The sequence below is a fragment of the Legionella sp. PATHC032 genome (assembly GCF_026191185.1).
Lineage (GTDB): Bacteria > Pseudomonadota > Gammaproteobacteria > Legionellales > Legionellaceae > Legionella.
Window position 1 is genome coordinate 1,826,104 of sequence record NZ_JAPHOV010000001.1, and the last position, 115,343, is coordinate 1,941,446.

A 115,343-nucleotide genomic window follows, 5' to 3' on the forward strand; every position below is an offset into this window, starting at 1 on the left:
ACTCATTATTCATAAAAAAACTCTTGAAAAAATGTAAATAATACCCATTTTATGGCATGTAAACTAGAATTAATACCCTAAAATAACTAGAAAGGTGTTCCTATGCGAATGGACAAACTAACATCAAAGTTTCAAATGGCTCTTGCAGATGCTCAATCTCTGGCTCTAGGCAGAGATAATGGATTTATAGAACCAGAACATTTAATGAAAGCCTTACTCGATCAACAAGGCGGGAGCTGTAGACCTCTTCTCAGTAAAGCGGGTGTTAATATACCGCTATTAAGAACTTTAATTGACCAAGCTCTGGATAAACTCCCTAAAGTATCAGGTACCGGAGGAGATATTCATATATCTAACGCCTTGAATAGACTACTTAACCTGACTGACAAATTATCGCAACAAAGAAAGGACAACTTTATTTCAAGCGAGCTTTTTATATTAGCAGCGATAAGTGAGGATAGTAACCTTGCTAAAATACTCAAACAAGCTGGAGGTGACAACAAAGCAATTGAAAAAGCCATTGATGAGTTAAGAGGTGGAGAAACTGTTAATGATCCAAATGCAGAGGAACAGCGACAAGCCCTTGAAAAATATACTCTGGATTTGACTGAACGTGCCGAGCAAGGAAAACTGGATCCAGTTATTGGGCGGGATGATGAAATTCGACGCACCATCCAGGTATTACAAAGAAGAACCAAAAATAACCCTGTACTAATAGGTGAACCAGGTGTTGGTAAAACAGCTATAGTAGAAGGCTTGGCGCAGCGAATTATCAATGGTGAGGTGCCTGAGGGATTAAAGAATAAACGTTTACTGGCACTGGATATGGGTGCCTTGATTGCAGGCGCAAAATATCGCGGGGAGTTTGAAGAGCGTTTAAAAGGAGTGCTTAATGATTTGGCAAAACAAGAAGGTCAAATCATATTATTTATTGATGAATTGCATACTATGGTCGGTGCTGGCAAGGCTGAAGGTGCTATGGATGCCGGGAATATGCTCAAACCAGCATTAGCTCGCGGCGAATTGCATTGCATTGGGGCTACCACATTAGACGAATACCGACAATATATTGAAAAAGATGCTGCCCTTGAAAGACGCTTTCAAAAAGTACTGGTCGATGAACCCAGTGTGGAAGACACCATTGCTATATTAAGGGGACTTAAGGAACGATATGAAGTTCATCATGGAGTTGAAATTACAGATCCTGCTTTGGTTGCTGCAGCAACCCTATCCCATCGTTACATCAGCGACCGCCAACTACCCGACAAAGCCATTGACTTAATTGATGAAGCAGCCAGCTTAATCCGGATGGAAATCGATTCAAAACCTGAAAGTATGGATAAACTGGAACGACGCTTGATTCAGCTAAAAATCGAGCGTGAAGCATTGAAAAAGGAAAATGATGAAGCGTCTAAAAAAAGACTTGTTGATTTACAAAAAAGTATCGATGAATTAGAGCAAAATTATTCAGACTTAGAGGAGATTTGGAAAGCTGAAAAAGCGACCATGCAAGGGTCCACCCAAATCAAGGAGGCACTTGAGCAAGCCAAGCTGGAAATGGAAACTGCCAGGAGAGCAGGTGATTTAAGTCGTATGTCTGAATTACAATATGGACGTATACCTGAGCTGGAAAAGAGATTAAGCCAGGTCTCTTCAGTCGATGCTATGGAAACAAAGTTAGTACGTAATAAAGTCACCGAAGATGAGATCGCAGAAGTTGTTTCAAAATGGACAGGGATCCCCGTATCTAAAATGATGGAGGGAGAAAAAGAAAAATTACTGAAAATGGAAGAAGCTTTGCATAACAGACTTATTGGCCAGAATGAAGCAGTGGATGCTGTTTCTAATGCCATAAGACGCTCACGTGCAGGGTTATCCGATCCCAATCGCCCTATTGGTTCATTTCTTTTTTTGGGTCCAACCGGTGTAGGAAAAACTGAACTATGTAAAGCGCTCGCTTCTTTTCTTTTTGATACGGAAGAAGCTATGGTGCGTATTGATATGTCTGAATTTATGGAAAAACACTCTGTTGCGCGCTTAATCGGGGCACCTCCTGGCTATGTAGGATATGAAGAAGGTGGCTATTTAACCGAAGCAGTCAGACGCAGACCCTATTCTGTCATCTTGCTCGATGAAGTAGAAAAAGCGCATACCGATGTATTTAATATTCTACTTCAAGTTATGGATGATGGCCGTTTAACAGATGGTCAGGGACGTACGGTTGATTTTAGGAATACCGTTATTGTTATGACCTCGAATTTGGGATCTCAATTGATTCAGGAAATGAGCAGCAAATTTAATTACGATCAGATTAAGGCTGCAGTAATGGATTTAGTCAGCCAACATTTTAGACCTGAATTTATCAACAGAATTGATGAGTCGGTGGTATTCCATTCCTTGACAAAAGAACAAATTGCAAAAATTGCAGCAATCCAAATCAACTATTTACATCATCGTCTGAAACAACAAAATATTACCCTTGAAGTCACAAATGATGCTTTATCCCATTTGGCTGAAGCAGGTTTTGATCCGGTCTATGGTGCCCGCCCCCTAAAACGTACTATTCAACAAAAATTAGAGAATCCACTCGCACAATCATTGTTGACTGGAAAATTCAAATCAGGTGAAACTATTATTGTGTCTTATAAAGATGGAGTAATGGCATTCTCCAAGCAATGATTAAGCTTATCATTAGATAAGCGTACTGGAGTCCTTATCCAGGACTCCAATATGATGAGGCAATGTTTCAAGAACAAGCTGGCTAAACACATCAAACAAATAAGGAAGTAGTGCGAGTCTCTGCATTATCTTCCTGAGCTTTTTTTACTGCTTGAACTTTTTTAGCTAAAGCCAACTCCGTTTGAAGAATGAATGTATTCATTGGCCCTTTTCCACCAAAAAAATCAAAATTAAGCTCAACTTTAGGAGTAGCTTCAAAATAGGTTTTAAGAAGCCTAATTGCATCAAGCATATCCTTATCTGTCAGCTCATTGGGATTTATTTCTACCCCCAGAGCCTGGTGAATACAAAACCGCAATTGCTCCTTTACGCCCTCGTTTTGTAATAACAAACAAAAACCACCCAAAACCCGATATCTTGCAAGACTGTTATTACAATTTTTCATTGCTTCAATAAACGAACCACAATCCATCGTGCTAAAATTTTCCTGAATATGTCCAGTATACAATAAGTCTATAATTTTCTCTTGTAGAACATTCGATTCAATTTGAGCCTTTATTTGCTCTTCCATCAATTCTGAAGATAGAGTTTTAAAATCGGAACAAGTTTTTGGCAGGATTTTGCCTAAATGAATCAAAGCCTCTTCGATTTGGCGTTGCTCTTCTTCAATTTGTTTTACCAAAGATTGAATGAAACTTATGGCTTTGAATTGGTTTAAAACAACAGGGTTACGTCTTTTATGTTCATCAATAATTTCTTGTAAATAGGTTTCAAAGTTCTTGTCTGCTGCAAAATGAGGATAGCTTTTATAGCGTGGCATTTTCACCTCATCCTTCTCTACAATCAATTGCATATTATCACGAAATGTTTCTAATGCAGTTACAATCGTTGTTACATCAAGAATTTTCAAATCATTTATTTTATAATTTTTCTCCATCACCTCAGGTAAACCTAAAGCGAGTCTTATTGATTGAAACAATCGACAATCTTTTACATCAGATGGCGCTTTGTATTTAAAAAAAAATGACGGGACAGGAATGTATGAATTAAAAGTATCATACTCCTTAATCAATCTAAAATAGCGATGAAGCAAAGCACCTAACAAAAACAGAATGGCTTGCTTATTTTTTTCCTCATTATTTTCTTTTAAAACTTCACGCAATTCATTACTTAATTGTTTAAAAACATCTCTGGCTGTTTCTCTATCTGTTTTGCAAATCACAACCTTATGGGTTCGAGCTAATAATGTTTCCAGAGTATTTCTAATTATTTCACTACTCGATACCACTTCAGATACAGGAGGATCAGTAATAATTTTATACCTGCCTAATAAGGTAGAGAATACTGCCTCTAAGTTACGAGTATTTACACTTAATATTTTGAACTCGGGCGGAGTAAAAGTCATAGTGTCTCCTGTCTAAAACACGCTATTAAGTCCTAAATTACGCATAATTCCTTTATAAATATCATAGAATGAAGTTTCCTGTTTCTCCCTGGAAAGACGTAAGGTATGAATATCTGCTTGCACCGTTTTACCTAAACGGCGAATTAAGTTGTCATAAATTCGTTCATTACGATTTTGATAGGCAAATGAACAATATTGACTTAAAGCCTCCAAACTGGCATCAAATAAAGTATCACTCATTTTTTGCGGGGAACTCACTTGCAAATCTCTTTGAAATAGCTCAACCAAAGTGCTATTCATTAAATTCGAAACAGTAGAACTATAATGTGACCACATCATTAAATAAATTCCAGCCAGCACCTTTTTTTTGAATTCGTTAATATTTTTTGGGGTTACAGCAGAATATCTTGAGACACCCTTAAGATAAGCGAGTAAGTCATCATCATTCTCGCTGTCCAGGCTATAAGCAACCAATTTAATCGTATGAGTATCTTCAATGGCAGCTGAATTGGGTAATATCACTGAAAAAAAACAAAAACATCCTAAGGATGGTATGCTGCGCCTCTTTAACTGATCTGTTAATTTCAATGCATTTTGCTGAAATTCGGCAAACTCTAGCATGGTTTCCCTCCCACAAGGGCCCACCCGCAAGAACCGCAGCGAGTAACACACCTCTGATGATCAAGACTCTTTTAATTTTTATATCAACCTACACATAATATTGCAACTATTAATTTAACTATTTGCTAACAAATATTTCAAATCGCCAATTTTATTTGGGCGTAGAAAATAAATATATTTTTCCGTAGGTTATTCTAAACTCAAGACATATATATTACTGTGCTGATCTTTTTATGTTGGGGCTCTGCGAACAATGGAACACTATTCTCATTCCACTTGTTCCTTAATACCATGATATGGTCTCAAAACGACTCTGGACAAGAATGAAAATTAATTGTTACATAAAAAGTTTATCTATAGAATCGATTAATTGTTGATGAATTCCATTAAATCCTCTATTACTCATCACTAATACAGCGTCACCTTCTCTTACTGTATTAATAATCTCATTAACGATCTCTTCATTATTTTTGCAAATTTTATACGGACAAGTCCAGGAGCTAACAGAGTCCTTTAAATTAAAATCCTGAGGGTCCAAAACATAGGCACCATCTACAGGGGCTAAAGCATAAGCCATTTCTCTGGCATGTACGCCTGTTCTCATGGTATAGGAAGCAAACTCCATAACAGCAAAAATACGCTGATGGCGCCCACTTCTTTTTAAAGCATCAATGGTTTTAGTAATTGCGGTTGGATGGTGGGCAAAATCATCATAAACTGTTATTCCATGTCGATTGGAACGAACTTCAAGCCTTCGTTTCACTGGAGAAAATTGTTCCAAAGCCCTGGCTGCAACCTCAGAGCTTACCCCAGCATTCCAGGCAGCAGCAATTGCCGCCAGGCCATTTTCCACATTAAATTGACCAATTAAAGGCCAAGATACCTCAGCAACCCTTACCCCATTATGCAATATTTTAAATTTTGAACCACTATCGTCAATCAGCTCGGCAACCCATTCAGCCTCCCCTGATAATGCCAGTGTTTCAATACGCGAAAATTGACCTCGCGATAGAACTTCATTCAAAGCCTTATCATCTCGAGGTTTTATAGCCACACCACTTTTTGGTATTGTTCTTAATAAATAATGAAATTGTTGTTGAATAGCTGCCAAATCGGGGTAAATATCGGCATGATCAAATTCCAAATTGTTTAGTATCGCAATATGTGGTCGATAATGCATAAATTTAGGACGTTTATCAAAAAAAGCACTATCGTACTCGTCTGCCTCAATGACAAACCACTTCCCTTTGCCAAGGCAGGCACTGCTATTGAAATCACTGGACACACCACCGATAAGAAATCCTGGATTCATTCCTGCTTGATCCAAAATCCAGGCAATCATTGAAGTGGTGGTCGTTTTGCCATGAGTTCCAGCTACAGCAATCACCCTATATTTCGATAAAATATTTTCGGCAAGCCATTGAGGGCCTGACATGTATGGTTTCCCAGACTCCATAACTGCTTCAAGAACCGGCATTCCCCTCTTAATAGCATTACCGACAATAACCATGTCAGCTTGTAATGCTAAAGTGGAATCATCGTAGCCCTCAGTCCATGAAATACCCTTGGCAGCAAGCAAATCACTTATAGGTGGGTAGCAATTGGCGTCACTTCCTGTCACTCTATACCCTGCATCACGGGCAAGTAAAGCCAGGGCACTCATAAAGGTTCCACTTACTCCTAGTATATGTAAATGTGTCATCATGTCATCGCCAAAAAGAAATAGTTAAAATGTTAACCGCTACTAAACCAAAAGCAGCCAAAACTGATTTTACTGGTGTAGTGCCTAAAGCAAATTTATAAATATGGGCTGTAATTACAAATTGCCAAATAGAAAGCCCCAAAGTAACGAACAAATATATCATACCTATAAATAAAAAAATGGGATTTTTAAGATTCTCCGCAGACAAATAAGTATCAATTAAGAACAATGGTGTCGCCAAAACATGTATAATAACATAGGCGCTCAATAGACATGTTGATGTTTGCACAAGCCTGGACGCAAGATTTTGAAACTTTAAAATAGCATAGGTATAGAATATAAAAGACAAAATCAGGCTGGTGGCCATCATTAAACTTAATAACCAATCACGGGAAAAATCAAGTTCAGCGATGTCCCATTGAATCAGCATTATAATAGAAAATAGAAGACACATTACTACAAGAAGGAAAACGGAATAAGGAGAATTCTCTGGGGTTTCCTTCAATAAGCTCAGACGCCAGTAATAAGAAAATAGTAACTTTAAAGTATTCATAATTATTTTTTTGATTATTTTCTTTCGGCTAAAACACTCGTTCAATAAGACAGAATATTTTACATGCCTCCCTGAACCTTAAATGACTCCATAGCAGTTTGCAAAATAATCTTATCGTCCTTTAGTTAAGGCAATTTCTTCACTATATTAAGCTGTTGCACAATAGGCTGATCCCAAGGGCCAGAAATTTTATAACTATATCCCGCAATTTTCTGCATGCTTTGATTAATAATTTTATTTGCAATCCAAGCAGCAAGACCAGCAATCGGACCCCCAGCTATCGTAGCTACAACAGGTAAGCTGGCAGTGATATGCGGTGAAATGTTTAAATCCAAATCATATAATCGTCTTACCAAATCCAGATCCCCTTTCATACTAGCATAAGCTACTGGACCATCAATGTAACTATTATTGGTACTCATAATGCCATTATTGACATTAAAGTTGCCTTTAAATATATCAAAACTGTAGCCATCATTTGAGAGATCACTAAAATCAAGCTTTAACCGTCTTGGAATAGTTTGCAAACTTAATATGCTTAGTAACTTCCCTAAACCAAGTTTTTCTTCAGTCTCCGGGCTCAAATGAGTAATTCGGCCATTTTTCAACTGTAAATACATTGAACCATTCAACTTAGCCAGAGAAAAATCATATAAAGTACCTTTCCACCCCCCATGAAACTCTATATATCCTTTCCCGGCATCGACCGCGGGATTAATTGCCCAACGATCAAGACTCTTGGCCAAATCTTTCAAATACATTTTAGACTGTAGTTTTGTTTGATTAACCGTACCTTTCTGAAGCCACTCCCCCTCAAAATTAGCTTGATAATAAGGTGAATCTACCCTTAAATAATCAATATGCCATCGTTCAGATGTAGAATGACTTTTAAGGGTAATATTGCCAATTTGAATTTTTCCAATTGAAAAATTATCGACTCTTAAATTCAAATTGGGAATTTGTGCTGGAGTAGCATGTGAAGGAGTATCTTTATTGTTTAGTGAAGACCCCATTTCAGATAAATGTAAGTATTTGATAAAACCACTCAGAGAATTGGTTGCTGAATGATAGGTTAAATCCGCATCGATTTTTTTCTGTTTTAAATTCACAGCCCAATCATTATCAGGACGTTTTTTCGCATACACAGACATGTTATCAAACTGCTGGTTCAGAAATTTTAGTTTACCCATTTTTACATCAATAATATTAACCAAACTCAAGAGTGAGGGGTTAACATTCTCTTTAGAGAATTTACCTAAAACTTCTTTCCATGCTTGTAAATCAAAGCCCTCTAATGTACCAGCTATACCAAGGCCAGGATGATCCTGATTGACGGCTTGGGCACTACCTAAACGTATTTGACCTGATTTTAACTTAAATACGCCTTTTTGCTTTTGCATCAAAAGATCCGTACTTAATCTTCCATTGTAATTAACTCTTAAACGAACTGTCTTTTGTGGATTAAAGTCCAGGTTAACCAGTAAGGGGATTTTTTCTTTATAAGTTTTTCCCAAAGGTGGTGGAAGATCAACTGTCAAGCCTATCAAGTCAGAATTCAACTTCATATTATCCAGGTCATTAGGGTCATCCGTAATTTTTAATAATGCCTTAGCTAAAATATTTCCTTTAAGTACAGAAAAAACAGGTAAACGCCATTTTTTCTTTAAAGATTCTACAGTGCATTCACCTTCGATTGATATTGCAGTTAATGATTGAGGCGATTTTTCCGATTGAATTTTAATATTCAGGGGATAACCAAATGCCGAAGCAGTTAAGGCACTATCCTGGATGCCTTTTTCATTAAACAGTAAATTTCCAGTAACATCCCCTACAGAAAAATCTCCCATCTGATGCTTGATGTTGATTATATTATTTTCAAAGGTTAATTCACCTCGGGCAAGATTATCATCATTCTCTGGATACAGAGGGATTTCCAAACGTAAATTAAGTGATAGCATCCTCTTTATTAATAATATTTTTAAAGCCGATAATTTTTTCTTTAATGGAGAGTTCATAACAAAATTAAGCATTTGTTGTGCTTTTCCATGGACAATTCCATGAATTAATAAAGTTTCTCTATCTTTGCCAATATCATCGATACGCAAATTCATTTGTTTAAGTGGAATCCCCTGGGCATCACCATCAATGATATCAATATCAAGATTTCTATTTTTTAGTTTGATATAACCTTCCAAATCTTTAATCAATTGCCATTCTCGAGTAATTAAAATATCACCACCGACAACATGGCTTACTATAGAAAACTCCCCATTGCCATTATCAAATGGAAAATCTTTCGCCATTCCATTAAGACTTATCTTGCCTGTTGCTTGCCCCAAACGCTTGATATCATTATTTAACCAAGCAAATAACTTGGCTTTCATGTGTTTTGCAGGCAAATAAGGCATCCATTTCTGTAAATTTTTCCCAGAAAAATTACCCACTAAACGAATATTGCCTACAGAATTTTGAGTCAGCTGATCAAAAGCTCCTTCCAGACTAATCGTCAATTCGGGTTGACTTGCAACCAAGCGTTCAATACTCAACCGCAACCCATCATTTAATTCTTTCCAATCAAAAGCACCATTAAAAATCGCCAGTTTTTGAGTAGGGTAGCCTTTGATCTGCAAAGTTGAATTCTCTGAATCTAACTCCAGGCGCCCTTCTGTAGGCTGCCAATTTAAAACGCCGGCTAAATTACTCACCCCAGGAATATTGTCCTTCGCTCTCCATCCTAATTGATCAAATCGAGTTAAAATATAATTAATTTGATTTTCTTTGATTAATACCTGAACATCACTCAAGATCCCATGCGGCTTTAACTGCAGTATATTTTGAATAGCCGGCGGCCAATTAATCGCCCCAGATAATAGTGATTCTACAATAAGGGATTTTGTAAAGACTTGATAGGTATTCTGATTTTTATTAAAACGAATCGACAATTGATTCTCTGGCCAAGTAACTCCTGCTACTCTTAGTTTCATATGGTCTGCCTGGAACTGCCAACCTTGTTTATCCAATCTCCATCCCATGTTGGCATAAAATGACTGGATCAACTTACTATTTTTTTTATTTAATAATTTCCATGCCAAACGTTTGAGTTTCAATTGTGCTTGAATTGATGCAATATTCCCTTTCTCCAAATCAACCCATAATGAGATGTCTCCTTTCCCTCCCTCCAGTTGTATGGAGGATTTTGGCAATAAATTTTGCCATTGCGCAGGTAAAACATTAATAGCTGAAAAATAGAGGCGTCCACTGGTATTTTCAATTTGAGAAGGATCGAATTGTACATTACCTAGCAGTTGGAAAACGGTTGCATTTGTTTGCTCGAGTTTTGCTTCTCCCTTTATCTTATAACTTCTCCCTTTATTAACTATCGACAAGTTTAATCCGTTCACAGGAATTAATGACCCGTCATTAAAATGTAAGTGAGCGGAAACATGCCGTACAATTAATTTTTCCTGCTGAGCAAGCCAATCTAATATTTCCCGAGTTTTTTCGGGTGTAATATCAGCATCTTTCATTGCATTACTTGAAATTCCCTCAATACGCCAATGCCCATCTTTTTCACGAAAAATCAAATGCATGTCATCGATATAAAGTACGCCAGGTTGAATGCGCCAATTCCAGAGGGATTTAAATAAATTAACACCGACAATTAGCTTATCCAAATAAATTGACTTATTATGGCCATCGTGAATTCTTATATGTTTTAATTTAACTACTGGTTCAAACCAATACCACCCTGTTTCCATAGTTTGAACAGTAACTGGTTGACCCAAAAGTGAAGTCAAATGCTGCTCTACCTCCCCTTTATATTGTTTAGCCCAGGGAGTAAGAGCACGAAATATACTGGAAAAAACAGCTGCGAAAATTATCAGGACAGCTAATACCATCCAAATTTTTTTTAAAAATTTATTTGCCAAAAGGTTATTATCGGTCATGTTTTAAACTACTATACCATTGCTTTTGTGCATATTCATCCGTTTCCTTTTGCTCAATACGCTGTAATTGCTTCAGTTCAGCTTTTTTTACTCGTTCAATTAACTTATTTATCCCTTCTTCTGAGGTTTTGGCTTGCTTATAATTTAAGTCGGCCTTCATTCTGCTTTTTGCAAGTTGACTCAAATAGGAATTTAATTGTACCAAAGCAGTATCCAAATGATTAATAAAATTAATTCGGTTACGTAAAGGCCCTACGCAACTACCTTGCTGTCCTAATACTTCCAATTGCTGTAAATAATCTCGTCTGTAACCAACTAATTGTTCGTGCCTTGCTTTATTCTGATTAAATTGCTCTTTTGCTTTCATCAGCTCTATATAAGCCTGTTGGGTCGCTTCCTGTTTAACTTTTAATAACTGAATCAAACGATCTAATCTCTCACTCATTGGTCATTCCCTACCAAAGTTGAAACCAGTTTGGCTAACGATATTAAACTCTCATCATAGCTCACTTGTTCATTCATTCCTTGCACCAGGTAATCCTTGAGTTTATTCACTGCTAAGATTGCCTTATCCACCAAGGGATCACTTCCTTTTGCATACGCTCCTAATAAAATTAAATCCTTGTTTTTTTCATAAACAGACAAATATTTTTTAAACAGCAACATATCTTTCATATGTTGTTCAGAGACAATACCCTGCATAACTCGGCTAATAGAAGCCTCAAGATCTATTGCAGGATATTGCCCTTGTTCAGCAAGCGCTCTGCTTAATACAACATGACCATCCAAAATAGCTCGTGCCGCATCTGCTATGGGATCTTGCAAATCATCTCCCTCGGTCAAGACAGTATAAAATGCTGTAATTGAACCACTCCCCGAAGTCCCATTTCCAGCTCTTTCAACCAATTTAGGCAACTTGGCAAATACCGATGGCGGATATCCTTTTGTAGCAGGGGCCTCACCAATCGATAAAGCAATTTCCCTTTGTGCCTGGGCAAAACGGGTTAAAGAATCGATCAGCAAGAGAACATGTTTACCTTGATCTCGAAAATACTCAGCAATACTTGTTGCAACCTTTGCTCCATGCAAACGCATCAAAGGGCTTTCATCCGCTGGAGCGGCAACTACAACCGCCCGCTTCAAACCTTCTATACCCAAGTTGCACTCAATAAATTCTTTTACCTCGCGCCCACGTTCTCCAATTAATCCAACCACAACAACATCAGCTTCAGTAAAACGGGTCATCATCCCAAGCAAAACTGATTTGCCTACTCCACTTCCAGCGAACAAACCTATCCGTTGTCCACGACCAACTGTTAATAAGCCATTAATGGCACGAATCCCAACATCCAATGGGACTTCAATAGGGGCTCTTTTTAAAGGATTGATCACTTGTCCTATCAATGGATAAGCCTCAACCATTTCGTTAGGAGGTCCATCATCTATAAACATTCCGGAACCATTTAATATTCTTCCTAATAGTTGATGACCGACACTCACTTGAGCAATTCGTCCGGTAGGAATAATTTTCATTCCTGGAGCTATTCCTTGTATATCTCCTATAGACATTAAATAAACACTTTCATTGTTAAAACCAACAACTTCTGCCTGAACAGAATGTTCATCATTGATTTTAACCAGGCAGCGCGCTCCTATGGGTTGATTAAATCCTTTTGCTTCTATAGTTAAACCTATCGCTCTGCTGATTCTACCACAATGTAACAATCCGGAATGATGTTTCTTCCTTGTCCCTGACAAAATTTTATGGAGTTGTGTTTGATAAATAGCCATCACTATTCCTGAGAAACGCCCATTTGGATTATATTCTCTTTATTAATGTATTCATTGAATAAGGTAGTAAAACGGGTTTGAATTCGACCATCCAACTCGCTGTGTTCACCTTGTAAATAAAAATCTCCGCGATTTAATGCTGGATCAGCCACTAACAATTCATGAAGACCAGGGATATTGCTTTCAGAAAATACTTCTTTAATCCATCGCACATCATCAGGGTGCATGCTTATAGACTTCTTGCCACTTAAAGAAGGTAACTCACCTTTTATTTTATTCAATAAATCATTTAGCTTATCTGGATTAACAGAAAGCTCAACAGCAACACAATGTTGGCTTAACCAGATGATGGTTTGAATGATTTCCTGCGTCAATTGCTCATCTAAAATTTGAACTGGTTTTTGGATTAACTCCAACCACTTGGACAGCTCTGCTTTAATTGTATTAATTTCTTGTTGTGCCTGTTGAAACCCATCTGCATAACCTTTTTGAAAAGCTTCCTGCTTCACTGCTTCCAATTCATTAATCAATTCTTCTTCATCAGACTGTGAAGGTTCAGTATCTTTGGAAGTCTGATACTTCCAAGTAGTAAATTCAATTTTTTTTACCTCTTTGCTATATGGCTCAAATTCATTTGACATAGTTATCTAACCTTATCTCGGGCTCAAATCATACCAAAAATCACCATTTGGGACAAATAAAATACAATTTTGGTGCGAACTATTGCTTAATGATTTTTACTATATCCATAAAATGTCTTAAACACATCCTAAGACGAGTAACTAGATTAATTCGTCCCCCCCCTTTGCTCCGAGGCTAATCTTGCCATCTTCAGCCAAATTCCTTGCTATGGCTAAAATATCTCGCTGAGCCCGCTCCACATCACTAACTCTTACAGGTCCTTGCACCTCAATATCATCTCTGAGGAGATCAGCAGCTCGCTTCGACATATTCGAATAGATTTTTTCTTTCGTTGTTTCAGTAGTACCCTTCAACGCTAGTTTTAATTGATCAGATGTAACCTCTCGCAATAAAGTTTGTACACTTCTATCATCCATGTCTTTGATATTTTCAAAAACAAACATCTTATCTCTTATTTTTTCGCTTAACTCCTCATCCCAATCCTTAATTCTCTCCAGTACTTCTTCTTCCATGGCGCCATCCAAAAAATTAATCACATCCGCTACGGTTTTAATTCCACCGACAGAAGATGATTTACCTGTGGTTTGACCGCTTAGCTGCTTTTCAATTACATGACCGAGCTCAGAAATTGCTTCAGGTTTAACTGTATCAATATTACACATTCGTAATAACACTTCCGCTCTTTTTTCTGCACTAAAGTAACTAACTACTTCAGCGGATTGCTCACTATCCAGATGAATTAATATAGTGGCTATGATTTGGGGATGTTCATTACGAATCACTTCGGCTATCAAACGTCCATCCAACCATTTCAATTTATTCAAACCACTGTCTTTGTTTGATACCAATATTCTATCAATAAACGGATTTGCTTTTTCTTCACCCAAAGCTTCTATGAGAACGGTTCTGAGATAATGCTCTGTATCTACAGTTAAGCTGGTTTGATCTTCAATTGCACTGATAAAGTCAATGAGAACATTCTGCATTTTCGCCTTGCTCACGCTATTCATCGTTGACATAGCCATACCAACTTTTTGTACTTGCCTGGGTTCTAAATGCTTTAATACTTCTGAAGCGTTTTTTTCACCCATACTTAACAATAAAATAGCTGCTCGCTCTATTCCGTCCATAATTACCCCCGATCAACCCATGATTTCACTACTTGTGCGACGCGTTTGGGTTCTTTATCAACCACTTGACGAAGTAAACTTAGCTGGGTTTCATAATCCTGAACATCCTTAAATGATATCTTCCCATCCAATGTAAAGTCGCCTGAATCCTGATTATTAGAAGCTTGGTCCATGTCTTTATTGCTTGCCAAAGTTTTTAACATAGGCCTTAATACACCAAATAGGATTGCCAAGATAAAAAGAGCCCCGCCAATCTGCTTAATCACAGACCAAAAACTGTCTTTTTGCCAAAAATGTTCTTCTGGAATTGCTTCTATAGGATCTGGCTTTACAAAACTACTGTTGATCACATTCAAGCTATCTCCTCTCTTGACATTTAATCCTATAGCATCAGAGACCAATAACTTTATCTGTTCAATTTCTTCTTTAGTTAGCGGTTTCTTCTCCAGTTTCTTGGTTTTATCATTCATTACAGGTCTATTATCTACCAATACCGCAACAGACAAGCGTTTTATTGTTCCCGGTTGATTTTTAGTATGACTTATTGTTTTATCCAATTCGAAATTTTTAGTGGTTTGCATGCGAACATCCTTTGCCTGCATTTGATCTGACGAGGTTTGCTGTGGCGAGTTATTTGGTGTAGATTTTTGTTGAGGATTATTTTTTTGCCCAAGAGAACCATTTGGTTGAGGAGTATTTGATAATGTCCCAGGAACCCCGCTTGCTTCATTTGACGCATTACGACTCTCTTGCATAGTTTGTTCACTGCGTAAAGCAGAGAGCTCTGGGTTGAACAACTCTTGAGTTTGCTCATAACTGGTAAAATCAATATCTGCAGATACTTTGGCCCTGACGCGGCCATATCCCAATATTGGCGTTAAGATATCCTGAATTTTTTGAGCGTATTGATGTTCCAGGTTTTGTCTGTAATCAAGAAAACGCTCAGTCTCCGAAAAGAGATTATATCCGCTACCTTCATTTAGCAATTGCCCGTCTTGATCAACTACTGTTACTCTTCCTGCGCTTAAATTCGGAATACTTGATGCTACTAAATTGACAATCGCTGCTATAGTATGTTTTTTTATTTCAAATCCTGAATAAACATCAATGAATACAGAAGCACTAGGCTCTTGTGAGTCTCTTACAAAAGCTGACTCTCTCGGAATTGCCAAGTGCACTCTAGCCGATTTAATATTATTAAATTTACTAATCGTACGCGCTAATTCGGCCTCAAGAGCTTGCTTATATCGGGCGTTTTCCATAAACTGGCTGGTATTAAAAACTCCACCGCCGCTACCCAAAAGATCATGACCAATAGCAGTATCGCGAGGCAACCCTTGTGCAGCTAATTTCAAACGCGCGCTTTGCAACTCATCAGCAGGCACCATCAACAATCCATTATTCTTGTCAATTTTAAAATCAATACCATTGCGCTCTAAAATAGTCAGAATCTCTGATGAGTCTTGCGCATTGATCTGACTATATAAAGGAACATAGCTTGGATCACGAGACCATAGAACCACTGCCACTCCTATTGCAATACTGGCTGCCAATCCAAACAACACTCCAATTTGGCGTGGTATAGATAAGCTTGCAAATTTTGTAGCTGCCACTGAAGCATTATCAGCCAATGCCATGATTTACTCCTGTAATTTTTATCCTTTTTTCAGAATACTTCACTCTGAGCTTTAAAACTCTATTGAGAACATTTGCAAACTCATTATGACATTAAAGAACCCCATAAACACCTGTTACTGAGTTTGATAATGTTTACCTGTTGAAAAAGTTCTACTACCCTAAACATTGCGCTAAACTGGCATATTCATAATATCCTGGTAAGCTTGTACCAATTTGTTTCTAACTCTTAATGTCGCCTCAAACCCTAAATTGGATTTTTGGCTTGCTATCATTACTTCTCCCAAGGACACATTAGGATCGCCCATTTCAAAGCGGGTCTTTAAACTATCTGCTGTTTGTGATAATTCACTGACTTGATTCAATGCCTGTTGAAAAACCGAACTGAAAGAAACGTGATTTAAACCAGAATCCAATTTTATGCCCTCAGCCTGGGCAGCCAGAGTCTTCATTTGATTCATTAAATTTACTGTATTAATATCGCTCATTTTCTTAGCCCCTGTTAAACCACGTATCCTTCCTCACGCATTTTTGCGAGTTTATAGCGCAAAGTTCTTTCGCTAACTCCCAATAACGCAGCAACTTTTTGTCTGTTTCCTTCATTTTCTAATAATGTTTTTTCTATTAACTCATATTCATGCATCTGTAAATTTTTACTCTTACTCTTTGTCTTCGCTTCCGAAGCGATGGCAGGTGAATTTGTTATCTGTAAATGCTCTTCTTCAATGATACCTTGAGTCTGTAACACCAGAGCCCTTTGTATAACATTGTCCAGCTCTCGTGCATTCCCTGGCCATGAATAGGACAACATTGCTTTTTGCGCATCTGGGCTGATGACTGGGACTATTGGTTGCTTATGCTGACAATGCTTACGGATTAAATAATTCGCTAATGGAATAATATCACTTGTTCTCTCTCTTAATGGGTGCCATTGCAGAGGAAAAACATTCAATCGATAGTAAAGATCTTCTCTAAAACGCCCTGCCTTAACTTCTTCCTTTAATTGCCTATTTGTCGTCGCAATAATGCGTACATCAAGATTTATTATTTTGTTTGAACCAATCCTTTCTACTTCTTTTTCCTGTAAAACTCTAAGTAATTTTGCCTGTAAACCTAAGGACATTTCACTCACTTCATCTAAAAGTAAAGTCCCGCCCTGGGCTTGCTCAAATTTTCCAGGGGTAGATTTGTATGCCCCCGTAAAAGCACCTTTTTCATAACCAAACAGGGTGGCTTCTAGCATTTGCTCAGGAATTGCAGCACAATTAATCGCAATAAAAGGTTGCTTGCTTCGATAAGAATGATCATGTATAAAATGTGCGAGCACTTCTTTTCCAGTACCACTTTCTCCACTAATCATAACACCCACATCAGATTGGGCAACTCTCAAAGCCATCGTCATTAAGGCCTGGCTTTTAGGATCCCGTGCAATCGGATCATTATCATCTTCACCTAAATCAGTTTTTATATACTGCTTTATTTTTTCAATTAAGACTTGTGCACTGAAGGGCTTTTGCAAATAATCAACAGCGCCATTGCGAATCGCGGTAACAGCATCTTCTACAGAGCCATAAGCTGTCATTAGAATAACCGGCAATCCTGGCCTCTTTTTTTGTATTTCATTTAATAACTGATTTCCATCTAATTTATCCATTCTTATGTCGGTGAGTACGACACTTGGATTATGTAATTCAAGAAGTGCTAACGCCTCTTTACCGTCTTTAGCAGTGATATAGGTATGGCCTGAGATAGTCATAGTCTCAGCCAACGCTTCTCTTAATACTGAATCATCTTCAACTATTAAAACATGGCTCATAGAAAATCCTTTGTTTGATAAAGTTATCCTACGTTTCTGTTCAGGCAAGGTAAATAAATAGTTACCTGTGTTCCTATCCCTTCAGCCGACTCAAGAGTCACTCGACCACCATGCGCTTTTACTACAGCAAAAACTACTGCTAATCCAAGACCGGTACCTTGTGCCTTTGTTGTATAGAATGGCGAAAATGCTTGTGTCCTGACTTCTTCAGACATTCCGTTTCCATTATCCTCTACTGATATTTGTATACCTGAATCATCCATAGATGCAAGTGTTAAATCAATTTGGGATGCTTCAGACTGTAGCGCGTTGATTATCAGATTCAAAATTGCTCCAATTAAAGACTCTCCATGTATTGAGGATTCACGAGCAATAAGATGGTTATTTACGTGTAATACAGCTGCATAAGACTCGATATATGGCTGAGCTCTTTGCATTAATTGAGAGCACCAAAACTCCATATCCACATATTTTGGTTCTATAGAAGTTCCCCTGGCAAATAATAATAAATCCTGAATTTGTTGTTCTATACTGGCATGGCACTCTTGCAATCTGTGAATCCAGTTTTTAATGCGATGATCCAAATTCGGGAGATTATTTAAATGCTCAGTATACAATATAGCAGAAGATAAAGGGGTTCTAATCTGATGAGCTAATTGTGCAGTCATTGTCCCAATAGAAACCAATCGTTTTTCATTTTCTTTGGCTTCTTCATAATCTCTGCTTGCAGTAATATCAGACAAAGTAATCAATATACCGGGTAAACTCTCTAAAGAAGAAATGGCTACGTGCACACGCCTTCCATCAGCTAGAGACACCTCATGCCCATCATCAGCTCTTGGAACAAATGCTTTTTGAATCACATCTAACCATAATGAACCAATTAATCCATAACCAAGCATCGCTTCAGCTGAAGGATTTAACCACACCACTTTGCCTTGAGCATTCAAAATTACCAAGGCGGTAGGCAAACTGGATAGAATATCCCATTCAGATAATTCTATCTGAGGTTTGACTGCACAAGTTTGATAATTTGAATAATGCATGTCATTCATTTTAATTATTATTATAAAATGTCTCTAGCAAAGTTCAGGCCAAGATTAAAATATATTTAAAATCAATCAATTAACTAATTGATAACCAGATTTTTTTGAACATATTTAAAACTATAAACAATTTGTAATTTTTAAATCATTGTAAATGGGGTCAGGGAGATTTTAAAGAATCATCCATGCTTCCTACAGTCAGAATTTTGACATATTCTTTATACTTCACTGGATATCAATGTCAATTAAACTTGTTCTTCGGGATAAATTGGGTAGCAAACCTAAACTGATTTAAATAGTGAATAAATCAAACTTTCTTTTTCACATCTTTGTCTAATTGGCGCAGAAAAGCGAGTTTTTCTGCAATTTTAGTTTCCAAACCTCTTTGTACTGGATTATACCAATTAATCTCTGGCATTCCTTCAGGTAAATAACATTCACCAGCAGCATAGCCATGTGGTTCATCATGCGCATATCGATATTCATGACCATAACCCAGTTTTTTCATCAATTGAGTAGGAGCATTTCTCAAGTAAATTGGTACTTCTCTGGACTTGTCTCTTTTTACAAATTCCATAGCTTGATTAAATGCCACATATCCTGCATTACTCTTGGCCGCAACAGACAAATAAATTACAGCTTGTGCTAAAGCAAGTTCCCCCTCGGGTGAGCCAAGCCTCTCATAAGTTGCAGCAGCATCATTAGCAATTTGAATTGCTTTTGGATCTGCTAAGCCAATGTCTTCCCATGACATTCTAATAATACGTCGGGCTAAATAATATGGATCCACCCCACCATCCAGCATTCGACATAACCAATATAATGCCGCATCAGGATTAGAACCTCGTACCGACTTATGTAAAGCAGAAATCTGATCGTAAAATGCTTCTCCACCTTTATCAAAACGTCGACCACTTTGTACTATCACATTATGCAAAAGCTCTACATCAACAGCTACTGTTTTAATTGTTAGGCAGGCTGCTTTTGTTTGCTCAAGTAAATTGAGTAATCGCCTGGCATCTCCATCAGCACAAGAAATTAAAAAATCAATGGCTTCCTCTGTAAATTGCAGAGAAGATAAAGCTCTTTGGTGAGCTCTAAGGAATAAGAGTTTTAACTCCTGTTCTGATAAAGGTTTTAAAACATAAACTTGTGCCCGTGATAATAACGCTGAATTAACTTCAAAAGACGGGTTTTCTGTAGTTGCCCCAATGAAAGTAATTAAGCCTGATTCTGTATAAGGTAATAGGGCATCTTGCTGGGCTTTATTGAATCTATGAATTTCATCAATAAACAAGATAGTCCGTTTATCATGAATTAAATATTCCTGCGCTTTCTCAATCGAAGCTCGAATATCCTTAACTCCCGAAAATACAGCTGATAATGCTATCCATTCACAATCAAAAGCCTGTGCAGTTAATCTTGCTATAGTAGTCTTGCCGACTCCAGGTGGTCCCCATAAGATCATAGAATGCAATTTGGAGCCCATAAAACAAAGTCTTAAGGGTTTACCCTCTCCAAGCAAATGACTTTGACCGATGACCTCATCGATATGCTGAGGCCTTAAACTTTCGGCCAATGGTGGATCAGGTTCTTTATTAAATAGGCTCATAAATCAACATTGAAATTATTGTTTTACCACATCTACACCTTTAGGAGGCTTGAATTGGAACAATTTGCCAGACAATTTGGGATTTGACTTAATTTGCACTAATTTAACATTAGTAATTTGACCTAACTGATCATATAACTCCAGACCAATCAAAGTGCTTTGACTGAAAATTAACTTAATCCTTTGAAAATTTTCTTTTGCGGATTTGGATTTCAAATCAAAAATAGTCAATTTTCCTTTTTGCTTTTCACTCACATCGAAATCATGAGTCAGGGTTTCATCATAACCACTCAAAAACAACGCAGCAGTACCTCCTAACCCTTTTTCCTGATTTTTCACTGTAACTTGCTCAAGGTCCACATCATAAATCCACATTTTTTGACCATCTGCGACAATTAACTGTTCCAGTGGATCTTTTGTTTCCCAGCGAAATCGCCCTGGACGTTGTAGTGCCATGGAGCCTGAAGAACGTGATACCTCACGATTCTTTGCTTTTACAATTTGACTAAAATTTGCGGTCATAGTTTGTATAGCATTTAATTTACTCTGCAGTACTTCAGCAGAGGTTTGGCTAAACACACCATTCGAAAAAGCGAGCAATAAAATGAGAAACAATTTATTCATATTCAGTCCTCAGTCACTGATGTTACTAATACGTCACGATAACCACCATCCAATGGACCTACTATTCCTGTCCTCTCCATTTCCTCTATCATTCTGGCAGCACGATTATAACCGATTTTTAATCTTCTCTGCACAGCAGAAATACTAGCCTTACGTGTCTGAATTACAAATTCTACCGCCTGATCATAAAGAGGATCATCGTCTTCTACGGATTGCCCTCCACTGTCCTCATCGAAAGCGCCGTCCACACTTTCATTTCCCATTTTAAGAATATCATCAATATAATCAGGCTCTCCCCTTGACCGCCAGTCATCAGCGATACGATGAACCTCCTTATCATCGACAAAAGCACCATGCACACGTAAAGGAGCCCCACTCCCAGGCGCCAGATATAACATATCACCATGACCGAGCAATTGTTCAGCTCCCTGCTGGTCAAGTATAGTGCGTGAATCAATTTTTGAAGATACCTGGAATGATATTCTTGTTGGAATATTTGATTTAATTAATCCAGTCAATACATCCACCGAAGGTCTTTGTGTCGCAAGAACCATATGGATTCCTGCCGCTCTTGCCTTTTGTGCAATACGAGCAATCAATTGCTCCACTTTCTTGCCAACAACCATCATCATGTCAGCAAGCTCATCAATTACAACGACTACATAAGGTAATGCCTGCAACTCTGGTGCTGTTTCATCCATAGAATCAACAGGTTTCCATAATGGATTTAACAATGGTTGGCCGCTAGCCGCCGCTTCCGTAATTTTAGTGTTATACCCTGCCAAATTCCTAACACCCAACGCGGCCATTAACCTGTAACGCCTTTCCATTTCTTCAACACACCAACGAAGCGCACTCGCTGCCTCCTTCATGTCAGTAACAACAGGAGTAAGTAAATGTGGAATCCCATCATAAACTGACAATTCCAGCATTTTTGGATCGACCATAATTAAACGGACTTGTTCTGGACTTGCTTTAAAAAGAATACTTAAAATCATGGCATTAATGCCAACTGATTTACCAGAACCAGTTGTTCCTGCAACTAGTAGATGAGGCATTTTTGCCAAATCAACCACCATAGGATGCCCCCCAATATCAACTCCCAAGGCTAAAGATAAGGGAGAGTGGGCTTGTTGATATACGTCAGCAGATAAAACATCAGATAACCTGACCACTTGACGTGAATGATTGGGTAATTCAAGGCCCACTACTGTTTTACCGGGAATAACCTCTACAACTCGAACAGAAATAACTGATAATGAACGAGCCAAATCCTTTGCCAAAGCAGTCAGTTTGCTCACTTTGACCCCTGCTGCTAATTGCAATTCAAATCGGGTTACCACTGGCCCTGGATGAACGGCTACAACATCCGCTTGAATACCGAAATCAAGTAAGTGTTGTTCTACATCCCTTGAAAGACTTTCCAATTCCTCATGTGTATAACCTCCCATCGGCTTCCCTGGTTGACCTTTATCTAATAACGTTAGACTGGGAAGAGTTCCAGGGGTTATTGTTTTAGGAGGACGAATTTCCTTGAATTCATTGATAGATTTGATAATTTCAGGTTTTTCTTCACTTGCAATTAAAATGGGTGTTGACTTTTGATGCTCTTTATCTTTCTTGTCCTGGAATAATTTAGGAACAGTCTTCTTTTTTTCATTTTCAGGTTTGGGGAGTTGTTCAGTTTTGAGCAATGGTTTTTCTAACTGCTCTTTGTTAAGATTTTCAGTAGCAAACTGCGTTCCTTTTCTGATGAATTTATCCAAAAATGTGAAAAGATTTATTGTATAATATCCAATTAACTCAATTGCCTTTATCCAGGATAATCCGGTCAGCCAGGTTGTTCCCACAAGAAACATTGCTAATAAAAGTAAAGTAGCTCCTTCTAAGTTAAGCATTTGGTACCAACCATTTCCAACTGTTTGTCCGATAATACCTCCTGAGCTGTGAATGGCATCTACTGATTCAAAGCGGTGATTTATACTCAATAAACCACAGCCGCCAGAAACCATGAGGATAAAACCAACAGTTCTTAGTAACAGAACCATTTTGTCCAGTGCTTTAAAAGAGCGAAAATCTTTCAAGATGGCCCAAGCAATGTAAACAAACGCTATTGGTAATAAAAAAGCAAAATATCCAAATGCAAAATAAAGCGCATCCGCAATATACGCACCGACTTGTCCTCCAGAGTTTGAAACAGACATGCCAGAACGGGAGGCATGAGACCAACCTGGATCATTGGTTGAATAAGTAAATAAAGACAAGAGAACAAAAAGAGCTCCTGTCAAAATCAATATAAAACTCCCTTCACACAAGCGTTTTATTATAAAGCTTGGCATGGATTTTTTAGGGATTCCAGCCTGTTTTCCCAAATGTTGTTTTGCCATAGGTATTTTAATGTTTTTATTTTTGTCATAATATTTGCCATCTTAACACAAAAAATAAGGAAGGCGGAGACAATGAGCATAAGCAATCACCATCGCTTAATCATACTCGGTTCAGGCCCTGCAGGTTACACTGCTGCAGTCTATGCCGCAAGAGCCAATCTGAATCCCGTTTTAATCACCGGAATGCAGCCTGGTGGACAATTAACAACCACGACTGATGTAGACAACTGGCCCGGAGATATTGAAGGATTACAAGGCCCCGCTCTAATGGAGCGTATGCAAAAGCACGCGGAACGCTTTGATACTCAGGTCATATTCGATCATATTGTCAAAGCTAATTTAGCGCAAGCTCCCTTTACACTTCAGGGGGATAGTACTACTTACACCTGCGATGCGTTGATTATTGCGACAGGCGCCTCTGCTCGTTATTTAGGGTTACCCTCAGAAACTGCCTACCAGGGACGAGGTGTCTCAGCATGTGCTACCTGCGATGGATTTTTTTATCGCAATAAAACTGTTTGCGTTATTGGAGGGGGTAATACCGCCGTTGAAGAGGCACTTTATTTATCAAATTTGGCATCTTCAGTTACTCTGATTCACAGAAGAGACAGTTTACGGGCAGAAAAAATTCTGCAGGATAAACTCTTTGAGAAAGCACACTCAGGTAACATCAAGATAATATGGAACTCAACCCTTGATGAAGTGGTTGGTGATGGAAAAAAAGTCACCGGAGCCATAATTCGTAACCTTAAAACGGATGAAAGAACTCAACTGGCAATGGATGGTATTTTTATAGCCATCGGACACACACCAAATACTGCAATATTTCAAGATCAACTGGCTATGAAAGACGGTTACATCTTGATTAAATCAGGACTTGATGGAATGGCAACAAGCACTTCTGTTCCTGGAGTATTTGCTTGTGGTGACGTTGCTGATCATGTTTATAGACAAGCCATTACATCGGCAGGGTTTGGGTGCATGGCAGCCCTGGATGCTGAAAAATACCTGGATTCAATATAAAATTGGCTTACGATAGCAACTACACTTTCCCTGATCCGGAAACTAGTGATAAACAGGGTTTATTAGCAATTGGGGGGGGCTTGACCGCTCAGCGAGTTTTGCAAGCCTACTCTCAAGGAATTTTCCCTTGGTATGAACCCGGTAACCCTGTTCTTTGGTGGTCACCTAATCCACGCCTGATCTTAATACCTGACGAATTTAAAATTTCCAGAAGTTTAAAAAAAACTCTAAAAAAACCTTTTAAAATGACTATTGATACTGCTTTTCAACGAGTCATTTCATACTGTGCAACTTGTTCAGACAGAACTGATAAAACCTGGATCACTAATGAAATGATTGAGACATATACCCAATTGCATGAAATGGGATATGCGCATTCCTTCGAAATATGGGATGGCTCCAAGCTTGTTGGCGGGCTCTATGGAATCAGCCTTGGGCATGCTTTTTTTGGTGAATCCATGTTCCATACGATTACAGATGCCTCTAAAATTGCCTTACACTTTTTATGTAGTATTATGCAATCATGGAATTTTGATTTTATTGATTGCCAGTTACCAACCTTACATTTAATGAGCCTTGGCGCAAAAATAATAAGTCGAAAAGAATTTCTTCATATGTTACAGGAAACTTTAAAATACCCTGACAAAAAAGGAAATTGGTCTATTAATTAAATTTTTTTATCGATACCCCTTTATCATTTGAAAACAAAACAGAGTGAGAATAAGCATGAAGCAACATTCGCAAGGTTTTTTAAAACTGGTAGCAGAAGCTAAAACACGTATAAATGAAATAAGTCCTCAAATTTTAAAGAGTAAAATCGATAACAATGAAAAGTTAACTATAATAGATGTTCGTGAAGCAGAAGAGTGGGAAACGGGTAAAATCCCGAATGCAATTCATTTAAGTAAAGGGATTATTGAGCGTGACATTGAAAAAATTATCACAGACAGTCAAAGCAGTATTGTAGTTTATTGCAGCGGGGGGTATCGCTGTGCTTTGGTAGCCGATAATTTACAAAAAATGGGATATACTAATGTATCTTCTCTGGAGACTGGATTACAAGGATGGCTAGAGGCAGGATACAGCCTGGTAAAATAATTGAATATCTCTCAATAATGAGCCTTAGGCTATATCTTTAAAAATGTAATTGCAAGACTGGATTGCCATTTTCCGCAATTTAGTGCACTATTTCACTTTTAAAAATTTGATACATCATTTGAGAGACATATGGCAAAAGAAGATCACATTGAAATGGCTGGTACTGTCATAGATACACTACCCAACACCATGTTTCGCGTTGAGTTGGAAAATGGACATATCGTTACGGCTCATATTTCAGGTCGGATGAGAAAAAATTACATTAGAATTCTGACTGGAGATAAGGTTAAGGTGGAACTAACTCCTTACGATCTTTCTAAAGGTCGTATCATTTTTCGCGATAAAGGCTAAATACGTTTCGTTCAATTTCTATAGCTGTTCTCTGTTTTCATTAAAGAAAATCTGCTGGAATTTAGAAAAAGCTGGCTGCAAGCAGCCAGGGTAAGTTTTTAGTTATATCGCTAAAAATCTGCCTGGAACCTATCACCAAGATTACAGAACAAGCGATTAACCTCTATGGTTTAGCATTTTATTTCCCGGCAACCATCATATTTTCTATTAAAATAGAGCCGCAGCGCATGGAAATATTGGGATTAATATCACCACCTACTGCCAATATCATCCGGTACATTTCTTTAAGATTTCCTGCAATAGTAATTTGATCAACCGGATATTGTATGACCCCATCTTCAACCCAGTATCCGCTTGCTCCACGTGAATAATCTCCTGTAATACCATTCACCCCCTGCCCCATTAATTCTGTAACCAGCAAACCTTTCTGCATCATTTTCAAAAGGTCGGCAAGATCCCCGCAAGTAGGATCAATGGTTAAATTATGAACGCCATCACTGTTTGCTGTTGTCTTTAAACCCATTTTTCGCGCCGAATAACTGCCAAGAACATATTGAAGCAAACGTCCCTTTTCAACTAATACATTGGGCCTCGTAGGCACCCCTTCTCCATCAAAAGGGGCGCTCCCCAAAGCACTTTTTAAATGTGGCTGCTCGTAAATATGAACAAACTCAGGAAACAATTGTTGTCCAATGGAATCAATTAAAAAGGAATTCTTTCTATATAAATTCGAACCACTGATAGCGCTCACAAAGCTACCCAATAATCCACTGGAAACTCTTGAAGAAAAAATAACTGGAGTCATTTGTGTTTTAATTTGTTTTGATCCCAGACGACTTAATGCCCTTTCAACAGCTTTAGCTGCTATCAAATCGGTTGAGACTAAATTCTCTGCATTTCTGGCAGTCGTATAGTCATAGTCTCTTTGCATTTCATCACCTTCTTTGGCAATTACCGAGCAGCTTATACTATGTCGAGTACTATGAATAAACCCTTCTCCACCATGTGTATTGGCATAACCGTGATGTGATTCATAGGAAGAAACATTAACACCATCTGAATTGGTAATCCGTTTATCTAAAGATAAGGCATGTGATTCGCATTTTAATGCCAAATCTATAGCTTGTTGCGGGGTAATATCCCAAGAATGATACAAATCAAGATCTGGATAATTCTTTGTCATTAATTCTTTATCAGCTAGTCCAAAGCAAGGATCTTCAGCACTAACCTTCGCTATCTCACAAGCAGCCTTAACCAAAGATTGTAATGCTTCAGGAGATGTATCTGTACTACTTGCTCCTCCTTTGCGTTGACCTATGTATACGGTTAAGCCAACCCCTTTATCTTCGCTAAAAGCGACTGTCTCCACTTCCCCCATTCGTACATCGACTGAAAAACCTCGATCATAATTTACAGCTACTGCTGCATCGGTAGCGCCTTCTTTTTTGGCAAGTTCTAAAACATCTTTTATCACTCGACTTAAATCTGTTGTTGACTTATATACTTCACTATTGTTATTTTGCGGTTTAATTTGCATATGAGATTCCGTGGTGTTGAATGATGTACATAAGGATACAATAACATGTCTTCGCAAACCAATGTTTATCCTGCAAACAGATTGAATTTATGGTACTTGCTTATTTTAGCAATTGCCATTGTAATTCCTTTTACTTCCTGTTCTGCCAGTCATTGGCAAGAACTTACTCCAGGTATTGAATATCAAGATCTCGAAGGTGGCTTGTTAAATCCGTGGTCTCACATTCATGTATTTCGTATCGATCTTAATAAAAATCAGATAGCACTAGTGACAGCCAAAAACCTTGCTCAAAAAAATGCATCCGTTGATCAATTTGCCGAACACAGCAAAGCTTTACTCAGTATAAATGGCGGTTTTTTTGATCATGAATTCAATCCTCTAGGGCTTAGGATTAACAACAAAAAACAGGAAAATCCCTTAAAACGCATTAGCTGGTGGGGCATTTTTTATGTTAAGGATAATAAGCCTCGTATTACTAACATACGCAATTTTCATTATGACAGTAACATTGATTTTGCTATTCAAAGCGGACCCAGATTATTAATCAGGGGAAACATTCCTTCTCTTAAAGCCGGGGTTGCTGACAGAACAGCTTTAGGGATCACCGACGAAGGCAAAGTGATTATATTAGTTACAACAAATGCCGCCATGTCAACCAGACAATTAGCTCAAATTATGAGAGCTCCTCCATTATCCTGTAGTGACGCAATCAATTTGGATGGCGGAAGCTCAAGTCAATTATATGCCAAGATTGATAGCTTCCAACTCAATGTACATGGTTTCTCTAATGTCAGTGATGCGATCATAGTTAAGAAAATTTAGTATCATCTAAGGCAAGCCACTTATAATTGATTGGATTCAAACTCCTTATAGAATTTAATTCATGCAACCCAAGCAACCTGAAGAAGCCCCTTTTCAAATTCAGCCTTCATTTTTGCCAGATCCATAATCCCGAATTCTCTATATCATTCGTAGACATAAATCACAATCAAGTCATGATTTTTTAATGATATAATATAAATTATTGGAATAAAAAATATTTATAAATTACTCTATTCAACAGGTAATTTGATGAAATTAAAAAAAATCAGAACAATCATCTACAATTATGGTGAGGAGGAAATCCTTAAGCATATCTTGTATGAATCTAAAGAACCCATCTTAATTAAAATACCTGATTTTACCAACCAATTTTCACTGGATTATTTTGAACAGCTCACCCAGGCCAAAACCACTTATTGTACCTTTGAAAACAAGCGATGTGTTGATTTTCAGGCCGGTAATTTTGCTGAAGTCATCAAGCAAATAAAAAACAACAAACCAATTCGTATTTTTGGACAAATTTTGTCTAGGGAACGCTCTAGGGAGATAGAAAAGCATGTGCCACTTTGGCAAAAAATTCCTTTTAGACCAAGGTATTTTAGAGAAACAAAAAAAGTGGCTTATTTTTTTGGAGGCCAAGGGGCTATTTCAGAAATGCATTTTGACCGAGAACATTGTTGCAATCTTCATTTATGTTTGAGCGGGAAGAAACAAGTCTTGCTGTTTACCAGAAAACAAAGTGATAACCTTTACAAACTCCCCTTTATCGGGGATTCTTTGATTGACTTCACTCTGCCCCTGGATGTTTTAATTCAACAATACCCCAGACTGAAGCAGGCTGAAGGATATCAAGTTCTACTTGAGAAAGGCGATATGTTGTTCATGCCTAGAAATTGTTGGCATTACACAGAATATCTTGATGCGTCATCCGCCGCTACGTATGTTTTTTATCCTAAAAAATTTTTCCAATATTACGGATATTTTACTGGCAATTTTTTTTTGGGATATAAAGAAGAATCCGGTTTTAAAATTTATAAGTGGCCTTTTTTTGAGAAATTTAGCCGTCGTTATGCATTATCAACAGGAATCTATAAAATTGCGTTTAAAATAGTAGAAAAAATTTTATTTCTATTCATGCTGCCTATAATTGGCTTATTAAATATTATTTCTCATAAATTTAACCCTCGCAGAGTGTTTTAACCCACAACTTATCCACAGAATAATCCCAGATTATCCTATTGACCAAAGCAAAAAAACACATTATCTTGTTATAAAAACCCCTAAAACACCCTATATATTGGGTTTTTTGCTATAATTATGGTAACAGTAAATAAAAGCTTCTCTTGACTGTCGTAAAAACAGGAGCAAATCATAGTTTCAACGAAACCAGGATCGCCTTAAACAAGTTCGTAAAACATGTTGGATTTACTGAAACAATGAATTGCCAAAATATATTTCGTGGAGGAAAAATGTCCGAAATTCTTGAGCCGGTAAAGGATATACCGCTAACAAATCAACTGGAATTGACTGCTAATGTCCCAGGCACGCTTAAAACGATAAAACGAAATGGCAAGGTAGTCGTTTATGATGATACTAAAATCAAAATTGCTATTACCAAAGCCTTTATTGCCGACGAAGGTGGTACAGCTCCAACTTCTGATCGAATTCACCAGCAAATCGAAGAGCTAACCAGACAAATCACCCAGGTATTTAAACGTCGTTTGCCTAGTGGTGGGGCTATTCATATTGAAGAGATTCAGGATCAAGTTGAACTTGCTCTTATGCGCAGCGGACATTATAAAGTAGCTCGCTCTTATGTTTTATATAGAGAAGAACGCCGCAAAGCACGCGAATCAGAATCGAAACAAAAACCAAAAGACAGTAAGCATTTATTAATAACTATGCCTAATGGAGAAGTACAGCCATTAGATATGGATAGAGTCAATACTATCGTCAAAGAATCATGTCGTGACCTCAGCAACGTCAAAGCAGAACCTGTTATTAAAGATGCCTTACGTAATCTTTATAACCAAGCCAAATATGAGGACGTTCATAAAGCCTTGATTATGTCAGCGCGTGCATTGGTTGAAAAAGAACCTAATTACACTTATGTCAGCGCGCGTTTGTTACTAGACAGTTTACGTTCTGAAGCACTGACCAAACTCAACATCAAATCAGAAGCTACATTTGATGAAATGGCTCAAATTTATCCAGTTTATTTCAAATCCTACATAGAGCAAGGGATTGCCCAAGGTATGCTTGACCCCAAGATGACTGACTTCGACTTGGATAAGCTTAGTCAAGCCCTTCTTCCCGAACGAGATATGAAGTTCACCTATTTGAGTTTACAAACTTTATATGATCGTTATTTTATTCATGAGCGCGGAGTAAGATATGAACTTCCCCAGGCTTTTTTCATGCGAGTAGCCATGGGACTTGCTCTTCGCGAACAACATAAAGAAGAGAAAGCCATAGAGTTTTATCAGTTACTCTCTTCGTTTGATTATATGTCTTCCACTCCAACCTTATTTAACTCAGGAACAGTAAGGCCGCAGTTATCCAGTTGCTATTTAACAACAGTACCCGATCATTTGGATGGTATTTATAGTGCTATAAAAGACAATGCCCTTCTCTCCAAATATGCTGGAGGACTAGGTAATGACTGGACTCCAGTACGAGCTATGGGCGCTCATATCAAGGGAACCAACGGTAAATCTCAAGGCGTAGTTCCTTTCCTGAATGTTGCTGATGCCACTGCTGTAGCGGTGAATCAGGGTGGTAAACGCAAGGGAGCTGTCTGCGCTTACCTGGAGTGCTGGCACAGAGATGTAGAGGAATTTCTGGAGTTAAGAAAAAATACCGGGGATGATCGCCGCCGTACTCACGACATGAATACCGCCCTCTGGGTACCTGATTTGTTTATGAAGCGTGTGCGTGAAGATGGCAATTGGACTTTATTTTCACCTGATGAAGTACCCGATTTACATGATCAATATGGTAAAGCGTTTGAAGCTCTCTATGTTGAATATGAAGAAAAAGCCCGACAAGGTATTATTAGAAATACAAAAACCATTTCAGCTGTCAAACTATGGCGTAGAATGCTTTCCATGCTTTTTGAAACTGGTCATCCATGGCTAACATTCAAAGACCCCTGCAATTTACGATCACCACAACAACATGTTGGGGTAATACACAGCTCTAATTTATGCACTGAGATTACTCTAAATACTTCTGAAGAAGAAATTGCTGTATGCAATTTAGGCAGTATCAATCTTCCAGCACATATTAAAAATGGTAAACTGGATGAACAAAAACTCAAGCGTACAATCTCAACAGCTGTCCGTATGTTGGACAATGTTATTGATATTAATTATTACTCTGTACCCCAAGCTCGTCATTCCAACTTGCAACATCGACCGATCGGTCTAGGTATCATGGGCTTTCAGGATGCGCTATACGAATTAAAAATGGATTACGCATCCAAAGAAGCCATTGAGTTTGCTGACTCTTCCATGGAACTCATCAGCTACTATGCAATCGATGCCTCTTGCGACCTTGCTAAAGAACGAGGTAGCTACTCAACCTATGAGGGTTCTCTATGGAGCAAAGGCATATTACCTGTCGATTCAATTAACCTCTTGCAACAATCCCGTAATAAATATCTGGAGCAAGACCGATCACAAAAACTGGATTGGGAACCATTACGAGTTAAAGTTCGCACACAAGGTATGCGTAACTCAAATGTTATGGCTATTGCACCTACAGCCACAATATCTAACATCTGTGGTGTATCACAATCTATTGAACCAACTTATCAGAACCTTTACGTCAAATCCAATTTGTCGGGTGAATTTACCGTAGTGAATCCTTATTTGGTCTCGGATTTAAAAGCGCTGAACCTTTGGGATGAAGTCATGGTTAATGATCTAAAATATTTTAATGGCAGTGTACAGCCTATCAGTCGAATTCCAGATGAACTGAAAAGACGTTATGCCACTTCCTTTGAAATTGACCCTATGTGGTTGGTTGAAGCCGCGTCGCGCCGTCAAAAATGGATAGATCAAGCCCAATCCTTGAATATCTATATGGCCCAACCTTCTGGTAAAAAACTGGATCAGCTTTATATGCATGCTTGGATTCGTGGATTAAAAACCACTTACTACTTACGTAGTCTAGGCGCAAGTAATGCTGAAAAATCCACTGTTACCGACGGAGCACTTAACGCAGTCAAATTAATAGATACCGAACCAAAGGCCTGTTCTATTACTGATCCAGACTGCGAGGCTTGCCAATAATCAGGAGAAATTTATGAACTACAATGATACTCAAGAAATTGTCGTAACTCCTATTATGGGCGCGACAGGGCTCGAAACTTTAGAAATGGGGGCGGCACGTATTCATGTCGATGATAAGCAAATCATTAATTGTCGTGCTGACTTAAATCAATTGGTGCCCTTCAAATACAAATGGGCTTGGGATAAATACTTGACAGCTTGTGCCAATCATTGGATGCCCAATGAAATCAGCATGAGTGCCGATGTTGCCTTATGGAAGGACCCTTATGGTCTTACCGAAGATGAGCGCTTAATCATTAAACGTAATTTGGGATTTTTCTCAACCGCTGATTCACTCGTTGCGAATAATCTGGTTCTTGCTGTTTACAGACATATTACTAATCCTGAGTGTCGACAATATCTTCTAAGGCAAGCTTTTGAAGAAGCGTTACACACTCATGCTTATCAATACATTATAGAGAGTTTGGGGCTCGATGAGGCTGAAGTATTTAATATGTATAGAGAAATACCGTCTGTATCCAGAAAAGCAGTTTGGGCACTACCATTTACTCAAAGTTTAGGTGATGAAACCTTCCATACAGGGACTCCAGAAAATGATCAACGCCTGCTACGCGATCTCATTGCTTTTTATGTCGTGTTTGAAGGTATTTTCTTTTATGTCGGATTTACTCAAATCCTGTCCATGGGACGCCGTAACAAAATGGTAGGAACATCAGAACAGTTCCAATATATACTACGCGATGAATCCATGCATATGAATTTCGGTATTGATGTGATTAATCAAATCAAAATCGAAAATCCCCATTTATGGACACCTGAATTTAAGAATGAAATGATTCAACTGATCAGGGAAGGTGTTGAGCTCGAATACCAATATGCCAGAGACACTATGCCTCATGGAATTCTCGGAATGAATGCCGAGATGTTTGAAGAATATTTGCACTTTATTGCAAATCGTCGCTTAAACCAAATAGGTCTTCCAGATCAATATCCAGGTGCTGAAAACCCATTCCCCTGGATGAGTGAAATGCTGGATCTCAAAAAAGAGAAAAACTTTTTTGAAACGCGTGTTATTGAATATCAGGCCGGTGGCACTTTAAGCTGGGATGATGAATAGAGTTTAATTATGTTATCTCGAACAAAGTAAGGGAGTTCTGTAATAGATTTCCTGACTATTTTTCTTTAGGACAAGGCGCAAACGTTTTGAGAAACGGGGTTTACATGCAGTGAATTAAGCACCGCAGAAACGTTTGCACCGTAGCAATACAATGAAAGACATAGGTTATGTAATAAGGTCTCATGCAATTTAGAGAAATCTCTCACTTTGTAATAAATGGCCTAACTCGGTCATTAACTTAACCAAATTGGATAATTTTATATATGTTTCCATCATTTTTGAATTAATTTAGAACAAATCAACTTCCAAATCCAAATTTATGGTGACATTTCGGTATGATCAGGTAAAATCCCAAACGCATAGAAATAATGCTATGCCAACAAAATAATAACAACATCGCTAAAACATACAACACATCCAGAAAAAATGCATTCTATTAACTGAAAATCAAGATGAGGTAAGTTATGCAGTCTAAAATACACAAAAAAGAAGACAATACAAATTACAGCTTTCTATTAAAATGCATGGCAGCGGCTACAGCAGCACTTGCTACAGCAGCAATAGTAACTGCTTTAGTAGTCAAAGCAACTGCTACAACTGCGGTGGGTTTTGGTGTTGCAGCAACAGGTGCCGCTCTATCACCATTATTATTTGTAGGAGGAGCATTACTGGCTGCAGCAGGCATCTGTTTCCTTCCATTATTACTGTGCTGTGGCAGTAGCCGTAGTGTATACACCGTATCAAGCACACCAGCTTACAGACCTTGGAGTAGTGTCTGGTCTACAGGTTATAACCCAACTTTCCATACGCATCCTGTTTACAACACTGGCGGTACCTATCATACTCATCACTCAGGAACTGTACATACTCATTCTAATCCAGTACATACCCATGGTAATAATGTTCACGTCCATAGTACTACTGGTAATTTCCATAGACATGGGTAATTATATCTAAGCTGAGTGTATTTTATACTTTGCTTGACATAGCAATGGTTCTAAAAAACCATTGCTGTCTAAGAATCACTAAAATTTACTGTCTCAAATGTGGAAATAAAATAACATCTCTGATTGATTGCGAATTAGTAAATAACATCACCAAGCGATCGATTCCAATGCCCTCACCAGCGGTGGGCGGCAAGCCATATTCCAATGCTTCAATATAATCACTATCAAAATGCATTGCCTCCAAATCACCTGCATCCTTTTCTTCAACTTGCTTTCGAAAACGCTCCGCCTGATCCTCAGCATCGTTTAACTCAGAAAATCCATTTGCAATCTCACGGCCAGCAATAAAAAATTCAAAACGATCAGTGACTTCCGGATTTGTATCAGAACGTCTGGCTAAAGGTGATATTTCTGTAGGGTATTCAGTAATAAAGGTGGGCTGAAATAATTGGTGCTCCACTGTCTCCTCAAAAACAATAATTTGTAGTTTACCTAATCCATCAGTTTCTTTATAAGGCAAACCCAAATCATTAAGAAGTGTTCTACATCCCTCAACAGTTTCCAGCTGCTGCGTCTTGATATCAGGATGATATTTTAATATCGCTTCTTTTACGCTCAACCTTTCAAAAGATTTATTAAAATCAATGATCTGACCTTGATATTCTATTTGTCGAGTACCCAAGACTTTATCACACAGATAATGAAAGAGTTGTTCAGTGAAATTCATCAAATCATTGTAATCGGCATAAGCCTGATAAAACTCCAGCATCGTGAATTCTGGATTATGGCGAGTAGAAATCCCTTCGTTACGAAAATTTCTATTAATTTCATATACTCGCTCAAAACCACCAACAACCAAGCGTTTTAAGTACAATTCGGGGGCTATTCTCAAATACATGGTCATATCCAGTGTATTATGATGGGTTACGAAAGGTCGAGCCAAAGCACCTCCAGGAATTGGATGCATCATGGGTGTTTCTACTTCGAGAAAATGATTATCATCCATGAACTCTCTAAAGGCTTTAATCAAATGTGAACGTATTAAAAAAGTTGTTCGACTGTCTTCATTTGCAATCAAGTCAACATAACGTTTACGATATTTTAATTCCTGATCAGCCAAACCATGAAATTTATCGGGAAGAGGTCTTAAAGATTTTGTTAGCAACTCAACATGTTCTGCATTAATAGTCAGTTCACCCGTGTTTGTTTTAAACAACTCACCCTGCACACCAACAATATCGCCTAAATCCCAATGTTTAAACTGTTCATACACTTCAGGAAGATCATTTGAACGAAGATAAACCTGCACCCGACCTGATACATCCTGAATATGAAAAAAACTGGCTTTACCCATAATTCTTCTCAGAACGATGCGGCCTGCAACAGAAACTTTCACATGCTTTTGTTCTAATGTTTCTTTCTCAGTTTCGGAATATTGCTTTAGCAAAGCATTAGCTAAATGTTCGCGACGAAACTTGTTCGGGAAATTAAACCCGCCTGTACGCAATTCTGCTAATTTTTGCTTGCGAATATGATAAACTTCACTTTCATCTAAATGTAAATGTTCTTCACTCATGCTTGCCCTACTCCCGCCTTTAAACTGGCTTCAATAAATTGATCTAATGAACCATCCAATACTGCCTGAGTATTACTGGTTTCAACACCGGTGCGCAAATCTTTTATTCGAGATTGGTCTAATACGTAAGAACGAATTTGTGATCCCCAACCAATATCAGACTTGCTGGCCTCCAATGCTTGCTGTTCTGCATTTTTCTTTTGCATTTCCAATTCATAAAGCTTCGCTCTCAATTGCTTGAACGCCTGGTCTTTATTTTTATGCTGACTTCGATCATTCTGACACTGAACTACTATCCCACTAGGGATATGCGTAATCCTTACTGCAGAATCAGTACGGTTAACATGCTGACCGCCAGCCCCGGAAGCTCTGTATGTGTCTATCCGCAAATCAGCTGGATTGATTTCAATTTCGATGTCATCGTCAATTTCAGGAGAAACAAAAACAGCTGCAAATGAAGTGTGCCTTCTGTTACCAGAATCAAATGGCGACTTTCTCACTAAACGATGCACACCTGTTTCGGTTCTTAACCAACCAAACGCGTATTCACCTGCAAAATGAATGGTTGCACTTTTAATTCCTGCCACTTCGCCAGGAGAGCATTCTATCAATTCGGTGGTAAATCCGTGATGTTCTCCCCAACGTAAATACATTCGTAATAACATTTCAGCCCAATCTTGCGCCTCAGTACCACCGGAACCAGCTTGAATATCAAGATACGCATTGGCGTGATCCATTTTGCCAGAAAACATTCTTCTAAATTCCAAACTGGCAACTTGTTGTTCAATGGACTTTAATTCCTCACCAATGTCATTAATGGTTTGCTCATCATTTTCTTCTCGAGCCAATTCAAACAGTTCCCTCTGATCACTGATCGATTGACTTAATTGGCTTAAAGAGTGGACTATAGTTTCCAGCTGAGTTCTTTCACGTCCCAATGCCTGGGCTTGTTCCGGATTGTCCCACACATTAGATGATTCTAATTCACGAATTACTTCTTCCAAACGCTCACTTTTACCTTCGAAGTCAAAGATACCCCCTAAGCGATTCTATGCGCTCATTAAGATCGTTTAAACTTGAATTAATTTGATTCACTTCCAGCATCAGTGTCTCTTTTAAAAATAAATAGGAGATTTTACAGCGAAAGTAAGATTCTATCTACATTAATTCTGATGTTTTAATGCAGTTCTATAAGCCTGAAGATTTATTAATAATTCTGCTTCAGCATTTGATAAATGACAACTACTGACAATTTCCTCACGAGTACCGCCCATTTCCAGGATTCTCAAGGCGTGTTGATAACTGCCATCGTTATGTCTTATGTTTTCCAATTCTTGTAATTGAGTCTCAATACTAATTAATTGCTGATTAATTTCATTAAGTTGTTTCGCAAATAATAAATCTGCATTGATCAACATGGGATGATCTTTTACTACTTGGGTAGCCAATTTTTCCAAAGAATCTATTTTATCCTGTAATTTACTAATATTTTTTCGTTGATTGAATAAATAGTTACCCAAGAGTAAAAAAATTATCGCATTTAAATACAGAAAGATATGTGTCATTTTTTATCCTTAATTTCAATATCTTTTTTATTAAATTCTACTGGGTTTGTATTACTTATAACAGTAAAATGTACCCTGCTTAAATCAGGATTGAGAATTCTGTCCACTTTTCTATTTTTAGTAATCAGAATATTAACTCTTCGATTCTGGCTTCTTCCAACTTCTGTGTCATTATCAGTTATTGGATATTGATCACCATATCCAGTAACCAGAATACGATGGTTGGCAATTCCAAAACCATTTAGAATTCGACCAACAGTAGCCGCTCTTGCGGCTGATAATTCCCAATTGGAAGGGTATTGGGGCGTTTCAATAGGCACGTTATCAGTATATCCCTCAACAACCACTGGAAAATGAAGATCCTTAATTTTCTCCGCCAACTTCATTAGTTTGATTAACGCTTCCGGTTTAAGATCAGCGCTTCCAGAATCAAATAATGAACCTGCCTTTATATCTATCTCAACCCATCCCTCTTGTCGGTTTAATTTGAAATCACCATCTTCCAGTTCAGAAAGAGATTTATTCAGATCATCCAAACCATCTTTAAACGATCCCTTTGTCTTCTTTTCTTCAGGGCCATCTTTTAGAGTATCTGTTGATTGAGTCGCCTTATTTTGATCTTTTTGATTAAAAGCAGACTTCATCCCCTCTGAAAGAGATTTATATTTTGAAACATTAACTGAAGAAATAGCATACATGACAACAAAAAAAGCAAACAATAACGTAATAAAATCAGCGTAAGATACAACCCATCGATGATTATCCTGATGCTCTTCAACTTTCTTTTGTTTTGATTTCATCTTGCTTGTGTTGCCCATAGTTGTTTAATTTTAACTGCAGCATATTGGGACTCTCGCCACTCGCCATAGCGACCAGGCCTTCAACAACCATTTCATCAAAGTGTACTCTATGAGAAATACAACTTTTTAATTTATTAGCAACAGGTAAAAAAAACAGATTCGCCAAGCCAACACCATAAATGGTTGCAACAAAAGCAACCGCAATCCCTAAACCTAATTGACTGGGATCAGCAAGATTCCTCATGACTTGAATCAAACCCAACACAGCGCCTAGAATTCCTATAGTGGGGCTATACCCGCCCATACTTTCAAAAACATGCGCGGCACGTAAATCCTGATGTTCCGTTCGATCTATTTCCGATTCTAAAACTTGTCGTAAAGTAAGCTTGTCTACTCCAGTGACCAGCAGTTCCAAACCCTTATGAATTAAAGGATTGGTTTCAACATCCAAACGATCTTCTAAAGAAAGAAGACCAAGTTGACGAGCTTTTCTAGATAATTCTATGAGAGTGGCTCTGCATTCTTCAAAATTATGGTTAGGAGGCTTCACGACCCAGGGTAATATTCTAAATGCTCTTTTAAAAGTGGCTAAAGGAGTTTGCACCATAACAGCTCCTAATGTTCCACCCATAACAATCAGTAAAGCCGGAAAATTAAGTAAGGAATTTAAATCTCCCCCCTCAAACATTTGGCCTAAGATAATAGCGAGAAAACCTGTCAACAATCCTATTAATGTCAAAGTATCCATACTTATTTTTTATTCCGGTAATCTTGATCTAATGCGATGCGTTGCTTGACTTAGAATCTGTGAAATTCGTGACTCACTAACCTCCAGTATTTCCCCGATTTCTTTCAAATTCAAATCCTGTTCATAATACAAAGAAAGCACCAACCTCTCTTTACGAGGGAGGCTATCAATCACTTGAGTTAATCGATTCATCATATCACTACGCATAACATTCCTATGCGGTTCAGTTGAGCCATTCGCTTCATCGTCACATAAGATATCATCAGTTACTCCCAAATCGTCAAAACCATATAAATGACTGCTAATAGAATCTTGTAACATGTCATGATAATCATTTAGTGACACACCCAACTCTTCAGCAATTTCATTATCCTTAGCCTCACGCCCAAACTTATGCTCCAATATGCGCACAGCATCAGAAATCATTCTGGAATTGCGATAAACAGAACGCGGCACCCAATCGTTACGTCTTACTTCGTCAAGCATATGTCCCCTGATACGTATTCCTGCATAAGTTTCAAAGGACGCCCCCTTGGATGAATCATAATGCCTTGCTGCTTCAAGCAAGCCAAGCATTCCTGATTGTATCAAGTCATCCAGTTGTACACTCTGCGGTAATCGCCCGAGCAGATGATGTGCAATGCGTTTTACCAATGTGGCATGTGTTTTTACCAGCGCTTCCTGGGTTTGTTGATTTACTTTGCTGTATGCAGCCAAAGCATCCACGATACTCTCCTTACCATAACAGCAGATTATAATTATTAGTAATTTGGTAAATCTAAAACAAACAGAGTACAGCTAATTTTAAGTATAGCGAATAATTTAAAATTGTCCCGCAACCAAACGCTCCAAAAAGAAACTGGTGTTTCCACCTAAAGACGGTTTAAATGACCAATTACTCACCGTTTCAGCTAATTCTCGCAAGGCTTGAGCAGCGGGTGAGTCAGGATAAGCGATTAAAATAGGATTTTGTTTTTTTACTGATTTATGAATGTTTTCATCAAAAGGAATCGCCCCCAAATAATCTAACTGCACATCCAGAAACTGCCCTGAGACACGAAACAGCTTATTAAATAAGTCACGACCATCCTTCATATTTCTAACCATATTAGCCAGAACGTGGAAATGCGTCCACTCATAACGTTTACTCATCACTTTAATTAGTGCATAAGCATCTGTCAAAGAAGTAGGTTCATCACAGACAACAACAATCAACTCTTGCGATGAACGAGTGAAACTCAACACAGTCTCGGAAATTCCCGCAGCAGTGTCGATAATCATATAGTCCAAATCATCAGTTAGTTCATTAAATGAATCAATAATTCCTGCATGCTCCGCTGGGCTCAATTGCGTCATAAACTCTGTTCCGGAAGCAGCAGGAATAACTCTGACACCAGCAGGGCCATGTAAAATAATATCACTTAAATGACATATGCCCTGAAGAACATGAGATAAATTGTATTTGGTATGCAATCCCAACATAATATCTACATTCGCCAGTCCTAAATCAGCATCCAGAAGCATAACGCTATAATTTAGTTGAGATAACGCTATGGCTAAATTGACCGAGATATTACTTTTACCCACACCTCCTTTACCTGCTGAAACAGCGATGACTTTAACAGGTTTCTTTCGGGACAAATTTCTAAGACCAGAAGCCTGATCTTTAATACCTTTGCTAAGTTTCGACATAATTCGTTCTCCTAACATTCGGATTTAATTTGCTGATGTCCCTTTCCTCCTGAAATAACTGAAGTTCTTGTTGCGCAAATAACTCAACAAGCTGGTGACGTGTAGCAATTTTGATATCCTCTGGAACTCGTTGTCCATCGGTTAAATAGCCCAGGGCTAAATTTGATTCAATAACAGCACTTATGGCTCCACCTACCGCAAGAGACTCATCCAATTTCGTAATAATGCACTGATCCACATGATTTGCCTGGTAACGCTTAATCGCATCGATTAATACCTGGTAATGGCTGGTAGCTGGTAATACCAAAACTTTTTCAATGGATCGCAGATAATTACTTAAAACACTCATTTGTTTGGATACACGTTCATCAGCAGGATTCATACCGGCTGTATCAATCAAAATTAATTTTTTGTCATTTAATTGACGCAATACTCTTGCCAAAGAGACTTCATCCTGAGCGATACTGACCTTAACTCCCAAAATTTTCCCATAGAGGACTAGTTGTTCCTGTGCCGCTATTCGGTAGGTATCCATAGTAACCAAACCCAACTTATCAGCACCAAAGCGTAAAGCAAAGCGTGCTGCAATTTTGGCTAAGGTTGTCGTTTTACCAACTCCAGTTGGGCCAACAAACGCGTAGATACCACCTTCTTCTATTCTATTTGAATCACGAATTGGCAATTGTTCTGTCACTTGTGACAAAATGAATTGCCAGGCTCTTTGTTGATTCAAATCGGGCTTTACTGAGCGGGCCCAAATTGTCGCCGTATTGGGACTAACACCTAAATATAAGAGTTTTTGCAGCATGACCGTATGTAAAGGCTCATGAATACCAACATTTCCACGCAGCTGTGCTTCGAGCATACCTCTCAGCGTCAAAATTTCTTGCCGCATATCGTCTAATGGCGTTTGTACAGGATATTGTTCTGTTCGGCTTGGGGGTTCTGCTATGGCTACAGCAGCTTGAGTTGATATTACTGTTTCATCAAAATCAATAGCAGCCACTATTTCAACACCATCTTTTATGTTATGACTTGACAAAATAACGGCATCAGGGCCAAAAGTAGCCTTTATTTGCTGCATGGCACTGCGAGTATCTGCAGCGACAAAGCGTTTTAATTTCATAATGCCTCCTGCCTTCAAAACACCTATGCAACTTTTAAAACTAACCTATAGTTCCAATTATTCTTATTTGTTTGTTATCAGGTATTTCCTGATAAGACAAAACATGAAATTCACTGGATATAGTACGCACAAATCGTGCCAAAACCGTTCGTATGCTTGGTTGCACTACCAAAACTGAACTTTCCTGTTTTGCCTGCTGTTGCGCAGCGAACTGGATCAGTGCATGTTGGATTTTATCTGCCATTCCTGGCTCAAAGCTAATTCCTCCATGGCCGCCGCTTTGTACAGTATTGTGCAACAATTGTTCCAACTCTGGTTTTAATGTAATAATCGGCAATTCTTCGTTTAATCCACTGATTTTTTGAGTTATCAAGCGTGATAAGGCAATTCTAACTTGACTAATCAAATATTCCGTATCTTTTGATTTTGACGCATATTCCGCCAAAGTTTCGACTATAGTGCGTATGTCTGTTAATGGAATATGCTCTGATAATAATCCCTGCAACACTTTGCTAACCATACCTAAAGAAAGCCCATCAGGCACAAGCTCTTTAACCAGTTTGGGGGAACTTATGGCTAATTTATCCAATAGTTGCTGGGTCTCTTCATAACCAAGTAATTGCTGACTGTTTTGTTCCAGGATTAGACTCAAATGAGTAGCAACTACGGTTGATGCATCAACTACTGTATAACCTAAAGTGTGTGCTTTCTCCTTTTGATTTTCATTAATCCATACAGCATCCATTCCAAAAGCAGGATCTCTTGTTGGAACTCCCTCTAAATCACCAAATACCTGTCCGGGATTTATTGCTAACCATTTATCAGGATGAATCATTGATTCACCCATAATCACCCCTGCCAAACTTAATCTGTAGTGATTAGGCTTTAAATCCAGGTTGTCACGAACATGAACGGAAGGAATTAAGAACCCTAATTCTTGCGATATTTTTTTTCGGACGCCTTTAATTCGTGAAAGTAATATTCCTCCCTGAGCATTATCGACCATAGGGATTAATCGGTAACCTACTTCCAAACCAATTACATCTACTGGATTAACATCATCCCATGATAATTCACTCACTTTAGAATCACTGACTTGCGAGAACTCATTTTGCTCTTTATCCTGCTCCTCGCGCTTAACCTTTTCCTGCTTGATAAATAAATAAGCCATTCCGGTTAACCCTGCTGACAGTAAAATAAATGCAACATGGGGCATACCAGGAATTATGCCTATCAGACCAATAATAGCTGCTGCAATGACGAGTGATCTTGGTTTTGCAAATACTTGTGAAATAACTGCCTGCCCCATATTTTGGGCACTAGAAACTCTGGTTACAATGATTGCTGCTGCAGTTGACAATAAGAGTGAGGGAACTTGAGCGACCAAACCATCCCCGACTGTCAATAAAATATAATTATGAACTGCGTCGTTTAAGTTCATATTGTATTGAAAAACACCTATTATTAATCCACCTACGATATTAATGATCAAAACCAAAATTCCAGCTATGGCATCCCCTCGAACGAATTTACTGGCACCATCCATTGAACCGTAAAAATCAGCTTCCTGAGCTACTTCTGTTCGACGCTTGATTGCCTGTTCCTGATTGATTAGACCTGCATTGAGATCGGCATCTATAGCCATTTGCTTTCCAGGTAAAGCATCCAAAGTAAATCGCGCACTTACTTCAGATACTCGTCCTGCGCCTTTAGTGACTACAACAAAGTTAATAACGACGAGGATAATAAATACCACTATACCTACTGTGTAATTACCTCCAATCACTACTTCACCAAAAGATTTTATGACCTGACCAGCAGCATCTGTACCATTATGACCATTGAGTAAGACTACTCGTGTAGAAGCTACATTGAGAGCTAATCTTAACAAAGTTGCCACAAGTATCACTGTGGGAAACACTGCAAAATCCAAGGGTCTTTCACTATAAATAACTGCTAACAAAACAACCAAAGAAAGAGCGATATTAAAAGTAAAAAATATATCCAGCAGGAAAGGAGGTAGAGGTAACATCATCATGCTGATCATGACAATCAGTATTAATGGAGTACCAAACCCTTGGCGCATCCAATATTCTACGTAATTCATCGGATTGTTCATTCTATCTCCTCCTCTGCTTCACGAGCCAGTTCAGGTGGAATGGGTACATTTTGTAAAATTTCAGGTTTATAATCATAGCGTTGCTTGTCACGTAGTTGAAAAATATAAGCCAACACCTGAGCCACTGCAACATACAATCCTCTAGGAATTTCTGCATTCAGTTTGGTTGAAAAATAAATAGCTCGAGCTAATGCAGGAACTGAAATAATCGGGATCTTATGCTCTTTAGCAACCTTGGATATCTGAAAAGCAACCAGGTTTTTGCCTTTGGCAATCACCACTGGAGCCTTTTTTCCTTTCTTTTGGTAACTAAGAGCGACTGCATAGTGCGTAGGATTAGTCAATATGACATCAGCTTTAGGTATTTCACTCATCATCCGTCGTCTTGCAACCTCCTGCTGTGCACGACGTATAGCGCTTTTTACTTCAGGTTTACCTTCCGTCTCTTTGTATTCATCTTTTAATTCCTGCTTGGTCATCTTAATCGATTTACTATGTTCATATAATTGGAATGGAACATCTATTGCCGCAATTAAGATCAGACTTGCAGAGATCAGCACAAAAGACTTTAAAAGGATCATTACTCCACTAGTGATTGCAGTTTCTAATGGCGCGTTCCCCAATTCAAGCAATAATGGAACTTGAGATCTAAGCACTAAAATGGATGCGCTTGCCACTAGGACGAATTTTAAAAAAGCCTTAAGCATCTCAACAAATCCTTTGAGAGAAATCATACGCTTAAACCCTTTAAGTACGTTTAATCGTGAAAATTTTGGCTGTATGGACTGCCCGCTAAAAACCCATCCCCCTATAAGTAATGGCGCTAGCAAAGATAAAATAAGAATAACAGCCAACAGAGGAACAACCGACCAAATCCCGGCTTTTGCTAACTGAAACAAACTGTTCAACGAATTATTCCCGGTAGCAAGAATTTCTCGATCGAAATCAAACGCCCGTTGCATTATAGTGGCAATTTGCAGTGATAATTGCTTCCCAAAAATAAAGAAACCAAGTCCTGTAAATAATAAAATTACCGTCGCATTAAAATCCTTTGAACGTGCAACCTGCCCTTTTTTTCGTGATTCTTTTAATCGCTTGGAAGAGGGTTGTTCCGTTTTTTCTTGTGATTGTTCTTCATCAGCCATCAGCGCAATATTCCTGTAATAAACTGGATTCCATGTTTAATGCTCTCTACCATTTCTGTCCCAACAGCCGGCAAACCTACTTTTATGATGACAAAGCCCATCAATAATGTAATTGGAAAACCTAAAGAGAAAAGATTTAATTGCGGAGCAACCCGAGCCATAATTCCAAAAGACAAGCTTACAATAAGCAAAGATAAAATCGCAGGAATTGAAATCAATACCGCTTCTTTAAACATCCATCCTGAAAACGTAATCACACTCCAGACGATTGATGGATCCAGAGAAGATTTACTAATTGGCATTATTCTGAAACTCTCTATTAGAGTTTCGAGAACAGCTAAATGGCCATTCATTGCTAAAAATATTAGTGTAGTCAGCATTAAATACAATTGACTGACTAAAGGAACACTGGCATTGCTGGTTGGATCAACCATCACAGCAAATCCCAAACCTGCCTGCATGGATATAATTTGTCCACCAAGAATGAATACTTGAAATACTATTTGCAATACAAATCCCATTAACAAACCTAACAATAATTCCTCTACAAGATAAACAAGATAAAGACCATTAAAATTATCGAAAGACAAGTTGTGAGGCACATAGGAAAAACAAACACAGCTTAAAGCAAGAACAAAGAGAATTTTAATTCGTGCCGGTAATAGTGCTGAAGATAAAACTGGCACTGTAAGCATCAAACCACTAATGCGCACCATAGGCCAAATGAATTGGCTCATTAAGCGAATAATAGCGTGATAATCGAGATTCATTTTTTTATCCAATCAAATAAGGAATATTGCTTATCAAAGTATCTGTATAATTGATCAATGTTTTTAATAACCAAGGCCCTGCTAAAACTAGAACTATAAAGGTAACAAATAACTTGGGTATAAAACTTAAACTTGTCTCATTAATTTGAGTCGCAGCCTGAAACATCGATATGATTAGTCCAACAATTAATCCCGGTAATATCAACACCGCCAGTAATAACAAAATGATATAAACACTATCACTAAACAACGAAACGACTGATTCAGGGGTCATATAGCCTCCTAGGCAAGGGCAAAACTTGACGCAAGTGAACCCAAAACCAAGGTCCATCCATCGACCATCACAAACAACATGATTTTAAAAGGCAATGAAATAATCAATGGTGAAAGCATCATCATACCCATAGCCATCAAAACGCTGGATACAACAAGATCAATAATTAAAAAGGGTAAAAATAGAATAAAGCCTATCTGAAATGCTGTTTTTAACTCGCTAGTAATGAAAGCCGGGATGAGAATACTCATAGGAATCTCATCTAAAGTCTTTGGTACATTATGAGCAAATTTTTCAAATAAAGATAAATCATTTTTTCTCGTTTGATTCAGCATAAACTGACGAAGCGGCTTTTGCGCATTGGATAATGCCAGAGAAAAATCAATCCTTTCACTCATATAGGGTTGTATTGCCGTTTCATTAATTTTGTTGAATACAGGTGACATAACAAAATAAGTCATAAATAGAGCAATACCTATTAATATTTGATTGGTAGGCGTCTGGGCCATCCCTATTGCCTGACGTAAAATTGACAGAACAATAATTATCCTTGTAAATGACGTCATCGCCATCAGCAATCCTGGCAAAACAGTCAATAAAGTCATAAAAATTAGAATTTGCAGATTGATACTATAAGACTGCGAGCCATTAACTCCGGGTTGCATTGTGACAATAGGAAAGGATAAAGGGTCTGTGTGGCCTGTAACAGGTAATAAGAAAAATAATATAAGAATCAGTAACCAACTTTTAATTTTCATTTATGATTTTCCTATCGCTGACTTCAGAACATCGGCAAAAGAAGATTTATGATCAGCATCAAGCCCCTCGGGAAGTTGATTACCAAAATCACATATGAGATTAATAGAAGAGGAAGCCACGCCTACTAATAAATACCTGTCTCCAATTTTCAGCAATACAACTCTTTCTTTGGGGCCTAAAATCATACTTGCTACAGTTTGAAATCCTTTAGATGAAGTAATACTTACTTTATGCATACGCTTCACTATCCAAGATAAACAAATAATAATGAATAAAACAAATAAGAGCCCTGAAATAATTCGTATCAGTTCACCTCGGCTGATCGCGTTTGAACTTAAAGAAGATGACCAAACGACTGTACTGATTAGTGTAAGGCTCAAAAATGTCAAATGGAGTACTTTATTTTTCATTTGAGGCGTTTTATTCGTTCAGCCTTGCTAACAATATCAGTGAGTCTGACACCAAATTTATCGTTAACCACTACAACTTCACCATGCGCAACTAAAGTACCATTGACTAGCACATCAAGTGGATCTCCAGCTAGCCGATCAAGCGCTACGATGCCTCCCTGATTTAGTTGAAGTAAATTACGAATAGTCATTTTGGTGCGACCAATCTCGACTGTCACTGAGACAGGGATATCTAAAATTAACTCCAATTTCTCATTGCCAGGATCTGGATTCAGTGGATTTCCTTGATTTAATTGTTCCGTACTGGTTTCGTTCACTTGACTCATCCTTGTCCCCTAATAACGTATTATTTTAATTATTTTCAAAGCTCGTTTTTCATTTGCACTGCCTAATGTTGCAGTAAAGCTGGGTGTCCCTTCTATGTCCAAGGTTACTTCTTCATTTATTTCCAAAGGCACAAAATCTCCAACTTTCCAAGCCATTACTTGACCCAGAGTACTGACTGTTTCCGCCATTGATGCACTTACTGTCAATTCAACGTCCATGAGTTCTTCTTTCAGAGAATTAATCCAGTTAGGATCAATTTCATCATCAGGTCTTGATGCCCCCAACTCCAATTGCTGTTTGATAGGTTCAAGCATGGAGTAAGGTAATATAAAATAAAAAGCCCCTGTTTCCTTACCAAAATTTAAGACGAACCGCGCCACAAGCAACATTTCTTCTGGCTCAGCGATATTCACTAATTGGGGATTTGTTTCGTCATTGAATTTTGTTACATCAAGTTGAATGATTGGTTCCCAGGCATGTATTAAATTAGCTACCAATTTTTTAGTTACGACTTCCATAACACGAAGTTCAGTAGCAGTAAAATCTGTTTTATCTTTTTGAGCACCAAACTGGCTATTTCCGCCAAAATAATAATCGACCAGGTCATACACAAAGGTACTATCAAACAAAATAATTCCTTTGCCACGAAGAGGTTTGAATTTATAGATGCTTATCAAGCTAGGATTAGGTAAACTCCTCATAAATTCCTTATGCTTTGTAATAAGAAGCGGATCTTGTTTAATTTCAAAATCTCTAGCCGTTAAATGATAAATATCTGCTGCAAACAGACGAACTGCCCTGTCATAAATTTTGTCTAATACCGGAAGCTGTCCTTTAACAATACGTTCTTGTCCGGTAAAGTTAAGTGTTTTGACTCCCTCTTCTGTCACTTTTTTGTCAGAATCAAAAGTGGAATTTAATCCCTGACTGGTAGTATCTTCTGATTTTTTACGCGCTGGCCGATCCTCTGAGTTCAATTCCTCATCATTCGTTTCATCATCAATTGACTCATCCACTGAATCCAGTAATGCATCGATCTCTTCTTGTGATAACACATCTTTCTCAGTCATAAGTAATCCATTCGCATCTTAACCAGATTTTCAAAATCATTCTAAAATTGAAGTGTTGATTAATTTAAAATTAGCTCAATCAATTCAGTAACGACCATAGAATGGTTATGTCCATGCAAAGCCCATGCCACTCAAGAAATATATCAATAAATCAAATAGATAAATCAATAATCAAACCTTAATTAACTCATTCAATTCGACTCTGACAATGTTTTGACATACAAAATCTCAAGGTTTATATTGCAGGACTTATATCCCTCAAGGTCGAGGCAAAAAATGTTTTTGATGAGCGAGTTTAGATAAACTAAGCGACTAATTAAAAATATTTTTTAACAAAGAGATTGGGAGAGGAGTAAGCCCTGATTGATAAATAAATACTTGTTTTGTCTTTATACAATCTTTTTAGTATGCCTTGAGGGAGTGTAGCCGCTTCAAAAAAATAACTGTTTAGAAAATCTTCCATTTAGTCTACTGCTTGTTGCTCACATTTATCTTCAGCTAAACTTTGGCAATTGGAATTACAATCTATTTCATCAGAGGTTAAACAAATATCGTCCAGGCATTGCTGATAATTTTCCCCAACACATTCTTCCATATTTAATTTATCAGTATCTTGATCCAGGCTGGGAATATCCTCAGCAAATCCTATCAGGGAAAAGAATAAAAAGCAGGCTATGATGACAAGATTGAATATTTTGTTCATTAGAATACCTTCCATTAACATTTGATTTAATTATAGACAGCCTATTGCCTTTGTTCCTGTTTCCATAATAAAAAAATCATGCGACACTCACTCAACTATCTATTTAAAAAAATTCTGATATGCGCAGCAAAAAAATCTTATTAACTAATTTTACCCGCGCGATTTATAGTGAATCCTGTTGTATACGGCCAGACACAGAGAAAGAACTTATTCACTATGTTGCACAAAATCAGCCTAAAAACATGCTAACTAGAGGTGCGGGATTGAGTTACAGTGATGGCTGTCTAAATCAAGATGGTCTGGTCATTGATACTAGTCGCTTTAATCATTTCATCGATTTTGATGCCGAAACTGGCATTGTGGTATGTCAGGGTGGAACACCATTTAAGGATCTGTTTTTACTTCATGATGAATTTATTCCCCCTGTCCTGCCAGGCACGGCATTTGCCACTGTAGCAGGTGGAATAGCCCATGATGTTCATGGTAAAAATAACCATTCTGCGGGAAGTTTTGGCCATCATATTTCTTGGTTTGATTTATTGATAGGCGATAAAATCATGCATTGTAGCCACGAAAAAAATAGTGATTTATTTTTCGCAACTATAGCAGGTTTAGGTTTAACAGGCATTATTACGCGAGTTGCCATTCGTCTTAAAAAAGCACCACGCCACCTGGCAATAAAAAATAAACCATTTGCATCTATCCAAGAATTAATTGCAGAAATGACGGCTTATGGTCTGCAACAAGATTATCAAGTAGCCTGGTTAGATTTATTATACTCAGAACCCCGAGCCATTTTATCAACAGCAAATTATTGTGAATCTCTAACCTTTCCCGATAAAAAATTTAAAATCTATAGTCTGCCTAAATTACCATTTGGACTTATCAAAAAATGGAATATAAAATTATTTAATCAATATTTTTACTTAAGACAAAAAGAAAATGCAATGATGAGTCTCACCCAATACAACAACCCTCTGGATAAAATATCACATTGGAACCGACTTTATGGACCCGGAGGACTCATCCAGTTTCAAGCCGTATTTGATAAAGATAAGGCAATACAAATTATTAACCACATAGTAGAAATTATTAGGGCTCATAATGCTACTCCAACCCTCAGTGTCCTCAAATTATTCACACAACCTGGATTAGGTTTGCTTTCCTTTTGTCGACCTGGATTTACTCTGGCTATTGATTTTATTAATAATCCCCATGCTAAAAAAGCGATAAGCGCGATGAATCAATTCATGGTAGAAAATAATGGGTGTATTTATTTGGCTAAGGATTTATTACTAAATCCAGAACAATACTTTTCAATGTACGAAAATCAATCGAAATTTGCTCAAATACTTACAAAATATCGATGCCCCATGCGTTCAGATCTTGCAATACGTTTAGGAATCATAAAATGATGCAGAGAAAATGGATTGTTTTAGGAGCTACTTCAGTTATCGCCGAACAATTCGCACATCTTGCTGCGCAAGCCGGTAACCATTTATGTTTGGTTGCACGTAATCCCGAACAACTAGCCTTGATCTCAAAAGACATTCAATTGCGATATAAAATCCCTTGTGACGAGATAACTATGAATTTATCCGAGCCTAATGAGCAATTGCTTGCCATTTTAGAAACTGGAGAAAGAGAATTAGATTTATTTATTGCCCATTGTGATTTTACCGACAATGACCATTTGAATCTCCAATCGATTAAACATTTAATTGATACCAATATCTCATCTACGGCGATCTTGATTAATGCCTATTTACAATCCAAACAAGAAAAACATCATATCGTTTATTTAAGTTCTGTTGCTGCCTGCCGAGGCCGCGCCAAAAATAGTCTTTATGGTGCCAGTAAAGCAGCAATTGAACTATTTCTCGAAGGCGTGCAACAAAAAGCAACTTCAGGCCAAAATATCTTAATCGCTCGCCTTGGATACATTGATACAAGACAAACTTATGGACTATCAGGAATTTTTTACGCGGCACAACCTCATGACTGTGCAAAGGTATGCTGGGAAAAAATAAATCATAAAAAAAGATTTTTTTACTATCCTGCTTTCTGGAAAGTAATCATGGGTATTATTACAAAGCTCCCTTTTTTCATTTATAAAAGAATGGGAAAAATATAAGTAATATTATTGCAATGATTCGTTTTTATCAGTTATAACCTCAATTATAGGCTTTTGTAGAATGATAAAAACTATCCTAGTATTAATTTAAGTCATATCAGGATTGGTATCAAAATAATGAATATTGCCGATTTGCAATCTTTTCTTGCAGTCGTGGAGCTCCACTCTATCTCTTTAGCTGCCAAAAAATTACATATTACTCAGCCTGCTTTAAGTAAAAGAATTAAAAAACTTGAATCGGAATGGAATACTCAACTTTTTATTTCTTCAGGATTAAGAACTGAGCTCACTGAAAAAGGAAAACAATTATTGCCTTATGTTCGACAAATGGTTTATCTGAGCGATGAGTTAATTAACAATACCGGTAAAGATAAAAAAAAGCCTCAATTACTGCTTAATATTGGTACCACAGTATACATTGCACAGACCATTATTCCTCCTCTGATTATCCATATGAGTTCCTTGGATTTGAACTATTTTATTAACACGAAACTGATTGCTGACAAAGATGTAGCTCTTGGTTTAAGTGAAGGGGCTTATGATCTGATTATATCCCCGTTCATAAATAATTCTGCTGAAATTAAATCTGTACCTTTATGGAGAGAAAAACTTATCCCTGTTGTCGGAATATCACATCCTCTGGCACAAATTAAAGAAAAGCTATCCTTTACTGAATTAGTTGAATTTGATGCGGTATTTATGGAAAAAAACTTTACAATACGCCAAATTATTGACAAAGAAGCCGAAAAACAAAAGTTGACACTCAAAATAAGAGCTGAAGCCAATATAATTTATAATAACATTGCTCTTGTCGAACAGGGTATGGCCTGGAGTATAATTAATGAACGCTTATTGAATCCTAATTTAAATCCACTCCAACTATCTGATTATGCTCCCAGCATTGATTTTTATTGTCATTTTCTTAAGAAACGTACAGATGAACGATTGATCCGTATTTTTATTGATAATTTGGTCAATTGGGTTAATACCTCGAGTGAATTAAGTTCTTTTTCTATTGCTAATTAGAGAACCTCTTTATAGCCTTGTCACAACATCTGCAGAACCCCAACCCCTGTTTCAAGAAATCTCTCAGGCTAGACTTAGCCCAAGAGATACCCGTTAAAAATTACCGATTTAAGTCAGCTTTGCACTATCCAAGCTACTGTAATCATTTTCAACACCTTCACCTTCTTCCTTCTCCGGTATCAAATAAGCAGATGAAGAACGATTGTTACCAAAAATTCCTAACTGAACTCTAACTGAGCTATTGCTCCTTGATGATGCATCGGACTTTTGGGTAGCATGAGTACTTACAGCATCCTCAGAGCGCGATATTACTCTAATTTCTTCTTTTATCTTCGCATGACCATGATTCATTTTTTTAATTTTGCTTGTTAATTCAGAAATTTCTATATTCAGTTTTTCTAATTCTTCGGTTAATCCCTCAAGCTGTCTATTTAATTCCTTTTTATTCTTCTTTTTAAGAGAGGAGTCCTTCAATTGAGTTTCCACAGCATCAATCTGAGCTCTCAACATAGATGCTTGTAGCATCAAACTCTTCATAGGAGCCACAACTATTCTTCTGGATTCACTTCCCATGTGTGTTAATTTTTCAATGATAGTATGTCGAGTATTAGCCAAGTGCTCTAACTTGTCAGCATGCCTTTCTTTAAAAGGAATTCCGTTATCAGGATACGCAATAAAACACTCCAGGATGGGTTTCAACTGATTAGTAAATTGTATTAATCCCAACAAATCTTCTGCAGTGTATAAACCAAACTCGTTGGTGAAATGCGGAGCCATAATAATAGCAAGATTTTCCCATGTCATTAGATTGGTTTCATGAAAGCATCCTGCTGTATGCATTAAGTAACAATAATGATAAAGAATTTCTCCAACCCGTTGATGGTCAAGTATTTTTGAAAGCAATAAAGAATCAATAAAGTTATCCAGCAACTGTACTATTACGTCAGTATTTTCAACATCACTCTTTTCAGAACCCAATAGATTTTTTAATTCTGTTGTAAAATGCTTGAGCAATGGATCTCCGGTTTTCAACAATACACTTTCTTTAAGAACTAAAGGCAACATTCCCAACACATTATTCAGATGTAAATTATTTATCTGGTCATCTTCTACGATATAATCCGCCAAATTCTCCACATTAAAATTCTCATCAATGATTTGATCAAGCAATTTTTCTGATTCTTCTCTTGATCCAGCCAGTCGAAATACTCCTGGTCTGTCTAATAGCTCTGGGTTTTGTGATACTAATTGGGCAACACAGCGAAATACATTGACAATCACATGAGTACTATATGGTGGTGGCATGACAAATTCTCCGGTTGAATTTTGAACAAAATATCATGGGATCAAAATTAAATCAATTATTCTTAATGAAATACAAATCTGAATTTTTCGAGCCACATTAAGGTCTTTTCGATTAAGTTCATCTCAAATTTTTACTTGAGATGAACTTTATGTTCTAGGATACAATCTTGATTGTCTAATACAAAACGGCCTATTAAAATAGGCCGTTCCTGATTAATTTGAGGGAGCAAAAATCACTTTAAAATTTTAATCATTGGTAATATTGTTTTTATTACTCCAAAAAATTGCAAAATATAAATGATTAAAATGATTAACACTAAAATATTTAACAGACTTTTAATAGCCCCAGGCATAGGTATAAAAACATTAATTAGCCATAGGCCTACACCAAAAACCACTATCACTGCGATTAAATTAAGCAAGTCATTCATAATAGTGCTCATTAGTGAACCAGTGTCTATATTATAGCAAATCCATAAACAATTTGTTTTTCAGTAGTCGATAAGAATAATCTGGAAATATTAAAAATTTTCAATCATGTCCTTTATTTCCCTGATCTTACTGTTCAAATCTTCAGGAACAACTCCTCCACCTTGAGCCATATCATCTCGACCGCCTCCTTTACCGCAAAGATGCCTTACTAATTGAGCAGCACTTGGTGCTTTACCAATAATATTCTTACTCACCCCGGCAATGACATTCATTTTATTCTGTTCAGCAGTAAATAATATTATCACCGCTGAATCAATTCTTGATTTCAATTGATCCATAGTATGGCGCATGGTTTGACTATCCATCCCCTCTAACTGCTTAATCAATAAATTAATACCCCTAATCTGCTCCACCTCACCCAGAATATCTGCTCCAGATTTTTGTGCTTTTTCACTTAAAAGTTTTGCAATCATTTTTTCTTGATTTTTATTATCAAGCAATAATTGAGAAACTTTTTCCTGTAGATTATTAGGTGTTGTTTTAAGGGTAGCTGCCAGATTATTCATAAATCCTAATTGTTCATTAACCCAAGCCAATGCATAACGACCCGTAACCATCTCAATTCGCCTGATACCGCTGGCAATGCCATATTCTGCTACGATTTTGAAAAGACCTATATCACCAGTCCGTCGTGCATGAGTTCCTCCGCAAAGCTCCTTGGAAAAGTCGCCCATGGATAATACCCGTACCGAATCGGAGTATTTTTCCCCAAACAAAGCAACAGCACCACTTTGCTTGGCTGACTCAATGTCCATTACTTGAGTTATTACTTCATTATTTGCTCGAATCTGTGCATTAACTACCTCTTCAATTTGCTGGATTTGTTGAGGAGTCAATGGCTCAAAATGAGAAAAGTCAAAACGTGCCCGTTCAGCATCCACCAAAGATCCTCGCTGTTGAACATGTTGTCCTACAATTTGTTTTAAAGCAGCATGTAACAAATGAGTTGCAGTATGATTCAAACGAATTGCATCACGTCTGATATTATCTACTTGCGCATGAATTGATAAATCTAAAGTGAGCTCGCCTTTGATTACTTCTCCATAATGTACGACGGCTTGCCCTACTTTTTGTGTATCATCCACTTGAAAAGAAAATTCCTTTCCTATGAGCAATCCTTTATCTCCTACCTGGCCGCCACTTTCAGCATAAAATGGGGTATGATCAAGAATTACAGCCCCTTTTGCTCCCTTATTAAGAGATTTCACTTCATTACCTTCTTGAAGCAATCCAATAATCTTCGCTTCCATAGATTCTTTTTCATACCCATGAAACTCAGACTGATGATCCAATTGAGACACGGCGTGATAATCGGTAGTAAACTGGCTGGCAGCCTGAGACTGCTCTCTTTGTTGCTGCATCAATTGATTAAAGGCTTCCATATCAATATACAAACCTTGTTCACGAATGATATCTGCTGTCAAATCGATAGGGAAACCATAAGTATCATACAACTTGAATGCTACTTCCCCTGATAGCTCCTGGCCTTGCAAATTTTTAATATGATCTTGCAATAAACGCAATCCTTGCTCCAAAGTACGGATAAACTGATTTTCTTCTTGTTGCAAGATCTTTTCTATATGCGCTTTTGAATTGATTAATTCGGGGTAAGCATCCCCCATAACATCAATTAAAGACTGGACAAGTTTGGAAAAAAATGGGCTGGACAAACCTAATTTATTTCCATGTCTGACTGCTCTGCGGATAATTCTTCTTAATACATATCCTCTGCCTTCATTACTAGGCAAAACCCCATCAACTATCAAAAAAGAGCAGGAACGAATATGATCTGCAATCACTTTTAAGGAAGTATGATTTAAATCAATGCCGTAGCCCAATTGTGCTATTGCTTTGATCAAATACTGAAAACTATCAATTTCATAATTACTATGAACACCTTGAATAACCGCAGCTAATCTTTCCAATCCCATGCCAGTATCAACAGAGGGCTTTGGCAAAGGGTGCAAGCATCCCTCTCGATCCCTGTTAAATTGCATGAATACCAGATTCCATATTTCTATATAACGATCTCCGTCTTCATCTGGACTGCCTGGAGGTCCGCCTGCCACTTCAGGACCATGATCATAAAAAATTTCCGTACATGGACCACATGGCCCTGTATCCCCCATTGACCAGAAATTATCTTTTTCTCCACATCGAGAAAACCGCTCAGGAGATACCTTCATTTCCTTTAACCAAATATCTTCTGCTTCCAAATCTTCTTTATAAACCGTAACCCAAAGTCGTTCTGTCGGTATGTGTAAAACTTCTGTCAGAAATTCCCAAGCATATTGAATCGCTTCGCGTTTAAAATAATCACCAAAACTAAAATTACCCAACATTTCAAAAAATGTATGGTGTCTGGCCGTATAACCAACATTTTCCAAATCATTATGTTTACCACCCGCGCGCACACAGCGCTGCGCTGAAACAGCACGCTGGTAAGGACGGGTTTCAAGACCTAAAAAAAGATCTTTGAATTGCACCATACCTGCATTGGTAAATAACAAAGTTGGGTCATTTGAAGGGATCAATGAACTAGAAGCTACTAATTGATGACCGCGTTGAACAAAATAATTAAGGAATGCTTGTCTAATTTCAGAACTTTTCATTTTTTAATATTTACCAGTTAAATTAAGTAAGAAGATTTAACCTCTTTAAATACCTTTGAAATAACATCCCTATCAAACCCTCGATACAGCAAAAAGCGCTGCTGTTTTTGCATTTCACTATAAGAGAAATCATCCTGTCTCTTAAATTTTTTCTCCCATGCCCGCAAAGCATAATCAACCCAATTATCTCTTTCTTCCTGTAGAACACTTTGAATGAGTTCAGGGTCTACACCCTTGTTTTTTAGTTCCTGTATGATCTTTAAAGGGCCATAGCCTTGATGAATTCGAGCTCTGATATAACTTTCTACATAACGTTCATCGCTCTGATACCCAAGACGTTGACATTCATTCAAAGCATTTTGAACATCATTGAGATTAAATCCTTTTTGTTTCAGTTTATCACATAACTCCATAGCGCTATATTCGCGCCTGCTTAACAGGCGCAAAGCGCTATCGAATGCTTTAGTCATCTATAGTCTCAAAAAGATCTTCTGATGAACTAGCCAACACAGACAATTTTTTTTCCAACAGTTCAGTACGGATTTGTTGTTCAAGCTCTGCAGCGACTTGGGGATTTTCTTTCAAATATAATCTGACATTTTCTTTACCCTGCCCGATTTTTTCCTGTTTGTAGCTGTACCAGGCGCCTGATTTCTCAATTAAATTCAATTGAACACCCAGATTAATAATTTCACTCTCACGGGATATACCTTCGTTATATAAAATATCAAACTCTGTCATTTTAAACGGTGGAGCTACCTTATTTTTAACTACTTTAACCCGGGTTTCACTGCCTAATATTTCTTCACCCTTTTTAATTGAGCCAATACGACGAATATCCAAACGAACCGAAGCATAAAACTTCAAAGCATTACCCCCTGTAGTAGTTTCAGGGCTACCAAACATCACACCAATTTTCATGCGTATTTGGTTAATAAAAATAACCAGTGTGTTTGAACGTTTAATATTAGCAGTCAATTTACGTAGAGCTTGCGACATCAGCCTTGCCTGTAAACCAACATGGGAATCTCCCATTTCTCCCTCAATTTCTGCTTTGGGAGTCAAGGCAGCAACTGAGTCAATTATGACTACATCAACTGCTGCTGAACGCACTAGCATATCAGTAATTTCCAGAGCTTGCTCGCCTGTATCCGGCTGAGAAACCAACAGCTCATCCACCTTCACACCAAGTTTCTGAGCATAGCTTGGATCCAGAGCGTGTTCCGCATCGATAAATGCTGCTGTACCACCCATTTTTTGACATTCAGCGATCACTTGAAGAGTGAGTGTGGTTTTACCTGAAGACTCAGGGCCATAAATTTCAACAATACGGCCTTTTGGCAAACCGCCTATCCCTAAGGCAATATCAAGACCTAATGAACCAGTAGAGATTGCTTCGATATCCCGAGATACCGTGCTATCTCCCATGCGCATTACGGATCCTTTGCCAAATTGACGTTCAATTTGCGAAAGCGCTGCTGATAGTGCTTTTTGTTTATTCTCTTCCATAATTTATTCCAGATTATAATGTGTGCAAGAACAAAATTATCACACAGATATGGGCGAGCAGCAAACAGTAATCGTTGTGTATTACTAAATAAAAGCAGCATACAACAATCAATTCTAGCCCTTTTATTTATAAGCTGTAGGACATGATCACTTATCCAAAAATCAAAGTATTGTCAGTTTGAGCTTCAAACCTTGATTTTTAGCTTGGTAACGGGGCAATATAAAAAATATACAGACAATCCGACACAAAAACCAAGGTTTTACAATCAAAATAACAAAAATATCAGTTACTCATAATGCTGTGTCATAATTTATTGACCTTGAGATGAGTAAGTAATCTGGGAACAAAAATAACAGCGGCTAAAACAACACCACCGAAAAATAATAAATTGCTTGTTGAAAAGAAGGAGTTCTTTTTATCAGACACTTCAGTTGAAGGTTTTTTTTCTGTCGTAATATTTTCCTCATCCACCTTGTTGTCCAAAGAAAGAGACTGAGGAGGAGCAGAAGTAGTTTCTTTATTTTCTTTATAACGACCAAGCAAGGTATTTAACTTAATATCATGGTCTTTTGCCTTTGAGAGTGCCGACTCATAGGTTAATTCAGCGTCGAAAACCCCAAAGCCTGACTGTTGCAAAAACTCTTCACTATGCTGATGCAATTTGTCTATTTCATTTCCGAATTCAACATATCTTGTCGTTGCATTTTTTCTTAATACATTGAGCTTGTTATGAGGGATGCTATCATCAAACACCATATCCGGATTTTTTCTTACCTCTCTTGCCAAATTTAAAATGGAATACACTATCTGAACACTATCATGTTGACATTGCTGTTGAATTTCAGTGCTTGGCTGTGAAAAACCTTTATCACTAAAACTCTTAATTTCTGAAAGCCTGAGTAATTGCTCTTTTGTTCTATTATAGACTGTGTCTTTAGAGTTATTTTCAATAAGCAACCATTCTGCATAGGATCTCAGATATTCTTGCTCCACATAAAATTTTACTTGCTCAAAAACATGATCAAAAATGGTCATATCCATTGAGTCAGATTTTGAATTGGTTTCTATTTCCTTTAATAACTTCTCCGCGAATCCTAATAATTCATTCACCTCTTCGTATATGAGAGCGGCGTTTATTATCGCATCTTCACCTACTTTAAGTTTTGCGAGCTCAACATATTTTTCAATCTGGATATCAATCAGACCACATAAAAACTCAAACAACCTTGTATATTGACTCATATTTTTTCCTATTTTTTAAATCAAATAAATTATTATACTTCTTGTGCAACTTTAGTTATTCAGTTTAAAACAAGAAACGCATTTTCGAGGGTTCGTAGATTTTCATTGTATAAATCCACTCTACGAAATATTTGCGTTACAGCTATAAAACAAAAGACACTGTTTATGCAAGAGATTTATTGTAATTTTTATTGGCTGAATGGTAAAAACAAGAATTTGGGACTAAATAATAGAGTTGAAATAATACAAACTATTGATATTTTATTAATCTATGTTTTTAAAAAGCTATTCGGTTAGCCACAGAGTTTTTTAAGAGTTGAAAGAACTCCATTTAAAGCATATTGACAGGAAGACAAACGTATTTCTTGCCGACTTCCACTGAATTGCTGTCTTGATGTTTGTTGAAATTGATGACGGACTGCCCAGGCAAAGCATACAGTACCTACTGGTTTTTCAATACTGCCTCCTTCTGGACCTGCAATACCGGTAACTGATACAGCGATATTACCTATGCTATGTTGTAATGCACCAACAGCCATAGCCAAAGCCACTTCTTCACTGACTGCCCCATAGATTTGTATTAGCTCGTGAGCAACAGAAAGCATTTCTTCTTTAGCTAAATTGCTATAAGTAACAAAACCACGATCAAACCAATTTGAGCTTCCAGGTATTTCAGTAAGGCAAGTAGCAATTAAACCTCCCGTACAAGATTCCGCAGTAACTAATTGCCATTTGGCTTTTTTTAAATAGATAGCTATTTCTTCAACCAGTATCGAGAAATGACTCATACCTTTCACCTATAAAAAACCCCATAAAACATCTATGGGGTTTTCTTGATAATTTAAATAAATAATACTGAAATTAATCTTATTGGCCTTGCCCTTCAGTAGAAGGTTGGGCTTGGTTATTTCCAGTATTTTCACCACCTTGTTGTTGCTGATCAGTTGGTTGTTGTTGCTGCTGCTGATCAGTCTTTGTATCTGCAGGCTTCGAGCCCTCACCGCATCCAGTTAAAAATAATGCCAGGCAACTAGCAGCAGCAATCATAGCTAAACGATTCATAATCACTCTCCCTATTTATTTTTTGTAATATCACGTTAATTCTAGCAAATATTCTTATTAAGTGAAGAACTTATCTTCTGAACTTAAAAAATAAAATTTATATTTTGCTGCAGTATGTTAAATTAAATGGCATAAACCATGTCTTAGTAATCATTTTGGCAAACTCATAGTAATTTGCGAATTTTAAAAATCATACTTATTTTTTAGACACATCAGGGTTATATTTAATACTCTTTTTGATCATATTGATTTTATTATATCCATAAAACCAATACCAACGACATGCCTTACTGACTTCATACAACACTTTTGTTAAAATTGGGGCAATTTCAATCGGCTCAATCACTATGGCTAGCTCTCACACACCAATGATGCAGCAATATTTGCGCATTAAATCAGACTATCCGGACATGCTCTTATTTTATCGCATGGGTGATTTTTATGAATTGTTTTTTGATGATGCCAAACGGGCGTCGCAACTTTTGGATTTAACTCTGACTCATAGAGGACAATCTGCTGACAAACCTATTCCCATGGCCGGCGTTCCCTATCATGCAGTGGAAAACTATTTGGCACGATTGTTAAAGAAAGGAGAATCCGTAGCCATCTGTGAACAAATTGGAGACCCAGCTACCAGCAAAGGACCTGTAGAAAGACAAGTCACACGAATTATTACCCCGGGTACAGTAACTGACGAAGCATTATTAGATGCCAGAAAAGATAATGTTTTGTTGGCCATACACAACCAAAAACAAAAAATTGGTATTGCGTGGGTTGATTTAGGTGGCGGTCGTTTTCATTTGCAGGAATTAACAGAAGAACATCAATTAAATGCAGAATTAGTGCGCCTGCAACCAGCAGAGATCCTCTTCAAGGAATCCGCACCACTTCCTTCATTTTGTTCTAACTTTGCTGTTAAATTAAGACCAGGATGGGAATTTGATGCAAATAACGCACATAATTTATTATGTGAACAATTCTCAGTGACAGATCTCTCGGCCTTTGGTGAACAAAATTACCCCACTGCCTTGATTGCTGCAGGCGCTTTATTAGCTTATTTAAAAACCACTCAAAAACAGTCATTACCACATCTTACAACACTTACTCTTGAACAATCCGAGGATTACCTGCAACTGGACGCATCGACTCAAAGGCATTTGGAGCTTTTTGAAAATATACAAGGTGGTAGTGAACACTGTTTGCTTTCCATACTAGATAAAACAGCTTGTGCCATGGGAAGCCGTTTACTCAAGCGTTGGCTGGGAAAACCATTAAAACAACATGCAATCATTCAAACAAGACAACAAGCCATTAAAGAAATTATTTTTCTTCAACAAGACGTTTCACTTCATCAGCTTATTAAACAATGCGCTGATGTGGAGCGAATTGTATCACGTATTGCTTTAAAATCAGCGCGCCCACGTGATTTGGTTTCCTTATTGCAAACTCTGACACTGCTTCCAGCAATCCATGAAGAATTACAAGAAAACAATACCTTGTTAATCAATGAAATCAAGAGAGAAATAAGCCCTCTCCCACTGCTGCAGCAACTGCTTGAAACAGCCATTATAGATAACCCGCCAATGCTAATAAGGGATGGAGGAGTCATTGCTCCAGGATTTGATGAAGAACTGGATGAATTGCGTAATTTAAGCAACAATGCTCATGAAACACTAGTAAAACTTGAACAGGAAGAAAAAGATCGCACGGGATTATCTACTCTAAAACTAGGTTACAATAGCGTTCATGGATTTTATATTGAACTATCAAAAGCACAAGCTGAAAATGCTCCGCCTCATTTTCACAGAAAGCAAACTTTAAAAAATGTCGAACGTTATATTACTCCCGAGCTAAAGTTATTCGAAGATAAGGTGCTTTCAGCTCAATCCAAAGCATTGACTCGCGAAAAATGGCTATATGACAATTTACTTGAAGAAATTCAGCAATACATACCTGAATTATCGGATCTTGCAAAATCTCTGGCTCAATTGGACGTATTAGTCACTTTTGCTGAAAGAGCACAAAGTTTGAATTGGAATTGCCCGAATCTCGTTCCTGAATTGGGCATTATGATAAAAGCAGGACGACATCCTGTCATTGAGCCATTACTACAAGAACGATTTATTGCTAACGATTTAGAACTTAAACCCAATCAGAATATGTTACTAATCACTGGTCCCAACATGGGCGGCAAATCAACCTTCATGAGGCAAACAGCCTTAATCGTGCTGCTGGCACATGCTGGAAGTTTTGTACCTGCTGATGAAGCTATATTAGGCCCATTAGACCGAATCTTTACTCGCATTGGAGCCAGTGATGATTTATCCTCAGGACGTTCAACTTTTATGGTGGAAATGACTGAGACAGCTCAAATATTAAGGCAAGCGACTAACCAAAGTCTCGTATTAATCGATGAAATTGGCCGAGGCACTAGTACCTATGATGGAATGGCATTAGCTTATGCAAGCTGTGCTTTCCTTGCATCTAAAATTAAAGCCTATACTTTGTTTTCTACCCATTACCTGGAATTGACCGAATTACCCAAACAATTCTCTTGTATTCGCAACGTGCATTTGCAGGCTTCCATAAATACAGGACAAATTGTTTTCTTGTATCGTGTTGAAGAAGGTTGTGCGAATCGAAGTTACGGATTAGAAGTCGCAGAATTGGCTGGTATACCTAAAGAAGTGCTAAAGCTGGCGCATGAACATCTGAATCAGATACAAGATACTCAATCTATCCTGGTCCAAACTCAAATAACAAAGCCTCCAGCCTCTCCAATTTTAACTGAATTAAAAAAAATTGATCCAGACAAATTAACTGCCAAAGAAGCATTGGATTTAATTTATAAGTTAAAACACTTGGAGTGTGTCGAGGGCATAAACTGATATAGTTGTTACATGAATAGGTTTACATATTTTATCATACTAAGCATTTTGTGTTTTCCATTGTTTGCTCAGGACAAAAAAGCAGCCCGCTTTGAGATTTATGGGATAAAAGGAAAAGTTCTTGCTAATGTAGAAACTCGTTTGGATGAATTGGGACAAATTAAACCTTTGAGCCAGTTTACCCCAACGGAACTTCAAGACCAAATTAATAAAGCAATTCAACCTTTTGGATATTTCAAAGCGGAAATCAGCATTAATAACTTCAACAATAAAATTATAATAAAAATTCAACCTGGGTCTCAAATTCGTATTGCCTCCATTAAAGCCGAGCTGACAGGTGAGGGTGCACAAAATCCATTATTACGAAAAACTCTAAAAGAGTTACCGCTTCATATTGGCGATCCACTGTTTTCAGAGCAATACGAAAAAGCAAAACAAAATATTATCAATAGCGCAGAAAATATGGGATATTTACACGGTGTATTTAAAAAAGCTGAAATATTGATAGATGAACGCAAAAAATCGGCTCAAATCACCCTAATTTTTGATACAGGGCCCCAATATTATTTTGGTCAGGTACAATTTGACCCAACCTATATCTCTCCCCAACTATTACACCGTTTCGTACCATTTCATCCTGGACAACCTTATGCCACAGATCAAGTGTTGAAATTGAATGATTATTTATCGAACAGTGGCTATTTTAGTTCTGTGTTGGTAAAGCCCCAAATTACCGACGCACAAACAGTACCCGTCATTGTTCATTTGCAACCCGTACCTAAATATTCCTATTCCTTTGGTCTTGGCTATGGAACAGATACAGGAGTACGTGGAAAAGCAGCTCTTCATGTGATTCCAGTCAATCACCAAGGACATAAGTTTAATGCTGTAGCTCAAGGCTCTTTCAGGCAAAATGCCTTACAAGCCCAATACGTAATCCCTGGAAAAAACCCTGTTACCGATCAATATGCCTTGACCGGTAATTTTTCAAATTTAAACTATAATGCAGGCTACAGTAATGCTACTCTCTTATCCTTGAGCCAATTGCATAATGTGAAGCAATTTCAAAGAGCCCTTTCACTTAATGCTCTGTATGAAAGTTTTCATTATTCACAACAATCTAATACGGATCAATTTTTGCTCTATCCCAAAGCCAATATCACTTTAAGTCAAACTAAAAATCTCTTGTTTTCGCCATCTGGGTATAATATTACTTTTAATGCGCTTGGGACGAATAAGGCTGTCCTCTCCCATCTGAATTTTGGACAACTTTCACTGGATGCCAAGGCTGCACTTACATTGGATTCACTGCATTTGCGTCTGTATGGACATACCATTCAAGGGATCACAGCAATCAATGATATTAATGAATTACCACTTTCTCTGGCATTACTCTTGGGAGGAACTGACAATCTTAAAGCCTATAGTTTTAACTCTATTGGACCAGGCAAAATTATTACTTATGGTGGCTTTGAAATTCAAAAAGAATTCAAAAAAAACTGGTATCTTGTTGGGTTTTACGATGCTGGGGATGTTTACAATCCATCCATAAAAAACACTCAATACGATATTGGAGGCGGACTAATGTGGGTTTCCCCCATTGGACCAATTAAAGTAGGATTAGCTCAGGCAGTCAATCATCAGATGGAGAGAATAGGACACAATCCAAGATTGGTTATCAGCATGGGACCAGATTTATGATGATATTAAAATTTATAAGAAAAATATTTTACTACTGTTTAATAACAACAATTTGCCTGATTAGCGTCATTATCTTTTTGATTTCAACTACACCGGGGTTATATGCAGTAATTAAACTAACTAATTTTTATCTTCCTGGCACTCTTAAAATCCATCATCTTAAAGGACGATTACTTGACCAGTTTTCTATTGGTGAAATGGAATATCAAGATCAAAACACTAAGATAAAAATTTTTAACCTGGCAGTTAACTGGCATTTCAAGTCATTGCTTCATAAAAAATTGCCTGTTGATAGCATGAGTGCTGAAATGATTGCAATAAATCAGAAAGCCCCCGTACTGACACTAAAAAAAGTCAAATTAAGTGGTTATTTAAACCAACAATTACTTAAATTAGATACACTCCAATTTAATTATTCGAATCAATCAATTACTGGCCAATTAGAAATTAGTAGCTCATTTCCTCATGCATTTTCAGGAAAAATTCGTTTAAACCCTCATTCTACAGATAGCAATAGCTTATCAGGGAGTTTAAACATCGGCGGCAACCTGCATCAAATGCAATGGGGAGGAGAATTTGAGGGACCTGGAAAAATAACAATCCATGGTAATCTTCAAGAATTGAAACAAGTAAAACAAGTCATAAAATGGCAAGACTTGCATTGGCGAGATAACAAAGATCACGACTTAAGAAGCCCACAAGGAAGGATTGAAGTATTGGGAACAATTCCAAATTTCACTATCGACTTAAAATCCAGACTTAGCATAGATCAATTAAAAAATTGGCAAATGAACGCTTCCATTAAGGGCAAGCTGCCTTGGCAATGGAAGATCAATGCTACATTCTTTCAACCATTAGATTTCTCATCAAAGCTTGATGGTTTATATACAAAATTTTCTTTGAAAATGGAAACTCAAAATGACAATCATGCTGACTTTCTGATCACGATTGCTCCGGGTCATTATCAAATGACAGAAAACAATTTGATGCCGTCAATACAATTTACAGGTGGCAGTATTAAAGGCTATCTTTCCAAAAAACAATTCCGTGGGCAAGGAGTTCTTTCTTTGGACTCAGATAAGAAATTGAATTTTAATTTTAAATTCCCGGAGTTTAATGTCTATAAAAATATAGCACAGCAACCAATCGATACTGAACTATCCGTTCTTTTTAACTCTCTGGATTTTTTGCAAAATGCCAGTCCTTATTTAAAGAATCCCAAAGGACAACTTCTCGCCTCCATTCATGCAAAGGGCACTTTAAATAAACCAAGAATTGAAAGTAAATTCACTTTAAACAAAGGCTCAGTCAACATCCCTAATTTAGGTCTCAATATCACTGATATGGGATTAAGTGTTTTTAGCAAAAAAGAGGGATGGGAAGCAACAGGCTCCATTCATTCATCTGAAAAAAAACTAATATTAAAAGGACAAGGTAGTTTCAATAAAGAGCTTGGTGGCACTGTTTCAATAGAAGGTTCTAATTTTCCGATTGCTAACACTAAGGAATTTCAGGTTAATATATCTCCACAGTTAAATGTGCGCTTTACTCCATCACTATGTCAAATCACTGGAACCATCCAAATTCCTAATGCTCATATAAAACCACAAACATTTACCAATAGTCTTGTGGCTACTGATGATATTGTATTTACAAATAAGAATACCCAACCTCTAGCCCCCTTATTTAATACTAATATGTCAATACGAGTTGAAATGGGAGAAGAAGTTGAGCTGACCTTTAAGGGATTACATGCTTATTTGGCGGGTATGGTTACAATCAATCAATTTTCACAAGGACCCATAACGGCAAATGGTGAATTAACGGTCAAAAAGGGAGAATATAAGGCCTATGGCCAGGATTTATCTATTGAGCAAGGGCAATTAATTTTTACAGGCGGTAGAATTGATAATCCAGGAATTAATTTAAAAGCATCGAAGAATATATCCAATTCATTTGGAAATGTATCAGGATCTTCTGAACTGTTTAATTTTGATAATTACAATAACCTCAATGTTGGTAACAATTTTAATGTTGGAGTTGAAGTGACTGGACGATTACAATCACCTAAAATTCAATTATTCTCTAACTCTCCAACACTTTCTCAAGCAGATATTCTGTCCTTTATTGTAACAGGTCGTCCAGCCAACCAAGCAGATAAAGCAAAGGGCCAATTACTTTTAACAGCTATTTCCTCGATGAATTTAGGTACGGGAACTAATGGAACCCAACTGCTGGAGCAATTAAAACAAAAATTAGGATTCGATTTTAACGTACAAACGACAGCCAATTTTAATCAGCAAACCAATAAAGTTAGTGAGTCAACCGGCGTTGTGGTTGGAAAATCTCTTTCAGATCGAATTTATTTAAGTTATAACGTCGGTTTATCTCAAACCGATCCCAACGTATTAACCTTAAAATACATATTAAATAAATTTTTAAGTATCCAGGTTAGTAGTAGTGATTCGGGTAACGGCGTTGATATTCTATATACTAAAAGCACGTCATCGCCAAAAAAAACAAAACCTGACAAATAAAACCTTAATCCATATTGTCTAAGGATGTAATAAATGAATGAATATAATTTGCCTTTGAGATTATCTCGTTTAAGAAAAAACACCATGTCAAGAGCTTTGATAAGAGAGACGAGGTTACATAGCCAACAACTGATTGCTCCATTGTTTATTAGTGAATATTTAACTGAACCAAAGAAAATCAGCGCTATGCCAGGCCAATTTCAACTTGGCCTCAATTGCATCCCTGAAGAAATCGAAATTTTATCAAAATCAGGTATCCCTGCGGTCATCCTATTCGGTATCCCTAAGCATAAGGATTCTTGTGGCAGTGAATCATTCAATAGCAATGGAATCATTCAACAGGCTATTAAAAAAATAAAATCTGTTAATAGTGAAATGTTAGTTATCACTGATCTTTGCTTTTGCGAATACACCGATCATGGTCATTGCGGGGTTCTGAATGGCACTCAAATTAATATTGCTGCCACTTTAGAGTTGTTAGGAAAACAAGCAGTAAGTCATGCTGAAGCAGGTGCTGACTGGGTTGCCCCCAGTGGCATGACAGACGGAATGGTTCTGGCTATACGCCAAGCACTGGATAATGCATCATTTCATGAAGTCCCTATTTTAAGTTACAGTGCCAAATATTGCTCATGCCTTTATGGGCCTTTTAGAGAGGCCGCACAAGGAGCCCCTCAGTTTGGCGATAGGAAAGCGTATCAAATGGATCCGGCAAATAGTGAGGAGTCTGTAAGAGAAACTCGGCTAGACTTGGAAGAAGGTGCTGATATGATAATGGTTAAACCAGCTGGTTTTTATCTTGATATTATTTATAAACTCAAACAACATTTTTCTGAAGTACCACTTTGTGCCTATCAAGTAAGCGGTGAATATTCGATGATAAAAAATGCAGCAAAAAATAATCTAATCAATGAAGAACAGGCAATGATTGAAAGCCTCATTGCCATCAAACGTGCTGGTGCTGATTTTATTATTACTTATTTTGCTAAAGATATGGCTAAGTTATTAAACTCACAAAATTGTATTTAATTATGAGTCAAATCAACCAAATCAAGAACTATAAAACGACTATGTAAAGAGAAAGACTTGCCTCGTATATCACAAATCCCATATAGTAAATGGGATTGGTTTTGCCCAATCAACTACAATCTAGAAGGAGAAATCAATGAACTTAATGCTTAAAGGTTTATCAGCCTTGGCAATTAGTCTAGGTGCCGCAACAACTTTTGCAGCTCCAGCCTATTTAACAACCCATAATAGAACTGGTGAAGAATCCAATGCCTACATAGCAGGCAGCATCCCTTCGCTTTACCCAACAGCGGCTTACTCTACCAATCAAGTGTATTGGAATTTAGTGAAATTGGCTTGCTATGGACATACTACTAATGGCCAATGCCCTGCTTTAATAAAAATGGCAACTAATACGGCCAACCCAATTGATATCGGATACGTTACCCTGGATCTGAATACTGGTGACATTACTCCGAAAACTTTATCAGCTAAAGGCTATACGCTGAGAGCAATAGGACCTGGAGAAGCTGAAATTACTAAAAATTAGTTAATTTTCTCCATTTGTTTTGAATATGTTATGTAGGTTGAATGCTAATGCAACCTACATAATCAATACAATGCAAATAAATATGTTCATCTTAATTAAAATTAATTATCTCAGCCCACGCTCACCTAAACGTTATTTATATCGACGCATATACAACTAACACAGATGCTTACAAAAAACACAAAATCAATGCAGGAAATGCTTTTAATGCCAGAGCTTAAACATTTTTAGATTTTGGGGTTGTAAGTTCTGACTAAGACACAATAAAAAAGCCACGCATATCACGTGGCTTCTAACAAGGTCAAGAGAAGGTTTTATTTAGTCGGTGCTGGAGGTTCTTTATCGATAGTCCAAGTTGCTTGCACACCTACTAAATTTGCACCTGCAGTTCCAGATGCTATAACGTTATAACTTGTTGTTGCCGTTAACGCATCGGTTCTGTTAATCACTGGATCACTTGAAGTAAATAAATGGGTATATCCAATATCGACACCGATGTTATTAGTTGCCTGATAATGAGCGCCAGCAGATAAAGCCCAACGATCTGTATCCGGTAAACGCACGTCTCTGTCAATATCATTCGTAGGCGTTGGATCATACCCTCCACCCACACGGAGCATTAATTTGTCATTAACATGGTAATTGGCACCGATCGCCACCCGCAAAGTATCAGTATAATTCTGCGGTGATATGCTTATCGCCTTGACTTGCGAAACACCTCCATTTGCAGCTAATCTTGGGGCAGCTACGTTAGTAAGTTGTACCGTTTTAAAGCTGCTCCATGCTGTGTAAACTAAAGAGCCTAACAAGGCAAATTTGTCATTCACATCATGATAAGCACTAATAGTTACAATATCCGGCAAATCAATTGCATTGCTGAATAAATCATCGCTTTGAAATACGCCCAGTTGTGGAAATGTAGGTGCAAATATATTGCCCGGAATTGCCAATGGTCCTGTCAACCGGCTATAGCCATAGAATTCATGTCTCATCTCTGACTGATAGTTTACTCCAAGACGAGTATGATTATCGTTAAACATACCCAGAACGCCTACATGAAAACCTACTCCAAAAGAGTGTCCTTTATTGTAAGTCAGTGAGTCGGCTAACATGGGATTAAGATCCAAAGCATTCATTATATTAGGTGCGCCAAGTATACGATTGTATTTAACCCGGGCATATTGCAAATCCAAACCAGCACCTAAAGCAACGTGCTCTGTTAATCTACCCCCAATTTCAGGTGAGATATTGGTGGTAATTAACTCAGTAAAAGTGGCTTGATAACGCACTGGAGAATCGGGACCCCAATCTGTTGCCAATCCAAATGGTGATACCACGCTTAACCCAAACGTAGCATTTTCACCCAGTGGCAAGGCATAATGAAACGAAGGCACAAAAGCATCCTCAGCCCCGTTGATATTATTGAAAACTTCAGAATAAATAAAAGAAGGCGCAGGAGGCGGATTAATCGTTGAATAAGTACTTACTCCGCTTAGTTTGGCAGTCGGGAATACACCAACACCTGCAAATACAGCTTGCTGATCACGGATTAATACCAAACCTGCTGGGTTGTACCAACCAGTAGAAGCATCCGCTGCCTCAGCAGCAACACCGGCAGCAAAGTTACCTGTAGTATACCCAGCTCCTTCAGTATACAAAGAAAATCCACCTGCGTTTAATGTACCAGTAGCTAGAGCTCCGAGGACAGCAGTACTCACTAGCGTTCTTAGGGGTTTGTGCCTAATTTTCACTCCACACTCCTTTCGTTTAATTACATCCCAATTCATGGTAATAAAAATGATAATAAATGAATTTATAATGATTTAAAACGGTTAAAAAAAATTATTTCCTATTTTCTTAAATTGTTATAAAAGTTTTAGTCATAATGGGTTGATCGGGTTAATTATGGTAAAATCAAAAGCATATGATAACTTTTTATTCTGACTCATCTTTCCTAACCCACGCTTTGTAGACCCAACTAGTGACTTGGGTTGTCTTGAAAAAAATCTTTTATAAATTGAGACTTAATCTACTTGTATAAATACTTTAGTCCATGCTAAGGTGTATTAATTTTGAGCGGAATACTAATCATGCAACAAGTAGTCATCAAATTTGGCGGCACTAGTGTTTCAACCCGAGCCACTTGGAATAATATTGCTGCAATTACAAAAAAACATCTGAGTACGGGTGTTCAACCAGTTATAGTCTGTTCTGCTTTAACTCAAATTTCCAACAAACTTGAAAAAGCCATAGAAGCAGCCCTTCTTGACGAGCATCATAGCCTTTTCAATGACATTCAAAGCAGTCACCTGAATCTGGCAGAACAATTAGAAGTAAACCATGAATTAATTACAACAGATTTACACCAATTACAGCAATGGTTAACTGGGATATCCTTACTGAAACAAGCACCTGCAAAAACACATGCGCAAATTTTAAGTTTGGGTGAGTTGATGATGACCCGCCTAGGCCATGCCTTTCTTGAAAAGCAAGGGATTAAAGTGAAATGGTATGATGCCAGAGAATTGTTAACAAGCATACCGACCCTTGGTGGAGAAACAATGAATTATCTCTCTGCCCGTTGTGAGAGTGAATATGACCCGGCATTGGTAGAAAAATTTCTCTCCAGTGGGGCTCAAGCCATTATTACCCAAGGTTTTTTTGCTGCCAATTCTCATGGTGAAACCGTTTTGCTTGGTCGAGGAGGTTCTGATACTTCAGCAGCACTACTTGCAGGCAAACTACAAGCCGCTTCTTGTGAAATATGGACTGATGTTCCTGGCATTTATACCGCTAACCCACATCAACTCCCCCATGCCCGATTATTAAAGCAATTAAATTATGATGAAGCTCAGGAAATTGCCTCAATGGGAGCCAAAGTTTTACACCCCAATTGCATACCGCCTGTTCGTAAAGCCAATATCCCCATGGTAGTCAAATACACTCACCTGCCAGAACATTCAGGAACATTGATTACCAAAGACATTGATGAATCAGCACCTTTAATAAAATCCATCCAGGTTAAGCACAGCATATTACTAATTTCTATAGACACTTTGAATATGTGGCAACAAGTAGGATTTCTGGCTGATGTATTCGCCGCCTTTAAAAAACACGGGTTTTCAGTTGATTTGCTTTCTTCTTCTGAATTCAATGTCACCCTATCCTTGGATGTTAATGCCAAAATACATGATAGGCCAGCAATCAATGCCTTGCTGGACGACTTAAACCAATTTGGGCGAGCCAAGTTGATAGAACCCTGTAGCGCAGTCAGTTTGGTAGGGCATCACATCCGAACTGTACTACCTCATCTTGGTCCAGCATTGGAAGTGTTTGAGGCAAAACAAGTATACCTGATGTCTCTGGCATCGAATGACCTTAATTTGACCTTTGTTGTTGACGAATCACATGCCGATAAATTATGTCAAAGATTGCATCATCTGCTAATCGAAAGTAATCCTCAAATCTTTTATTACTCCAAAAGCTGGCATGAAGAATTTGGCAAACCCAACGTTCGCCCAACACCTTGGTGGGAAATTGAAAGAGACCGCTTGCTGACAACCAGTGCAATACATTCCCCTTGTTATGTTTACCATAGCCCCACCCAAGCAACTCGTGCAAGACAATTATCTGCTTTGGAGTCAATTGATAACTTGTTTTACGCCATTAAAGCGAATCCATTCCCTTCCATTTTAAAAACTCTGGAAAAAGAAGGGATAGGTTTTGAATGCGTTTCTATTCAGGAATTAGAGTTGGTATTAAAACTGTTCCCTAATATTAAAAAAGAAAGAATTTTATTTACACCCAATTTTGCTCCTAAATCCGAGTATGAATTTGCTCTGCAAATAGGCTGCTATGTGACCATTGATAGCTTGTATCCCTTGGAAAACTGGTCTGAATTGTTTAAAAACCGTGAAGTAATCATTCGCATTGATCCTGGCACCGGAGCTGGTCATCATAAACACGTTTCTACAGGTGGAAATGAATCAAAGTTTGGTATAACACAAAATGACATAGGTCAGATTCTATCGCTTACCAAAGCCAACCACATTAAGGTCATAGGCTTACATGCTCATTCTGGTAGTGGCATACTTTCAACGGACTTATGGCAACAAACTGCAGTGATGCTCGCCTCCCTAACCGATGAATTTACTGAAGTACGTTCAATTAATTTAGGTGGTGGTCTGGGTATTGTAGAAAAACCAGGCCAACATCCTATTGATTTTGCAACGCTTGACGCACAATTAATGGCAGTAAAATCTCAATATCCAGAATTAGCCATCTGGCTTGAACCAGGGCGTTTCTTTGTAGCTGAAAGTGGTGTCATTCTTGCCAAAGTCACTCAATGTAAAGAGAAAGGGAAAGTAAAATTTATTGGTATTGAAACAGGAATGAACTCATTGATCAGGCCTTCCTTATATGGAGCCTATCATGAAATTGTAAACTTGACTCGTCTGCATGAAGAAAAAGCCGGATTCGCCCATATAGTTGGCCCAATCTGTGAATCGGGAGATACATTGGGTTACGATCGGTTGTTACCGGTTACCAAAGAAGGCGATGTGATATTAATTGCAAACACTGGTGCCTATGGTCACTGTATGAGTTCACATTACAATTTAAGACCGCCTGCTCAGGAAATAGTTCTGGAATAATGGCATGCCGCTAATCGATAGTGCACAAAGGAGCCAGGCGACAGATCCTACCGAATCATTTATAGTCCAGGCTCCTGCCGGGTCAGGAAAAACAGAGATTCTGACCCAGCGTTTTTTACGCTTATTAAGTACTGTTCGGTCTCCTGAGCAAATTATCGCCTTGACTTTTACCCGCAAAGCGGCAAGCGAAATGCGAGAACGAATCGTTCAGGCATTACATATGGCCGCGTCAAATCAACCCGCTGTCAGTGCCCATCAACAAAGTACTTTGAATTTTGCAAAACAGGCTTTACAAAGGAGTGAGCAATATCACTGGGATTTACTTGAGCAACCCAATCGCCTAAAGATCATAACCATCGATTCATTATGCCAAAGCATTAACCGGGCAATTCCTCTGTTGGAAAAACAAGTGGCTTATTCAGATATTTCTGAGACACCTGATTCTCATTATATTAGAGCTGCTCGTTGTTGTATCCAGTATGCTATTGCTACACCAGAGTATCAGGAAGCAATTAAAATCTTGCTCCTTCATGTTGATAATAAACAGGAACGTTTAATTCAATTATTCCAGGCACTACTTAGCCAACGAGATCAATGGTTGCCTACGCTTTTTCTAGCGCGTGAACAAGAAAAATCCACTTTTGAACAAGCTTTACGCCTTATTGAACAGCATGAACTCTCTCACCTAAGGAATAGCCTGCCATCAGATCTGGCTCAGGAGCTAGTGCTTTTGTCACGTGAAGTAGCTACTATAGAAAACAAACCGGATTCCCCACGATTTATATTAAGAGAATGGTATGAGTTTCAAAAATGCGATCAACAAATTGCCGGGGCTTTAGGCAAGTTACTTTTAACTAATGATAATCAACTGCGCAAAACATTCGATCATCATGTGGGTTTATTTAAAAAAGACTGTACTTCAAATGAATATACCAGAATAAAAACATCCAGTTCAGACTTGCTTGCCAGACTCAAAGATTGTCCTGATTTCCTGGATGCACTCCTTAAAGTCAATCAATTACCAACTCCTGAATACGACAAAGAGCAATGGGACGTTTTGCAAGCGCTCTTTTTGTTACTACCATTATTGGTTGGACATTTACAAGTTTCATTTGGTGAACATAACGAAGTTGATTTCACTGCCATATCTCAACAAGCCTTAGCCGCTTTGGGTGATTTGGATAATCCAACTGATTTGGCACTCTATTTAGATCATTCAATTCATCATTTATTAGTAGATGAATTTCAAGATACATCCATTACGCAATTTGAATTACTGACCAGGTTAGTTCAAGGATGGGTACCTGGAGAGGGAAAAACTTTATTCCTTGTAGGCGATCCTATGCAATCTATCTACCGTTTCAGACAAGCTGAAGTTGGATTGTTTTTTCAAGCCAAAGAACATGGCATAGGGCCAGTTCGACTCAAATCATTGGAACTAAGATGTAATTTCCGATCGACAGAAATAATAGTTAATTGGGTAAACCATCATTTCAGTAAAATCTTTTCTCAACAAGTTGATATCGAATCAGGAGCAGTATCTTTCCATCCTTCTGTTCATGTCATCGAAAAGAATGAATCAAGCACTATTCAAGCAATGCAATTTAAAAATTGTGAACACGAAGCGAGGCATTTAATTGAAATAATTAATAATGAATTAAACAGCAACCCTGAGCAAACCATCGCAGTTTTAGTGCGGACAAGATCACAACTGCCTGAAATCATTAACCTGCTTCGCCAAAATAATATCCCTTATCAGGGAACCGATATCGATTTACTAGCTAATTTAGTCCACTTACGTGACGTCTGGTCGCTTGCTCATGCCCTGCTTTTTCCAGGAAATCGATTGTCCTGGTTATCGGTGCTCCACAGCCCTTATGTTGGATTAGGATTATCCGACATCCACTGCATAGCCCAATATAATTCAAGAAAATCAATTTATCACAATTTGCTCCATTTAGATAAAATTCAGGATATAAGTGAAGAAGGCCGGAGCCGCACCAATTTTTTCATTCAAGTCATGAGCCAAGCTTTGTTATGTCGTTCACATAGTCGTCTCTCTGACTGGATAGCGGATACCTTAAAAAATCTGCATGTAGAAAAGATTCTTGATAAAACCCAGTTAAATGATCTGGAGCAATTATGGATGTTATTAGACCAGTATGAAAAAGAAGCTCGAATTCCTGACATGAACGAATTTTTAAATGAATTCAATAAATTGTATGCCCAACAAACAGCTCCTTCTCGCTTGCAAATCATGACCATTCATAAATCCAAAGGATTAGAATTCGATACGGTCATTCTCCCTGGCCTTGGGGCACAAGCAAGTCGTGGTGATTCTCCCATGTTGCGCTGGCTTAACCTGCCTACCCAGCACCATGGAAACCTGTTACTGGTATCACCCATAAAAAGTGCAAACCAGGATAATTGCCCTTTGTATGATTATCTGGATCAATTGGATGAAGAAAAATCCGCCTATGAAGCGCAAAGATTACTTTATGTTGCTGTTACCCGGGCAAAATCAAGATTATATTTGCTTGATCATTCTGTTAAATCCTATAAATCTTCCTTTCGACAGTTATTAAAACACCAGGAGTTCATCGCAGATCCTGATGAAATTCAACAGGAAGAACAAGAGTTCTCTCTGCCGAAATTAGTCAAACTGCCTATAGAGTATTATCAAAAGGACACTGCCTGCTCAATTCAATCTCAAGAGAGTACATGCCCAGAAATATCTTCTGGTATTCCTCGGCTAATAGGCATTGTATCCCATCAACTATTACAATGGATTTGTGATCGCCATCCCCAAACAATTAATCATGTGCCATGGAACTTGGTGCATAATGAACTTAAAAAATCAGGATTCAATCAGCAAGCCCAACAAACCGCTCTATCAATGATAAAAAGCCAAATTTCTCAAATGTATCAAAATGAAATTGGCCTCTGGATTTTATCCAAACATGAAAATGAACAAAATGAATATGAGCTTCTGGTTGAGCATGAAAATAAATTGGTTACCCGTATTATCGATCGCACCTTCATTGAAAATGGCACACAATGGATCATTGATTTTAAAACCGGGAAAGAAGATATAAACACCTTACAACAACATCGCCAACAATTAAATGAGTATGGGCGCTATCTGTCAGATTACACAAAATTTCCAATTCGGTGCGGATTGTATTATCTTGCAAATGGGCATTGGATTGATTGGCAGTATGAAATGAGCGCTTAAAAACATAGTGGCTATGCATTTTCCCCATAAAATCAAATGACATCATCTTATGCTATTCGCCTTACTCATCAGAAAAACTATGCCATAAATACATTTTCTCTCAGGCAGAAACACTCAACTCAGTAAAAGCGAATAGTAATGATACTAGTGATTAGCCGAGACCTAAGTTATCATTACCTATTTATTTTCACACCAGGCTAAAAAATGACTATTGAAGATACTGTAATTAAGTTAATTGGTTCATTAAAGGATCCTTTGCTTGATCTTACTGGAAAAGAAATGAATCTACAGCACAAAATAACAACTAGTGGCCAGGCTATTCATATTGTCTTAACTGCCGGATATCCTACCTCTTTGTTAGAAACAAGTTATAAACCAACAGTACAGAAAATAGTTCAAAACGAATTCCCCAATTACCAAGTTACTATTTCTATTCAACAATTCATAAAAGCACATAAAACTCAGTTGGCAGGCAAAGCCCTTCGAGGAGTAAAAAATACTATCGCTGTGGCCTCAGGTAAAGGAGGGGTCGGAAAATCTACTGTCACCGTAAATCTTGCAGCAGCATTGGCAAAACTGGGTGCTCGAGTAGGCATTTTAGATGCAGATATTTACGGACCGAGCATACCATTGATGCTTGGTGAAACAAAACCTGTACAGGTAAAAGATAATTGCTATATACCGGTTGAAGCCCATGGCATGCAGGCCATGTCCATTGGCTACTTGACCGATACAAACCAGGCGTTAATTTGGAGAGGGCCTATGCTCGCCAAGTCTTTAATCCAAATGTTAGACATCACTCTTTGGAATGAATTGGATTATTTATTCATTGATCTACCGCCTGGTACTGGCGATATTCAACTTACTTTGGTACAAAAAATTCCCTTGACCTCTGCCATAGTAGTTACTACACCTCAAAATGTCGCAACTTTAGATGCACAAAAAGCAATAACTATGTTTTCGAGAACAGGCATTGACGTGCTTGGAATAATAGAAAATATGTCCACCCACATTTGTAGCCAATGTGGTCATCAAGAAGCAATCTTTGGTAGAGGTGGTGCTGCTGCCCTATGTGACGCTTATCAATGCACATTATTGGGTCAACTGCCTCTGGACAGTCATGTACGTAAACATTGCGATGAGGGGGTTCCTACTGCAATACATTCATCAAATCAATTAACCGACACCTTTATTAAAACAGCGATGCGAACTGCAATTGAGCTAAGCAAAAAACCCATAAACTATGCTGACAGATTTCCAAAGATAGTTGTTGAATAGAAGTAATGGCTTTTCTGCTATGTATTATTATCTTCAGATGAGTATATAATATATAAAAATTGAGTTTGCTACCTCAAAGATAACCAAGATCATACAAACAAAAATAAAAGTGTCATGATTAGATTATTAATAATAACAATCGGTGTATTCTGTTCGGGACTTTCGATAGCCAAATCTAGTTACCAAATTGATTTAATACTTTTTGCACAACCGCAAAGCAGTGTTAAAGGCATGAAACCAGATTCACCTGTTCCCCTAATTCCTGTCAGCCCAAATGCTATTCAACTGCATTCGGATAATAATAAAAAACATATGCCTTATACTCTTCTACCGCGATCGCAATCAAAATTAAGTGATCAACATTATCTTTTAAGTCGTAAATCCCAATTTCAAATCCTGGGTCATTACTCCTGGAGACAACCAGCGAAAAGTAACAGTTTGGTTGCTCTACCTCAAATTAGCCATAATGGTTGGCAAATTCAAGGTACTCTCAAAGTACGTCAAAGTAATTACTATCTATTTGATGCTGATCTGCAATGTTTGTCTCCCGGTAATCAGGAGGCTTCGTTTACTGTTTCCCAAAAGCAACGTTTAAAAGGAAGCACAATTTATTACCTTGATCATCCTCAGTTAGGAATACTAGTTAAAATTCACAGAATTGTTTAATTAAGTATCAGCCAGGTAAGCCGGAACTTATGTATAATTTTTATAATGATTTCTATGCTAACCTAGATTGAACAATTTTTGTTATTAATTCAGCAATTGCATTAAAACAAATTTGTCGTGGTGTTCCCGCTCGCCAAAATAACCCCAAGGTACGAGAGGGTGCCGGCTCTAAAAAAGGAATACATTTTAAATGACTAGGTGAGGCGGTTAGTGTAGCCAAGGTGGGCAGTAAAGTTACACCCATTCCAGCTTGTACCATTAATCTCAATGTCTCCAAGCTGGTCGCTGTAAAATCTGCAATATCCTCAGTTTTCGCGGATTGACATACAGCCATTGCTTGCTCCCTCAAGCAATGCCCTTCTTCTAGCAACAGAATAGGCTGATTTTTTAATTCATTGATATTAACTGATTGGGCTTGTGCCAAAGGATGGGTGTTTGAGCAAGCAAAATAGAACTTTTCCTCATATAAAATTTGACATGAAAAACGTTGATCTATTGGAAGTGCCATGACAGCAGCATCCAGTTCTCCTTGTTCCAATTTAGTAATTAATCTGTGAGTCTGCTCCTCTATTAACCAAATTTTCAGGCGAGGATACTTATTTTTAATTTCAGGCATTACCAAAGGCAACATATAAGGTGATACAGTAGGTATAACCCCCAAACGTAATTCACCTGAAAAAGGATCTTCTGACTGACGAGCAAGTTCTTTCATTTCATCAATCAAAATTAATATTTCTCTAGCTCGATCCAATAATTTGGAGCCTTGATCAGTCAGTAAAACCTGTTTGTTGGTGCGTTCAAATAACACAACTCCTAACTCTTCTTCCAGCTTTTTTATTTGCATACTCAACGTCGGCTGACTTACAAAACACCGTTTAGCGGCTTCACCAAAATGTTTCACGTCAGCCAAGATGACAAAATAATGCAAATCTCTTAAATTCATAATTTCTCAATAATAAAAAATTTATTTTGACACAGATTATAAATCTGCAGTATAAAAATCATTTTTTCAAACTTTATGAAATATAGGTAGGATTATTGATTCCATTGTAATAGCAAATATTATTCATCAAGAAATAAAAGGTATTGCAGATTATAAATTTACACAAACATAACAATGCTATATATTCCATCAATTTCAACATAATACCAACTACTTTGAACAATTTATCAGCAATTAAGAAATCAAAAATCACCATTTGGTTGGTGGGAGTATTTTTTTTATTATTTCAATTCTTCTTGCAGCTATCGTCAGGGATCATTGTAGGCGCAATCATGCATGAAGAACATATTTCCGCACTCAGCGCAGGACTTTTAAGTAGTGCTTTTTATTATGTCTATACTTCTTTTCAAATTCCTGTCGGAATTCTTTTTGATCGCTACAATGCCCGATATTTATTATCAATCAATGCAGCTCTTTGCGCCATCGGATGTTTTTTATTTGCCTCAGGACATAATCTCCCTACTCTTTTCCTTGGGCGGTTAATTATTGGCGCTGGCTCAGCCTTTGCGTTTATTGGCTTAAGCCATTTGTTACGCCAACATTTCCCCTTAAGACAATACGCTTTTATGATAGGCCTATCAGAAACCTTGGGATTTACTGTTACAGTATTAGGAATGATTGGCATGGGTTCTGTGATCAGCCATTTTGGATGGCGTTATTTTATTAACATAGCAGGAATCCTTGGGTTCTTGATCGCCAGCTTGTGCTGGTTATATATCCCCAATAGCAAGCCAATCGTTACTTTTCCCCATCAATATAAACAACAAATTATCCCCATTCTAAAAAATAAATTAGCCTGGTTTAATGGCCTTTTTGTTTGTCTGGAATTCTCGGTAATTACTGTCTTTGGCGCCATGTGGGCTGTTCCTTTTTTACAATTAAAACTGGATTGCACTATCAAAACAGCCAGTATACTAACTTCAATGATCTTACTCGGTGCTGGTTTAAGCTGTCCTTTATTGGGCCAAATTTCGGTACATCTTAATAGACGAAAACCGTTGATTCATGCTTCTTGTCTATCCACTGCGTTCTTATTAATACTTGTTTTATATTTACCAACTCAAAGTAAGCTATTAATAGGGTTCTTAATGTTTTCTATGGGGCTAACCTGTGGCGCTTATATGTTAGCTTATTCCATTTCTAATGAATTGGCTCCACCTGAATTCTTATCCACTTGTACCGGCTTCACCAATACATTAGCAATGCTCTCAGCTCCTCTACTTCAACCACTGGTTGGATTTTTTTTAGATGTACTGGGTAACCAAAAAAGCCAATACAGCTTGACTGACTACCAACTGGCTCTATTGATTATTCCTTTTGCTATGGTATTGGCAAGTTTGTTTACTTGCCTTCTGCCAGAAAAATCTAATCAGTCTATCCCAAGTTAGTAACCGCTTGTACCGCTGATTCCTTAATTTGCTTAAAAGTCTGCTTGGATATAAAGCAAAATCCTTTTGGATTTTCTTCAGAAAAGCCTGCAACCGTTAGAGGAAAATCATCCTCTTGTTTTATGGTATTTACTAATTTTAATTTTAACCTGGGCAAACCCACGCTAAGCAAACATTGATTGTCGGTTAGGGTTTTAATGGAAACAAATTGGGACATTTTGACATTATTTCCTGAAGGATCTCGCCAACCTGCTACTGCAGCTCCTGTTGCATCGGATTCCTTGAGATTTGCAGAATAAAAGCCATTATCATTACTCAGTCTGCAAAAAATAGTGCTTATATCATGAGGGGAATTTTGATCCTTACTAAACCATAATTTGCTGAACCATGCTTTATTGCCTGTTACAAACTGTTCTTTATTACCCGCACCTGTTTGCACGTGTCCATTTAACCGGCTGGTCTGTACTGCTTGCAACTCCACGCCAGGTCTTAATACTTGTGTTTCTACATCCTTATTATCCTGTTTTAACATATCTACTTTAAAATTAAATCCCTTTTCATTTTCGACTTTCACTCCAAAAATCCAACTGTCATTGATCGGATTGTAGCGTAAAAATGAACGTCCAACCTGCCAGTTCAACTGAGTGGAGTTATTGATTTTTTCGCTGGCTTCATAAAACAGGATTAACTGGTTTGTTTGACCGTCAATTAATGCGGTTTTAGCATAAAAATCGTCACCTTGCCTTTGTATCTGAAAAAAATAGCCATATCGATCGCCACTCTCATTTGTGACCATACCGGTAAATACCCAACTCCCAACCGTTGGTTCTGTCGTTTGAACTACTTTATCTTCTTCTGGCTCTTCCACAGCAAAAACGCTGCCACTTAAAAATAAAAACATGGATAATAGCAATAACCAAATTCGTTTTGGCATCATATTAATAATAACCTTGTAATTGTTGGTGTGACCAAAATGCTTCCCAAAAGGAATCATTCAACTTTGCTTCAACGGGTAAATAATATAATTTATCTGAACTAAATGAATTACATTTTACAGCATCCTTTTCTGTCATTATAACTGGTAGATCGATATCATTTAAATCATGAGGTTTAAATTGATAATGATCAGGATAAGAATATGGACTAAATTTTATACCTAATTGACTTAAAGTAGAATAGAATCGTTGCGGATTACCAATTCCGGCTACAGCAGCTACTTCAGAAGTAAACGAATCGTTACTGACTTCTTCCTGAGTTGACAATCGAACTATGTTTTTAGGAATTAATTCCATAGAATAAGCACCTTCCACAACCCCTTGATTAATAATAACAAAATCAACTTGTTTTAGTCGTGAATCAGGTTCTCTTAATGGCCCAGCAGGTAGACAAAAACCATTGCCCAGTTTTCGTATCCCGTCTATTACCGCAATTTCAATTGACCGCCCCATTTTATAATGTTGCAAGCCATCATCACTGATAATAATTTCTACCGAGTGCTTGTCTAACAGGTACCTTACTGCTTCATTACGCTTTGGTGCAATAACCACTGGACAATTAATTCTTCTTGCCATCATGAGCGGCTCGTCGCCTACTAATTCAGCTGAGTCATTTAATTTTACTTCATACGGAAAATGTTTTATTGCTGCTTTGTAACCGCGACTTACAATCCCTACCTTTAATCCTTTTTGTTGTACTTTTTTAGCAATTTCAATCACTAGAGGCGTCTTGCCAGCTCCTCCAACAGTCAGGTTTCCCACTACAATAATTGGTATTGGGTACAGCTGTTGGCAGAAACGCTGTAAATACCATCGTCTGGTTCGTATAACAATTCTGTATAACCAGGAAAACGGAATCAGTATCCATTGTAAAAAATGATTACCATACCATATCCTATTTACAAAAAATGACATTAAGCTACCACTTCCTCGTTAATCCTGCCAAATTGTTGCACTTTATACAACTGAGCGTAATGACCATCCCTATCAAGTAATTCTTGATGACTGCCTTGTTCAACAATACGACCATGTTGCAATACGATAATCTTGTGAGCATGCTTAATTGTCGACAATCGATGCGCAATGATTAAAGTAGTTCTGCCTTTCATCACTTGCTCTAAAGCCGCCTGAATATAATGCTCTGATTCACTATCCAGAGCTGAAGTCGCTTCATCGAGTATTAAAATTGGAGCATCTTTCAAAATCGCCCTGGCTATCGCTATTCTTTGTCTTTGTCCACCAGACAATAACACCCCATTTTCTCCTACCCTGGTATCATAACCATCTGGTAATTGTTGAATAAACTCATCCGCATAGGCCATTTTGGCCGCAGTAATAATTTGCTCTCGGCTCGCATCAAAACGGCCATAGGCTATGTTATTAGCCAAGGTATCATTAAAAAGAGTCACGTTTTGACTAACCAAAGACATTTGCTTACGTAAACTTTCCAGGCTAAGCTGTTGAATGGGCATGCCATCTAAAGTAATCATACCTTGACTCAATTCATAAAATCGGGGTAATAAACTGGCTATGGTCGTTTTACCACTGCCTGAATGTCCAACCAGAGCAACAGATGTTCCTGCTTCAATTACAAAATTGACATCATGTAAAATATTTTGACCCTGTCGGTAAGCATGGAATACATGCTTAAACTCAATTTCACCCCGCACTTTTTCTTTTAGTATCAAGCCATTGTCTCTTTCTAAAGGCAAATCAAGCAAATTGAATACACTTTCTGCACCAGCTAACCCTCTTTGTATGGTTGCGTTAAGAGTAGTCAAAGTTTTCATAGGTTTTATTAATTGCAACATGGCTGCAATAATTGCCAAAAAAGAACCGGCACTGATAGTAATAACAGTAGATAAATGAATTGCGGCCATAATAATCATTGCAATCCCAATAGCGATTACCAATTGGACGCCTGAAACATTAATCGCCTTGCTTATGGCGACTTTCATATCATTTTTGCGTGAATACTCTGTTGCTTTATTAAATTTTGTTGTTTCATACCGTTCGCCACCAAAGATGCGAACCACTCGATAACCCTCGATTGCTTCACTGGCAATTTCTGTGACTTCACCCATGGTTTTTTGGACTTTGTGACTAATTCGCCTTACTCTTTTATTGGTATAATTAACAATGATTCCCACAAACGGAATAGTTAATAAAAACATCAAAGACAACTGCCAACAAATAACCATCATAACGGTCAGTAAACCGATTACAAGACATGTATTTTGAATAAAATCTGTTAGGGCATCCGCACTGACTTGCGCCACTTGCTCAACATCATACAGAATTTTTGAAAGAAGTTGACCTGATGTGGCTTCATCGTAATAATCCGCAGGCAAGTGAATAATATGAGAAAATACGGTCTGCCTTAATACTTTAACTACCGAGCGAGCTACCCAGGTCATACAATAACTACCTAAAGAACTGACTAACCCTCGCAGCGTAATACCTATTAAAACAATAAGCGGGATTTGTTTAACAAAATCCAGATCAATAGTAATAAAGCTTTTATCCAAAAAAAGCTTGGTCATATAGGTAAAGCCAGCATCAATGCCCGAATAAAGGATATTTGCCAATACCCCTAATAATAAAACTGGCCAAAAAGGTTTTACATAGCTTAGTAAGCGTTTGTATAACAGACGGGATTTAATAGGGAGGTTATTTTTCATTAATTTAGAAGTTAATCATGTACGCAAATGTCATGAATTGTAACTCTTATTCTGCTCAAGTGCCAATGTTCTATCATTAAGCCCCTCTATCTACTCCATAGTCAGTTTTATTCTGGTATAGGCACAACGAAATCCAGCTTTTTGCACGTTCAAATCAGAAATTGTTCCTGGTTGAGTTGTCACTGTGGCAAATGCCAAACCATACTGCTTGGCAAGATTCAGACGAGCAAACAATAACTTTTTCTGCAGGCCTTTGCCTCGATAAAGAGGTAATGTACTGGTAACACCCAAATCACAGGCATCACCATGAATTGCTATTGTGGCGCCAGCAACCAAATTACCCTGATCATAGGCAGCAAATGCTAAAACTCCCTTTGCACTGGCGTATTGATAAAATTGCTCTTGAGCCTCAAGAAAACCAAATCCAATGGCTACTCTTTTTGACCACTCTTCCAATTCAGGTTGTTTCACTTCTCTTATAGTAAAAACATCATCCTCTGAGTGAGCAACCAGATGATAATTCTTTAAATCAAGAACTGAAACATTATTTACCTCGGTTATACAGTAACCTCGTTGGCTTAAGAAATTGATTAAGTGATTACCCACAAAAGGACATAACTCAATATCAACACGAGTATGGCCTATCGATTGATAAAAATTTTCTATAGCTTCGATTTCAGCTTTATATTGGTTAGGCTCTGTTTTAAATCCCCAGCCTACTACCTGGGATAGAAATGACTCAAAACCAGAAAAACATGCTGCCCCACCATTGATTTCCAGAATTTTTCCTTGCGAGTACCGCTTTGTTACCTCAATGTGGCTCTGCTTGATACACCCTTCCATGCGAGCGGTCAATTCCTTCGTAATATACATCAATTTTCTCACCACCAGGATCAGATACCATTTAAACCCGAAACAATATCGTGAATCAATTCCGGCCCCTTATAAACCAAACCACTGTATACTTGTAGCAAAGAAGCTCCTGCATTAATCTTGTCTTTGGCAGTCTCCAAACTGTCAATGCCGCCCACTCCTACCAACGTCACATCATTTCCAACGTATTGTTTCAACAAACGCAAGCAGCGAGTAGATAGTTCTGTCAGTGGCCTGCCACTTAATCCTCCCTGTTCTTCCGAATAAGGCAAGTTTTTCACCAACTCTCGGGAGCAAGTGGTATTCGTTGCGATAATTCCTTCGATTCCGTACTGTAAAATAATTTCTGTCATTTGTTTTAATGTTTCATCGGTTTCATCTGGAGATACTTTGACCACCAAAGGCACATGACGCCCATATTGATCTGCTAACTTTAACTGTTCTTTTTGTAACTGGGCGAGTAATTCAGCAAAATACTCTCCTTGTTGTAGCTGGCGCAAATCAGGGGTGTTGGGAGATGAAATATTGATAGTAACGTATGAGGCATGCTCATACACTTTACGAAAACAATACAGATAGTCATCTGCGGCTTGACTTAAATTAGTCTCTTTATTTTTTCCAATATTTATCCCTAATACTCCTTTATATTTCGCACTTTTTACATTTTCTACCAGTACATCAACTCCCAAATTATTAAACCCCATCCTGTTGATAATCGCGTTTGCTTCTTTGATACGAAAAAGCCTTGGTTTTGGATTACCTGCTTGTGCCTTAGGTGTTACTGTCCCTAATTCAATGAATGAAAACCCCAATTTAGCCAATGCATCCAAATGTTCGCCATTTTTATCTAAACCAGCCGCTAGTCCAACTTGATGAGGGAAGACAAGACCCATAGCATGAATAGGTTGACCGGACGTTTTCCGAAAACAAAAACCAGGTAGGTAGTGTAATAAGGATAATGTTAATGAATGGGCTTTTTCTGCATCCAATCTGAAAAGTAAAGGGCGCAGTAGTGAATACATAAAATTACTCCTAAAGCAGGGAGAATCATTAATAAAAAATAATCAAGATATGATAACATTTTTTGTGATGATTTTCGTACTGACGATTACTATGAAGCGAAATAAAATTGGTTCAGATAATTTTTCATGCATCTGCCAAGGCCAATAGCAAAATTACTTCCTCATTACGATTGCAAATAGATCTGTTGCATAACCAAACTTATTCTGATGATAGGCTATTCTCCCTGTCTAAAAGAGAAAACTATAGCCGCATCTCTATTACAGTTCGTCTAATCATAACAAATTAGAATCTTAAACCACAAAAGCTGTATTCCTCTGTTGTATTAATATTTTCTGCTTTAATACCATTGTCACTCTTTGATATTTTTGAAGCCCTTGATTTTTGTTCGTTTAAATCAGAATTAGTAACTTCTACATTAGCATTCAATTTATCTTTTTTTAATCCATTTAAAATTTTTTGATGAGAAACCTGGTCTTCATACTGCTTCACCATCGAATTTCTAATTATTGGCTCAACAGGATGATCTTGTTGCTGATTATCAGATACAAAATAAGCGCCCAGAGTGGTAGCAAACACACCTGTAGCGAAGCCTCCCAATGCAAACATAAGCGTAGTAACCGCAGGTAACGCAAAAATACCGGATAATGCAATTGACAATGGAACTAAAACAATGGCAAGGGTCATTCCAAGCAGAAACACAGGAATTATAGAAAGAGAAATAACAAAATCTGTAGCAAACCATCCCAATAAAGCAGTAGATCCTGAACTAATAAACGAAGTCAAACCTAAACTACCCCAAAATTTCATGAAACCAGATTTTTCCACGGGAAGATTATTCTCATTGTGTTGGGATATAGAGTTTTCACCCTTCAAAGATTCGGAATGACATCGCAAATCATCATGACTAACCAACAACTCAGATTTATCTTTTGTTAATTCATTGATCAGGCCATTTCCATTATTGTCTTGCCCCAAGCTGAAATTATTTTTCAACCGATGTGCAAACGTTGCCGCTGCTATTCCAAGAAACAATCCTGATACAACGAGTAGTAAACCAGGTAAAACAACTGGTGAAGTCAACGCAGCCGGGGCGGCACTCATAAGGAGCATAAATCCTATGTAAAATCCCAAACTAAAGGAGTCAACGATAACAGCAGCTAATGTCATCCCCGATGCCAACCATAAGATAATTGCAGCTGATCCCATACTCAATAACACAGCAATAATGTGAGCTCTCAAGGAAGGTATAAACTCACTGTTTTTCTTATTTGATACTGCCATTTTTCCTCCCTGTATACCAGTCGCTTACTTTATGAAAAAGCCTCAATTAAACAACACATTGTTGAGCCCAAACTCTGAGCATTGCATTACCTGATTTATGCAAATGAAAAGCAGCCTCCCTAACCTCTACTCCATAATTCTCTTGTTGCAAACCTAATAAAACCGGCCCTAGAAATTGCGACGTTTTGCCTTCTCTATCAATCAATGGAAAAATTCTGACTTCTTTTGCTACTCTGGCCAACTCACGAATTGCAATCAGGTGAAAATCAACCGTTTGATCTTCAAGATCTGCAAAAAAATAATGAGAGCTCAAAGCAAAATCAAAAGTAAAATCGGCGAATGGTAAATGATAATCGGTAACACCCAGATACCTTCCATCAGCCTTACCTTGTTCGTAATCCGCAAAAAACCGCTTCATTCCTTCTTGCCTTTCCTGAAGCAATTTATCCAAACTACCATTACGGCTAAAATCAAATTGATCTTGATGCTGCCTAACCTCTTCAGCCATATTCGCAAAAATCATTTTTGCTTTGGCAAGTAGCGTATCCTTATCCAATACGAATAAAGGGTCACAGCTCACCACCTCTTTTTTATTCACTTGAGTTTGCTGGTAATTAACAGCACTAGGGCCGCAACCGTATTCCAATAGTCGTGAATCCTTTACTCCTTGGGGTAAATCAAACATCTCTCGATAGTCGTCAATTCCATGCCCCCATAATACCAGTTTTCTCATTAGAAATACTCCTCTTCTAAATCCATTTGGATTACACTTTGGCTAAAGATTAGGTGATTTTTTTACCCAGGTAAAGAATCATTTTAGCCACTGTCCTGAGTAAAAGTATTTTTGAGATAAAAATTTAAAAAGTTTGGAGAGAAAAGAACCCCTTGCGATTGAACAAATGAATATTTATCATTCAATTTTTTTCAATTTTTCGCAATAAGACATTTGTATAATATCAAATGTATCAGTAGGTTAAAAAGATTGTCTCCGAAATAAACAGGAAGGTGACAAGTACGCTTCATTTGGGTATAGTCTAGCGTATTTATCAACATAACAGGATGTCACTCATGTACACAGGCTTAGACTTTCAACTGGGCGAAACATATGACATGTTACGAGACAGTGTCAACCAATTTGCCCAAACTGAAATAGCTCCTTTAGCTGCACAAATCGATGAGAAAAACACTTTTCCTAATCATCTCTGGAGAAAGCTGGGAGAAATGGGATTGCTTGGCATCACCGTAAGTGAAGAATATGGTGGTGCCAACATGGGCTACCTCGCACATGCCATAGCAATGGAAGAAATTTCCAGAGCTTCCGCATCAGTTGGTTTAAGTTATGGCGCGCACTCTAATTTGTGCGTCAATCAAATATTTTTAAATGGAAACAATGAGCAAAAACAAAAATATTTGCCTAAACTTATAAGCGGTGAATATATTGGTGCTTTGGCAATGAGTGAGTCCAATTCAGGGTCTGATGTAGTCAGCATGCAATTACAAGCTCGTTCTGCTGGAGACAATTATATTCTCGATGGCACAAAAATGTGGATAACCAATGGTCCTGACGCCGATATTCTGGTTGTCTATGCTAAAACAGACAAGCAGGCTGGAAGCAAAGGAATTACCGCTTTTATTATCGAAAAAGGAATGCCCGGGTTTAAAACAGCACAAAAACTGGACAAGCTTGGGATGCGTGGGTCAAACACATGTGAATTGGTATTTGATCAATGTGAAGTTCCCTCTGAAAATGTTCTGGGAGTAGTAAATCAAGGGGTCAAGGTACTAATGAGTGGCTTGGATTATGAACGTACGATTCTTGCTGCCGGACCAGTTGGAATTATGCAAGCTTGTATGGATGTTGTATTACCCTATGTCCATGAACGCAAACAATTCAATCAGGCGATAGGCGAGTTTCAATTTATTCAAGGCAAACTGGCTGATATGTACACTGACTTGAATGCTTGCAGAGCTTATTTGTATGCCGTTGCCAAGGCTTGTGACAGCGATAGGGTTAGTCGTAAGGATGCTGCAGGAGTTATTTTATATACTGCAGAAAAAGCAACACAAATGGCTTTACAGTCAATACAGATTCTTGGAGGAAATGGTTATATTAATGAATATCCTACGGGACGTTTATTAAGAGATGCCAAGTTGTATGAAATTGGGGCAGGCACTTCTGAAATACGAAGGATGCTAATTGGTCGTGAACTTTTTAAAGAAACAGCATAAGGAATGAGACAATGGAACATAATGATGTCGTGATAGTCGCAGCAAAAAGAACACCAATGGGAGCTATGCTAGGCAATTTATCTGCACTTTCCTCTCCAGAGTTAGGGGCAGTAGCACATATGGCAGCGTTGTCTCAATCTGGTATCGCTCCAGCAGAAATCGATGAGGTGATCAGTGGTTGTGTATTACAAGCAGGTATTGGTCAAGCCCCCGCCAGACAAGCGGCAATTAAAGCAGGCATACCTAATTCGGCAGGAGCCACGACTATTAATAAAATGTGTGGTTCAGGCATGAAAGCTGCGATGCTTGCACACGATTTAATTAAAGCAGGTACAGCTAATGTAGTTTTGGCTAGCGGTATGGAAAGTATGAGCAATGCCCCCTATTTATTATCCAAGGCACGAGCAGGATATAGATTGGGACATGGTGAACTGAAAGATCATATGTTCCTTGATGGATTAGAAGATGCCTATGATAAAGGACAACTAATGGGTTGTTTCGCTGAAACTACAGCAAAACACTTTAATTTCAGCCGAGAACAGCAGGACGAATTTGCCTTACGCTCAATGACCAGAGCGCTAAAAGCAATAGAGAGTGGCGCCTTTCAGGATGAAATCGCTCCCGTCACCTTAACTACCCGCAAAGGAGATATCACAGTTGATGTCGATGAGGGGCCTGATGCAGCCAAACTTGCCAAAATACCCCAGCTAAAACCAGCATTCCAAGCTGATGGTACAGTTACAGCAGCCAATTCAAGTTCTATTTCAGATGGCGCGGCCAGCCTAATTTTAATGAGTGCCTCAAATGCAGAAAAACGTGGCCTAAAACCATTGGCAAAAATCATCGCACATGCAAGCCATTCCCAAGCTCCACAATGGTTCACAACCGCTCCTGTTGATGCAATCCGTAAGGTAATGAACAAAGCATCCTGGAGACAAGATGATGTGGATCTTTTTGAAATTAATGAAGCGTTTGCAGTGGTGGCGATGGCTGCGATTACTCAACTTGAATTGAACCCGGAACAAGTCAATATACATGGAGGGGCTTGCGCTTTAGGACATCCCATTGGTGCTTCGGGAGCTCGAATTCTAGTTACTTTAATGCATGCTTTAAAACACCAGGGTAAAAAGCGCGGAATAGCTTCTTTATGTATAGGCGGCGGTGAAGCTACAGCTATGGCAATTGAGCTAATTTAACAGTTAAAAAAACCTGGGTAAAAATTTTATTTTTACCCAGGTTTTTTATATTAAAACTGGTTGCAATTTTTATTTGCGGCCAGATAATGTTTTACCTATCAAAACCAACTTGGTTATAACAATAATAAAGGATGTACATGCTAAGACATAGTCTCATTTACCTTCTGCTAAGTATTCTTATTGTAGTATTTGCAAAATATGCCCATCTTATCGTAGTTTACATCGATATGTTTTTCACTTATGTTAATTTAAAATTAACACCTATATTCAGCCAAACAGGTTGGGGACTGATTATCAGGAAAATTCTAGTCCTTATGTTATTACCAATAATCATTGCAGGAATCCCAGCGCTAATTTACCGGGTACTCAAAGGAAAAGACATGCCCCATTTTATTGCGATTGTCTGGATAATATGGACCATTATAGTCTTGAGTGATATTTTGATTCGGTAAGGATAAAAAATGACTAAGTTAACTACTCAAATCAACACCGGCAGCCAGGAATTCAAAAATAATCAGGCGAATATGCAAGCATTGATTACTGATTTAAGAGAAAAAATACATCAAATCGCACTGGGTGGAGATGAAAAAGCGCGAACTAAACATCAACAACAAGGCAAATTACTTCCGAGAGAACGCTTACACCAGTTGCTGGATCCAGGTAGTCCTTTTCTTGAGCTATCTCAACTTGCTGCCTACCAAGTCTATGAAGACACAATACCCGCTGCAGGAATAATCACTGGAATTGGACGAGTTGCAGGAAGCGAATGTGTCATTGTGGTCAATGATGCTACTGTTAAGGGTGGAACATATTATCCTTTGACCGTAAAAAAGCACTTGAGAGCACAAGAAATTGCATTAACAAACCATCTTCCATGCATCTATCTGGTGGATTCAGGAGGTGCCTTTCTACCCCTACAAGATCAGGTCTTTGCTGATAAAGAACACTTCGGCCGCGTTTTTTATAATCAGGCGCAAATGTCGGCATTAAATATTCCTCAAATAGCTGTGGTTATGGGATCTTGTACAGCAGGAGGAGCCTATGTTCCCGCCATGGCCGATGAATCTATTATGGTTAGGAATCAGGCAACAATATTCCTTGGAGGACCTCCTCTCGTTAAAGCAGCAACAGGAGAAGTAATCAGCGCAGAAGAATTAGGAGGAGCCGAAGTTCACTGTCGTCATTCAGGAGTCTCTGATCATTATGCGGAAAATGACGCTCACGCGCTTCATTTAGCGCGAGTTGCCATTAGCAATTTAAATCGTAAAAAACCAGACTCCATTCATAGAGTAGATACAGTTCCTCCTCTTTATGACAGCGAAGATCTTACTGGAATCATTCCCACTGATCCTAGAAAGCCTTTTGATATCAGAGAAATTATTGCTCGAGTGGTAGATGGTTCAGAATTTGATGAATTCAAAGCACTTTTTGGAACAACCCTGGTTTGCGGTTTTGCTCGCCTGTATGGATATCCTATAGGGATTATTGCTAATAATGGCATACTTTTCAGTGAAAGCGCGCTAAAAGGCAGCCATTTCATAGAACTGTGCTGTCAACGTAAAATACCGCTTGTATTCCTGCAAAATATTACAGGATTTATGGTTGGTTCCAAATACGAAGCGTCAGGTATTGCCAAACATGGAGCCAAAATGGTGACCGCAGTTGCCAATGCTAATGTACCAAAATTTACCATCATTGTTGGCGGAAGTTTTGGAGCAGGTAATTATGCCATGTGTGGTCGGGCATATGCCCCTCGTTTTATCTGGTCCTGGCCTAATGCACGCATCTCAGTAATGGGTGGGGAACAAGCAGCGAATGTTCTAGCACAAATTACTAGAGAGAAATATGCAAAACAAGGCAAAGAATGGTCACTCGAAGAAGAAGAGCAGTTTAAAACTCAAATGAGAAATCAGTATGAAACTCAAGGAAATCCTTACTATGCCAGTGCCAGGCTTTGGGATGATGGAGTCATCGCGCCTCAGGATACACGCAAAATACTCGGACTTGGATTATCCGCGGCCTTAAATGCTCCGATTGAAGATACTCACTTCGGTGTATTTCGCATGTAAAAGGAAAGGAGCAATGGCATGAGTGATTTATTATACGAAATTCAAGATAAAGTAGGCTTACTTACTATGAATCGGATTAGCAAACATAATGCATTCGATAACCAACTGCTGGCTGAAATGAAAACACAACTTGATTCCGCAATAAATGATACTAACGTTCGCGTCATAGTACTTAAAGCGAATGGAAAGCATTTTTCAGCTGGCGCTGATTTGACCTGGATGCAAAGCATGGCTAACTTTACTGAAGAAGAAAACCTGGAAGACAGCATGGTGTTAGGTAATTTGATGTATAGTCTCAGTAAAAGCCCCAAACCCACTATCGCCATGGTTCAGGGTGCCGCTTTTGGTGGAGGAGCTGGATTAGCTGCAGCATGTGATATAGCCATTGCGTCTACTTCAGCACGCTTTTGTTTTTCTGAAGTGAAGTTAGGTCTTATTCCAGCAGTAATTAGTCCCTATGTAGTCAGCGCAATAGGTGAACGAGCAGCGAAAATGTTATTCATGAGTGCTGAAGTTATTGACGCCACACGCGCATACTCCCTTAATTTGGTACAGCACTGTGTCCCTGATGACACCTTGCTGGAGTTTACTCTCCAATACGCTTCACAAATCAGTAACAATGCGCCAGAAGCGGTTAAAAACTCAAAACAACTAGCACAGTACGTTGCTAATAAAAAAATAGATGAAGAACTAGTTCGCTACACTGCTTCTCTGATTGCTCATAAAAGAGTGTCTGATGAAGGGCAGGAAGGGCTTAAAGCATTTCTCAATAAAGAAATACCCAACTGGAATAAAGGTTCTGGACATGTTTAATAAAATATTAATTGCTAACCGAGGCGAAATAGCCTGTCGAATCATTAAAACAGCGCACTCTATGGGCATTCAGGCTGTTGCAGTTTATTCCGCGGCAGATAGAAATAGCCTTCATGTGCGATTAGCCGATAGCGCCTGTTATATCGGAGAGGCGCCAGCTAAAGAAAGTTATCTGAATATTGACCATATTATTCAGGCAGCAAAAGAAAGCGGAGCACAAGCTATTCATCCTGGCTATGGTTTTTTATCTGAAAATCCTGATTTTGCCAAAGCCTGTGAACAAGCAGGCATTGTTTTCATTGGCCCATCCATTAAAGCGATGGAAGCAATGGCATCCAAACAATTAGCTAAACAACTTCTTGAAAAAACGAAAGTCCCACTTACACCGGGCTATCATGGCGTTGAACAGTCTGAAGAAAAATTGCTGAGCGAAGCTAAAAAAATTGGATTTCCAGTGCTGATTAAAGCCGCTAATGGCGGTGGTGGAAAAGGAATGCGAGCAGTACATGATGAAAAAGAATTTCATGACGCATTGGCAGGAGCCAAAAGAGAATCTATGGCATCCTTTGCGGATGATACTATGATAATTGAACGATTAGTTCTTAATCCTCGTCATGTTGAAGTACAGATCATGGCGGACAATCATGGAAATGTTGTACATTTGTTTGAAAGAGATTGTTCAATTCAGCGTAGGCATCAAAAAATTATTGAGGAAGCCCCTGCCCCCAATTTACCACCTTTTCTTCGACAAAGACTGGCGGAAGCAGCTTGTGAAGTAGCTCGCTCCATCAACTACAGAGGTGCTGGAACAGTGGAGTTTTTGGTAGATGGTGAGGACAAATTCTACTTCATGGAAATGAATACAAGACTTCAAGTAGAACATCCTGTCACGGAAATGATTACAGGGCTCGATCTTGTCGCATGGCAAATTAAAGTTGCTGCGAATGAAACATTGCCTTTTCTGCAAAATCAAATTCAAGCTGAAGGCCATGCAATCGAGTGCCGTATATATGCCGAAGATCCTTATCAGGGTTTTATACCTTCCATTGGTCAACTTCAATTCTTAAAAGAGCCTTCGGGTGATGGTATACGTATTGATACAGGTGTTACTTTGTTTTCAGAAATAACAAGGTATTATGATCCCATGATTGCCAAGCTGATTGCCTGGGGACATAATCGTGAAGAAGCATTACAACGGTTGGAGCGCAGCCTGGCTCACTATGACATTGGTGGGGTAAAAACAAATATACCGTTTCTAAGAGCCATTTGCCAACATGTAAAATTCAAAGATGCAAAATTAAGTACTGATTTTTTAGAGAAAGAAAACATAAGTCTGCCTAAGCCTGATAATGAATTGACTTTATTCTTGGCTATAAGTTGTGATTATCTGGGTATGGTTAATCATACTACAGATCCATTATTACAGGAGACATTTGCCTGGCAAATGCATCTTTTAAGTCATTGGGTATTGCGTTATCAACTGAACTCCACGATGATTGAAGTTCAGATTACACCTATAGATAATAAGAAATTTAAAGCAAAAATCGATAATAAGGAAATAGTTATTCACGCCAGATATGATTTGGGCGAGCTTATTATTGAGATCAATCAAAAATCAATAAAAGCCAGAGTAGAAAACAAGGACCATCATTTGATCTTTTATACTGACAAAGGTCAACTTTCAATAGAACGCTTCTATTGGAGTAAACTGGATGCTCAAACTTCTGCCCATAAAGGCCAATTAACAGCACCAATGCCTGCCACTGTCGTTGCTATTTTAAAAAATATTGGTGAACAGGTAAAAGCTGGTGAAAGCTTAATTGTACTTGAGGCGATGAAAATGGAACACACCATTCATGCTCCAATCGATGGCATATTATCAGATATTTTTTATTCTGTAGGTTCTCAAGTGAATGAGGGAGCAGAATTGTTAGCACTCAGCGAATCGGATGCTTAAGAGAATATTTATGGACTATCCCCAGCATGTGACAATAATCGAAGTAGGTCCCAGAGATGGTTTACAAAATGAACCATCTTTTCTCCACAGTGATAAAAAAATTGAATTAATCAATTTACTCAGTCAGACAGGGTTGAAAGAGATAGAAGTTACCAGTTTTGTTTCTGCAAAAGCAATTCCCCAGCTAGCTGACAATGAAGAAGTATTTCAATCTATTAATAAAGCACCCTCCATCAACTACTCTGCCCTGGTTCCAAACGAACGTGGAATGCTTAAAGCTCTTGAAATGGGAGTGCAAAATATCGCAGTATTCACTGCAGCCAGTGAATTATTTAATCAACGTAACATTAATTGTTCTATTAAGGAAAGTATAGAGCGGTTTAAACCTGTTTTAGCATTAGCAAAAACCAATCAAATTAGAGTGAGAGGCTATATCTCCTGTGTATTAGGCTGCCCCTATGAGGGATATATACAACCGAGTCAGGTTGTTAGCGTCATTAAAATGCTTCTTGATCTGGGCGTACACGAAATTTCGTTAGGAGATACTATTGGCGTAGGAACTCCCAAGCAAACTCGGTTGCTTCTTGATGCCATACTACCCATACTTCCCATCACACAATTAGCCATGCATTTTCATGATACTTATGGACAAGCCGTAGCAAACATTTATGCCTCCCTGGAGTATGGAGTTAATCGCTTTGACAGCTCAGTTGCGGGTCTTGGAGGTTGTCCATATGCTCGAGGAGCCAGTGGCAATGTTGCAACAGAAGATGTACTTTACCTGATGCATGGATTGGGTATTGATACAGGTATAGATATATTCAAAATTGTTGCTGCCGGAGATATGATTTGTAAAGCATTAGGACGAAAAAATCAATCTAAAGTAGCTAATGCTATGCTAGCCAATCCATGTAATTAGAAAGTTCATCATTATTAGCGTTGATAGGTACTAAAAATCGGAAACTTAAAGAGAAGCACCCAGTTTTGTGCTAGCCTATACTTATAAATAAATTACTGATGAAGTTTTCCAGTGTACACCCATCATTAAAAACAGAACTATGAGAGAAATTTTCATGAACGATAAAGTATGGACACCTAAAAACCCTGAACAAACAAGAATGTGGCAATTTATGGATTTTGCCGCAAAAAAGCATTGTCAAGTTTTTGAAAATTACCAGGACTTACATACCTGGTCAGTAAAGCATCCTGAGTCATTCTGGGAAACTCTTTGCCTTTTCTTTAAATTGAACTTTGATACACCGCCTCACCAAATTCTGAATTATTATTCTGAAATGATTGAAGCACGCTGGTTTTCAGGAGCTCGATTCAATTTTGCTCAAAAATTATTAACCCGCAGAGATAATCACCCTGCTCTAATAAGCCTTGATGAAAATGACTGCAAAAGTGTAATTAGCTATGCTGAGTTATACGAAAAAGTAGCTCAATGTGCTGCTGGTCTTAAAGCAGTTGGTGTCACCACTGGCGACCGGGTGGCCGCAGTGATGCCTAATACTTCCTATACAATCATTGCCATGCTGGCAACAACTTCTTTAGGAGCAATTTGGTCATCCTGCTCACCTGACTTTGGTACCCAGGCTGCGCTTGATCGGATAGGACAAATTGAACCTAAAGTACTCTTTATTTGTGATGGTCATCAATATCAAGGTAAGAAACACAGCAGCTCAGAAAAGGTTATACAACTTCCTGCTGCGATTACCTCTCTAAGACATGTAGTTATTTGTCCGAATATTAATGAAGAAATTAATCTTGAGCAACTACCCTACGCCTCGTATTGGGATGATTTTATAAAACCGGCAAAAGAATGTGATTTCATCTCTCTTCCATTTGATCATCCGGTTTATATTTTATTTTCTTCGGGAACAACGGGTAAGCCTAAATGTATCGTGCATGGAGCAGGTGGAACTTTAATCCAGCATCTGAAAGAATTAGGTCTCCATTCAGATATTAAATCCACAGATAATTTATGTTTTTATACAACGTGTGGCTGGATGATGTGGAACTGGACTGTTTCTGCTTTGGCATTGGGAGCTACTATCACTCTATATGAAGGTTCTCCAACCTACCCAACAGATAATAGAATGTTTCGACTGATAGATGAAGAAAAAGTCACAGTATTTGGAACCAGTGCCAAATTCATATCTGCTATAGAAAAAGCCGGGGTAAAACCAAAAAGTGAATTTCAATTATCTGAGTTACGCTGCGTCTTGTCTACTGGCTCCCCACTTCTACCTAAAAACTATGATTTCGTCTATGAACATATTAAAAAAGATCTGCAATTAAGCTCTATTTCAGGAGGAACGGATATCATTTCTTGCTTTGCATTGGGAAATCCTCTTCTCCCGGTTTATCGGGGTGAATTACAATGCATTGGATTGGGTATGGAAGTTGCGGTGTACGATGAAGAAGGTCATTCAATCAAACAAAAACGTGGTGAGTTGGTTTGTACCAAACCCTTCCCTTCCATGCCAGTCTGTTTTTGGAATGATAAGGATAAAAAAGCATATACACATGCTTATTTTGAACGCTTCCCCGGGGTATGGGCACATGGCGATTTTGCTGAAATAACTGCTCATAATGGATTAATTATCCATGGTCGTTCTGATGCAATATTAAATCCGGGAGGAGTGCGCATAGGAACAGCTGAAATTTACAGACAAGTTGAAAAAATAGATGATGTTGTTGATAGCATAGTGATTGGCCAAGATTGGCAGGATGATGTACGAGTTGTGTTATTCGTTAAATTGCGTGAGGGAAAAAAGCTGGACGACGAATTAATCAATCTCATTAAAACAACCATTAGAAAAAATGCGTCACCTCGACATGTACCAGCAAAAATACTGGAAGTTCCAGACATTCCCAAAACCCTTAGCGGAAAAATAGTGGAGCTCGCTGTTAGGCAAGTCGTTCATGGCCAACAAGTAAGTAATTTACAGTCTTTGGCAAACCCACAAGCATTAGAATATTTTAAAGACAGGGAAGAATTGAAAAGTTAAAATAGCATGAAAATCACCATTTTCAGCTCCAATCCACATTAAAAATCATCTCGTATCTGTAGAGAGGGCAGCTGCAAGAGTTGCCCTTTAATTTTAATATCTATTATTTGAATTAAGAAGAACTTTAATAATCCTCATAACACGAGGAAAACTGGTTTAACCAAATACTTTAAAACCATCTCCTAATTTGCAATTCATTTGATAACTACCTAATCGCTCATAACTACTTGCGTTGAGCACAGTGGTTTTAATTGAGGCGTCACCCTCTGAGTCTAAATTGAATTTGCTGTAATCAAACATAGGTGTACCACGAGCCATAGGATCATCAAGACTAAAATGTCTATCTGAGGCTGTAACACGGTTATCACCAACTACCATCACAGCATTCGGAGTAACTGATACTATTGCGGAATTCAATGGCATTTCTGAGGTGCATTTTTTTAAGTTAATTACAAAAGTGATTCGCTTTCCTTCTGCTATGGCATCGACTACATTTTGAAAAGTTTCTAATTCTACTGCTGCCTGCGCTGTAAAAGAACACAGCGTAAAAACTGCTAAAAACATCTTTTTCATGAGTAATGTTCCTTGTATTAAAACCGGCTTAAGGTTGCCAATAAGAATTTATCTTGTCAATCCTAAACCAAAATAATTATTTTCAGACCGAATCACGCCGCTTATCTGGTGAATGCGTATCGCCTCTTGTTATGTTATCCACAGTCCAGCCAATAATCATGAAAAACAAATCAAGATAACTCAGTGAAATTAATATTTTTCTTTGTTTATGAATCCAGTTTGTGTATACTTGCACATAGCGTCGATTTGAAACACAGCTTGCGGACGCTCAAAAGATTTATTCCTCTGTTTAAGATCATGAAAACTCTAAAATCGAGGTAAAATGCAATTATTGCTTTTTATTAAGAATTAATGTTTTCCAGTACTTCAGACATCTTTTGAAAATACGGCTAAAGCGGTTGCTTCCTAATCCCCACTTTATGCCCCGCAAGCGATAATCCCAGGTTATAGTAATGATTGAATTATGTGGGCTAAAAAAATCTTTCTCTGGCAAACTCGCCTTAAATGATATTAATTTATTTATTCAGGAAGGTGAAATTTTTGGAGTTATAGGGAAAAGCGGGGCAGGAAAATCAACATTATTACGTTGCATCAATTTATTGGAAAAACCTGACGAAGGTGAAGTCATTATTGATGGACAGAATTTGATGAGCCTTTCCAGAAAAAAGTTAGACTCGGCACGCCATAAAATTGCCATGATCTTCCAGCATTTTAATTTGTTAAATTCAAAAACTGTTTTTGATAATATAGCCCTTCCAATGAGGATCCAGGGTATAAACGAAGAGTCGATCAAACAGAAAATTGAAGAACTGCTCCCCGTTGTCGAGTTAACAGATAAAAAAGATTCTTTCCCCTCGCAACTTAGTGGTGGGCAAAAACAAAGAGTGGCAATTGCCCGAGCGCTGAGTTGCTCCCCCAAAATTCTACTTTGCGATGAAGCCACTTCAGCCCTTGATCCTGAAACTACTGACTCCATATTATCGCTACTAAAAAAAATCAATGAATTGTATGGAATTACTATTGTCTTAATTACCCACGAAATGGATGTCGTAAAACGAATCTGTCAAAGACTGTCTGTCATGGTCGATGGCAAGATTATTGAAACTACTGCTTTATCTAATATTTTCAATAAGCCAGAGAGCCTCGCTCGCAAAATGCTTTATGCACAAATTAGCCCCGAACTACCAACCTGCCTTACCCGTAGACTGGCAGACTATGCTACTGAAAAGCCTCTCGTGAGATTATTTTTCCAGGGCGAGGAAGCAACGGTACCGTTTATTAGCCAAACCAGTAGAGAATTGAACATGGACATCAATATTCTTCTGGCAAACATCGATCGTTTCGACGGCGTGACCTGTGGTGTTTTGGTTGTTGAATTAACAGCGAATCCTTTATTGCTTGAAGCATTTATCAATCGTTGCGAACAAGCTGGTATTACTGTGGAGGTTTTAGGCTATGTCCTACCAGATGGTTTATGATTTACTTAGCGCAACCGGAGAAACACTGTATATGGTGTTTTTTAGTACTCTTTTTGCAGTGCTCCTTGGATTGCCATTAGGCATATTGATGTACTCATCATCTCGGATAAAGCCAAACGTCAAATTGAATAAAATGTTGTCTGCGCTGATTAATATTTTCCGCTCCATCCCTTTTATTATTTTACTTGTTGCTATTATTCCATTCACCAGGCTAATTGTTGGTACCAGCATAGGGATCAATGCAGCAATTGTCCCATTGACGGTTGGAGCGACTCCTTTTTTTGCAAGGCTGGTTGATAATGTTCTCCAATCGCTACCCCTTGGGCTTATAGAAACCGGGTATTCGATGGGAGCTAACACACGCCAAATTATTTTACATATCATATTACCTGAGGCACAATCAGGATTAATTCATTCTATTACAGTAACAGCAATCACTCTGATTAATTACTCAGCTATGGCAGGAGCAGTGGGTGCAGGAGGATTAGGTACCTTAGCGATTAATTATGGCTATCAACGTTTTAATGCTGGCATTATGATAGCTACTGTGATTGTATTAATCATTTTGGTCCAACTGATACAAATGATTGGAGACTACTTAGCTAAACGTTGTATACATTATTAATCGGGAGGTTCAATGAGAATTTTAAGTTGTTTGGTTTTAATCATTAGCCTGGTAGCTTGCAGCAGTAAGCCAGCCCCCAATACTCTGGTTATAGGTACAATTGCAGGCCCTGAAACTGAACTTATTGAAACAGCAAAACAGGTTGCTGAAAAAGAGTATGGGCTGAACATAAAAATTGTTGAATTTAATGATTATAATTTACCCAATGAAGCTCTACAGGATGGCAGCCTGGATGCTAATGTTTACCAACATTTACCCTATCTAAAAGCTGCTATCTTGTCCCATGGTTATGATTTGCAGGCAATCGGCAGAACCTTCGTTTATCCAATGGGTATTTACTCAAAAAAATATAAAACACTCAGTGAATTACCTGAAAATGGAATAATTGCCGTGCCAAATGACCCTAGTAATGAGATGCGCGCCTTCTTATTATTGGAGAAAGCTCATCTGATTACTCTTAAAAATACAACGAATAGCGGTATTCAAGACATCGAAAGCAATCCCAAGCAATTCAAATTCAAAGAGATAGACGCCGCTCAATTACCCAGGGTGCTCCCTGATGTTGACGCCGCAGTCATCAACACTACGTTTGCCTTGCCTGCCGGATTAAGCCCATCAAAAGATGCCTTGTTTACTGAAGGTAAGGATTCACCTTATGCCAACATCATTGTGATACGCCGTGACACAGAAAAAAGGCCTCAACTGGAATTATTTGTGAAGGCATTAAATTCAGAAGAAGTGAAAGAAAAAGCAAAAAAATTGTTTGGAGAAGATGCAATACCGGCCTGGTAATTATTAATAAATTAGCTTAATTTTTACTTAATAAAAAACTGTTATACTTTATCTAGATAACCTTATTGAGGTATTTGATATGGCTTTTTATAATTCTATCCCTTTAATTGGTAAACATTTAAAATCAGAGAGCCGTACAAAAAAATACACTTCTGAAGAATTCAAAAGGCTAGAAAGAGAATACAGAGATCACATCGGTTTGCCGGAAAGCTCAAGCTTTAGTTCTGATGCATTCGATAAGCTTGTCAGCTCCAGAGTAGATGATTTCCGTGCTTTTCCGAAAACCAGCCTACCCGGGGGCTTGCTATTTCATGATAAACTGAAGGATGCCAATAATACCGAAGGAGACAACATCCGGGATGTCTTAAGTAAAACAGTCCTGGCACCAACCGAAAAGTTTAAAACAGCACAAAAGAACTTCACAGAATCTACCTCAACATTTAAAGAGCTTATCAAATTAATCCCAAGCAAATTCCGAGCTCAGGATCTTGTGGGCACAATGAAAGAACTGACCGATGATGCCCGTAAAGCGATATTGGAACAGCAAGCGCACGAAATCCAGATGTTGAAAGAAAAATTGGATCCCCAGAAAGAAGGACAAAGTGGTAATTACGTATCCGACTTTAAAAAAGCCTTGGGGCTTAAGGATAATGACGAGGTTAAGAAAGTTACAGAAGGCCTGGTAAAGGAATTGGAAGAAACTCACAAAAAGCAATTGGGTGAATTTGATAAATCCACAAGTGAATCATTAACTCAACTGCATAAAGCCTCTGCAAGTGAATCTACAGAGTATCTGTTTCTTGCAAATCTGTATGAAAACAACAAGGAAATGCGTCAAACGCTTGAAAAGTTATATGCCAAAGAGCGTGAAAGAAAAGGGCTTCCTCCTGAATCTACAACAGTTCAAGTAGGTTTATCAGAAAACAAAATTGATCTCAATGGAATCAAACTCAAGGATATCCCTGTCATTAAAAGTATTACAGGAAGAGAGATTCATCAACAACCGGATGGCAGCTTTACAATCCACATGCCGATGATAAATCCACTCTATTATCAGGATCCAAGGCAAAATGTCAAAACAGACTTAATGCTGCTTGCTCAAGCTATAAAAGCCTCAGGCTATGATTCTATTGAAATGAATTGTAATTTTCCAAATAGTGAAAAAGTAGCGATGGAAAGAGGCCGACAAGCTTTTGCCGCCTGTATTGAATCAGGTTTTCCTCCAGACAAGATCACAATTAATGTTAATGGCAAACCTATGAAGGCCGAGGAATTGTTTAAAGAAAACCAAGAAACTTACCAGGATATTATGTCAAAAGCTTCAAAAATCTCGAAAGATTACGAGGACATAAAAGCTCCCAAAACTTCAACCGGCCCAGTGAACACAGTCGTAGTCAAACAGGAAATTGCCGCATTACGAGCGAAACAGCAACAAGAGGAACGAGTCCAAACTCAGCCTGTTGATGAACAACGACATGGCATGACCAACCAATAATTGACTTATATGTTGAATTTGGATTGTTTAATCCAAATTCAACTAATTATTTATCTTCTCTGAAAATTTGCTCAAAAAATTCCACTACCTCAAATCATCAATTTCTGATATTTTATCCATCATGAACACTTGAATTTTAAATGACTGATTCTCTACGGACTGCTGCTTGAGAAGTCATTTAAAAATAAAGTGCCTGTGTAACTATTCCAGGTATTTTAGTATCATCGAGAATAGATATGGAATTCAACGGGTTAGCTAAGGAGAAAGCTATGAGTACTCGTCGCTTTGATGAATTTGACAATGAAATGGATGATTTTAGTGATACTGAACCTGTTATAACAGAGGCAAGCCCTTCAACAAAATTGGAAAGGCGTAGAAAAATAGAAGATCTGTTGGAAGAAAAGCGGTTAAGAGAAGAACTGGAAGAGTTTGGTTAGTTGGTAGAAAATTTGGGCATATAAATGTCAAACCGTACAGTCTTACCATCAATTGAGGCATCTGGCGGCAGTAATGGTTTTATTTTTTGCGGCCACTTGACTACAACTCTTGACTTAACATGAGATAAAGACAGCTTGATTAATTCCATTGCATCATTATCCACTCCAATTAATTGCTGCAAAACTTGCATCTCTTTCTTAACCAAAGCCGATTTACTTCGTTCTGGGTGCATGGGATCAATGTAAATAATATCGGGATAATCCTTTTCTTGCACACTATGCAGGAATGAAATAGCATCGCTTTCAATCAAAGACAAAGACATTTTTTGAATCTCTGATTCGTTTCTACGAGATAGTGCATCAGCAAGCAGTGCGGCCATAACTGGATGACGTTCCAGCATAACCACATCGGAGCCAAAAGATGCCAAAATAGCAGCATCTTTTCCCCAACCTGCTGTAGCATCCAAAATTCTAATACCTTTAGTTGGCTTGCAAGCTTTGATCAAACCCTGTTTTTTGCCCTCTTCTTTTCTTTTACTCCAGGTCATACTGCTGAAATCAGCAAACATAAGAGAAAAATTTCGAATTTTTAAAGTTAGTTTTTCAGAAGTAACAAAAAGACAGGTGTCAGCATTTCGATCTAACTGTAAATTCAATCGATCAGCTAACAATTGTGCTTTTTCTTTGAGTTCGTTATTTTCATAGCCAACTGCTGTTATTCTATTCATTCTTATAATAATAATTGATTGACATACTGTAGCAGGGAATTATAAATCGGCACTTCAGGATATTCTACCAACTCAGACAGGTCAGTCATACTAGAAAGTACAATGATAGGCCTTGCACCAACAGCCAATGCTGCTTGTACATCTGAAATTCTATCTCCAACGAAAGACACACCATCCAGAGAACAATTCAACTTTTTCGCTAAAGCTATTAACATTCCTGGCTGAGGTTTTCGACAAAAACATTTGTCTTCAGGCAAATGAATACAATACTCTATGGCGTCAATTTTCCCCCCAGCCTCTGCAACTACTTCTTTCAACTTATGATGAATAGCAGATAAATCATCCTCTGAGTACAGTCCTCTTGAAACCCCAGATTGATTGGTTGCAACACCGATTTTATATCCAGCGGCATTTAAGCGAACTATTGCAGTAATGCTATCAGGTATAATAATAAACTCATCAACGTTCTTGATATAATTGATTGAGTCAGTGTTAATTACTCCATCTCTATCAAGCAATATAATTTGACTCATAAGAGTTACAACATTGAAATGTCAGCTACTCCCTGCAATAACTCTTGTAATCGCTGCAGGAGCGCAAGCCTGTTTTGTTTCAATGACTCTTCTTCAACCATAACCATCACATGATCAAAAAAAGCGTCTACCGGTTCTTTAAGACTAGCCAGGAGCTTAAGTAATGCTGGGTAATCTCCGGCAATATATAAAGCCTCTGCTGTTTTAGTAATTTTATTAAGATGCTCAAATAAAGCCTTTTCAGCACCTTCCTCTATAAGCTCTTCCTTAATATCAACCCTTTTATCAACATAAGCTGCCTGAGCTAAGATATTGCCTACACGCTTGCAAGCAGCTGATAATGACGCCGCCTCTGGCATGGTAATAAATGACTTTAAAGCGAATATACGTTTATCTAAATCGTATAACCAATCATCCTGACGAGCACGAACAGCATGAACCAAATCAGCGCTGATACCTTGATTTTGATAATAAGATTGAAGTCTCTCAAGAATAAATGGTTTTAATTCAGACATTAAATTCTTATCTTGAGTGAGTCGCTCACCATAATTAGCTAAGGCTTCTTTGATTAAAGTTGATAAATTAAGCGGCGCTGATATTGAAATGAGTAAACGAACTACAGCCAAAGCGTGGCGTCTTAATTTAAAAGGATCCTTTACCCCGGTTGGTTTTTGGCCAATTGCAAAAATACCAACCAGAGTATCTATACGATCTGCCAGGGAAAGTGCTTTACCCAAATCGGTTGAGGGTAAATCATCACCAGCAAATCGAGGCATGTATTGCTCATTTAAAGCCGCGGCAACAACCGCTTCCTCGCCATCATTAAGAGCATAGTAATACCCCATAATCCCTTGTAATTCAGGAAACTCACTAACCATCCCTGTCATCAAATCACACTTACTTAATAAACTAGCTCGCTCAGCCAGGTGAGAGGATAAATTAAGAGACTGACTTAAATAACCCATCATTGCCTTTATTCTTTGTACCTTATCATACATACTTCCAAGCTTTACTTGAAAAATAACCTGCTCGGTAGAAGGTATATGTGCACTTAACGGCTGTTTTTTATCTTGTTTAAAGAAAAAGGCAGCATCACTCAATCTTGCTCTCATTACCTTCTCATTTCCTAAAACGACTTGTTTTGGATTAGAGCTTGCAATGTTAGATACAGTAATAAAATAAGGTAGCAGCTCACCATGCTTATTTTTTAATGCAAAACACTTCTGATGAGATTGCATGGAAGCAATTAGAGCTTCAGTTGGAACCTCTAAAAACTCCTGTTCAAAGCTTGCAATGAGTGCTTGAGGCCATTCAACTATGGAGGTTACTTCATCAACCAATTCTTCAGGCATAACCACTGAAGCATCTAAAGGTGCCGCTAATTCTTGTACCTGATGGATAATAGTTTGCCGCCGAGTGGCGAAATTAGCAATTACAAAAGCATCTTTCATCTGATCTTCATAGCTTGCAGCTGAATTTATTCTTATTTCCTGCGGATGATGAAAACGATGCCCCCTGCTTTGACAGCCACTTGTAACGCCTAAAATTTTATGCTCAAGCGTCTCATTTCCATAAAGCATCACAGCCCAATGAACGGGTCTTGCAAATTCGTCGTCCCCTTCTCCCCATCTCATGGGTTTAGTAATAGGTAAAGACTCTAAAGACTGGCTAACCAATACAGGTAAGAGATCTTTTGTTTTAGTACCCTCACTCTGTGTTTCAAAAACAATCCATTCACCTTTATCAGTTTGAATCTTGGTAAGCGCATCTACAGTGACACCACATGATTTTGCAAATCCTGATAAGGCAGGAGTCGGGTTACCTTCGCTATCGTATGCTGCTATTGCAGCAGGGCCGCGTCGCATTACTTTTTGGCTTTCCTGTTCAGTTTGTAAGTCATGAATAACAATAGCCAGACGTCTTGGTGTGGCGAATCTTTTTACTTCACCATAACTTAATTGCGCCTTATCTAATGCCGCTAACAATTGGGTAGAAAACTCATTTGCCAAAGACCAAACAGCGCCTGAAGGCAGTTCCTCACATCCTAATTCAAAAATAAAATCATTGACCATTACACACCTTTTGCATAGGGAAACCTAGCGCTTCGCGCGCTTGATAGTAAGCTTGAGCTACCGCTCTTGATAGATGTCTGACACGTAAAATATACCTTTGCCGCTCTGTCACAGAAATTGCTTTACGTGCGTCCAGTAAATTAAAAGTGTGAGAAGCTTTTATTACCATTTCGTAAGCAGGAAGAGGTAATTGCAAAGCTATCAACTTTTGTGCCTCTCCTTCATAATAATCAAATTGCTTAAATAATTCTTCGACATTGGCTTGCTCAAAGTTATAAGCTGACATTTCTACTTCATTTTGATGAAATACATCCCTATACGTAACCATGCCATGAGCAGTTTTACACCATGGCAAATCAAATAAATTATCCACCCCTAAAACAAACATTGCAATACGTTCCAGACCATAGGTTAATTCACCGGTGATTGGTTTACATACAAGTCCACCCACTTGTTGAAAATAAGTAAACTGAGACACTTCCATTCCATTTTGCCAAACCTCCCAACCTAAACCCCATGCGCCCAGAGTTGGTGATTCCCAATTGTCTTCGACAAAACGGATGTCATCCAATAAAGGGTCTACTCCAAGTGCACGTAATGAATCTAAATATCTGTCTTGTATATCCAGTGGCGACGGTTTTAATACAACCTGAAATTGATAATAATGCTGAACCCGGTTTGGATTTTCTCCATAACGACCATCCGTCGGTCTTCTGGATGGTTGAACATAAGCTGCTGACCATGGCTCAGGTCCAATCGCTCTTAAAAAAGTAGCTGGATGAAAAGTACCTGCGCCAACCTCCAGATCCAAGGGCTGCAAAATAACACAACCAAAATCTGCCCAATATTTTTGTAAGGTTAGTATAATTTCCTGAAAGGTAGTAGGTTTAGTCATGAAAATCTCAAAAAATAACAAATATGATCTTTAATATAGGTTGGTTTTTAATCCTTTTATCTAGGATATATCCCATGAAACCTATCTTTTATTTAGAGAATTAATTATTCAGTCCAATAAATTATTGGATTGTTGGGTGTCGTAGCTGATCGAACTCAACGCCACAACACTAAAATACTATCCCGGCTGAGTACAACCGGGATATATGAATTTAATCCAAGTATTTAATCAATACTTAATTGCCAGCTGCCTTTTTAATTAACTCACGTAGTGATTGCTCACTTGTAGCGCCGGGTATAAATGATATTTCACTGCCCTTTTTAAATTGACCATCTGGTGTTGAACCAATTATAAAGGCAGGCGTCCCCATCAAATGCAGTTTTTCAGCCAGTTGGCGATTCGCATCCAGGATATCAGTCACTTCCTGACTATCCATATCTTTTTTCAGTTTTTGCATATCCAGGCCTATGGATTTGGCTGCATCCATAACTGTTTTTTCATCCAAACGTTTGTCTATCTTAATCAAAGCATTATGCATATCCTGATATTTCCCTTGCATGCCAGCTGCAAGTGCAACTCTGGAAGCCAGATCAGAAGTCTTGCCAAAGATTGGAAACTCTTTGTATATAACTCGTAATCCACTGTCTTTTTTAACCAGATTTTCAATAGTAGACGCCATTTTTTTGCAATGAATGCATTGATAATCAAAAAACTCAACCAGTGTTACATTCCCTTTAGGATTACCAACAGTAGTCAATTTGCCTTGAAAAACTTGTTCAGCATTGTCCTGAATTGCGGCTTGAGCTTGCTGTTGCATATTTTGTTGTTGTTTTTGTTGTAAAGCTTGTGAAGCTTCCAATAAAACTTCCGGATTATTAATCAGATAATCATGAATAACTTTTTCAATTTCTTTTTTTTGGGCATCTGATAAAGAAGCACTAGCCGTATCAGCCGCCATAGTTGCAGGTGATATTAATGTGGTAGCTAGTGCTCCAGCTGTTAATAAACTTGTAAATTTCACGCAATTCCCCTTACTTATAATTAATCAATGACGCAAATTACATCTCGCAGATAACTTTATCATTAATTCATCTGCTTAAAACAGCAAAGTATAACAAATTTCTGTTGCCTAACGCACCCTAGCATTCATGAAAAAAAAATTCAATATTACAACAACAAACTGTAAATCAGGGTACCTCAGGAATTTTATAAAAATTAAATGCAATACCTACAGGCATTCAGTCAAATTAGCATAGGCCAAAACTAACCATTTTACACCATGTTCACTAAATTTTACTTGAACTCGTGTATGAGCTCCGCTGCCCTCAATAGCAAGAACGACACCCTGTCCAAACTTGGCATGCTGCACATTTTGCCCAATTGTAATGCCTGACGCCTCGTCAGTCACTGACAATTTGCTTTTTGTAGTTCCAGGCCATTGAGGACGTGATTTAACTCGAACTTCATCAAGAAATTGTTGGGGAATTTCACGCAAAAATCTCGATGATCTGTGATACTCTTCACGACCATATTGTCTTCGGACCTCAGCGTAGGATAAAACTAATTTACGCATAGCACGAGTCATGCCGACATAACACAATCGACGCTCTTCCTCCAAACGACCAGGCTCTTCGATGGATTGCCTGCCTGGAAATATTCCTTCTTCCATACCAACCAAAAACACAATGGGAAACTCAAGCCCTTTGGCTGCATGTAAGGTCATTAGGTGAACAGATCGTTCATGTTCATCAGCCTGCAATTCTCCTGATTCTAATGAAGCATGAGCAAGAAATGAATTGGCCAGAGGTAACTCATCCTCTTCATCATACTCATATCGAAATTGTTTAGCAGCATTAATCAGTTCTTGCAGGTTATCCACACGTGATTCTGATTTATCACCCTTGATTTTGCTAAAATGAGCGTATAAACCACTATGCTGTATTACATCAGAAATCTGTTCATCCAATTCCTTATTTGCGGTCAGAAGCTGTAGTTTTTCAATCAAGTCAATAAATTTTGCTAATGCCAAGCTTGCCCGTTGTCCTAGTTCTGTCGATTGCAATATGCCTTTGGAAGCATCCCATAGCGAACACTGTACTGATCTGGCATACTGACGAACCTCATCCAATGTTTTTTCTCCTATTCCCCTGGTAGGGAAATTAACCACTCTTTCAAAAGCAGTATCGTCATTTGGATTAACTAACAATCGTAAGTAAGCCAAAGTATCTTTAATCTCTGCCCTATCAAAGAAACGAACTCCTCCATATATCCTGTAAGCAATACCCGCACGTAACAAAGCTTCCTCTAAAACTCGAGATTGGGCATTCGATCGATATAACACTGCAATCTCATCGGCACTGGCGCCCTGACTCAATTCCATGCCAATTCGTTCAGTAATAAAACGTGCTTCATCCAATTCATTGAAGGCACTGTACACAAGAATTTTTTCTCCCTCACTACCCGAAGTCCATAATTCTTTACCCATGCGAGTACTATTGTTAAGAATCAATGCATTTGCTGCATTTAATATCATTGCAGTCGACCTGTAGTTTTGTTCGAGTCTTATGATGTGGGTATCTTTAAAGTCATGCACGAACTGCTGAATATTTTCCACTCTGGCTCCACGCCAACCATAAATTGATTGATCATCATCTCCTACAGCCAATACCGCTGTATGATCACCAGCAAGCAAGCGTATCCATGCATATTGAATCGTATTGGTATCCTGAAATTCATCAACTAAAATAGCTTGAAAGCGTTCGCGGTAATGGGCAAGAATATCTTCATTATCTCGTAACAATTCATGGGTTCGTAATAATAGTTCGGCGAAATCTATTACCCCAGAGGTTTGGCAAACCTCTTCATACGCTTTATAGATTGAAACCAAAGTTTTGGTCGGACCGTAATGCAGTGCGCTAATATGTTGTGGGCGCAAGCCTTCATCCTTTTTACTATTAATAAATGCTTGGACTTGTTTGATTTGCCATTGCTCAGGATCAAGATTAAGTGAGAGAATGACTCGCTTGATAACTCTTGCCTGGTCTTCCGAATCTAGAATATGAAACTGTTCTGGAAGATTAGCCTCTTTGTAGTGGCGGCGTAATAAACGATGACACAACCCATGAAAAGTACCAACCCACAAACCCAAAGTTGGTGTAGACAACATAGTGTTAAGTCTCGATCTCATCTCACCAGCAGCTTTATTTGTAAATGTTACTGCCAATATAGAGTGGGGGGAGAGATGCTGTTCTTCAATTAACCAGGCAATACGACTCACCAATACTTTTGTTTTGCCACTGCCTGCACCGGCTAAAACCAGCATATTACCTAACGGTGAGGTTACAGCTTCACGTTGCTTTTCGTTTAATTCCTTGAGAAGTGCTGCTATGGTCATAGAATATTTCCAACAGAAAAAGTGCAAGTATTATCTTCAATTTATTTGCTAAAGCAAAGATATAATCAATGCGGTAAAAAATCTAAAAAATTCTCCTGGATATATATCGAGAAACCCCATGCAAGTATTGCTTTCTGATCAATCAGAGCGCAAAATACTGTTCTTTTAAAGTGGCTACTAGATATTATTATAATACAATGACGTTATCATAAAGGACTAAAATGCATACCCTCTACCCAGCAATTAAACCTTACACACAACACGAATTGAAGGTTAGTAAACTGCATACACTTTATTTGGAAGAAACCGGAAATCCTGAAGGCATACCTGTTATTGTATTGCATCACGGCCCAGGTGGAGAAGCTGACCCGCATCTAAGACGTTTTTTTGATCCTCAAAGATATCGCATTATTCTTTTTGACCAACGAGGTTGCGGACGCTCAACTCCACATTTGGAAATTAGTGAAAATAACACGCAGCTTTTAATGGAAGATATCGATTCCATTAGAGATTTCCTGGGCTTGAGAGAATTTGTATTATTTGGGGGTGGATGGGGTTCTCTATTGGCATTATTGTATGCGCAAAAATTCCCTCAACAGGTTAAAGCATTACTACTCCACCAAATCTTTTTAGGTCGACAAAAAGATATCAATTGGTTTTATAAGCATGGGGCCAGTCTGGTTTATCCTGATTATTGGGAAGAATTTATCAACTCAGTCCCTGCAAATAAACTTGAAAATATTCCCAAGTATTATGCTGAATGTCTACAAGGTTCAAATGAGCTAGCCCGAATGGCTGCTGCGAAAAACTGGGCTCTTTGGCAAGCCAGATGCAGTAGTTTGCAGCCCCATTTATATGTTATTGATCAGTATAGCGACCCACATTTCGCATTAGCATTGGCTACACTGGAATCCTATTACATTATTAATCATTATTTTATTGAAGAAAATCAGGTTTTAGCTAATGCCCATAAAATAAGGCATATTCCTACCTATATTGTTCATGGTCGTTTTGACTTGGTAAGCCCATTATCTAGTGCATGGGAGCTTCATCAAGCTATACCCGCGTCTAATTTAAGAATAGTCAGAGATGCCGGCCATTCTGATAGAGAATCAGGAATTATTGATGCACTTATTTATGCCAGTAAGGATATCTCAAAGCAGGGTCTCGATGCATGTTAACTGTATTACAAAGAGTAAAGGAAGCCAGGGTTGATACTGAGGGTCAAACAGTTGGTAAAATAAACCAGGGCTTGTTGATACTTTGTGGTTTCGAACCTAAGGATTCCTTGGAGAATATCAACCGTATGCTAGATAAATGCATTAATTATCGTATTTTCGAAGACCCAAATGGCAAAATGAACTTGAGTTTAAAGGATGTAAACGGTGGTATGCTATTAGTACCGCAATTTACTCTAATGGCAGATACTCAAAAAGGATTGCGCCCAAGTTTTTCACATGCAGCTTCTCCTGAACTCGGGCGTGAACTTTTTAATAATTTATTAACTCTTGCTCAAAAACTACACCCCAATACGCAAAGCGGTTGTTTTGGAGCCAACATGCAAGTTTATTTATGCAATGATGGCCCTGTTACTTTTTTGTTGCAATTTTAATTTGCTTTTGCTGCATTAAATACATGTTTTTAAGTGAAATACAAAAATTCATCATTTAGATTTAGGGAAACCCATAAGAAGCATGGATATTTCAATTGCAAGCAAGTAAATTAAAAGGTCTATTGTCAACATCAAGCTTTTGTTTGCAAGAACCAAAAACTGGTGTAACATCGTTTTAAGTATCTAATAAATAGAAAAATTATGCGACTAATCTTAATGTTTGCTGGTGTGGTAGTATGCTTTATTTTAACAAGCTGCACAAGTAAAGGAACAAACCCAATAGATCCATTTGAGCCCTTTAATCGTAAAGTACATAACTTTAATATGGCATTTGATGCTACTGTATTAAGACCACCAGCAAAATTATATAAGGCAGTCGTCCCCAGAGTTGTAAGAAAAGGGGTCAATAATGCATTCAATAATCT

At 38.1% G+C, this 115,343-nt stretch carries 98 protein-coding genes (2 of these 98 only partly in view); 39 read left to right on the forward strand and 59 right to left on the reverse strand.

What is annotated here, in order from left to right:
• Window positions 1–13: the 5' portion of a S49 family peptidase gene (locus OQJ02_RS08230; RefSeq protein ID WP_265718719.1), read on the reverse strand. Its footprint begins 944 nt before the window's first position; only the first 13 of its 957 coding nucleotides appear in the window; it begins with the start codon at window positions 11–13; its stop codon lies off the left edge, out of view.
• 89 nt (window positions 14–102) lie between these two features.
• Here OQJ02_RS08230 and clpB point away from each other — a divergent pair, with 89 nt between their 5' ends.
• Complete coding sequence (gene clpB, locus OQJ02_RS08235; protein WP_265718720.1) at window positions 103–2,679, forward strand: ATP-dependent chaperone ClpB; 2,577 nt, start codon at window positions 103–105, stop codon at window positions 2,677–2,679.
• Window positions 2,680–2,770: 91 nt separating this feature from the next.
• Here clpB and OQJ02_RS08240 read toward each other — a convergent pair whose 3' ends face one another.
• The 16 genes from OQJ02_RS08240 to OQJ02_RS08315 form a co-directional block, all read right to left on the reverse strand.
• Window positions 2,771–4,084: a type IV secretion protein Dot gene (locus OQJ02_RS08240; protein ID WP_265718721.1), complete on the reverse strand. Its 1,314-nt coding sequence runs from the start codon at window positions 4,082–4,084 to the stop codon at window positions 2,771–2,773.
• Between the two features lie 12 nt (window positions 4,085–4,096).
• Window positions 4,097–4,744, reverse strand: a complete 648-nt coding sequence (locus OQJ02_RS08245) for a lpg1752 family Dot/Icm T4SS effector (RefSeq protein WP_265719814.1) — start codon at window positions 4,742–4,744, stop codon at window positions 4,097–4,099.
• Window positions 4,745–5,042: 298 nt separating this feature from the next.
• A complete protein-coding gene (gene mpl, locus OQJ02_RS08250) occupies window positions 5,043–6,410 on the reverse strand; it encodes a UDP-N-acetylmuramate:L-alanyl-gamma-D-glutamyl-meso-diaminopimelate ligase (protein ID WP_265718722.1) in 1,368 nt (455 codons plus the stop codon).
• Between the two features lies 1 nt (window position 6,411).
• Entirely contained in the window at window positions 6,412–6,960 is a 549-nt protein-coding gene (locus OQJ02_RS08255; protein ID WP_265718723.1) for a hypothetical protein, read from the reverse strand.
• Window positions 6,961–7,085: 125 nt separating this feature from the next.
• Window positions 7,086–10,907, reverse strand: a complete 3,822-nt coding sequence (locus tag OQJ02_RS08260; RefSeq protein WP_265718724.1) for a YhdP family protein — start codon at window positions 10,905–10,907, stop codon at window positions 7,086–7,088.
• Window positions 10,897–11,352 (reverse strand): flagellar export protein FliJ, encoded by a 456-nt coding sequence (fliJ, locus tag OQJ02_RS08265; RefSeq protein ID WP_265718725.1) that lies wholly within the window; start codon window positions 11,350–11,352, stop codon window positions 10,897–10,899. Before fliJ ends, OQJ02_RS08260 begins: the two co-directional genes overlap by 11 nt.
• Complete coding sequence (fliI, locus tag OQJ02_RS08270) at window positions 11,349–12,698, reverse strand: flagellar protein export ATPase FliI (protein ID WP_265718726.1); 1,350 nt, start codon at window positions 12,696–12,698, stop codon at window positions 11,349–11,351. The genes fliJ and fliI overlap by 4 nt, the downstream gene beginning before the upstream one ends.
• A gap of 2 nt (window positions 12,699–12,700) precedes the next feature.
• Entirely contained in the window at window positions 12,701–13,339 is a 639-nt protein-coding gene (locus OQJ02_RS08275) for a flagellar assembly protein FliH (protein ID WP_265718727.1), read from the reverse strand.
• Window positions 13,340–13,480: 141 nt separating this feature from the next.
• A complete protein-coding gene (gene fliG, locus OQJ02_RS08280; protein WP_027227871.1) occupies window positions 13,481–14,470 on the reverse strand; it encodes a flagellar motor switch protein FliG in 990 nt (329 codons plus the stop codon).
• Between the two features lie 2 nt (window positions 14,471–14,472).
• Window positions 14,473–16,107, reverse strand: coding sequence for a flagellar basal-body MS-ring/collar protein FliF (gene fliF, locus OQJ02_RS08285; protein ID WP_265718728.1), 1,635 nt, complete (start codon window positions 16,105–16,107; stop codon window positions 14,473–14,475).
• A gap of 171 nt (window positions 16,108–16,278) precedes the next feature.
• Window positions 16,279–16,593 carry a flagellar hook-basal body complex protein FliE gene (fliE, locus tag OQJ02_RS08290; RefSeq protein WP_265718729.1) on the reverse strand — a complete coding sequence of 105 codons (315 nt, stop codon included), beginning with the start codon at window positions 16,591–16,593 and terminating at the stop codon, window positions 16,279–16,281.
• 14 nt (window positions 16,594–16,607) lie between these two features.
• Complete coding sequence (fleR, locus tag OQJ02_RS08295; RefSeq protein WP_265718730.1) at window positions 16,608–17,921, reverse strand: sigma-54-dependent response regulator transcription factor FleR; 1,314 nt, start codon at window positions 17,919–17,921, stop codon at window positions 16,608–16,610.
• A gap of 23 nt (window positions 17,922–17,944) precedes the next feature.
• Window positions 17,945–18,976: a sensor histidine kinase gene (locus tag OQJ02_RS08300; protein ID WP_265718731.1), complete on the reverse strand. Its 1,032-nt coding sequence runs from the start codon at window positions 18,974–18,976 to the stop codon at window positions 17,945–17,947.
• Between the two features lie 298 nt (window positions 18,977–19,274).
• Window positions 19,275–20,579, reverse strand: coding sequence for a replication-associated recombination protein A (locus tag OQJ02_RS08305; RefSeq protein WP_265718732.1), 1,305 nt, complete (start codon window positions 20,577–20,579; stop codon window positions 19,275–19,277).
• 15 nt (window positions 20,580–20,594) lie between these two features.
• Window positions 20,595–21,203 (reverse strand): outer membrane lipoprotein chaperone LolA, encoded by a 609-nt coding sequence (gene lolA / locus OQJ02_RS08310; protein ID WP_265718733.1) that lies wholly within the window; start codon window positions 21,201–21,203, stop codon window positions 20,595–20,597.
• A 2-nt stretch (window positions 21,204–21,205) separates the two neighbouring features.
• Window positions 21,206–23,590, reverse strand: a complete 2,385-nt coding sequence (locus OQJ02_RS08315; protein ID WP_265718734.1) for a DNA translocase FtsK — start codon at window positions 23,588–23,590, stop codon at window positions 21,206–21,208.
• A gap of 72 nt (window positions 23,591–23,662) precedes the next feature.
• Here OQJ02_RS08315 and trxB point away from each other — a divergent pair, with 72 nt between their 5' ends.
• The 4 genes from trxB (at window position 23,663) to infA (ending at window position 26,062) form a co-directional block, all read left to right on the forward strand.
• Window positions 23,663–24,613: a thioredoxin-disulfide reductase gene (gene trxB, locus OQJ02_RS08320; protein ID WP_265718735.1), complete on the forward strand. Its 951-nt coding sequence runs from the start codon at window positions 23,663–23,665 to the stop codon at window positions 24,611–24,613.
• A gap of 2 nt (window positions 24,614–24,615) precedes the next feature.
• Complete coding sequence (gene aat / locus OQJ02_RS08325) at window positions 24,616–25,284, forward strand: leucyl/phenylalanyl-tRNA--protein transferase (RefSeq protein ID WP_265718736.1); 669 nt, start codon at window positions 24,616–24,618, stop codon at window positions 25,282–25,284.
• Between the two features lie 55 nt (window positions 25,285–25,339).
• Window positions 25,340–25,711: a rhodanese-like domain-containing protein gene (locus OQJ02_RS08330; RefSeq protein ID WP_265718737.1), complete on the forward strand. Its 372-nt coding sequence runs from the start codon at window positions 25,340–25,342 to the stop codon at window positions 25,709–25,711.
• Between the two features lie 129 nt (window positions 25,712–25,840).
• On the forward strand, window positions 25,841–26,062 hold the full coding sequence (infA, locus tag OQJ02_RS08335) for a translation initiation factor IF-1 (protein WP_010947496.1): 222 nt from the start codon (window positions 25,841–25,843) through the stop codon (window positions 26,060–26,062).
• Between the two features lie 178 nt (window positions 26,063–26,240).
• Here the strand turns inward: infA and pmbA are convergent, their stop codons facing one another.
• Window positions 26,241–27,599 (reverse strand): metalloprotease PmbA, encoded by a 1,359-nt coding sequence (gene pmbA, locus OQJ02_RS08340; RefSeq protein ID WP_265718738.1) that lies wholly within the window; start codon window positions 27,597–27,599, stop codon window positions 26,241–26,243.
• 45 nt (window positions 27,600–27,644) lie between these two features.
• Here pmbA and OQJ02_RS08345 point away from each other — a divergent pair, with 45 nt between their 5' ends.
• The 5 genes from OQJ02_RS08345 (at window position 27,645) to OQJ02_RS08365 (ending at window position 34,780) form a co-directional block, all read left to right on the forward strand.
• Window positions 27,645–28,421, forward strand: a complete 777-nt coding sequence (locus OQJ02_RS08345; protein ID WP_265718739.1) for a phosphodiester glycosidase family protein — start codon at window positions 27,645–27,647, stop codon at window positions 28,419–28,421.
• 249 nt (window positions 28,422–28,670) lie between these two features.
• Complete coding sequence (locus OQJ02_RS08350; RefSeq protein WP_265718740.1) at window positions 28,671–29,621, forward strand: cupin-like domain-containing protein; 951 nt, start codon at window positions 28,671–28,673, stop codon at window positions 29,619–29,621.
• A 269-nt stretch (window positions 29,622–29,890) separates the two neighbouring features.
• Window positions 29,891–32,716, forward strand: a complete 2,826-nt coding sequence (locus OQJ02_RS08355) for a ribonucleoside-diphosphate reductase subunit alpha (protein WP_265718741.1) — start codon at window positions 29,891–29,893, stop codon at window positions 32,714–32,716.
• 13 nt (window positions 32,717–32,729) lie between these two features.
• On the forward strand, window positions 32,730–33,833 hold the full coding sequence (locus OQJ02_RS08360; RefSeq protein ID WP_265718742.1) for a ribonucleotide-diphosphate reductase subunit beta: 1,104 nt from the start codon (window positions 32,730–32,732) through the stop codon (window positions 33,831–33,833).
• Between the two features lie 464 nt (window positions 33,834–34,297).
• A complete protein-coding gene (locus OQJ02_RS08365) occupies window positions 34,298–34,780 on the forward strand; it encodes a hypothetical protein (RefSeq protein WP_265718743.1) in 483 nt (160 codons plus the stop codon).
• Window positions 34,781–34,865: 85 nt separating this feature from the next.
• On the opposite strand, the gene lysS is transcribed toward OQJ02_RS08365, so the two are convergent.
• The 17 genes from lysS to OQJ02_RS08450 all read right to left on the reverse strand — a co-directional run bounded on the left by lysS (window position 34,866) and on the right by OQJ02_RS08450 (window position 49,864).
• Window positions 34,866–36,356 (reverse strand): lysine--tRNA ligase, encoded by a 1,491-nt coding sequence (gene lysS, locus OQJ02_RS08370; protein WP_265718744.1) that lies wholly within the window; start codon window positions 36,354–36,356, stop codon window positions 34,866–34,868.
• A protein-coding gene (prfB, locus tag OQJ02_RS08375; RefSeq protein ID WP_265718745.1) for a peptide chain release factor 2 occupies window positions 36,353–37,460 on the reverse strand; the annotation gives its coding sequence in 2 pieces (ribosomal slippage) (window positions 36,353–37,384 and window positions 37,386–37,460; 1,107 coding nt in all). Before prfB ends, lysS begins: the two co-directional genes overlap by 4 nt.
• 59 nt (window positions 37,461–37,519) lie before the next feature.
• Window positions 37,520–37,921 carry a DUF2802 domain-containing protein gene (locus OQJ02_RS08380; RefSeq protein ID WP_265718746.1) on the reverse strand — a complete coding sequence of 134 codons (402 nt, stop codon included), beginning with the start codon at window positions 37,919–37,921 and terminating at the stop codon, window positions 37,520–37,522.
• Window positions 37,918–38,721 (reverse strand): flagellar motor protein MotD, encoded by an 804-nt coding sequence (motD, locus tag OQJ02_RS08385; protein ID WP_265718747.1) that lies wholly within the window; start codon window positions 38,719–38,721, stop codon window positions 37,918–37,920. The genes OQJ02_RS08380 and motD overlap by 4 nt, the downstream gene beginning before the upstream one ends.
• Window positions 38,696–39,469, reverse strand: a complete 774-nt coding sequence (locus OQJ02_RS08390) for a flagellar motor protein (protein WP_265718748.1) — start codon at window positions 39,467–39,469, stop codon at window positions 38,696–38,698. The genes motD and OQJ02_RS08390 overlap by 26 nt, the downstream gene beginning before the upstream one ends.
• Window positions 39,470–39,478: 9 nt before the next feature.
• Window positions 39,479–40,195: an RNA polymerase sigma factor FliA gene (locus OQJ02_RS08395; protein ID WP_265718749.1), complete on the reverse strand. Its 717-nt coding sequence runs from the start codon at window positions 40,193–40,195 to the stop codon at window positions 39,479–39,481.
• Between the two features lie 96 nt (window positions 40,196–40,291).
• A complete protein-coding gene (locus tag OQJ02_RS08400; RefSeq protein ID WP_265718750.1) occupies window positions 40,292–41,161 on the reverse strand; it encodes a MinD/ParA family protein in 870 nt (289 codons plus the stop codon).
• Complete coding sequence (gene flhF, locus OQJ02_RS08405) at window positions 41,148–42,287, reverse strand: flagellar biosynthesis protein FlhF (protein WP_265718751.1); 1,140 nt, start codon at window positions 42,285–42,287, stop codon at window positions 41,148–41,150. The genes OQJ02_RS08400 and flhF overlap by 14 nt, the downstream gene beginning before the upstream one ends.
• Before the next feature lie 40 nt (window positions 42,288–42,327).
• The gene (gene flhA, locus OQJ02_RS08410; RefSeq protein ID WP_265718752.1) at window positions 42,328–44,406 is read right to left on the reverse strand and encodes a flagellar biosynthesis protein FlhA; all 2,079 of its coding nucleotides are present in this window, start codon (window positions 44,404–44,406) and stop codon (window positions 42,328–42,330) included.
• Window positions 44,403–45,551: a flagellar biosynthesis protein FlhB gene (gene flhB, locus OQJ02_RS08415; RefSeq protein WP_265718753.1), complete on the reverse strand. Its 1,149-nt coding sequence runs from the start codon at window positions 45,549–45,551 to the stop codon at window positions 44,403–44,405. Before flhB ends, flhA begins: the two co-directional genes overlap by 4 nt.
• Window positions 45,551–46,321, reverse strand: a complete 771-nt coding sequence (gene fliR, locus OQJ02_RS08420) for a flagellar biosynthetic protein FliR (protein ID WP_265718754.1) — start codon at window positions 46,319–46,321, stop codon at window positions 45,551–45,553. The genes flhB and fliR overlap by 1 nt, the downstream gene beginning before the upstream one ends.
• A gap of 4 nt (window positions 46,322–46,325) precedes the next feature.
• A complete protein-coding gene (gene fliQ / locus OQJ02_RS08425; RefSeq protein WP_265718755.1) occupies window positions 46,326–46,595 on the reverse strand; it encodes a flagellar biosynthesis protein FliQ in 270 nt (89 codons plus the stop codon).
• An 8-nt stretch (window positions 46,596–46,603) separates the two neighbouring features.
• Window positions 46,604–47,353 carry a flagellar type III secretion system pore protein FliP gene (fliP, locus tag OQJ02_RS08430; protein WP_265718756.1) on the reverse strand — a complete coding sequence of 250 codons (750 nt, stop codon included), beginning with the start codon at window positions 47,351–47,353 and terminating at the stop codon, window positions 46,604–46,606.
• A complete protein-coding gene (gene fliO / locus OQJ02_RS08435) occupies window positions 47,354–47,764 on the reverse strand; it encodes a flagellar biosynthetic protein FliO (RefSeq protein WP_265718757.1) in 411 nt (136 codons plus the stop codon). It abuts the gene before it with no gap.
• On the reverse strand, window positions 47,761–48,090 hold the full coding sequence (gene fliN, locus OQJ02_RS08440) for a flagellar motor switch protein FliN (protein ID WP_265718758.1): 330 nt from the start codon (window positions 48,088–48,090) through the stop codon (window positions 47,761–47,763). The genes fliO and fliN overlap by 4 nt, the downstream gene beginning before the upstream one ends.
• Window positions 48,091–48,099: 9 nt before the next feature.
• Entirely contained in the window at window positions 48,100–49,161 is a 1,062-nt protein-coding gene (gene fliM / locus OQJ02_RS08445; protein WP_265718759.1) for a flagellar motor switch protein FliM, read from the reverse strand.
• A gap of 463 nt (window positions 49,162–49,624) precedes the next feature.
• Window positions 49,625–49,864 (reverse strand): hypothetical protein, encoded by a 240-nt coding sequence (locus OQJ02_RS08450; RefSeq protein WP_044497130.1) that lies wholly within the window; start codon window positions 49,862–49,864, stop codon window positions 49,625–49,627.
• Window positions 49,865–49,983: 119 nt separating this feature from the next.
• Between OQJ02_RS08450 and OQJ02_RS08455 the strand changes: the two genes are divergently transcribed.
• From OQJ02_RS08455 to OQJ02_RS08465, 3 genes are all read left to right on the forward strand, one after another.
• Window positions 49,984–51,279 (forward strand): FAD-binding oxidoreductase, encoded by a 1,296-nt coding sequence (locus tag OQJ02_RS08455; RefSeq protein ID WP_265718760.1) that lies wholly within the window; start codon window positions 49,984–49,986, stop codon window positions 51,277–51,279.
• The gene (locus OQJ02_RS08460) at window positions 51,276–51,998 is read left to right on the forward strand and encodes an SDR family NAD(P)-dependent oxidoreductase (RefSeq protein WP_265718761.1); all 723 of its coding nucleotides are present in this window, start codon (window positions 51,276–51,278) and stop codon (window positions 51,996–51,998) included. Before OQJ02_RS08455 ends, OQJ02_RS08460 begins: the two co-directional genes overlap by 4 nt.
• Before the next feature lie 117 nt (window positions 51,999–52,115).
• Complete coding sequence (locus OQJ02_RS08465; RefSeq protein ID WP_265718762.1) at window positions 52,116–53,024, forward strand: LysR family transcriptional regulator; 909 nt, start codon at window positions 52,116–52,118, stop codon at window positions 53,022–53,024.
• Window positions 53,025–53,132: 108 nt separating this feature from the next.
• Here OQJ02_RS08465 and OQJ02_RS08470 read toward each other — a convergent pair whose 3' ends face one another.
• The 8 genes from OQJ02_RS08470 to OQJ02_RS08505 form a co-directional block, all read right to left on the reverse strand.
• Window positions 53,133–54,329 (reverse strand): RhoGAP domain-containing protein, encoded by a 1,197-nt coding sequence (locus OQJ02_RS08470; protein WP_265718763.1) that lies wholly within the window; start codon window positions 54,327–54,329, stop codon window positions 53,133–53,135.
• A gap of 233 nt (window positions 54,330–54,562) precedes the next feature.
• Window positions 54,563–54,760: a Thivi_2564 family membrane protein gene (locus OQJ02_RS08475; RefSeq protein WP_265719815.1), complete on the reverse strand. Its 198-nt coding sequence runs from the start codon at window positions 54,758–54,760 to the stop codon at window positions 54,563–54,565.
• Between the two features lie 90 nt (window positions 54,761–54,850).
• A complete protein-coding gene (gene alaS / locus OQJ02_RS08480; RefSeq protein WP_265718764.1) occupies window positions 54,851–57,433 on the reverse strand; it encodes an alanine--tRNA ligase in 2,583 nt (860 codons plus the stop codon).
• Window positions 57,434–57,450: 17 nt separating this feature from the next.
• Entirely contained in the window at window positions 57,451–57,903 is a 453-nt protein-coding gene (recX, locus tag OQJ02_RS08485; protein ID WP_265718765.1) for a recombination regulator RecX, read from the reverse strand.
• Window positions 57,896–58,942, reverse strand: coding sequence for a recombinase RecA (gene recA, locus OQJ02_RS08490; protein WP_010947527.1), 1,047 nt, complete (start codon window positions 58,940–58,942; stop codon window positions 57,896–57,898). Before recA ends, recX begins: the two co-directional genes overlap by 8 nt.
• A 304-nt stretch (window positions 58,943–59,246) precedes the next feature.
• Window positions 59,247–60,185, reverse strand: coding sequence for a hypothetical protein (locus tag OQJ02_RS08495; RefSeq protein ID WP_265718766.1), 939 nt, complete (start codon window positions 60,183–60,185; stop codon window positions 59,247–59,249).
• A gap of 293 nt (window positions 60,186–60,478) precedes the next feature.
• On the reverse strand, window positions 60,479–60,973 hold the full coding sequence (locus tag OQJ02_RS08500) for a CinA family protein (protein WP_265718767.1): 495 nt from the start codon (window positions 60,971–60,973) through the stop codon (window positions 60,479–60,481).
• Window positions 60,974–61,052: 79 nt separating this feature from the next.
• Window positions 61,053–61,247, reverse strand: coding sequence for a hypothetical protein (locus tag OQJ02_RS08505; RefSeq protein ID WP_011946739.1), 195 nt, complete (start codon window positions 61,245–61,247; stop codon window positions 61,053–61,055).
• Window positions 61,248–61,594: 347 nt separating this feature from the next.
• On the opposite strand from OQJ02_RS08505, the gene mutS reads away from it, so the two are divergent.
• The 5 genes from mutS to OQJ02_RS08530 all read left to right on the forward strand — a co-directional run bounded on the left by mutS (window position 61,595) and on the right by OQJ02_RS08530 (window position 69,931).
• The gene (gene mutS, locus OQJ02_RS08510) at window positions 61,595–64,135 is read left to right on the forward strand and encodes a DNA mismatch repair protein MutS (RefSeq protein ID WP_265718768.1); all 2,541 of its coding nucleotides are present in this window, start codon (window positions 61,595–61,597) and stop codon (window positions 64,133–64,135) included.
• 12 nt (window positions 64,136–64,147) lie between these two features.
• Window positions 64,148–65,836 carry an autotransporter assembly complex protein TamA gene (locus OQJ02_RS08515; RefSeq protein WP_265718769.1) on the forward strand — a complete coding sequence of 563 codons (1,689 nt, stop codon included), beginning with the start codon at window positions 64,148–64,150 and terminating at the stop codon, window positions 65,834–65,836.
• On the forward strand, window positions 65,833–68,373 hold the full coding sequence (locus OQJ02_RS08520) for a translocation/assembly module TamB domain-containing protein (RefSeq protein ID WP_265718770.1): 2,541 nt from the start codon (window positions 65,833–65,835) through the stop codon (window positions 68,371–68,373). Before OQJ02_RS08515 ends, OQJ02_RS08520 begins: the two co-directional genes overlap by 4 nt.
• 33 nt (window positions 68,374–68,406) lie before the next feature.
• On the forward strand, window positions 68,407–69,402 hold the full coding sequence (gene hemB, locus OQJ02_RS08525) for a porphobilinogen synthase (RefSeq protein ID WP_265718771.1): 996 nt from the start codon (window positions 68,407–68,409) through the stop codon (window positions 69,400–69,402).
• A 136-nt stretch (window positions 69,403–69,538) separates the two neighbouring features.
• Window positions 69,539–69,931, forward strand: coding sequence for a hypothetical protein (locus OQJ02_RS08530; protein WP_011214067.1), 393 nt, complete (start codon window positions 69,539–69,541; stop codon window positions 69,929–69,931).
• Between the two features lie 314 nt (window positions 69,932–70,245).
• On the opposite strand, the gene OQJ02_RS08535 is transcribed toward OQJ02_RS08530, so the two are convergent.
• Window positions 70,246–71,682, reverse strand: coding sequence for an OmpP1/FadL family transporter (locus OQJ02_RS08535; protein ID WP_265718772.1), 1,437 nt, complete (start codon window positions 71,680–71,682; stop codon window positions 70,246–70,248).
• 339 nt (window positions 71,683–72,021) lie between these two features.
• Here OQJ02_RS08535 and OQJ02_RS08540 point away from each other — a divergent pair, with 339 nt between their 5' ends.
• From OQJ02_RS08540 to OQJ02_RS08555, 4 genes are all read left to right on the forward strand, one after another.
• Window positions 72,022–74,583 (forward strand): bifunctional aspartate kinase/diaminopimelate decarboxylase, encoded by a 2,562-nt coding sequence (locus tag OQJ02_RS08540; RefSeq protein ID WP_265718773.1) that lies wholly within the window; start codon window positions 72,022–72,024, stop codon window positions 74,581–74,583.
• A gap of 4 nt (window positions 74,584–74,587) precedes the next feature.
• Window positions 74,588–77,818, forward strand: a complete 3,231-nt coding sequence (locus OQJ02_RS08545; protein ID WP_265718774.1) for a UvrD-helicase domain-containing protein — start codon at window positions 74,588–74,590, stop codon at window positions 77,816–77,818.
• A gap of 204 nt (window positions 77,819–78,022) precedes the next feature.
• On the forward strand, window positions 78,023–79,096 hold the full coding sequence (gene apbC / locus OQJ02_RS08550) for an iron-sulfur cluster carrier protein ApbC (protein ID WP_265718775.1): 1,074 nt from the start codon (window positions 78,023–78,025) through the stop codon (window positions 79,094–79,096).
• A gap of 114 nt (window positions 79,097–79,210) precedes the next feature.
• Window positions 79,211–79,762 carry a CsiV family protein gene (locus OQJ02_RS08555; RefSeq protein ID WP_265718776.1) on the forward strand — a complete coding sequence of 184 codons (552 nt, stop codon included), beginning with the start codon at window positions 79,211–79,213 and terminating at the stop codon, window positions 79,760–79,762.
• A gap of 52 nt (window positions 79,763–79,814) precedes the next feature.
• Here OQJ02_RS08555 and OQJ02_RS08560 read toward each other — a convergent pair whose 3' ends face one another.
• Window positions 79,815–80,705: a LysR substrate-binding domain-containing protein gene (locus OQJ02_RS08560; RefSeq protein ID WP_265718777.1), complete on the reverse strand. Its 891-nt coding sequence runs from the start codon at window positions 80,703–80,705 to the stop codon at window positions 79,815–79,817.
• A gap of 263 nt (window positions 80,706–80,968) precedes the next feature.
• Here OQJ02_RS08560 and OQJ02_RS08565 point away from each other — a divergent pair, with 263 nt between their 5' ends.
• The gene (locus tag OQJ02_RS08565; RefSeq protein ID WP_322783407.1) at window positions 80,969–82,153 is read left to right on the forward strand and encodes an MFS transporter; all 1,185 of its coding nucleotides are present in this window, start codon (window positions 80,969–80,971) and stop codon (window positions 82,151–82,153) included.
• Here the strand turns inward: OQJ02_RS08565 and OQJ02_RS08570 are convergent.
• The 7 genes from OQJ02_RS08570 to OQJ02_RS08600 form a co-directional block, all read right to left on the reverse strand.
• On the reverse strand, window positions 82,140–83,090 hold the full coding sequence (locus OQJ02_RS08570) for a hypothetical protein (RefSeq protein WP_265718779.1): 951 nt from the start codon (window positions 83,088–83,090) through the stop codon (window positions 82,140–82,142). The genes OQJ02_RS08565 and OQJ02_RS08570 overlap by 14 nt on opposite strands.
• 1 nt (window position 83,091) lies before the next feature.
• On the reverse strand, window positions 83,092–84,063 hold the full coding sequence (gene lpxK, locus OQJ02_RS08575; RefSeq protein ID WP_265718780.1) for a tetraacyldisaccharide 4'-kinase: 972 nt from the start codon (window positions 84,061–84,063) through the stop codon (window positions 83,092–83,094).
• Window positions 84,063–85,829, reverse strand: coding sequence for a lipid A export permease/ATP-binding protein MsbA (msbA, locus tag OQJ02_RS08580; protein ID WP_265718781.1), 1,767 nt, complete (start codon window positions 85,827–85,829; stop codon window positions 84,063–84,065). Before msbA ends, lpxK begins: the two co-directional genes overlap by 1 nt.
• Before the next feature lie 90 nt (window positions 85,830–85,919).
• Window positions 85,920–86,702, reverse strand: a complete 783-nt coding sequence (locus OQJ02_RS08585; protein ID WP_265718782.1) for a GNAT family N-acetyltransferase — start codon at window positions 86,700–86,702, stop codon at window positions 85,920–85,922.
• 20 nt (window positions 86,703–86,722) lie between these two features.
• A complete protein-coding gene (locus OQJ02_RS08590; protein WP_265718783.1) occupies window positions 86,723–87,724 on the reverse strand; it encodes a quinone-dependent dihydroorotate dehydrogenase in 1,002 nt (333 codons plus the stop codon).
• A gap of 283 nt (window positions 87,725–88,007) precedes the next feature.
• The gene (locus tag OQJ02_RS08595) at window positions 88,008–89,006 is read right to left on the reverse strand and encodes a hypothetical protein (RefSeq protein ID WP_265718784.1); all 999 of its coding nucleotides are present in this window, start codon (window positions 89,004–89,006) and stop codon (window positions 88,008–88,010) included.
• A 46-nt stretch (window positions 89,007–89,052) separates the two neighbouring features.
• Window positions 89,053–89,739: a hypothetical protein gene (locus tag OQJ02_RS08600; protein ID WP_265718785.1), complete on the reverse strand. Its 687-nt coding sequence runs from the start codon at window positions 89,737–89,739 to the stop codon at window positions 89,053–89,055.
• 335 nt (window positions 89,740–90,074) lie between these two features.
• On the opposite strand from OQJ02_RS08600, the gene OQJ02_RS08605 reads away from it, so the two are divergent.
• The 8 genes from OQJ02_RS08605 (at window position 90,075) to OQJ02_RS08640 (ending at window position 100,284) form a co-directional block, all read left to right on the forward strand.
• Complete coding sequence (locus OQJ02_RS08605) at window positions 90,075–91,235, forward strand: isovaleryl-CoA dehydrogenase (protein ID WP_265718786.1); 1,161 nt, start codon at window positions 90,075–90,077, stop codon at window positions 91,233–91,235.
• Between the two features lie 11 nt (window positions 91,236–91,246).
• Window positions 91,247–92,431 carry an acetyl-CoA C-acyltransferase gene (locus OQJ02_RS08610; RefSeq protein WP_265718787.1) on the forward strand — a complete coding sequence of 395 codons (1,185 nt, stop codon included), beginning with the start codon at window positions 91,247–91,249 and terminating at the stop codon, window positions 92,429–92,431.
• 137 nt (window positions 92,432–92,568) lie between these two features.
• Entirely contained in the window at window positions 92,569–92,883 is a 315-nt protein-coding gene (locus tag OQJ02_RS08615; protein ID WP_265718788.1) for a hypothetical protein, read from the forward strand.
• Window positions 92,884–92,892: 9 nt separating this feature from the next.
• Window positions 92,893–94,500 carry a carboxyl transferase domain-containing protein gene (locus OQJ02_RS08620; RefSeq protein WP_265718789.1) on the forward strand — a complete coding sequence of 536 codons (1,608 nt, stop codon included), beginning with the start codon at window positions 92,893–92,895 and terminating at the stop codon, window positions 94,498–94,500.
• Between the two features lie 18 nt (window positions 94,501–94,518).
• Entirely contained in the window at window positions 94,519–95,313 is a 795-nt protein-coding gene (locus tag OQJ02_RS08625) for an enoyl-CoA hydratase-related protein (RefSeq protein WP_265718790.1), read from the forward strand.
• Window positions 95,306–97,270, forward strand: coding sequence for an acetyl/propionyl/methylcrotonyl-CoA carboxylase subunit alpha (locus tag OQJ02_RS08630; RefSeq protein ID WP_265718791.1), 1,965 nt, complete (start codon window positions 95,306–95,308; stop codon window positions 97,268–97,270). The genes OQJ02_RS08625 and OQJ02_RS08630 overlap by 8 nt, the downstream gene beginning before the upstream one ends.
• A gap of 10 nt (window positions 97,271–97,280) precedes the next feature.
• Complete coding sequence (locus tag OQJ02_RS08635) at window positions 97,281–98,189, forward strand: hydroxymethylglutaryl-CoA lyase (protein ID WP_265718792.1); 909 nt, start codon at window positions 97,281–97,283, stop codon at window positions 98,187–98,189.
• Window positions 98,190–98,343: 154 nt separating this feature from the next.
• Entirely contained in the window at window positions 98,344–100,284 is a 1,941-nt protein-coding gene (locus OQJ02_RS08640) for an acetoacetate--CoA ligase (protein ID WP_265718793.1), read from the forward strand.
• Window positions 100,285–100,440: 156 nt separating this feature from the next.
• On the opposite strand, the gene OQJ02_RS08645 is transcribed toward OQJ02_RS08640, so the two are convergent.
• Window positions 100,441–100,857 (reverse strand): VirK family protein, encoded by a 417-nt coding sequence (locus tag OQJ02_RS08645; RefSeq protein WP_265718794.1) that lies wholly within the window; start codon window positions 100,855–100,857, stop codon window positions 100,441–100,443.
• A 452-nt stretch (window positions 100,858–101,309) separates the two neighbouring features.
• On the opposite strand from OQJ02_RS08645, the gene OQJ02_RS08650 reads away from it, so the two are divergent.
• From OQJ02_RS08650 to OQJ02_RS08670, 5 genes are all read left to right on the forward strand, one after another.
• The gene (locus OQJ02_RS08650; RefSeq protein WP_265718795.1) at window positions 101,310–102,335 is read left to right on the forward strand and encodes a methionine ABC transporter ATP-binding protein; all 1,026 of its coding nucleotides are present in this window, start codon (window positions 101,310–101,312) and stop codon (window positions 102,333–102,335) included.
• Window positions 102,313–102,960 (forward strand): methionine ABC transporter permease, encoded by a 648-nt coding sequence (locus tag OQJ02_RS08655; RefSeq protein WP_265718796.1) that lies wholly within the window; start codon window positions 102,313–102,315, stop codon window positions 102,958–102,960. Before OQJ02_RS08650 ends, OQJ02_RS08655 begins: the two co-directional genes overlap by 23 nt.
• A 12-nt stretch (window positions 102,961–102,972) precedes the next feature.
• Window positions 102,973–103,752, forward strand: a complete 780-nt coding sequence (locus OQJ02_RS08660) for a MetQ/NlpA family ABC transporter substrate-binding protein (RefSeq protein ID WP_011215805.1) — start codon at window positions 102,973–102,975, stop codon at window positions 103,750–103,752.
• 79 nt (window positions 103,753–103,831) lie between these two features.
• Window positions 103,832–105,247: a hypothetical protein gene (locus OQJ02_RS08665; protein ID WP_265718797.1), complete on the forward strand. Its 1,416-nt coding sequence runs from the start codon at window positions 103,832–103,834 to the stop codon at window positions 105,245–105,247.
• A 269-nt stretch (window positions 105,248–105,516) separates the two neighbouring features.
• On the forward strand, window positions 105,517–105,684 hold the full coding sequence (locus tag OQJ02_RS08670; RefSeq protein WP_162839341.1) for a PA3496 family putative envelope integrity protein: 168 nt from the start codon (window positions 105,517–105,519) through the stop codon (window positions 105,682–105,684).
• Here OQJ02_RS08670 and OQJ02_RS08675 read toward each other — a convergent pair.
• From OQJ02_RS08675 to uvrD, 6 genes are all read right to left on the reverse strand, one after another.
• Complete coding sequence (locus OQJ02_RS08675) at window positions 105,681–106,412, reverse strand: class I SAM-dependent methyltransferase (RefSeq protein WP_265718798.1); 732 nt, start codon at window positions 106,410–106,412, stop codon at window positions 105,681–105,683. The genes OQJ02_RS08670 and OQJ02_RS08675 overlap by 4 nt on opposite strands.
• A gap of 2 nt (window positions 106,413–106,414) precedes the next feature.
• Window positions 106,415–106,945, reverse strand: coding sequence for a D-glycero-beta-D-manno-heptose 1,7-bisphosphate 7-phosphatase (gene gmhB, locus OQJ02_RS08680; protein ID WP_265718799.1), 531 nt, complete (start codon window positions 106,943–106,945; stop codon window positions 106,415–106,417).
• 5 nt (window positions 106,946–106,950) lie between these two features.
• On the reverse strand, window positions 106,951–109,017 hold the full coding sequence (gene glyS, locus OQJ02_RS08685) for a glycine--tRNA ligase subunit beta (protein ID WP_265718800.1): 2,067 nt from the start codon (window positions 109,015–109,017) through the stop codon (window positions 106,951–106,953).
• The gene (glyQ, locus tag OQJ02_RS08690; protein WP_265718801.1) at window positions 109,007–109,912 is read right to left on the reverse strand and encodes a glycine--tRNA ligase subunit alpha; all 906 of its coding nucleotides are present in this window, start codon (window positions 109,910–109,912) and stop codon (window positions 109,007–109,009) included. Before glyQ ends, glyS begins: the two co-directional genes overlap by 11 nt.
• Before the next feature lie 235 nt (window positions 109,913–110,147).
• On the reverse strand, window positions 110,148–110,933 hold the full coding sequence (locus OQJ02_RS08695) for a DsbA family protein (protein WP_265718802.1): 786 nt from the start codon (window positions 110,931–110,933) through the stop codon (window positions 110,148–110,150).
• A gap of 207 nt (window positions 110,934–111,140) precedes the next feature.
• Complete coding sequence (uvrD, locus tag OQJ02_RS08700) at window positions 111,141–113,306, reverse strand: DNA helicase II (RefSeq protein ID WP_265718803.1); 2,166 nt, start codon at window positions 113,304–113,306, stop codon at window positions 111,141–111,143.
• A gap of 221 nt (window positions 113,307–113,527) precedes the next feature.
• Here uvrD and pip point away from each other — a divergent pair, with 221 nt between their 5' ends.
• From pip to OQJ02_RS08715, 3 genes are all read left to right on the forward strand, one after another.
• Complete coding sequence (gene pip / locus OQJ02_RS08705; protein WP_265718804.1) at window positions 113,528–114,487, forward strand: prolyl aminopeptidase; 960 nt, start codon at window positions 113,528–113,530, stop codon at window positions 114,485–114,487.
• Entirely contained in the window at window positions 114,481–114,918 is a 438-nt protein-coding gene (gene dtd, locus OQJ02_RS08710; RefSeq protein ID WP_265718805.1) for a D-aminoacyl-tRNA deacylase, read from the forward strand. The genes pip and dtd overlap by 7 nt, the downstream gene beginning before the upstream one ends.
• Before the next feature lie 201 nt (window positions 114,919–115,119).
• On the forward strand, window positions 115,120–115,343 hold the beginning of the coding sequence (locus OQJ02_RS08715) for a VacJ family lipoprotein (RefSeq protein ID WP_265718806.1). Its footprint extends 559 nt past the window's final position; only the first 224 of its 783 coding nucleotides appear in the window; it begins with the start codon at window positions 115,120–115,122; its stop codon lies off the right edge, out of view.

Bases quoted from the DNA above. Each gene is read 5' to 3' on its own strand.
- clpB (WP_265718720.1), top strand. From the start codon at position 103: ATGCGAATGGACAAACTAACATCAAAGTTTCAAATGGCTCTTGCAGAT.
- OQJ02_RS08240 (WP_265718721.1), bottom strand. From the start codon at position 4,084: ATGACTTTTACTCCGCCCGAGTTCAAAATATTAAGTGTAAATACTCGT.
- mpl (WP_265718722.1), bottom strand. From the start codon at position 6,410: ATGATGACACATTTACATATACTAGGAGTAAGTGGAACCTTTATGAGT.
- OQJ02_RS08255 (WP_265718723.1), bottom strand. From the start codon at position 6,960: ATGAATACTTTAAAGTTACTATTTTCTTATTACTGGCGTCTGAGCTTA.
- OQJ02_RS08260 (WP_265718724.1), bottom strand. From the start codon at position 10,907: ATGACCGATAATAACCTTTTGGCAAATAAATTTTTAAAAAAAATTTGG.
- fliJ (WP_265718725.1), bottom strand. From the start codon at position 11,352: ATGAGTGAGAGATTAGATCGTTTGATTCAGTTATTAAAAGTTAAACAG.
- fliI (WP_265718726.1), bottom strand. From the start codon at position 12,698: ATGGCTATTTATCAAACACAACTCCATAAAATTTTGTCAGGGACAAGG.
- OQJ02_RS08275 (WP_265718727.1), bottom strand. From the start codon at position 13,339: ATGTCAAATGAATTTGAGCCATATAGCAAAGAGGTAAAAAAAATTGAA.
- fliG (WP_027227871.1), bottom strand. From the start codon at position 14,470: ATGGACGGAATAGAGCGAGCAGCTATTTTATTGTTAAGTATGGGTGAA.
- fliF (WP_265718728.1), bottom strand. From the start codon at position 16,107: ATGGCATTGGCTGATAATGCTTCAGTGGCAGCTACAAAATTTGCAAGC.
- fliE (WP_265718729.1), bottom strand. From the start codon at position 16,593: ATGAGCGATATTAATACAGTAAATTTAATGAATCAAATGAAGACTCTG.
- fleR (WP_265718730.1), bottom strand. From the start codon at position 17,921: ATGAGCCATGTTTTAATAGTTGAAGATGATTCAGTATTAAGAGAAGCG.
- OQJ02_RS08300 (WP_265718731.1), bottom strand. From the start codon at position 18,976: ATGAATGACATGCATTATTCAAATTATCAAACTTGTGCAGTCAAACCT.
- OQJ02_RS08305 (WP_265718732.1), bottom strand. From the start codon at position 20,579: ATGAGCCTATTTAATAAAGAACCTGATCCACCATTGGCCGAAAGTTTA.
- lolA (WP_265718733.1), bottom strand. From the start codon at position 21,203: ATGAATAAATTGTTTCTCATTTTATTGCTCGCTTTTTCGAATGGTGTG.
- OQJ02_RS08315 (WP_265718734.1), bottom strand. From the start codon at position 23,590: ATGGCAAAACAACATTTGGGAAAACAGGCTGGAATCCCTAAAAAATCC.
- trxB (WP_265718735.1), top strand. From the start codon at position 23,663: ATGAGCATAAGCAATCACCATCGCTTAATCATACTCGGTTCAGGCCCT.
- OQJ02_RS08330 (WP_265718737.1), top strand. From the start codon at position 25,340: ATGAAGCAACATTCGCAAGGTTTTTTAAAACTGGTAGCAGAAGCTAAA.
- infA (WP_010947496.1), top strand. From the start codon at position 25,841: ATGGCAAAAGAAGATCACATTGAAATGGCTGGTACTGTCATAGATACA.
- pmbA (WP_265718738.1), bottom strand. From the start codon at position 27,599: ATGCAAATTAAACCGCAAAATAACAATAGTGAAGTATATAAGTCAACA.
- OQJ02_RS08345 (WP_265718739.1), top strand. From the start codon at position 27,645: ATGTCTTCGCAAACCAATGTTTATCCTGCAAACAGATTGAATTTATGG.
- OQJ02_RS08350 (WP_265718740.1), top strand. From the start codon at position 28,671: ATGAAATTAAAAAAAATCAGAACAATCATCTACAATTATGGTGAGGAG.
- OQJ02_RS08355 (WP_265718741.1), top strand. From the start codon at position 29,891: ATGTCCGAAATTCTTGAGCCGGTAAAGGATATACCGCTAACAAATCAA.
- OQJ02_RS08360 (WP_265718742.1), top strand. From the start codon at position 32,730: ATGAACTACAATGATACTCAAGAAATTGTCGTAACTCCTATTATGGGC.
- OQJ02_RS08365 (WP_265718743.1), top strand. From the start codon at position 34,298: ATGCAGTCTAAAATACACAAAAAAGAAGACAATACAAATTACAGCTTT.
- lysS (WP_265718744.1), bottom strand. From the start codon at position 36,356: ATGAGTGAAGAACATTTACATTTAGATGAAAGTGAAGTTTATCATATT.
- OQJ02_RS08380 (WP_265718746.1), bottom strand. From the start codon at position 37,921: ATGACACATATCTTTCTGTATTTAAATGCGATAATTTTTTTACTCTTG.
- motD (WP_265718747.1), bottom strand. From the start codon at position 38,721: ATGAAATCAAAACAAAAGAAAGTTGAAGAGCATCAGGATAATCATCGA.
- OQJ02_RS08390 (WP_265718748.1), bottom strand. From the start codon at position 39,469: ATGGATACTTTGACATTAATAGGATTGTTGACAGGTTTTCTCGCTATT.
- OQJ02_RS08400 (WP_265718750.1), bottom strand. From the start codon at position 41,161: ATGTCGAAACTTAGCAAAGGTATTAAAGATCAGGCTTCTGGTCTTAGA.
- flhF (WP_265718751.1), bottom strand. From the start codon at position 42,287: ATGAAATTAAAACGCTTTGTCGCTGCAGATACTCGCAGTGCCATGCAG.
- flhA (WP_265718752.1), bottom strand. From the start codon at position 44,406: ATGAACAATCCGATGAATTACGTAGAATATTGGATGCGCCAAGGGTTT.
- flhB (WP_265718753.1), bottom strand. From the start codon at position 45,551: ATGGCTGATGAAGAACAATCACAAGAAAAAACGGAACAACCCTCTTCC.
- fliR (WP_265718754.1), bottom strand. From the start codon at position 46,321: ATGAATCTCGATTATCACGCTATTATTCGCTTAATGAGCCAATTCATT.
- fliQ (WP_265718755.1), bottom strand. From the start codon at position 46,595: ATGACCCCTGAATCAGTCGTTTCGTTGTTTAGTGATAGTGTTTATATC.
- fliP (WP_265718756.1), bottom strand. From the start codon at position 47,353: ATGAAAATTAAAAGTTGGTTACTGATTCTTATATTATTTTTCTTATTA.
- fliO (WP_265718757.1), bottom strand. From the start codon at position 47,764: ATGAAAAATAAAGTACTCCATTTGACATTTTTGAGCCTTACACTAATC.
- fliN (WP_265718758.1), bottom strand. From the start codon at position 48,090: ATGAGTCAAGTGAACGAAACCAGTACGGAACAATTAAATCAAGGAAAT.
- fliM (WP_265718759.1), bottom strand. From the start codon at position 49,161: ATGACTGAGAAAGATGTGTTATCACAAGAAGAGATCGATGCATTACTG.
- OQJ02_RS08450 (WP_044497130.1), bottom strand. From the start codon at position 49,864: ATGAACAAAATATTCAATCTTGTCATCATAGCCTGCTTTTTATTCTTT.
- OQJ02_RS08455 (WP_265718760.1), top strand. From the start codon at position 49,984: ATGCGCAGCAAAAAAATCTTATTAACTAATTTTACCCGCGCGATTTAT.
- OQJ02_RS08460 (WP_265718761.1), top strand. From the start codon at position 51,276: ATGATGCAGAGAAAATGGATTGTTTTAGGAGCTACTTCAGTTATCGCC.
- OQJ02_RS08465 (WP_265718762.1), top strand. From the start codon at position 52,116: ATGAATATTGCCGATTTGCAATCTTTTCTTGCAGTCGTGGAGCTCCAC.
- OQJ02_RS08470 (WP_265718763.1), bottom strand. From the start codon at position 54,329: ATGCCACCACCATATAGTACTCATGTGATTGTCAATGTATTTCGCTGT.
- OQJ02_RS08475 (WP_265719815.1), bottom strand. From the start codon at position 54,760: ATGAATGACTTGCTTAATTTAATCGCAGTGATAGTGGTTTTTGGTGTA.
- alaS (WP_265718764.1), bottom strand. From the start codon at position 57,433: ATGAAAAGTTCTGAAATTAGACAAGCATTCCTTAATTATTTTGTTCAA.
- recX (WP_265718765.1), bottom strand. From the start codon at position 57,903: ATGACTAAAGCATTCGATAGCGCTTTGCGCCTGTTAAGCAGGCGCGAA.
- recA (WP_010947527.1), bottom strand. From the start codon at position 58,942: ATGGAAGAGAATAAACAAAAAGCACTATCAGCAGCGCTTTCGCAAATT.
- OQJ02_RS08495 (WP_265718766.1), bottom strand. From the start codon at position 60,185: ATGAGTCAATATACAAGGTTGTTTGAGTTTTTATGTGGTCTGATTGAT.
- OQJ02_RS08500 (WP_265718767.1), bottom strand. From the start codon at position 60,973: ATGAGTCATTTCTCGATACTGGTTGAAGAAATAGCTATCTATTTAAAA.
- OQJ02_RS08505 (WP_011946739.1), bottom strand. From the start codon at position 61,247: ATGAATCGTTTAGCTATGATTGCTGCTGCTAGTTGCCTGGCATTATTT.
- mutS (WP_265718768.1), top strand. From the start codon at position 61,595: ATGGCTAGCTCTCACACACCAATGATGCAGCAATATTTGCGCATTAAA.
- OQJ02_RS08515 (WP_265718769.1), top strand. From the start codon at position 64,148: ATGAATAGGTTTACATATTTTATCATACTAAGCATTTTGTGTTTTCCA.
- OQJ02_RS08520 (WP_265718770.1), top strand. From the start codon at position 65,833: ATGATGATATTAAAATTTATAAGAAAAATATTTTACTACTGTTTAATA.
- hemB (WP_265718771.1), top strand. From the start codon at position 68,407: ATGAATGAATATAATTTGCCTTTGAGATTATCTCGTTTAAGAAAAAAC.
- OQJ02_RS08530 (WP_011214067.1), top strand. From the start codon at position 69,539: ATGAACTTAATGCTTAAAGGTTTATCAGCCTTGGCAATTAGTCTAGGT.
- OQJ02_RS08540 (WP_265718773.1), top strand. From the start codon at position 72,022: ATGCAACAAGTAGTCATCAAATTTGGCGGCACTAGTGTTTCAACCCGA.
- OQJ02_RS08545 (WP_265718774.1), top strand. From the start codon at position 74,588: ATGCCGCTAATCGATAGTGCACAAAGGAGCCAGGCGACAGATCCTACC.
- apbC (WP_265718775.1), top strand. From the start codon at position 78,023: ATGACTATTGAAGATACTGTAATTAAGTTAATTGGTTCATTAAAGGAT.
- OQJ02_RS08555 (WP_265718776.1), top strand. From the start codon at position 79,211: ATGATTAGATTATTAATAATAACAATCGGTGTATTCTGTTCGGGACTT.
- OQJ02_RS08560 (WP_265718777.1), bottom strand. From the start codon at position 80,705: ATGAATTTAAGAGATTTGCATTATTTTGTCATCTTGGCTGACGTGAAA.
- OQJ02_RS08570 (WP_265718779.1), bottom strand. From the start codon at position 83,090: ATGATGCCAAAACGAATTTGGTTATTGCTATTATCCATGTTTTTATTT.
- lpxK (WP_265718780.1), bottom strand. From the start codon at position 84,063: ATGTCATTTTTTGTAAATAGGATATGGTATGGTAATCATTTTTTACAA.
- msbA (WP_265718781.1), bottom strand. From the start codon at position 85,829: ATGAAAAATAACCTCCCTATTAAATCCCGTCTGTTATACAAACGCTTA.
- OQJ02_RS08585 (WP_265718782.1), bottom strand. From the start codon at position 86,702: ATGTATATTACGAAGGAATTGACCGCTCGCATGGAAGGGTGTATCAAG.
- OQJ02_RS08590 (WP_265718783.1), bottom strand. From the start codon at position 87,724: ATGTATTCACTACTGCGCCCTTTACTTTTCAGATTGGATGCAGAAAAA.
- OQJ02_RS08595 (WP_265718784.1), bottom strand. From the start codon at position 89,006: ATGGCAGTATCAAATAAGAAAAACAGTGAGTTTATACCTTCCTTGAGA.
- OQJ02_RS08600 (WP_265718785.1), bottom strand. From the start codon at position 89,739: ATGAGAAAACTGGTATTATGGGGGCATGGAATTGACGACTATCGAGAG.
- OQJ02_RS08605 (WP_265718786.1), top strand. From the start codon at position 90,075: ATGTACACAGGCTTAGACTTTCAACTGGGCGAAACATATGACATGTTA.
- OQJ02_RS08610 (WP_265718787.1), top strand. From the start codon at position 91,247: ATGGAACATAATGATGTCGTGATAGTCGCAGCAAAAAGAACACCAATG.
- OQJ02_RS08615 (WP_265718788.1), top strand. From the start codon at position 92,569: ATGCTAAGACATAGTCTCATTTACCTTCTGCTAAGTATTCTTATTGTA.
- OQJ02_RS08620 (WP_265718789.1), top strand. From the start codon at position 92,893: ATGACTAAGTTAACTACTCAAATCAACACCGGCAGCCAGGAATTCAAA.
- OQJ02_RS08625 (WP_265718790.1), top strand. From the start codon at position 94,519: ATGAGTGATTTATTATACGAAATTCAAGATAAAGTAGGCTTACTTACT.
- OQJ02_RS08630 (WP_265718791.1), top strand. From the start codon at position 95,306: ATGTTTAATAAAATATTAATTGCTAACCGAGGCGAAATAGCCTGTCGA.
- OQJ02_RS08635 (WP_265718792.1), top strand. From the start codon at position 97,281: ATGGACTATCCCCAGCATGTGACAATAATCGAAGTAGGTCCCAGAGAT.
- OQJ02_RS08640 (WP_265718793.1), top strand. From the start codon at position 98,344: ATGAACGATAAAGTATGGACACCTAAAAACCCTGAACAAACAAGAATG.
- OQJ02_RS08645 (WP_265718794.1), bottom strand. From the start codon at position 100,857: ATGAAAAAGATGTTTTTAGCAGTTTTTACGCTGTGTTCTTTTACAGCG.
- OQJ02_RS08650 (WP_265718795.1), top strand. From the start codon at position 101,310: ATGATTGAATTATGTGGGCTAAAAAAATCTTTCTCTGGCAAACTCGCC.
- OQJ02_RS08655 (WP_265718796.1), top strand. From the start codon at position 102,313: ATGTCCTACCAGATGGTTTATGATTTACTTAGCGCAACCGGAGAAACA.
- OQJ02_RS08660 (WP_011215805.1), top strand. From the start codon at position 102,973: ATGAGAATTTTAAGTTGTTTGGTTTTAATCATTAGCCTGGTAGCTTGC.
- OQJ02_RS08665 (WP_265718797.1), top strand. From the start codon at position 103,832: ATGGCTTTTTATAATTCTATCCCTTTAATTGGTAAACATTTAAAATCA.
- OQJ02_RS08670 (WP_162839341.1), top strand. From the start codon at position 105,517: ATGAGTACTCGTCGCTTTGATGAATTTGACAATGAAATGGATGATTTT.
- OQJ02_RS08675 (WP_265718798.1), bottom strand. From the start codon at position 106,412: ATGAATAGAATAACAGCAGTTGGCTATGAAAATAACGAACTCAAAGAA.
- gmhB (WP_265718799.1), bottom strand. From the start codon at position 106,945: ATGAGTCAAATTATATTGCTTGATAGAGATGGAGTAATTAACACTGAC.
- glyS (WP_265718800.1), bottom strand. From the start codon at position 109,017: ATGGTCAATGATTTTATTTTTGAATTAGGATGTGAGGAACTGCCTTCA.
- glyQ (WP_265718801.1), bottom strand. From the start codon at position 109,912: ATGACTAAACCTACTACCTTTCAGGAAATTATACTAACCTTACAAAAA.
- uvrD (WP_265718803.1), bottom strand. From the start codon at position 113,306: ATGACCATAGCAGCACTTCTCAAGGAATTAAACGAAAAGCAACGTGAA.
- pip (WP_265718804.1), top strand. From the start codon at position 113,528: ATGCATACCCTCTACCCAGCAATTAAACCTTACACACAACACGAATTG.
- dtd (WP_265718805.1), top strand. From the start codon at position 114,481: ATGTTAACTGTATTACAAAGAGTAAAGGAAGCCAGGGTTGATACTGAG.